Raw genomic sequence first — 114,454 nt, 5'->3', positions numbered from 1 at the left:
GCGGCCGGGTGATCGGCCGCGACCCGCACCGGATCGGCGTTGTCGAGCAGCGCGTCCTCGGCGTCGGAGATTTCGGGTAGCAGTACCGGTTGCGGTCCGAGCAGGTCACCGAACGAGGTCATGCGGTTCATTGTGCACCGCAGGCCGATTTGCCCGATAGGCGGCTGCCTCTGCTCCAGCTCGCGTTCCGCTCTCTCCGGCGCGAGCCGAGCACGGATTTCGGTCCGGTCGCGGCTCGTCGTACGGGACGGTCGGCGCCGGTTCGGCTCGGCGTGGGTTGATGACGGACTTCGGCGGGCCGCGCCCATTAGGCTGGCCGTCGAGTTCAACAGTTCCGCCTTAGCGAGGGGTGTGCGTGTCCGACCCGAACGACGAGAAGAACACGGCGCGTGACAGTGCCGGACCGGCCGACACGGCAGGGGCCGACGCACGCCCCGGCGCCGCCACCCAACGTATTCCCGCCCCGGGCAAGAGCGCTGCGGATTCATCGGCTGCCCCCACCGAACGCATCGCCAAGACGCAGCGGCCGGGCGGCGAGAAGGCGCCGACCGGTCGCGACACCCCGGACGCTTCCCCGGCGGCATCGAAGGCGGACGCGGGCGCCGGTGGTCCGGCCGCCGGCGCGGCGCACGCAGAAGACCCGAAACCGGCAGCAACCGATAACGCGAATCCGGCGATGCCGAAACCGGTGACCCGCCCCGCGGACGGCACGAACTCCCCGGCCTCCGCCCCCGCGAACCCGGCCGCCCCCGCGAATCCGGCCGCCTCCGCGTCGGCGAACACCACCGCGAAGAATGTTCGCCCGGCACAGCAGACCTCACCCGGGCTCGGAGCGTGGAGCGGCACGAGGCCCGCCGCCCCCGCCAGGAAGAAGCCCCCGAACCAGCCCGCTTCACGTCCGGCCGCGCCGAGTTCCCCCGCGACCGGTGTTTCCGGTGGTTCGGGCGCATCCGCCACCGGCGGCCCCGGCGCACCGGTCCCCGGCTCCGGAGGCGGCGCGAAGACGCCTTCCTCCGGCCCGGTCCCGAACTCACCGGCTACGGACAACGCACGTACCGGCGCGGCGGGTAGCGCAGACAAGTCGAAGCCCCCTGCTACCGGTTCGGCGGCTCCTACTTCCGCGTCGACCGGACCAGCCGTCCAGCCGAAGACCGGACCGAATACGCCGACCTCTTCCGCGCCCGCCGCATCGCCCGCACCCGGCGCCGCGGGCACGGCGCGTTCCGAATCGGCGAGCACCGGCAAGGCGAACGCCGCGCCCGAGGAATCCCGCGCCGACGCGGGCACGCCGGGCGCCGACGCGGAGACGACCGCGATCGATCGGACGTCCGCGTCGAAGCGGCCGGAGGGCGGTAGCGATACGACTGCCGACACCCCGAAGGCCGGTTCCGCAGAGGCGCGCACCGTGGTGATCAAGCGGGATCAGTTGCCGTCCGCCACCACGCGGGGTTCGGCAGCAGCGAGCGGCTCCGACGCGAAAGAGTCCGCGAAGCAACGGGAGCAACCCGCCGCGGACAAGACGGCGCCCGGCTCGGCCGCGAAAGCCGCCGCCGCCGCGAAGACCGAAGCGGCCGAGCCCGCCGAGGCTGCGCCGGGTTCGTCGGCGGACACAACCCGGAGCGGGAAAGCCGCGGCGAGCGATTCCGATTCGCCCAGCGGCGCCGCCGAGACGGCGGCACCCCCGCAGGGCGGCCCCGCTCCGGCGGGCGAAGGCGCGACCGTCGTGATGCGCAAGCCGCAGCCGCCGGCCGGGCAGGCGGGTCCGGGCTCGGCGACCGCCGCTGAGCCCACCCAGGGAAACGAGCAGAACCCACCCGGTTCCGATGACGTGACGATGGCGATGCCGGTCGTCGGCCTGGACGACGCGAAGACCGTCGCGCTCCCCATCCAGCGCCCCGCGGACGGCGGCAGGCCGGGGACCGATCGCGTGGTCGCGCCGCCCGCGGGACCGGTGCCGATCACGAAGCCGCCGAGCACGCCGCGTCCGGCCTCCGGGCCCAAGCAGTCCGGTCCGTCCGGTCCGCAAGGTCCCTCGGCCCCGCCGCAGCACGGACCGGGAGTCGAGGAGACCCGGCCGTCGCCGCAGCGCTCCCAGGGCAGACCGCGACAGGTGGCTACCGCACCGTCGCCCGCCGACGTCCAGCAGACCGTGCCCGCGCAATCCATGGCCGGTCCGCGGGCGCCGCACACCCGGCCCGTCGCGCCGCCGCAGCGGATCGCCCCTGCTCCGCAGCCCGGCGCCGGGGCGTCCGCCACCGCGTCCGCCGGGATCAATCGCCGACTCCTCGGGGTGGGCGCCGCAGTCGTGCTGGTGGTCGCGCTCGTCGCGGCGATCGTGGCGCTGGTCACCATGACCGGAGAAGACTCCCCCGAGACCCAGGTGCGCGGCGCGATCACCAGCTACACCGAGGCACTGCGGGCCGGCGACCTGGAGGCGCTGCGCTCCAGCACCTGCGGTCCTCTGCACGACTTCTATCAGGGCATTCCGAGTGACCAGTTCGCAGGCGTGCACAAGTTGTCGATGGAGCGCAAGAACATTCCGGTGGTCGACAGCGTCGACGCCATCCGCATCACCGACGACACCGCCATCGCCCAGGCCACGGTGTACACCGAGGCCGACCCGGCGAAGCGGTCGGCACGCACCTTCGATCTACAGCGCACCGACGGCGGATGGAAGGTTTGCGACCCGCCCTCCGGCACGCAGTAACCACTCAGCCACGTGATAGCCGACACGCATCGATGCCGGTCGCGCATATCACACACACCTGGTCAATGGTCCGGCTCGGCAGTAGCATGGCCCGGATCATGAGCAGGGAACAGACGATGGCGCGGCCGGATGTCGCTGTCGCTGCGGCGACGCCGGCCGGACAGCGATTCCGGGTGCGTGACCATTACGAGGTGGGCCGGGAGAAGGTCCGGGAGTTCGCGCGCGCGGTACAGAATCACCACGCGGCGCATCAGCGCGACGGCGATGCTCGCGCCCTCGGGTATCCCGGGATCATCGCGCCGCCGACCTTCGCCTCGGTGATCGGGATGACCGGGACCAGGGCGCTGCTCGACTCGGTACTCACCGACTACGACCTGTCCCAGTTCTTGCAGACCGACCAGGTTTTCGAGATCTATCGCCCGATCCTGGCCGGCGACCGGGTGCGCAGCGAGATAGTCGTCGAGTCGATCCGCCGCTTCGGTGACAACGACTTCATCGTGGTGCGCTTCGCGCTGAGCAACCGGCACGGCGACGTCGCCATCGTCGGGTCGACCACGATCGTCGCGCGCCGCGGCGCCGAGGCCGACGCCGCCTTGAACGACGTGGTCGAGAACATCATGATGCACGGGCGCCCGGCCGAGTCCGATACCGCCGGAGCCACCGTCGGCTCCAACGACGCCCTGGTGCCGCTCGGCGTCGGTCCCTTGGTCGAGCCGCACGAACACGAGAACGCGCCGGTGCACACGCTGCCGTCGTTCGACGAGCTCGCCCCGGGCGACCAGCTCCCCGACGGCTCCTTCCGGCTGACCCGCGGCGACCTGGCGAACTACGCGGGCGTGTCCGGCGATGCCAATCCGATCCACTTCAGCGATCACGCCGCACAGATCGCGGGGCTACCGACCGTCGTCGCGCACGGCATGCTGACCATGGGCTTGGCCGGTGGCTATCTCACCGCGTGGCTGGGCGATCCGACCGCCATCCGCAAGTTCAGTGTGCGGTTCTCCGGCTTCGTCCCGGTCGCCGCCGACGCGGCGAGCACGGTCGAGTTCACCGGCCGGATCAAGTCCCTGGACCCTGGTAGCCGCACCGCGACGATCCTGCTCGGCGGTTCTTCCGAAGGACGCAAGCTGTTCGGTCGCGCGCTGGCCGAGGTCCGGCTGCGCTAGGCGACCTGATCACTCGGCGAAGACCGAGTGCATCAGGTAGACGTTGTAGTCGTTCCAGGTCGACATGGTGAAGTAGAAGTCCGATCCCGAAGACCAGGGGTGGATGAACCCGCCGTAGAGCTCCGGATAGTTCAGCACGGACACCGTAGGCGTGCTCTGCGACCACACACCCTGCGGTGCGTCCGCCTCACGCACGACGATGGCGGCCTTCGCCGTGTCCAGATAGCTCATCTGCCAGACGTCGCGGGCGGCGTCGTAGCGCACGGAGAGTTCTCCGGCAGGGCCGTCGACGATCGGCGTGGCCGAGGCGAACCCGCCGACCGGCGTCCACACGCCGTCGCGCCAGTACTGGTAGGCGGTGGTGTTGAGGATCTGGTCCTCGGGCACCCGGGCCAGGCCGACCGCGCCGAGCCGGGTATTGGGCGTGCCGAACATGTACACGTAACCGCCCTGCGGAACCATCGCGCTCACTTGGAAATTGGCGAGACCGAAGATGTTGTCCCAGCGTGCGTGCGGATCCTTCGTCCAGGTCTGCCCGTGGTCGTCGGAGTAGGCGATGCCGCCGTAGTTGGTGAAGAACGTGCCGGGGAGGCTGTTCCAGGTCCGAATGGACATGTAACTCAGGTACTGTCGCCCGCCGAGCGCGAAACCCGACGTCGGAATGGTGGTGACCTCGACGTTGTCGAGTTTGCGGCTGGAGAGCACCTCGGCGGCGTGGCAGCGGTCGTCGGTGACCATCCGGTCGAAGCTCACGCCGTCGGCGAGGTCGCGGTCTGTGCTGAAGGCGAGCACGTTGCTGCGCCAATCCAGCCCCATGCCGCCCGGTGGATGGAAGCCGCGCCCGACGGTGTCGCCGAACGCGGCCGCAATCTCGCCCGGCGCGCTCTCCCACATGATGCCGAGGTCGGTGCCGTCCACCTGCCACCGTTTATCGGTGCGGTTCACCGAGTTCGCGCCGGTCAGCTTCGCCACCTCGCGGGCGGGGCCCAAGCGCGGCGCGGGCCGGGCGGGCGACTGCGCCGCGGGTTCGACCGGCGGCCGGATCGGCGCGGGCGGCGCGGGCACCGGGCCGGGATCAGGACCGGGCCCCGGAATCGCGAAGTGGAACGGTTTGGGATTCAACAGGATCTCCGGAATCCCGAGCTGGGCGGCGAGACCGGGCGGCGCGCCGGGCAGATCGGTGAGATCCGGGCAGGGACTGGTGCAGGGGTCCGGGGGAAGCTCCATCCGCGTCCGCTTCGGCACGGTTTCCGGCGCCTGCGCCGGGAGCACGGTGACCACCGGATAGGGGATCGGCACCTCCAGCGTCTTGGGCACCAGCGGCTCGTGGGTCGCCACCGGGTCGGTCGCGCACGGGCCAACTCCGGCTGGGATGTCGGTCGCTTCCGGCGCGGCGGCGGCAGGCCCGTCGGCGTAGACGAGCACTCCCGCGCCGACGACGACCGCACCAACCGCGGCCAGCATTCGCATCGCCATTGCAAACCCCTCGAAATCCATTGCGGACACGAAACTCGCGGACACGAACCAGCGGAACGACCCTACCTCGTTCGAGTTTCGGATACGGCCGACCGACACGCCGAATAAAAAGCATGAGATTGCTTCAATTTGTCCAGCGGGACACGGCGACCCTGCTAGCGTCCACTCCGCGACGACTCCTGTCGGGGAGAGTGGCCGTCCGGAGCACCGCTCCGGGTCATAGTTCGAACCCGTTGCCGCCGAGTGTGTCCGACGCGCCCGGCGCCGACCGAAAACGGATCACATGAAGAACACGCTCCTGCGTACCCTGCTCGGCGTCGGCTCCGCCTGCCTGCTGACCACCGCCGCGCTCACCCTCGGATCGCCCGTAGCGGTGGCGGACCCGCTGACCGATCTGTTGTGCAATTCCGGCTCCGCTCAGTTCTGCCCGCCCCCCGCGGCACCACCGCATACACCTCCACCCCGGTCGGACAATCCACGGCAGCCGAACAACCCGCCGCCACAGGTACCGCCGAGCCCCTCCTACAAGAACTGCACGGAGGTCCGCAACGCGGGCCGAGCTCCCTTGCTGCGCGGACAACCCGGTTATGCCTCGCACCTGGACCGGGACAACGACGGAATCGCCTGCGAGTGAATCGACACCGAGTCCGGTGAGCCATCGCGGAAGACCTACACCGATTGCGACCAGGTCCGTGCGGAAGGGGCCTGGCCGCTCTACCGCGGGGAGCCCGGCTTCAACGCGCATCCGGACCGGGACGGCGACGGAATCGCCTGCAAGCGGCGCGACCAGCGATCGGAGCGACTAGCGCAGCGCCTGGAAGGTCAGGATCGTCGCGCCGATGCGGATCTGATCGCCGTCGGCGAGCAGTGCGCCGCTGTCGATCTGATCGTCGTTGACGAAGACGCCGTTGGCCGAGTGCAGGTCCTTGATGAGCAGGCCCGCGCGGCTCGGCATGATGTGCGCATGGTAGCGGCTGGCTCTCGGATCGTCCAGGACCAGGTCGTTGTCGGTCATCCGGCCGATACGCAGACCGCCCTGGGCGATCGCCACCACTCGTCCGTCCGGCATGCGCAGTTGGCCGCTGCGCACGGCGCGCGGCACCTCGGTGACGGTCTCGGTCATCGCCGCGGCGAGGCGCTCGACCTGACGCAGTTCGACCGTGCTCAGCGGCTCCTGCCGCAGCACGCGCTGCTCCAGGTCGACCAGCGCCGGTCCCGGGTCGATGCCCAGTTCGTCGGCGAGCACCCCGCGTACCTTGCGGCAGGCTTCCAGCGCGTCCGCCTGACGTCCGGACAGATACAGCGCGGTGATCAACTGACCCCACAGCGGTTCGCGCAGCGGGTGCTCGGTGGTCATCGCGACCAACTCGCCGATCACCGAGGACGCCCGCCCGCAAGCGATCTCGGCGTCGATGCGGGCCGAGGCCGCCAGCAGCCGCTCCTCGTCCATGGCGGTGGCGAAACCGTCGGCGAACTGCAGACCGGCCAGATCTGCCAGCGCCCGGCCGCTCCACTCGCGCAGCGCGGTACCGAACAACTGCGCCGCCCCCGCGTGATCGCCCACCGCGGCGGCACGGGCGCCCGCTTCCCGCGCTGCCTCGAAACGACCCAGGTCACAGGCGGTCTCATCGATCTCCAACCGATAGCCCGAGGACTCGGTGCGCAGCACCGTCGCCGGGTCGACGCCGGAATTGCGCAGCGCCTTACGGATGTTCGAGACGAAGACCTGCAAGCTGGCGGCATAGGAGTCGGGCGGTTCCTCGTTCCACACCAGGTCGGCGAGCGCGGCCGACGACACCGCGCGCCGCCGGTTCACCGTGAGCGCGGCGAGCAGAGCTCGCGGTTTGGGCCCGCCGACCGCCACCGGCTCACCACCGACGAGCAGGCGAACGGGCCCGAGCACGCGCACATCCAGACTCATGTGCACCTAGCCCTTGACGGGTGTATCAGGGTCAGGCGCTGATCGAGCGTCCGGCGGAGTGCAGGTCGTTGCACGCCTCGACCACGCGCGCCGCCATCGACGACTCGGCCTTCTTCAGGTAGCTGCGCGGGTCATAGGCCTTCTTGTTGCCCACCTCGCCGTCGATCTTCAGCACACCGTCGTAGTTGGCGAACATGTGCCCGGCGACCGGCCGCGTGAACGCGTACTGGGTGTCGGTGTCGACGTTCATCTTCACCACGCCGAAGCGCAGCGAGTCCTCGATCTCGGACTTCAGCGAGCCGGAACCGCCGTGGAAGACGAAGTCGAACGGCTGCGCGTCGGCGCCGAGGCCCAGCTTGGCCGCCGCGACCCGCTGCCCTTCGGCGAGCACCTCGGGCTTGAGCACGACGTTGCCCGGCTTGTACACCCCGTGCACGTTGCCGAAGGTGGCCGCGAGCAGGTACTTACCGTTCTCGCCCGCGCCTAGCGCGTCGATGGTCTTCTCGAAGTCCTCCGGCGAGGTGTAGAGCTTTTCGTTGATCTCGGCCTCGACACCGTCCTCTTCACCGCCGACGACGCCGATCTCGACCTCGAGAATGATGTTGGCCGCGTGGGTGGCCTTCAGCAGTTCCTTCGCGATCTCGAGGTTCTCGTCGATCGGGATCGCGGAGCCGTCCCACATGTGCGACTGGAACAGCGGGTTCTGTCCGGCGTTGACCCGCTCCTGCGAAATCGCCAGCAGCGGCCGGACGAAGGTGTCCAGCTTGTCCTTCGGGCAGTGATCGGTGTGCAGCGCGATGGTCACGTCATACTTGGCCGCGACCACGTGCGCGAACTCGGCCAGCGCGACCGCGCCGGTGACCATTTCCTTCACACCCTGGCCGGAACCGAACTCCGCGCCGCCGGTGGAGAACTGGATGATCCCGTCACTGCCCGCGTCCGCGAAACCCTTGATGGCCGCGTTGATCGTCTCCGACGACGTGCAGTTGATGGCCGGGAAGGCGAAGGAGTTGGCTTTGGCCCGACCGAGCATCTCGGCGTAGACCTCCGGAGTCGCGATGGGCACAGTAAGACCTCCGTGTTGTGCGGCAAAGACCTATTTTGTCAGCCTTCACCCTAAGGCAGCAGTGTTTCGCCTGGTATGCAGGGAGGGAGTGCGCAGATGACCCACGGGTAATTTCGCGCACAGCATGAGCATTCTCAGGTGGAGCCGGTACTGTGGTGCCGGTAATTTGCGCTGGCAGCTTCCGACGCGGTGGCAAGCGATGCAAGCCAGCCGTATCGGACAGGAGGCCACGTGATTCTGCAGGCAGCGACAGAATCGGTGACGAGCAACCTCGCGCTTACCGAGTTGCTCGACCCGATGCACCTGCTCACGGAGACGTGGCTGAAGAACGCGGTGCTCCCGGCCATCCTGGTCATCGTCTTCATCGAGACCGGCCTGCTGTTCCCGATCCTGCCCGGCGATTCGCTGCTGTTCACCGGCGGCCTGCTCGCCGCGCAGCCGAGTCCGCCGGTGTCGATCTGGGTGCTGGTGCCCGCCACCGTGGTGGTCGCCTTCGCGGGTGACCAATGCGCGTATTGGATCGGCCGGGCGATCGGTCCCGCGCTGTTCCACAAGGAGGACACCCGGTTCTTCAAGAAGCACTACGTGACCGAGACGCACGAGTTCTTCGAGAAACATGGACCGAAGACGATCATCCTGGCCCGGTTCGTGCCGATCGTGCGCACCTTCATGCCGGTGCTGGCCGGTGTGTCCAAGATGGACTACCGCAAGTACGTCGCGTTCGACATCGTCGGCGCGCTGCTGTGGGGCGGCGGTGTCACGATTCTCGGCTACTTCCTGGGCAACGTCGCGTTCATCCGGGACAACATCGAGGCGATCTTCCTGCTCATCGTGTTCGTCTCGATCCTGCCCGGCATCACCGCGGTGGCGAAGAAGCTGCTCAACCGCAGCGCGCCCGCGACCGAACCGGTCGAGGCCGAGCTGACCGCTTCGACCAGCGAGCCCACCCACTGAAGCCGGTGACGACCGAATCGTCGCCCCTAGCCGTGGGCAGTTTCGATCCCCTGTTGTCGGCGGGCCCCGCGCTCGTCTGGACAGTGGTGTTGACCTTCGTCTTCCTCGAGTGCGCCGTGATCCTCGGGCTGTTTCTGCCCGGTGACTCGATGCTCATCACCGCGGGCATCGTGATGGCCTCACATGCCTCGGGTGAGGCGCACGTCTGGGCGCTGTCGCTGGGCGCGATGGTCGCGGCCATCGCGGGCAACCAGGTGGGCTACGTGATCGGGCACCGGACCGGACAACATCTGGTCGCCCGCAAGGACGGCAGATACATCAACGTCCGCAACCTGCAGCGTGTCGCCGAGTTGCTGCACCGGCACGGATTCGTCGCGGTATTGATCGCCCGGTGGATTCCGTGGGTGCGCACCCTGTGCCCCTCGGTCGCGGGCGCGGCCCGCATGGACCACCGCAAGTTCACCGTGGCCAGCACCATCGGAGCGATCGTCTGGGCGCCGGTGCTGTTGCTCATCGGCTACTACGCGGGCAGCTTCTTGCAGCGTGTGCCGTGGTTGATGCCGATCGTGATCGGCACGCTGGTGGTGGGCCTGATCATCGGAACGGCGCTCGGCGTGCGGCACTACCGGCAGGAGATGTCGCAGCCGGCCGAGGACTTCACGCTCGAGACCACACCGAGCGTGGTGCTGGAGTCGGAGAGCTGAATCCGGTCACAGACCCGCGGCGCTGACCTGGTAGGCCGCCTCCATGAGCAGCCAGCCGGACAACTGCACGGACAGATCGCGTCCCGGTACTTTCGACGAGGTCACCGAACCGCCGGAGGTGAAGTGGCCCGCTCCGGCGCTGCCGCCGGGCAGTTGCGCAGGCTTGCTCCAATCGTGCCCGAACAGCGGCTCGCCCTCGACCTGGAGCCGGTTGGCCCAAGCCGCCTCGGCGGACGCCTGCACGATCGCGGCGGCCCGACGGCGGTCGGCGACCCGTTCCCGATCCTCACCCGGCAGCATCACGGCGACCAGCGCCAGGTAGCGGACCAGGATGCCGTTGAACAGTCCGCCGTCGCCGCCCCCGCCGCCGTTCACGACCCCCTCGGTGGTCATGTGTTCCTCGACGGCCGCGAGCAGCCGGTGCACGCGTTCGATGTGCTCGGGCTCGCCGGTCTGCACGGCCAGCTCGGTCTCCAGGCCGAGCGCCACGCCTTGGCAGTAACTGAACACCGGACGCTCGATCTCACCGGAGGGCAGGTGGATGCCGTCCAGGATCAAACCGGTCTCCGGATCGCGCAGCGTGGCATGCAACCAGTCGGCCATCTCCTGGGCGCGCTGGATCCGCCCGAGGCGTAACAGCGCGATCGCGGCGGGACCGTTCGCGGGCGCGTTGAAGTAGTCCGAGCCCAGGCGCCACGGCAGACCGCCGCCGATCTGCGGGCGCCACCCGTCGTGCAACTGCTTCTCCAGCGCGGCCAGCGCACTGCGCACGTCGGCGCCCTGAGTGCGCTCGGCACGTTCCAGCGCGATGGCCAGCCAGGCCATGTCGTCGTAGTACCGGTTGGTCCAGCCGGTCAGGTTGCGGATACGGTGCGAGCGCGCCAGCGCGGCGATTCGCCTGCGGCGCAGCGGTGTCGGCGTCCGGTTCGCGGCGTCGACCGCGCACTCGAGCAGATGCGCCTGCCACCAGTAGTGCCACGAACCGAAGACCCGCTCGCGCTTGGTGGCAGGCCAGCCGACCACGCCGAGCTCGGTCCCCGGCAGCGCCCACAGCGCGCGGAGGTGGCGTGAGACGACGGCCGATTCGGCCATGTCCGCCCGTTCGGACCACAGCGTCGCGGGCGCCCCGGCATCCCGGCCCGCCTGCGCCCGGCCGGCCGGCGGACGCGGTGCCGAGGAGCGCTTTTCGGCGTGCTCCGCGCGCGGCACCTCGATATCGTCGCTCCGCGAGGTCATGTGTCAATGGTGCCAGGCCAGAACGGATTTACGCGCCCGATTTGTTACGAAAGCGATGTTAAATCGTGCCGGTTCGCACCGTCACCGGAAGATCTCCTGTTCACGAGGCCGAGCGCGCGACACGATCATGACCACGCCGTGGACAGATCGGCGTGTTGCCGGATCCACGCGTGCATCGCGATCCCCGCGGCCACGCCCGCGTTGATGCTGCGGGTGGAACCGAACTGCGCGATCGACACCGTCATCACGGCCGCCTGCTTGGCGTGATCGGTGACACCGGGGCCTTCCTGGCCGAACAGCAGCAGGCACGCGCGCGGCAGCGTGACCGTCTCCAACGGGACCGAGCCCGGCACGTTGTCCACGGCGACCACCGTCAGCCCGGCGCGTTCGCTGAACGCCAGCAGCTCCCCGATGTCGGCATGGTGGCGGATGTGCTGGTAGCGGTCGGTCACCATGGCGCCGCGGCGGTTCCAGCGCCGTCGGCCGACGATGTGCACCGCCGCGGCGGCGAAGGCGTTCGCCGTGCGGACCACCGTGCCGATGTTCGCGTCGTGCCCGAAATTCTCGATCGCGACGTGGAACGGATGCCTGCGCCGATCGATGTCGGCGACGATGGCCTCGCGGCTCCAGTACCGGTAGGCGTCGACCACGTTGCGGCGGTCGCCGCCCGCCAGCAGTTCGGGGTCCAGACGCGGATCGTCCGGTGGCGGCTCGACGTGCTCGCTCGCCCACGGGCCGACGCCGTTGGGATGCTCACCCCACTCCGTCGGCCCGGGGAGGTCCTGCTCGGCCGTGTCCGGGTGACTCACCCCGACGATGCTAATTCCGGCCACCGCGCCGACGCGGGGTGGCCCTGTGCCCGGCTCAGTAGCTGGACGACGAGCTTCCCGCGAACGCGCCGACCAGGCCGAGTATCACGAACAACACGACGAACACCAGGCTCAGGCACAGCAGCGCGGTGGCGATGATCCCGCAGATGTAACCTGCGTTGACGTTCCCCCGGCCACCGATGGCCCCGCCGGACGTGTCGATCTCGTTCAGCGCCCGCTTGCCCATCACCCAGGCGAAAGGCCCCATGATCTGGCACAGCACGAGACTGAGGATGCCCAGGATCAAGATCGTGGTGGCCTGCGGGTGGTCCGGCGGAGGTCCGTAGGCACCGTAGGCTGGATAGCCGTACGGTGGCTGCTGCGGCGGATAGCTCATCAGCAGGATGGTAGTGGGTGTGGCCGACTACACCACATATTCGGCGGACAGCTCTATCGAACCCCCGAACCGCCGCGACAACCATGGAATCCATGACCGAGACACACGCCGAACCGACCCTCGCGCTCGACCCGCCGCCTGCTGCGCCGGAACCGGAAGAGCACGTGCTGCGCGCGGTGCTGCTCGCGCCGGTGCGCGCCCGGTTCTGGAAGGAACTCGTCTACGTACTCACCGTTTTCCTGCTCGGCTGCGTGGCGGTCGTCTATCTGTTCTTCGGGTTCGGCGGCGGACTGTATCTCGCGATCACCATCATCGGCCTGCCGGTGCTGGCACTGGTGCTGCTCGGTGGGCGGGTGTGGGGCCGCGTCTACCGCGCGCTGGCCGAGGACCTCCTCGGCGTCGCCGTCGCGCCGCCTCCGCCGTTCGCGCCCGCACCAGGCCCGATCGGATTCCTGAAGGCCGCTTTCACCGATCGGGCGAGCTGGCGTGTGGTGCTGTTCCTGCTCGCCCAGGCCGTGCTCGGCGTGGGCGTCGGGTACCTGGTGCTCGTCGTGGTCGCGATGACCATGTTCATCGCGCTGTCCCCGATTCCGTGGGCATTGGTCCACCCGACCAACGTCGACGAGCACGGCGTCGAGCACCAGTCGATGGTCCAGTTCGGCGATTTCTACATCGACAGCTTGCCGAAGGTGCTCGTCTTCGCGCTGATCGGCCTGCTCGGCTGCCTGGCGCTGCCCTGGCTGCTGCGCGGCGTCTGCTGGGTGCACCGGCTGCTGACCATCGCCCTGCTCAGTGCGACGGCGCGTGACCGCCGGGTGACCGAGTTGCAGGAAAGCAGGCGGACCGCGGTCGAGGACGCCGCGGCGACGCTGCGCAGACTGGAACGCGACCTGCACGACGGCACCCAGGCCCGGCTGGTCACCATCGCGATGGCGCTGGGCCGGGCCGAGGATCGGCTCGCGGCGGGCGGGGATCCCAGCGACCTGATCGCGGACGCGCACGCGGGCTCCAAGGAGGCGCTGGCCGAGCTGCGCGAGCTGGTGCGCGGAATCCACCCGCCCGCTTTGGAACTCGGTCTCGAGCCGGCCCTCGAGACGCTGACGGCGCGCTGCTCGGTGCCGGTGGAGCTGCGGGTGCACCTGCCCGAACGACCGACTCCGGCCATCGAGGCGATCGCCTACTTCTCGGTGGCCGAGCTGCTGACCAACGTGGTGCGGCACGCGCGGGCCACCAGCGCGTGGGTCTCCGTGCTGCCGAGTGACGGGCGAACCATCGCGGTCACGGTCCGCGACAACGGGATCGGCGGCGTGGCGCCCCCCGCGGACGGTGCGTTCGGCGTGGGCAGCGGGTTGTCCGGTCTCGCGGCGCGGGCCCGGACCGTGGACGGGACGCTGAGCGTGCAGAGCCCGGCAGGCGGACCGACCGTGGTGACCATCCTGCTCCCGCTGGCGGGGTCGCGATGAGCCGGCGGCGGGACGCGGCCACGAGCGAGGGACTGCGCATCGTGATCGCCGAGGACAGCGCCATCCTGCGGGACGGGCTGGCCGGGCTGCTCACCGAGCGCGGCCACGAGGTGGTCGCCATGGTCGGTGACGCGACCACCCTCGCCGACGTGGTCGGCGCGCACGATCCCGACGTCGCCGTGGTGGACGTGCGAATGCCCCCGAGCTACACCGACGAAGGGCTGCTCGCGGCCATCGAGCTGCGCCGCAAATACCCGATGACCGGCGTGCTGGTGTTCTCCCAGTGGGTCGAGACCCGCTATGCCACCGAACTTCTCGCCTGTGGCGCCAGCGGCGTCGGCTACCTGCTCAAGGATCGGGTCGCCGATGTCAGGGACTTCGTGGACGCGCTCTACCGCGTCGCCACCGGCGGCACCGCGCTCGATCCGGAGGTGGTGAGTCAATTGATGGGCGCCTCGCGTCAGCAGGATTCACTGGCCCGCCTCACCCCACGTGAGCGCGAGGTGCTCGAGCTGATGGCGCAGGGCCTGTCCAACAGCGCCATCGCCGCCGCCCTCACCGTCACCGAACGCGCGGTGGAAAAACACATCGGCAACATCTTCATCAAGCTCGATCTGCCGCCCTCCGACACCCACCACCGCCGTGTACTGGCGGTATTGCGACTCAAAGGGTGATTTGTCGGCCGCCTCGCCCACACTATGTGCCACACTCCCCAGCGAATCGACAGCATGGGAGGGCATCGTGAGCATCGGTTCCTACTGGCCTGATCACCTTCTGACGCTCGCGGAATGGGAGGCGCTACCCGAGGACAACAGCCGTTGCTACGAACTGGTGGAGGGTGTTCTGCTCGCCTCGCCGCGCCCGGCATCGCGACACCAGTGGGCGACCTTGCGACTCGCCGCACAGATCGAGCCGCAACTGCCCGCCGACTACAGCGCCCTCGTGCAGTCGGAAGTGGTGGTCTTCGATGGCCGACTGCCGACTGTCCGTGTCCCTGACGTGCTGGCGGGGCCGAGTGAGGACCTCGCCGCGAACCTCCCGCGCTGGAACGCCACCGACATCCTGCTCGCGGTCGAGATTCTCGCCGACGGCACGCGCCGCACCGATCGACTGACCAAATGGTTCGAGTACGCCGACGCCGGTATCGAGCACTACTGGCTGCTCGACCTGGAGCCGGTCCGCTTGACGGCATACCGGTTGATCGGCGGCGGCTACGAGCTGGTCGCCGAATGCTCCGGCTCCGTGACAACGGAGCTGGCGGGAAGTCCGATCACGATCGACCTCACCGGCCTGACCAGCCGTCGAGCGCGCGGATAGCCGCTCCCCGCCGACTGTGCCGGGCCTATCCTGGAGGTCTGGCACTCGGGGTGGAGGCTGGCATGGAACACGAGCGGATATTGCGCACGGTGCTCGGGGTCACCGCCGGGTATCTGGTTCTGCTCGCGTTGTGGCTGGGGTGGGTGGTGCACCGGACGCCGCCGGGGACGGTGCCGTATCAAATCGTGGCGCTGGTCGGGTTGTTCGGCTCCTGTGTCGGCGTCGGGATGCTTCTGGCGGCTCGTCCGTCCAAGGCGGATCGCCAACTGTGGCGACACGGCTTGGAGGGTTGGGCGACGGTGGAGGGCGTGCACCCGCTGGAGCGCACCGACCATCACACCGAGCTCACCGAACTGGATCTGGAACTGACCGTGCCCGGTTCGCAAAGTTACCGGGGCACCGTCGTTTTCGACGTCACACCGGCCGACAAACCCCGCCTCGCGGTCGGCGAGATCCTTTCGATCCGCGTGGACCCGGCGAACCGGGATCGCATCATTCTGGTGCTGTGACCACCGGCTCGAGGTGGGCTTTCGGGTCGGCGAGCAGATACTGCGCGGCCGCGTAGGTAGCCAGGATCACGCCTTCGGTCACCCGGCGGGCGCGCTCACCGCGCGCGAACAATCGCCGCAGCACGATGAGACCGTCGGAGACGGTGAACAGCAGCGCGCCGAGTCCGAGGCGGCTGCGCGGATCGGCGCCGGGGATGTTCAAGCCCGCCATGTTTTTCGTGGCGGGCGCCAGCGCCGGGTCGGAGGCCAGCACGGCCGCGGCGCCCAGGGTGACGCCGTATGCCGTCAGCGGTGCGGCTACCGAGGGCGCTTTGCTCCGCAGCAACCCTGCCGCACCCAGCCAGGCGACCACCCGCGGTATCGCTGCCCCGACAGTGGGCCTGCCGCCCATCCGCCACCACAGCGTCGCGTACCCGGCCTGCATCACCGCGAACGACGAAGCCCCGGCGATCAGCCTGTGGTCGTCGTCCGGGTCGATGAGCAATATGTCGCCGACGGTCGCCGCACCCAGCGACCCGATCAGCACCCTACGCTCAGTGGACGGCAGCTGCTTGCCCTCGGTCGCCACGTCGGCCGCGAGCAGTGGCATGAGCAGCGGTTTCGCGATCCACTGCGCCTTCTCCCGTCCGGTGACCGCGCCGTAGACGGTGACCGCCGCCGCCGCGAGATACCCGGCTCGGAACAGGCGCATCGGCTAGAAACTCGGCTCGGTCGGGGCGGGGGGCAGCGTGACGACCTGGCCCGCGTAGCTCAGACCCGCGCCGAAGCCCAGCAGCAGCGCCGTCTGCCCGCCCTTCGCCTTACCGGTGACCAGCATCTCCTCGATGGCGAGGGGGATGGAGGCAGCCGAAGTGTTGCCGGTGTTCTCGATGTCGTTGGCCATCGGGATCTCGTCGGCCAGCCCGAGGTTCTTCTTCATCAGCTCGTTGATCCGGGCGTTGGCCTGATGCGGGACGAAGACCTCGATGTCCTCCTTGGCCACGCCGGACACCTCGAGCGCGGTGGACAGCGCACGCGGAAGGGTGACCGCGGCCCAGCGGAAGACGCGCGGGCCTTCCATTCGCAGCGACATCCGGCCGACCGGATCGATGGCCGGGTCGAGACCCTGCATGGACTGGGCGCGGTGCATGTATTCCAGGAAGTCGATGTCCTGCATGATCGCCGCGGCGTTCTCGCCGTCGCTGCCCCACACGGTGGGCGAGATGCCGTTTTCTTCGCTCGGTCCGACCACCACCGCGCCCGCGCCGTCACCGAAGATCATCGCGGTGCCCCGGTCGGTGGGGTCGAGTCCGACGGTCATCGTCTCGGCGCCGATGAGCAGGACGTACTCGACGGAGCCGGAGCGGATCATGTCGGCGGCCACGCCGAGGCCGTATCCGAAGCCGCCGCAGCCGGAGGTCAGGTCGAAGGCCGGGACCCCGTTCATCCCGATGTCGTAGGCAACCTGGGGCGCGCCGTGCGGGGTGAGGGTCAGCCAACTGGACGTGGCCAGGATCAGCGCGCCGATCTTCGACCGGTCGATGCCGCTGTTGACGATCGCGCGCTCGCCCGCCGCCGCGGCGATCGAGCGGAGCGTCTCCTCACCGCTGATCCAGCGCCGGTTGCGGACACCGGTGCGCTCGTAGATCCATTCGTCGGTGGAATCCAGGACCTCGCACACCTCGGCGTTGCTGACCAAGCGCTTGGGTCGGTAAGCGCCGATTCCGAGCATCGCAACGTTCTCGCGACTTCTGTTGACTGCAATGCTCACCACTGGAGACTCACACGACCCTTCGCCTTTTTCGAAGACTTGACCATCGTCCAGGTTATCCCAGGGCGAGATCCTTCAAGCCGAGGATCGACCGGTACTCCAGCCCTTCCGCGGCGATCACCTGGTCGGCGCCGGTCTCCCGGTCGACGACGGTGGCGACGCCGACCACGGTAGCGCCTGCCGCGCGCAGCGCACGCACCGCGGTCAGGGGTGAGTTTCCGGTCGTGGTGGTGTCCTCGACGACCAGCACCCGCTTGCCCACGATGTCCGGGCCTTCGATCTGGCGCTGCATGCCGTGCGACTTCGCCGCCTTGCGCACCACGAAGGCATCGATCGGGCGGCCGGGCGCGTGCATGACGGCCAGCGCCACCGGGTCGGCCCCCATGGTCAGGCCGCCGACGGCGTCGAAGTCCCAGTCCGCGACGAGCTCGCGCAGCAACTTGCCGATCAGCGGGCCCGCGCCGTGGTGCAGGGTCGCGCGACGCAGGTCGACGTAGTAGTCGGCCTCCTTGCCCGAGGACAGGGTCACCCGGCCGTGGACCACGGCGAGCTCGCGTACCAGCGCGGCCAACCTATCCCTGTCGTTGGTAATCACGTCGATCATGTCAAGTCCTTCCGCGTGCGTTGAACAGCCCGCGATTGAGCCGGGCCCCCAGGGTTCGCGGGATCATTCCGGCGACGGTAGTGAGCGCTTTGTACTGCATACCGGGCACGCTGAGCACCCGGCCCTTCTCCAGATCACGCAGTGAGCCGGCGACTACCTGGTCGACGCTCAGCCACAACGCTTTCGGCAGCGAGGACATCTCGATGCCTGCTCGCCGATGAAATTCCGTGCGGACGAATCCCGGGCACAGGGCTTGGACCCGGACTCCGGTTCCGGCCAATCCCCCTGCCAACCCTTCGGTGAAGGATACGACGTAGGCCTTGGACGCCGAATACGTCGACCCTCGTCCGGGGATCAGGCCCGCGACGCTGGCCACGTTCACGACGCAACCGTTCGCCGCCGCGATCATCGACGGCAGCGCGGCCCTGGTGAGCCGCACCACCGACGTGACGTTGACGTCGAGTTGCGCCTGCAACTGCTCGGGCGGCAACGTCCAGAACTCCCCCGAGTGCGCGAAACCCGCGTTGTTGACCAGGAATTCGACGCCCTCGGACAGCCGTGCCGCGACCTGCTCCCGATCCTCGGGCCGGGCCAGGTCGGCGACGAGTATCTGCGAGCGGGTGCCGAAGCGCAGTTCCATGTCGGTCGCGAGGGCCGCGAGCCGCCGCTCGTCCCGGGCGACCAGCACCAGGTCGTAGCCGAGCGAGGCCAGGCGCGTCGCGTAACCGTGGCCGATGCCCGAGGTCGGCCCGGTGATCAAGGCCACCGGACGGGTGGCGCCGGGCAGCCTGGGATGTGGGTGCTCGGTCATGACCGCGCGATCGTTCGCAGTCGCGCGGGCCCGACTGCGGTGGGCGCGCGGCCGGTCACTTCGGCACGGGTCCCTGGTAGGGGCGGAATCCGGGATGGAACGGTCCGCCGGGCGGGTCCGAGGGCCGCTGCCGCGACTCCGCGTCGGACCGGCCCTCGGCGGCGGCGCGCTCGTCGCGCTCCCCGCGTGCCCGAGTCTTCTCGTCCTGGCGCGCGCGGGCACGGGCGTTCGGCACCACGGCGAGCGAGGGGCGACGGGCGGGTTCGGGACCCGGCTCGTCCGCACGGTCGTCCGAGTGGGAGTCGTCGCCGGGACGTTCGTCGTCCACGTCGTCTGCGCGCGACCGGTCCGCGGCGTCGTCGTCGATGTTGCGAGCGTTCTCGCCCCGCTGGCGCTCGCGTGGGCGCGGACGGCCCGGATCGTGCCCGCCGTCGTCGAAGCGCGGCTCGCTGACCGGCGGCAGCACGTGCAGCAGGCCGGACAGGCGCAGCACCGCGTCGATCGCGCTCTCCCAGTCCTTCGGAGTGGTGCCGACCAGCAGCATGCCCAGCGTCCAGTTGCCCTCGCTCCAGAGCATCTGCACGGTGTCGGGCAGCGCCTCGATGAACGCGACCATGCGCTGATCGACGGCGTGCCTGGCGATTTCGGGATTGGTCGCGAAGACCACACGGTCGCCGATGGCGCCGAGCAGTTCCAGATCGTGGTCCTTGGGCGGCGAGGCCGTCTTCAACCGCATGTCCACGTCGATGTCCGAGCCGATCTGGCGGCGGACCGCGACCAGGGTCGCGGAATCCTCCAGGTCGAACAGCACGAACTTCTCGCCCTTGCGGATGCCGGAGACGACGTCGACCGCGGAAAGATAGCCCAGTTTGGCCAGCGCGCCACGCCGCCACGTCGACGGCAGCGCGGGTTCCACGGACACGTAGGTATAGCCCTGCGACTTCGCCCAGACCTGTCGCGCGTGACCGGTCCGCTGCCGCTGGAGCCGATCGAAATACAGCAACACGATCGCGCCCACGAGCGCGACCGCCGCCAACCCGAACCACATTGCCGTCATCGACGCCTAGCCTAATGGTCCCGGCCGGACATGGTCCGTCATTACCCCCGCGCCGGGCCGAGCGAAACCGCGGCGGCGGCTCCCGGGACGAATGGGCGCCGCTGCGCGCGAAAGGCACTCGGGTCGGCTCATCGTCCGCCGCCGGGCAGCGAGGTACCGATGATGACCTTGGCCTGGATGGAACCGTCCGGCGCCTTGTCGCCCTGGATCAGCACGAGCTCACCGGGGGGCAGATCGGACACTTCGGTGCCCGACAACGCGATCACCTGGGTGTTCGCGTCGGTGCGCACCGTAATTGTGTTGCCCATCACCGAACTCACCGTCAAGGTGCCGCCGTCGTTGGCGGTGATGGTGCCCATGGTCGCGCCGAGTCCTTCGACGTCGCCCAGGCCTGGCACGCCCGGCAGCCCGCTCGGCGGGGTCGGCGGAGCGGTCCTGGTGCCGGGCAATGGCCTCGTGGTGGCGGGCGCCGTCGAGGCGGCCGCCGTGTCGGACGGACCGGAATCGCTGCCGCCGAGCAGCACGCCCGCGACAACGCCGATCGCACCGATCAACAGCACGACGCCGATCGCCAGGGCGATCCACAGGCCGGTATTGCGCCGCGGCGGCTCCGGCGGCCGGGGCGGCAATCCACCACCGGGCGGCGGCGCCGTACCCGACCACCGATCACCGCCACTGTCGGGATAGGCGGTCCACTGGGAGTCGTAGGGCGGGAACTCTCGCGTCGCGTTCGTCCCCGGCGGGCCCCAGCAGCCGTATTGCTGCGTCGGGGGGTACTCCGACGGAGCACCGGTGCCGTACGCGTCGTTGTACTGCGTGGTGTGCGTCGGATCCCCGTACCCGGACTTGCCCGGCGAGCCCAGGTGTTCGGTCGGCGCCTCCTCCGGCCGCTGCCCCCATGGATCGTTCGGGTTGGTCATGCGCTCCAGCGTAGGTCCGTTCGGTCGCCCGCGCCCGCAAGTAGGCGGCCTCGCTCCCAGCGCTGCCCGGAGCGAGTCCGCCTACCCTCCTCGGCTCATCTCCCGACGATCAGTCCGTCGCCGTCGGGGCTGACGGCCACCTTGACGCTGTCGCCGTCGGAGATCTCGCCCGCCAGCAGTTCCTTGGCGAGGGAGTCGCCGATGGCCTGCTGGATCAGCCTGCGCAACGGGCGCGCGCCGTAGGCGGGGTCGTAGCCGCGCACGGCGAGCCAGAACCGCGCCGAGTCGCTGACCTCCAGCTTCAGCCTGCGCTGCGTCAGCCGCTTCTGCAGCTGCTCTAGCTGGATGTCGACGATGCGCTCGAGCTGCTCCTCGTCGAGGGAGTGGAACATGACCACGTCGTCGAGACGGTTGAGGAACTCCGGCTTGAACGCCGAACGCACCGCGTTCATGACGAACTCGCGATCACCGCCCGCGCCCAGGTTGGAGGTCAGGATGAGGATGGTGTTGCGGAAGTCCACCGTGCGGCCTTGTCCATCGGTGAGCCTGCCCTCGTCGAGCACCTGCAGCAGGATGTCGAACACGTCCGGGTGCGCCTTCTCGATCTCGTCGAACAGCACCACCGTGTAGGGCCTGCGCCGCACCGCCTCGGTGAGCTGACCGCCCTGGTCGTAACCGACGTAACCGGGCGGGGCGCCGACCAGCCGGGCGACGGAGTGCTTCTCGCTGTACTCGCTCATGTCGATGCGGACCATGGCGCGCTCGTCGTCGAACAGGAAGTCCGCCAACGCTTTCGCCAGCTCGGTCTTGCCGACGCCGGTCGGGCCGATGAACATGAACGAGCCGGTCGGGCGGTTCGGGTCGGCGACGCCCGCCCGCGCCCGGCGCACCGCGTCGGACACCGCCTGCACCGCCTCGGTCTGGCCGACCACGCGACGCCCCAGCTCCTCCTCCATGCGCAGCAGCTTCTGCGTCTCCCCTTCCAGCATCCGGCCCACCGGGATGCCGGTCCACGAGGACACCACCTCGGCGATGTCGTCCGGGCCGACCTCCTCCTTGAGCATGACCTCGCCGTCACCCGCTGTCGCCGAGACCTTTTCGGCCTCGGCGAGCTGCTTCTCCAGCGCCGGAATCCGGCCGTAGCGCAGCTCGGCCGCCTTGCCCAGGTCACCGTCGCGCTCGGCGCGTTCGGACTCGCCGCGCAGCGCCTCCAGTTGCTCCTTGAGCGTGCGCACCTGGTCGATCGCGTTCTTCTCGTTCTGCCAGCGGGTGGTCAGCTGGTTGAGCTTCTCCCTGCCGTCGGCGAGTTCGGCCCGCAGTTTCTCCAGCCGCTGCTTGGAGGCCTCGTCGGTCTCCTTGGCGAGCGCGACCTCCTCGATCTCCAGCCTGCGCACCGCGCGCTCCACCTCGTCGATCTCCACCGGTCGGGAGTCGATCTCCATCCGCAACCGCGAGGCCGACTCGTCGACCAGGTCGATCGCCTTGTCCGGCAGGAACCGGGAGGTGATGTAGCGGTCCGACAGCGTGGCCGCGGCGACCAGCGCGGAGTCGGTGATGCGCACGCCGTGGTGCACCTCGTAGCGATCCTTGATGCCGCGCAGGATTCCGATGGTGTCCTCCACCGACGGCTCGCCGACCAGGACCTGCTGGAAGCGCCGCTCCAAGGCGGCGTCCTTCTCGACGTGCTTGCGGTACTCATCCAGGGTGGTCGCGCCGACCAGGCGCAGCTCGCCGCGGGCCAGCATCGGCTTGATCATGTTGCCCGCGTCCATCGCCGACTCGCCGGTGGCGCCCGCACCGACGATGGTGTGCAGCTCGTCGATGAAGGTGATGATCTGGCCCGCGCTGTTCTTGATGTCCTCCAGCACGGCCTTGAGGCGCTCCTCGAATTCGCCGCGGTACTTCGCCCCCGCGACCATCGCGCCGAGATCCAGCGCCACGACCGATTTGCCGCGCAACGATTCCGGGACGTCGCCCGCCACGATGCGCTGAGCGAGCCCCTCCACGATGGCCGTCTTACCGACGCCCGGCTCGCCGATCAGCACCGGGTTGTTCTTGGTGCGTCGGCTCAGGACCTGCACCACCCGGCGGATTTCGGTATCCCGGCCGATGACCGGGTCGAGCTTGCCGGAGCGGGCGGCGGCGGTGAGATCGGTGGAGTACTTCTCCAGCGCCTGGTAGCTGCCCTCCGGATCGGGGCTGGTGACGCGGGCGCTGCCGCGTACGGCGGTGAACGCCGCACGCAGCGCGTCGGCGGTGGCGCCGTATTTGGTGAGCAGCATCGTGACGTCGGAGTCGCCTGCGGCGAGACCGACCATCACGTGCTCGGTGGAGACGTACTCGTCACCCAGCTCGGTGGCCAGACGCTGCGCCGCGGTGATCGCGGCGAGGGCCTCGCGGCCCAGCTGCGGCGCCGTGGTGGCGCCGGTGGCCCGCGGCAGCCGGTCCACGATGTCCTGGGCCTCGCGGCGCACGGTCGCCGGGTCCGTTCCGACGGCCTTCAGCAAGGGCGCGGCGATGCCGTCGGTCTGGTCCAGCAACGCCACCAGCAAGTGCGCCGGACGAATCTCCGGGTTGCCCGCGGCGGAGGCCGCCTGCAAAGCGGCCGTCAGAGCCGCCTGGGTCTTGGTGGTGGGATTGAACGAGTCCACGAGTCACCTTCCTACTAGTCGATTCCCACGGCGCCGAGCGCGATCGTCCAGTGCGTACCCCGAGGCTCACCCTCGCTTCGTCTGGCCGCTTCTTCGGCTCGGCGCCGTTCCTTACCGTCCAACGTTGGAAAGGTTGAGTCTGTTCCGCTCAAGTTTTAATTTCTTCGGCGCGCCGGTCCCGCACCGCCGGATCGAGTCGAACGCTACGCCCCGACACGGGCGAATGCGACGCCCGCGACACCGCCGAAGCGATGATTCCGCACGTCGACGGGGTTCGGATGCCTACGATGACCACGGCCGTCACTTTGTTGCATCACTCTTCACCCCGAATCAAGGAGCGAATGGATGCGCGCGATCGTGGTACGGAAGTTCGGAGCGACGCCGGAACTGGCCGAGATGCCGATGCCGGAACCCGGGCCGGGAAGCGTGCGGGTTCAACTCCAGGCGGCCGGGGTGAACCCCTTCGACCAGCGCATGGCCTCCGGGATCCTGGACGGCCGACTACCCCACGACTTTCCCATGATCCTCGGGGTGGACGGCGCGGGCACGGTCGCAACGATCGGCGAGGGCGTCAGCCGCTTCGCCGTCGGCGACCGGGTGGTCGGCAAATTCCTCACACCACCGGTGGGGCACGGCAGCTTCGCCGAGTACGCGGTGCTGCCCGAAGGCGGCACGCTGGTGCCGATCCCGCCGGGCGTGCCGACCGTCGCCGCCGCGGCGCTGCCGACAGCCGGAGTCACCGCCCAGGATCTCGTGGACGCCACCCAGATCCGGCCCGGCCAGACCGTGCTGATCGTAGGCGCGACCGGCGGCGTCGGCTCCTTCCTGGTGCAACTGGCCAATATCGCGGGCGCACGCGTCATCGCCACGGCGCGGGGCAGTTCCGCCGATCAGATGACCAGGCTGGGTGCGGCGGAGACGGTGGACTACACCGCGGCCCCGGTACGCGACCAGGTCGCCGCCGCGCATCCCGACGGCATCGACGTCCTGTTCGACCTGGTGAGCACGCCCGAAGCGCTCGCGGAGCTGACCACGCTCGTCCGCGACGGCGGCACCGTCTACTCCACCACCTTCGCCGCCGACGAGGACGCGTTGCGCGCGCGGTCGCTGCGGGGCGGCAATATCGAATCCAAGGGCAAGGCGCCGGAGCTGGCCCGGCTGATCCAGCGTGTCGCGGCGGGGGACGTGGTCGTGCCGATCGACGCGACCGTCCCGCTCGCGGAGGGACCCGCGGTCATCGGAGCGCGGGGCGCGCGCGGGAAGACCGTGCTCGCCATCTGAGCCGTACCGGCCCACCGTGCGGGCCGGCGTCCCGCGAGACCACCCGGAGGTGTGCGATGAGCAACCGAGCACCCCAATTCGGCTTGTTCCTGATTCCCGAGGCCGACGACTTCCGCCGGCTCGCCGAACTGAGCGCGTACGCCGACGTTGCCGGACTCGACCTGATCGGGATCCAGGACCACCCCTACCAGCGCCGCTTCTTGGACACCTGGACGCTGATCACCACTCTCGCCGCGCGGACCGAGCGGATCACCTTCTTCCCCGACGTGGCGAACCTGCCGCTGCGCCAGCCCGCGCTGCTGGCGAAAGCGGTGGCCTCGCTCGACATCATCAGCGACGGCCGGATCCAGCTCGGCCTCGGCGCGGGCGCGTTCTGGGACGCCGTCGCCGGAATGGGCGGGCCGCGCCGGACCGGCGGCGAGGCGGTGCGCGCCCTGGCCGAGGCGATCGCGGTGATCCGGGCCATGTGGAGCGACGCGCGATCGGTGCGGGTGCCCGGCGCCTCCTACTCCCTCGCGGGCGCGCACCCCGGTCCCCAGCCGCGGCACGATCCCGGCATCTGGCTAGGCGCGAAGGGGCCGCGCATGCTCGAGCTCACCGGTCGGGTCGCCGACGGCTGGGTGCCGTCGTCCGCGTGGGCGCCACCGGAGTTCCTCGCCGAGGCGGGCAGCCGGATCGATGACGCCGCCGCGGCGGCGGACCGGGACCCGCTGGCCGTGCGGCGGGTGTTGAACGTGTCCGGGCACATCACGGCGGACGGGGCCGATCACGGCTTCCTGGACGGTCCACCCGAGCGGTGGGCCGACGATCTGCTGACACTGCACCGCGACCAGCGGATAGACGGATTCGTCTTCTGGCCGACCGAGGGGGAACCGGTCGAGCAGATCCGTCGTTATACCGAGCAGGTCGTGCCTGCGGTCCGTACCGGCGCCGGGACCTGACCTTCCGGGAACAAGCGTCTGGGCACGCCGGAGGGGTCGCGGCGACGGTCCATGACGGGTCAGCGACATTCGTCGTTTGCCCACCGATTACCGTGTGGCCGGGTCTCACGGCACCGACGGCGCGGTCGGACGTAGTCCGTCTCCAGCCCGCGCCCGGCCGCAGCGGAGGCGAAGGTACGCCTATACCCACACGACCACGGGATTTTCGGGGATACTTGTCGGCGGGAGACCGCCGGTAACGGGTATGTCCCCGGGCAGAACTGAGGGAAAGGAAGCTCCACGTCGTGGATGCGCGTTCGGCTGCGCTGGTCCGCGCCAATTTTCGTTCGGTGACCGAGTCGCCGAATGGACCCGAGCGGTTGGTCAGTGCGTTCTACGGACATTTGTTCGCCGAGGATCCCCGGCTGCGCGAATTGTTCCCACCGGTCATGGAGATGCAGGCCAAGCGCATCGCCACGGCGATCCAGTACGTGCTCGATCACCTGGAGGACTGGGAGCGGGCGCAGGCATTCCTGGAGCAGCTCGCCCGCGACCACCGCAAGTACGGCGTCGAGGCCGCGCATTACGACATCGCCGGCCGTGCGCTGCTCGCGGCGTTCCGCGCCTACAACGGCGTGGCCTGGAATCGCGGCTTGGAGGAGGGCTGGCGCGACATCACCATCCTGGTCTCCGCGTCCATGGCCATCGGCGCCAACTCCGACAAGTCGCAGCCGGTGTGGGAGGCCACGGTGGTCGGCCATCGCCGCGTGCTGGAGGACCTGGCCATCGTGCGGCTGCAATCCGACGGTCCGGTGCCCTACCAGGCCGGGCAGTACGTGCCGGTCACGATTCCGCAGCGTCCCAAGATGTGGCGTTATTTCTCCCCGGCGATCCCGTCCAACCCCTATGGCGAGATCGAGTTCCACGTGCGCAAGATTCGCGGCGGCTGGGTGAGCCCCGCGATCGTCAACGAGACCAGGGTGGGCGACCGGTGGCAGATCGCCGGCCCGCTCGGCGGCCTGCGCGTCGACCGGGACAGCGGGCGCGACGTGCTCATGATCGGCGCGGGCACCGGCATCGCCCCACTGCGCGCACAGCTGATCGAAATGGGCCAGCGCGGCATCAACCCGCGGGTGCACTTCTTCATCGGCGGCCGCTACCCCTGCGACCTGTACGACGTGGAGAACATGTGGCAGCTCTCGCAGAGCAACCCATGGCTGACCATCGTTCCGGTGTGCGAGCAGAAGACCAACCCGTGGTGGTACCCGCATCCGCCGCAGGACGCACCGTACGGCATGCACCGGCGCCTGATCGGTAATCTTGGCGCCGTGGTCGCGAGCTTCGGCGCGTGGGAGGACCGGCAGATCCAGATCGCGGGATCGGCCCGGATGATCGCGGACACCCGGCGCGCGCTCATCGCGGTCGGCACGCCGGAGCAGAACATCAGCTGCGACCCTGTGTAACGAAGGAGGCCCCGTTGGGGGACCCGAGCACGCTCGGTAACGGTGCGGATCAGGCGCCGGAGTGGACTTCGACTGTCGTCGGTCATCACCGGTTACGGCACGATCTCGCGGTGATCCGCCTGATCGGCGAATTCGTGCCGTTCGCCGCGGGGCAATCGGTCGAGGTGCGGGTGCCGCAGCACCCCGGTGTGCGGCGCAGGCTCTCACCCGCGCTGCCGCCGTCACTGGACGGCAAGCTGGAATTCCACGTGCGCACGGTGCCGGGCGGCTGGTGCAGCGGCGCGATCGTGGCCGACACCCAGCCGGGCGACGAGTGGCGCATCGGCGCTCCGCTCGGCGGGTTCTGGGTCGACCCCGACGGCGACGAAGTGGTGATGATCGCGGGTGGCACGGGATTGGCGCCGATGCGCGCGCAGATCCTGGAGCTGGCCCGCAAGCCGTCGCCACCGCCCACCTATCTGTTCATCGGCGGGCGATCCCCCCGCGACCTGTACGCCTCGGACATGCTCTTCCTGCTGGCCGCCGAATTACCTTGGCTCACCGTGATTCCGGTGGTCGAGAGTCCGGAGGACCCGGACTGGGTCGATGAGTGGTACGAGCAGTCCCGCGTCGACATCGGCTTCCCGCCCGACGACATGCTGTACGGGACGCTCGCCGACGTCCTGGGCTCCCATGGCGCATTCCTCGAGCACCAAGTGCTGGTCTGCGGCTCACCGGCCATGGTCCAGACCACAGTGGACCGCCTCCTGGAAACGGGAACTCCCCCGGAGCGGATCCAATTCGAGGGCCTGTGATCAGTACAGCGGATCGTGGCGGATGTTCTTCGCGAGCGTTCCCGCTGCCATGAGGCGGAACTTCGTGGTCTGCACCATCGATGGGGAACCGGCGATCTGCACGTCGCGGTCGGACCAGGCGCCGAAGCTCGCGACGACCTTGCCGATCTGGCCGGTGACTCGGGGTTCCAGACCGGGCCATGTGGTGCGGGGCTCGTCGGGTTCGGTGTACCACCACGGGTTTTCGTCGTGCTCACTGACCGGCGTGACGGTGAGCCAGCGGTTGGCCATCGCCAGCTTGCTCAGCGTTTCCAGGTCGTAGAGGTCGCACGGGTGGTGACCGCCGACGAACAGGTGCACCTTCGGATTGGTCCGCCGCATCGCCATCGACATCAGCTGTGCCCGCAGCGGCGCGACGCCGGTGCCGCAGCCGACCATCAGCATCTTGCGTTTGATGTTGCGCGGAACGCCGAGGCCGCCGAGTGGTGAGCCGAGCAGCCACTGGTCGCCGACGACGGTCTGGCCGACGACGGCCGAACTGACCCAACCGCCCAGCACGCTCCGGACGTGGAACTCGATCTCCCCGTTGGCATTCGCGGGCACCGCGGGCGAGAGATAGCGCCACATGCGCGGCCGCGAGGGGATCTGCACGCTCAGGTACTGACCCGCCGCGTAGTGCATCGGCTGGTCCAGTTGCAGCCGGACGACGACCAGGTTGCGCAGCACCTCACGCCGCTCGATCACGGTGCCGGTCCACACCGGCGGCGTGGCCTCCTTCTCCGCCGCGCCGATCATGGTGTCGGCGATGATCTTCAGGCCCTCGTCCCAGGCCCGGTCGACCTCGTCGGTCCACATCTCCGTGCCCGCGAACACCTTGACGGCGGTCTTCAGCGCGGTGGACACGGCGGTGTAGTGCGCCGGCTGCACGCCGTACTTGCGATGGTCCCTACCGAGTTGGGCGAGGAAGGGCAGGAGCTTGTCGGGCTCCTCCAACCGGTCCAGCGCGTAGGAGATGGCCTTGACCAGGCGATCGCGCTGGGCGTCCATCGCGGCGGGAAAGAAATCGCGGACATGCGGGTAATCGGTGAACAAGATCGCGTAGAACGATCTCGCCAGTTTCTCCGGCCCCCCGTCCTCCGCAGCAACTGCCTTGAACGTGGTTCTGATCAAAGCGACAGTGCGCGAATCCATTGCCGTCACAACCCCATTTCGCACTCGTTCACGAACCATGCCGGCGAGTGAGGTGCTGCGGGCCACTCGACAGCAGCCGACGGAAAGGAGTGTAGGCGAGGTTTGCCAGCAACGGAATCTTTCGGAGGAACATCACGCGTGTAATTCTGTCGAAACGAGGTCGCCCGGCGAGACACGCCAGAGAAACCGACTGCACGACGGTGGATCTGGCACGAATTCGGTCGCGTTCACGGCGAATTGGCAACGGCCGCTTGGGAAATTCCATAGCGACTGGTCTGTTCTAGCGACATCAGGGCAACATGCATATCGCCACACGTAAAGCAAACCAGGCATACCGCACCGTTACCGTGATCCGGTCTATGGTGAGCAATACCAGTTGATTCGACAACGAAATAACTTTCGCCACATGACCTCTGCCGAACGTGTTCTGGTTTACCGTCAGCAAATACAGGGTGATTCCGGCTCCCGAAACGACGAAGGCCCCGGCCTCGAATCGCGGTGTGCGACCGAGGCCGGGGCCGTCGTCGTGCCGGTTATCGCCGGTGCCTGCCGTCCTCACGACGATGCCGAGGCTGCCAGACGACCAACGCCGTACTGCGCTGCGGCGGCGAGAGATCGGGACGGTACCCGGCGCGCATTCGCTCCAGCTCCGCCGTCAGGTCCGCGACCTGGTTGCGCAGCTCTTCCACCTGATTGGTCAGTTCGATGATGCGCTTGATGCCCGCCAGGTTGACGCCCTCGTCCTGGGACAGCCGCTGCACCTCGCGCAGCAGCTCCACGTCCCGGGCCGAGTAGCGCCGCCCCCCGCCCGAAGTGCGTTGCGGCGTGACCAGTCCCAAACGGTCATACGTGCGCAGCGTCTGCGCGTGCATGCCGGCCAGCTGGGCCGCCACCGAGATCATGAAGAACTCGGCGCGCGACCCGCCGGACGCGTTCTTCGGTTCAGAGGACATCACGCACCTGCCCATCCCGCCCGTGGATCGAAGCCGCTGAGCCGCTCCACCTCCTGGTAGCGCTTGAGCGCCTCCACGGCGTCACCGTCCAGCTTCTGCGGTATCGCGACCTTCACCGTCACCAGCAGGTCGCCCGCGCCGCCGCCACGCTTGGGCACGCCACGGCCGCGCACCCGCAGGATACGACCATCGGCGGTACCCGGGGGCACCTTGACGCCGACCCGGCCGTCCAGCGTTGGCACCGAAACCGTTGTGCCCAGGACCAATTCACTGTAACTGACCGGCAGCACCAAGGTCAGGTCGTCGCCGTTGCGGCCGAAGACCTTGTCCTGGCTGACGTGGACGGTGACGAAGAGGTCGCCCGACGGCGCCCCGCGCAGTCCCGCCTCGCCTTGGCCGGCCAGCCGGATCCGTTGGCCGTCACCGACTCCCGGGGGAATCCGCACCGTGATGGTGCGCGTGCGGTTCTGGATGCCGTTGCCGTGACAGTCGACGCACGGGTCGTCGATGATCGAACCGCTGCCACGGCACTCGTCGCACGGCTCGCTGAAGCCGAACGCGCCCTGGTTGCGGCTGACGACGCCGGTGCCGTTGCAGATCGGGCAGACCCGCGGACTCGTGCCCGGTTTGGCTCCGCTGCCGTGGCACGTGGTGCACGGCGACGGGCTGGTCATCCGCAGCGGAACCGTGACGCCCTGGGCGGCCTCGCGGAAACCGAGCGTCGTCTCGGTCTCCACGTCGGCGCCGCGCCGGGGGCGGCTCGACGTCCGCGTGCCGCCCCGGTTGAACAGACCACCGAGCAGGTCACCGAGGCCACCGTCGGCGGCGCCCGCGCCGCCGAAGATGTCCCCGAAGGTGAATTCCTGCGAGAAGCCGCCACCCGCACCGGGACCGAACCCACCGCGACCGTAACCGCCACCCGCGAAGAGCTTGCGGGTGTCGTCGTACTCTTTGCGCTTGGCCGGATCCGACAGCACGGCATGCGCCTCGCTGACGGCTTTGAACCGCTCCTCGGCTTTGGTGTCACCGTGGTTGGCGTCCGGGTGCAAGTCACGCGCGAGCTTGCGGTAGGCCTTCTTGATCTCGTCCTGCGAGGCGCCGGAGGAAATACCCAGCTCCTTGTAGAAGTCCTTTTCGATCCACTCCCGCTGGCTCACCGAGCATCTCCTCCTCTCGCGTCCTTATTGTTCGTTCGCGCCGGCATCAACATCCGATGCCTCTTCGGTCGGCTGGTCAGGGGTTTCCGTCGCATCGGCTACGCCGTCGGTTACCCCGACGAGCGCGTGCCGAAGCACCCTATCGCCGAAGCGATAGCCTTTGCGCATCACGATGCCGATCACCGGGTCGTGGCCGGAGCCCTCGTGCTGCACGGCCTCGTGCAGGGTCGGATCGAAAGGCTCGCCCTCCGAACCGAACTCCTCGAGGCCCTGCTTGAGCAGCGCGGCCGACAATTTGTCGGCCACCGACTTCAGCGGACCGGACTCCAGGTCGCCGTGCGCCCGCGCCCGGTCGAGATCATCGAGCACGCCGAGCAGTTCGGTGACCACCGACGCCTTGGCGGAGTCGATCGCGGCCTTGCGGTCGCGCTCGACCCGGCGCCGGTAGTTGGCGTACTCCGCGGTCAGCCGCTGCAGGTCGGCGGTGCGCTCGGCGAGCTCGCCGCTGATGGTGTCGGCGAGCGCCTGGGCGTCGCCGCCGTTGTCGGCCTCCGCACCGTTGCCCGACTCCGGGGCCTGCGCGGCCGCGGCGCCGTTGTCCGCGGCCTGCTGCCGGATCTCACCGGTCTCCGGGTCGATCTTCCGGTTGTCGACGAAGGTGATCGGCTCCTTCTCAGAGTTGCCCTCGGTCACTTCTTCTCCGTGTCGACCGGCTCGTCCACGACCTCGGCGTCCACGACCTGGTCATCATCCTGCGCCGAACTCGAAGCACCGTTGCCCTGCGCCGCGGCGTCCGCGGCGGAGGCCTCGTAGATGGCCTGGCCGAGGGCCTGCGACTCGGTCGCCAGCTTCTCGACGGCCGCCTTCACCGCGGCGATGTCGGTGCCCTTGAGCGCCTCGTTCGCCTCGGCGATAGCCGCCTCGACCTTGGTCTTGACCTCGGCGGGGACCTTGTCCTCGTTCTCCTTGATGAACTTCTCGGTCTGGTGCACCAGCGACTCGGCTTGGTTGCGGGTCTCGGCCTCCTCGCGGCGGGCCTTGTCCTCGGCCGCGTGCGCCTCGGCGTCCTTGATCATCCGATCGATCTCTTCCTTGGACAGGCCGGAGCCGTCCTGGATCTTGATCGTGTTCTCCTTGCCGGTGCCCTTGTCCTTCGCGGTGACGTGCACGATGCCGTTGGCGTCGATGTCGAAGGTGACCTCGATCTGCGGCACGCCGCGCGGGGCCGGCGGGATGCCGGTCAGCTCGAAGGAACCGAGCAGCTTGTTGTGCGAGGCGATCTCGCGCTCACCCTGGAACACCTGGATCTGCACCGACGGCTGGTTGTCGTCGGCCGTGGTGAAGGTCTCCGAGCGCTTGGTCGGGATGGTGGTGTTGCGCTCGATGAGCTTGGTCATCACGCCGCCCTTGGTCTCGATGCCCAGCGACAGCGGGGTCACGTCGAGCAGCAGGACGTCCTTGACCTCACCCTTGAGCACACCGGCCTGCAGGGCGGCGCCGACGGCGACGACCTCGTCCGGGTTCACGCCCTTGTTGGGCTCCTTGCCACCGGTCAGTTCCTTGACCAGATCGGAGACGGCGGGCATACGGGTGGAACCGCCGACCAGCACGACGTGGTCGATGTCGGACACCTTGATGCCCGCGTCCTTGATCACGGACTGGAACGGCGCCCGGGTGCGGTCCAGCAGATCGGAGGTGATCTTCTGGAACTCGGCGCGGGTCAGCTGCTCGTCGAGGAACAGCGGGTTCTTGTCCGCGTCGACGGTGATGTAGGGCAGGTTGATCGAGGTGCTCTGCGAGGAGCTCAGCTCGATCTTCGCCTTCTCGGCGGCCTCACGCAGCCGCTGCATGGCCATCTTGTCCTTGGTCAGGTCGATGCCTGAGCTGGCCTTGAACTTGTCGACCAGCCACTGCACGACCCGCTCGTCCCAGTCGTCACCACCGAGGTGGTTGTCGCCGGAGGTGGCGCGGACCTCGACGACGCCCTCGCCGATTTCCAGCAACGAGACGTCGAAGGTACCGCCACCGAGGTCGAAGACCAGGATGGTCTGTTCCTTGTCGCCCTTGTCCAGGCCGTAGGCCAGCGCCGCCGCGGTGGGCTCGTTGACGATGCGCAGGACGTTCAGGCCCGCGATCTGCCCGGCTTCCTTCGTGGCCTGCCGCTGGGCGTCCTCGAAGTAGGCGGGCACGGTGATGACCGCGTCGGTGATCTCCTCACCGAGGTAGGCCTCGGCGTCGCGCTTGAGCTTCATCAGCGTGCGAGCGCTGATCTCCTGCGGCGTGTACTTCTTGGCATCGATCTCGACGGTCCAGTCGGTGCCGATGTGCCGCTTGACGGAGCGAATGGTGCGGTCGACGTTGGTGACGGCCTGGTTCTTGGCCGGCTGGCCGACCAGTACCTCGCCGTTCTTCGCGAACGCGACGATCGACGGGGTGGTGCGCGATCCTTCCGAGTTGGCGACGACGACCGGCTCGCCGCCTTCGAGCACGGCGACGACCGAGTTCGTGGTCCCGAGGTCGATTCCGACCGCACGAGCCATTGTGGTTCCTCCTAGTTGACGTACCTATGTGTGTCGGTGCCGAGGCGGACAACCGCCCTGCGACGCCCGGTGAAGAACGCCGCGAGACCTCGCCCCTAGCACCTCACGGAGCACGGCCCCAGCAATACTGAGCGTGGTCGGCTCAATCCTGCCCGGCGGGCGTTCCGGAGTCAACCGAAACTTGAGCCCTACACACTCAATCTTGTCGAAAAGCTCAACGGGCGACGCGCGCGATTAATTCCCGGACGGCGGCACGGAGCCGGAAAATTCTCGGGTCTGCCCGAGACGCCGGGCTCGACCACGAGGCGTGTCGCATCCGCCGTCGGTCCGCACCCCTCGGTTCCCCGCGGTGTCGCCGGTTCCCGCTTGATACCGTCGCCTGAACTGGCAGAATCGGCGGTCATGGACTCCTCGGCGACGACTTCGTGCTGCGATGACGGCGACTACGACGTTCTGCAGTGGGACACCAGGGCCGACTGCGAGGTGCGCCAGATCCTCGACCGGGTCGCCGACAAGTGGTCGCTGCTGGTTATCGCGCTGCTGGACCAGCGCAGTCTGCGGTTCACCGAACTGAAGCGGGCGATCGACGGCGTCAGTCAGCGGATGCTCACCAAGACCCTGCGGCATCTGGAACGCGACGGACTGGTCCGGCGCACCGTGTACCCGACGATCCCGCCGCGGGTGGAGTACGCGCTGACGCCGCTCGGCGCCAGCCTGCACACCACGATCAACGCACTGGTCACCTGGACCGAGACGCATCAGAACGAAATCGCCTCCGCCCGTGACGACTACGATCGCCGCGCGGCGGAGGAAGCGACGATGGGCGCTACCGCGCAGTAGGGTGACGACGGGCGTCCCGGCCGGGTCGCCCGCGCGCGCCGTCCATCGAGGAGCCGCCATGAGGGCCGCCGTCGTCACCGCTGCCGAGTTCGAGGTCGCGCGGCTGCCCACGCCGCGGCCTGGCGCGGGTCAACTGCTGATCGACGTCGCGCGCTGCGGCATCTGCGGCTCGGACCTGCACGCGCGCACCCACGCCGACGAACTGGCCGACCTGGCCGTGGCCACGGGCTACGAACACTTCATGCGCTCGCAGCAGAGCGTCGTGCTCGGGCACGAATTCAGCGGCACCGTGGTCGACTACGGGCCCGGCTGCCGCAAGCGGTGGAAGACGGGAACCCCGGTCGTCGCGCTCCCGATCGTCCGGCACGGCGAGCAACCCCATCTGGTGGGGCTCTCGGCCGCTGTGCCGGGCGGCTATGCCGAACAGGTGGTGGTCCAGGAATCGATGACCATGCCGGTGCCCAACGGCCTGCCCTTGGAACACGCCGCGCTGACCGAGCCCATGGCGGTGGCCTGGCACGCCGTGCGCAGAGGCCGCGTGGGCAAGGGACAGACCGCGTTCGTCATCGGCTGCGGGCCGATCGGCTTGGCGGTGATCAGCATGCTGAAGGCCGCGGGCGTGCGCACCGTTGTCGCCAGCGACTTCTCGCCGCGCCGGCGAGAACTCGCCACCGCGTGCGGCGCGGATGTCGTGGTCGATCCGGCGACGGAATCGCCGTGGGCAGCCGCGCCGAAGAAGAGCCGGATCAACGGCGTCACCGACATCCTGGGTCTCGGGTTCGACACCATGGACCGCCTGCGGCGGGTTCCGAACCTGCCATGGTGGTACGTCTTCCGGCTGGCGCACACGTTGAACGCGGGACCGGCCGGACCGGTGATCTTCGAATGCGTGGGCGTACCCGGGATCATCGACCAGATCCTCACGGCCGCACCGCCGCTGTCGCGCGTGATCGTGGTCGGAGTGTGCATGGAGGCCGACCGCTTCCATCCCGCGATGGCGATCAACAAGGAAATCGAACTGCGGTTCGTGCTCGGCTACGACCCCGGCGAGTTCCGTGACACCTTGTACATGCTCGCCGAGGGAAAAGTCGATCCCAGCCCGTTGATCACCGGGACCGTCGGGCTGGACGGCGTGGCGGACGCCTTCACCGCCCTGGGCAACCCGGAGCGCCACGCGAAGATCCTGATCGACCCGCGTGGTGTCGGCGCCGCGCCGATCTGAGAGCCGCTCAGGGCGCGGCGGCGAGGACCTCGTCGGCGATTTTCTCGTCCAGCGTCACCCGCACCAGGGCGGCGGCGAGTTCCGCGGTGTGGTGGTCCGGCGCCAGACGCGCCAGCCGGTCGGGGTCTTCCGGCAGCTGCACGCGCTTGGCGCCACGCAGTACGCGCTCGTCGAAGTGCGGCCGGACCCACGACCAGACGTCCTGGATCTCGCGCAGGAAGATATCGGCCCCGGTAGGACCGATGCCGTCGAACTCCTGGAGCAGTTCCGCGGCGCGCTGCGGGTCGTTGTCCGCCTTTTTCGCCAGTTCCCGCAGGTCACCGTGGTAGCGATCGAGTACGCGGGAGGCGTTGTGGCTCAGCCTCGTCGCGGTGCTCTCGTCGTATCGGCGATAGTTCCCCCGCCCCAGCGCATCGACCAGCTCCTGCCAACTCGCGTCAGCGACCCGGTGCGGTGTCCGGTAACCGCTACAGATCAGCTCTCGCGTCGCCCCGATCGCGATATCGGCGGAGATGCGGGCGCTGAGCAGCTGGGAAAGCATCAGCAACTGGAAGAGCGCGGCCGGTTTGTCATCGAGCGTGATGCCCGCTTCCTCGGCATATCCCGTGCCCGCGCGGACGAGCAATTCGTGTACGACGTCCTCTTGGCTCATCGTTACCTCCTCTCGCTACCAGGGCGCATACCCGGGCGCGAGGGGGCTACACCGGCGGCGCGGCCGCGGTTCGGCGAAACGTTTCGCCGCAGGTCACGGTGCTGTAGCGGTGCGGGCGCGGGGACATCCGCGGATCATTCCGGCAGGACGCTCAAGGTGCCCTCCGCGCTGCGGGCGGCGGTCAGGCAGGCCGTGGCGGTGAACTGGTCGGCGAGGGGGTGGCGAGCCCGGGCACGCCACTTCCGGACGGCGGCGACCGCCTGGGCACGCTGCGCGGGCAGCGGCGCGTCGATCGGCAGGCCGAGACGCAGGTGGGGTGCGATGCCGGAGCCGCCGATGAGGCGGTGCAGTTCGGCGAGATCGTCGGCGGGCAGCGTCAATTCGTCGGTGCGCAGGCGGCCGAGCAGGCGCAGCTCGGCGAATCCGTGCACGTCCGCGAGCAACGTGCGCACCCTCGGCAGCAGGCGGTCGGCCGGGGTGCCGCGGTAGGCGGTCAGCACCCGGGCCAGCGCGGTGAGCGCGGAATGCGCCTTGAGCTGGTCGGCGCGCTGACCGAACTGAACGTCGAGCACCGAGCGCAATTCGTCCACTCCGCTGCGGGCGGTCAATTCGGCGGCGAGCGTGGCCGAATCGCGCACACCGAGCCGGATCAACGTCACCGCCATGCGGATGCCGAACAAACCGAACCGCTCGGCGAGCTGCGCGCGCAGCTCCGGCGGCACCGGCAGCGGCACGTCGGCACGCGCGAAACGGTCCGCCGAGAGCAACGCGGCGCTCAGCTCGTCGACCGGGACACGCGCCAGCGTCTCGAAAGCCGCGAACTCCTGCTGGCGCAGCGTCGCCGCGGCGAAGGCGAGCAGCCCGGCGACCGGGATCACCGCCTGACACAGACCTGTTCGCTCCAGTTCGCCCGCGAAACGCGTCGCGACGTCGCGCGCCGAGTGCAGTGCGTCGATGCGGCCCGCCCCGATCTCGTCGGCTCGGGAAACCACGCCGACTATGCCGAGCGGGCCTGCGGCGCCGTTGGCCACGGCGGTTCCGGCGCCCACACGCTCGAGGAACTGCACGTCCGTCGCGTCCAGCCTGCGCAGCAGATAGACGACCGCGTCGGCGCCCGGCATCGCGATTGCCTGCTCGGACCGCTCGTCGTCCGCACCTGGTGTCAACAGGCGCGCTGTTCGAAGCGACACCTCCCGCGACAGCGAGGACGTACCGGGGGTGTCGATGATGGTGGTGTGCGCGAGCGCCGCGGCGGGCCACTCGACCTCGAGATGGTCGACCTCACGCGGGGCCGGGACATTCCAATTGAGCCGGTCGAGGTCGAAGGTGAGCCCGTGCGTTCCGCTGCCGCGGCGGACCACGACGTGCGCGCGGGCGCCATCGGGGGCGTACGCCGTCACGCTGGGTGTCGAACCGTACCGGTACCAGGTGACCACCCTGGTGCACTCGGTCGCGTCGGTGGGAGCGATGTCTTGTCCCACAAGGGAATTCAGCAGGGTCGATTTGCCCGCCTTGATCGAACCGGCGAGCGCGACGCGCAACGGCTGATCCAATCGGCGGGCGCAGTCGGCCAGCATGGCACGCGGCCGCGGCTCGCTCGCGAGCGCCGCCTGTGCCGCGCCGACCAGCCGATGCGCCTCCGCGACGATTCCCGGCACCGCGCCACCATCACGTCTCACGGGGCTACCGTACCGGCGGGTCCCATCGGTAGTGCGGTCTGCATGGCATCGGCATATCGGCGCAGCTCGGCGACTACGCGCAGTTGCTGTTCCAGCTGCGCGCCGCGTTCGGCCCGGCGGGTGGCGACCATGCTCGCCGCCTCCTGCGCGGCCCGCAACGACTCATCGATGGAGCGGAGGCTGCGCTCGGCGACGCCCGCGTAGTGATCGCGCAACGCGCGGTGGATGCGGTGCAACCGGTCTTTCGACTCCTTGCCCGCCTGGAACGCCACATCGTCGACGAAACGGCGCACCGCCGCCTTCGCCTCGATGCGCCGCTTGGCCAGCCTGGCCTGCTTGTCGTCCCGGAAAGCCTTGCCGCCCACGATCAGCCCCGCGCCGATCGAGATCGGGTTGAGCAGGGCGAGCCCGGCGAAGGTGCTGGCCAGCCCCACCATGAGCACGCCGCCGTAGGAACCGCGCATGCCGACGAGCAGCTTGCTGCCGAAACCGATGTCCGGTTCCAGATCGGCGAGCGTGCCGGAGAGCGCACGGCCGCTATCGGCCCCCGCGCCGGGTCGCACATCCGGCAGGTCGACGGCGCCGAGTTCGGAGAAATGCTCGGCGACGCGCTCGGCGAGTTCGATCGCCCGGGAGTGGGTCCACAGCAAGTTGTCGCCGAGCGCGGTGTCGACGGTGCCGGTGAGGTGTTCGGCGATGCGGTCCCAATGCCTGCCCGGATCGTGCTCGTCGATCCATTCCTCCGTGCTGCGCGCGATGTTCCGCAGGCGGTCACGCAGATCGTGGTCGACGTCGCCGGCCAGGTCGGTGATGCCGTCGGCGAGCGTCTGCTGCCAGGCGGCGGTCCTGCGGTGCAGTTCCTCGGCCGCGCCGCGGGCGGATTGCAGCTCGCGCACCGCCGCCGCGCCCTGTGCCGGATCGCGGACCGCGACCAGCTCACTGCCCAGCGCCAACGCGAGATGCTCCGCCGCGGAGCGGATATCGCGCGCCACGGCGGTGCGTGTGGCCTGCTGATCGCGCGCCACCACCTGGTCGCGCAGGAATTCGTAGAGCACACCGAAGCCGGATTCGACACCCAGCTGCCTGTCCTGCAACCGCATCGCGTGGCTGCGCAGCAGCGACGACACCGGAATCATCGGCACGTCGAGGCGGGCCCGAGCGAGATGGCCGAGATCGGCCTCGTGCACCTGCCGCCAGTGCGGATACAGATCGGTCTTGGTGAGCAACAGCGCGACCGTCGGGCACAGCTCACGCACCTGCCGCAGGAACGCCAGTTCGGGCTCGGTGAGCTCGGTCGAGGCGTCCGAGAGCACCAGGACCGCGTCCGCGGCGGGCACCATGCCGAGCACACCCGCGGCATGGGCGTTGCCGTGCCCGCCGACGCCGGGAGTGTCGATCAGCACGATGCCGTCGGCCAGCAGCGCGTTGGGTATCTCGACCTCGAGGCGCACGATCCGTCGTCCCTGCGCCAGCGGCGAGCGCGAGTCGATCGCACCGATCTCCGCGATCGGCACCGTCACCCTGGTCTCCGCCCCGCTGGAGTCGCCGTGCGCCGCGAGCACCAGCTCCGCACGCGGCTCTGAGCCGTGCGCCAAGAGCATCGGAACCGTGGTGGTGGCGTCGTCGCCGACCGGGCAGATGTCCAGGTTCAACAGCGCGTTGACGAAACGGCTTTTGCCCTGGTCGAGCTGTCCCGCGACGATAATGCGCCGACGCGGGTCACGGACCCGGTCGGCCGCCACTTCCAGGCGGCCGACCAGATCGTTGCGGCCCGCGGCACGCGCCGCCGCGATGGTTTCACCGAGTACCGAGAGCAGCGGTACCGCCGGTGGAGTGGCGTTCGGCGCGGGCGTCCCCATCGCGGTATGGACCTCTTTTCCGTACTACCGGGCAACTGTCAGTGCAGGAATGTATCGCCACCGAGGTCGGCGCCTGCCGAACCGCTCAGCTCCGTGCCGGCATGGGTGTCGCCGAACAGGCCCGAGTCGGTGTGGCCGCTGGTCGTGCTGTCCAGGCCGGAACCGAACGCGCTCGACACGTCCAACGAGGACCAGGTGTTCGCGGTCGATCCGACGCTGCCGCCGAGACCTGCCCCGGTGTCCACTGTGCCGTGCGCCGCGCCGCCCGCCGAGCCGACCAGTCCGGCCCCCGCGTCCACCGCGCCGCCGACGCTCGACTGCGCCGCACCGCCGAGACCGGCCGTGGCGTCCAGGCCCGACGACAGGCCGGAGGTCGCGTGCCCACCCGCGCCGATGCCGCCGCTGATCCCGCTGTCCAGGCTCGAACCCAGGTGCGCTCCCGCGCTCGACGCGCCCTCGAGACCACTCGACAGACCCGCGCCCACGTTGCCCGCGGCGCCGAGACCGGTTTCCAGGCCCGCGCCCGCCGCGCCTTCGATTCCGGTGGAGAGGCCGGTACCGAGACCGGCACCGGCTTCTGCGCCCGCGCCGAGTCCGGCCGACAGGCCCGAAGCGAGTCCGGCGCCCGCTTGGGCTCCCGCGTCCAGCCCCGCCGACAAACCCGAGCCCAGCCCCGCACCAGCCTGCGCTCCCGCGTCCAGCCCCGCCGACAAACCCGAGCCCAGCCCCGCACCAGCCTGCGCGCCCGCGTCGATCGCGCCGGTCAGGCCGGTCTCGAGGCCGGTGCCTGCCTGCACCGCGCCGTCCACGCCCGTGGACAGACCGCCACCGAGGCCGGTGGACAAGCCTGTTTCCAGCCCGGTCGCCGCTTCGATCCCCGCGTCGATGGCCCCGCCGAGACCGGTTCCCAGGCCCGTGCCGAGCTGGCCGCCGATGTTCAGGGAGCTGTCCAGTCCGCCGCCGAGTTCCGCTCCGGTGCTCACAGCCGCGCCGAGACCGGTCGCGAGTCCGGTCTCCAGACCCGCCGTCGCCTGCGTGCCGAGATTCCCGGCACCGCCGATGGCGGAGGAGAAATTGCCTCCCAGTCCGGTGGTCAGGTTGCCGGAACCCTGCACCGCGCTATCGAGGCCGCCGGTGAGTCCGGTCGTCGCCTGACCGGTGGCGTCGAGCGCACCGCCGAGACCGGACTCGAGACCGGAACCGATCTGCGCGCCCGCGTCGGCCGCTGCGTGCAGTCCGGTGGAGACCCCGGCGCCGAGGCCGGCGCCCGCCTGCGCACCGCCGTCCAGAGCAGCGTCCAAGCCTGTCGTCACCGAACCGGCCCCGTTCACGGCCCCTTCCAGACCCGCGCCCACACCGGCAGTCAGGTCCGTCGCGGCACCACCAACGCCCACGAGACCTGCACCCAAGCCCGTGGTCACACCCGCCATCCCGTCGATCGCACCTTCCAGGCCCGCGCCCGCACCGGCGCCGAGACCCGCGGTCAGGTCGGTCGCCGCACCCGCGGCGCCGCCGAGACCAACGCCCAAACCGGTCGCCGCATCGACCGCGCCCTCGAAGCCCGCACCGACACCAGCGGTCGAATCAGTCCCCACACCCACAGCGCTCTCCAACCCCGCACCCAAACCGGTCGTCAGGTCCGCAGCGCCCTCGAGACCCGCACCGATCTGCCCACCAGCACCCAGTGCCGCATCCACACCCGCAGTCACACCACCGACCGCATCGAGCGCACCATCGAGACCGACACCAAGACCCGTCGTCGCGTCGATTGCACCCTCCACACCGGTACCGAGGCCTGCGGTGAGATCGGTCGCCGCACCCGCGGCGCCTTCCAGCCCCGCACCCAAACCGGTGGTGAGGTCCACCGCGCCTTCCAGTCCTGCGCCGAGCCCGGTTGTCAAACCGGTCGTCGCATCGACAACGCCCCCGAGACCCGCGCCCAAGCCTGCGCCCAGATCAGCACCCGCCTGCGCACCCGCGCCGAGGCCTGCGGTCAAGTCGGTTGCCGCGTCCACGGCACCCTCCAGACTCGCGCCCAGCCCGGTCGTCGCATCGATAACGCCCTCCAGGCCCGCGCCCAAGCCGACACCGAGATCAGCACCCGCGCCCAAAGCCGCGTCCAGACCTGCGGTCAGACCGGCTGCGGCGTCTACTGCGCCTTCCAGTCCGGCTCCAAGGCCCGTGGTGACACCGGCTGCCCCGTTCACCGCGCCTTCCAAGCCCGCGCCCAGGCCTGCCGCCGCATCCACCGCGCCGCCCAGGCTCGCGCCCAGCCCGCCGCCCGCGCCCAGTGCCGCGTCGATGCCGGTAGCGAGGCCGGTCCCGAGTCCGGCGGTGATGTCTCCCACGCCTTCGAGGTCGGTGTCGAGGTCGAGGCCCGCTCCGATGCCGCTGATCACCTGCGCACCCGCGCCGAGCAGACCGCCCACGGCGGCGGAGAGGTCGGCGCCCGCGTTCACCACGGTGTCCAGGCCCGCCGCCAGTCCCGCACCCAGACCGGCCCCGAGCTCGAGCCCGGTTTCGATCGCGGTGTTCAAACCGGCGCCCAGGTCCACGCCCGCGCCGAGATCGACGCCCGTGCCGACGCCGAGATCTATGTCGACATCCCCGCCCGCACCGGCGCCGAGGTCGACTCCCAGATCCGCGCCCAGATCGACTCCGGCGCCCGCCACCGCCGCCGCACCCACGGTGCTCGCCGCGCCGACCGCGGCCGCGGCGCCGGTCTGCGCGCCCGCCGCCACGATGGCTTGCAATTGAGAGCCGCCGGTGACCAGCGCCGATTCCGCCACCATCGGGGCGCAGAGCGTGATGTCCTCTGGTGTCACCGCGCTCAGGCCCGCGGCGGCCAGCGCCTGGGTGGGGTTGGCGCAGTAGGCGACCGCGGCTTCGTCGTTCCGCAGCAGATCGAGGATGAACTCCAGAATCGCGTTGGGTGTCATGAGAATCGTCTCCTGAGTCCCGGCGGACCTAGATGATCCGCAGTCGTTGGAATGCAAATCACGCTAGGAGCGCAGGGCGTTACGCCGAAACGGGGCGAACCCCTACGACTGAGCGGGGGCACCCGATAGGGGTGGGAGCGAAATTAGGGGAATTTCCCTAATGGTTCCCCTAACGGGGTAACGGCTGATGGCCAGCAACCGACAGAACGGTTGCGTCGGCAACTACCAGGCCAAGCGCACCATCTCGCACACACTGCAGCGACACCGGACCAGACAGCTCTTCGAACGGGGTTCTCGAATGACACAGCGCCTGGCGCTCGGCATCACTGTCGGGGCGTCGAATTCGGTCGCCGTGGCGGCAACGGAAGATGGCGACGAGGGCATCGGCCCGTCCGGCGGCGGCTATCTACGCTCGCATCCGAGCGTGTTGCGGCTGTCGCAGGACATGGCACCCACGCTCGGCGCGGGCGCGCGCCCCACCGGCCGCCATTCCAGCGATGTCCTGCTGGAGGGCTTCCTCGCCAGGGTCGGCGATCCGGTCGGCATCCTCGCCGAGGACGGCTCCTCGTATTCCGCTCCCGACCTGGTCGCCACCGCGATCGGATGCCTGGTCGACGAGATCGCCGCCGAGACGGGAACGAACGCCGCGGCGGCGATTGTCGCCTGCCACCCGGCGTGGTGGTCGCGGCACACCGTCGTGATCCAGCGCGAGGCGCTCGAGCGGGCCGCGCTCGGCGAGGTCACCCTGGTGCCGGAACCGACCGCCGCGATCCGCTGGCTCGACGCCGCGCACGGCAGGACCGACGACGGCGCGGTGATCGTCTTCGACCTCGGCGCGACCGGCTCGACCGTCTCCGTGGTACGCACCGGTGAGCATGCCAGTCTGCTGGGCACGCCGCTGCGCACCACCGACGTCGCCGGTGCGGAATTCGATCTGCTGACCATGCGCTATGTTCTGGCAAACTCCGTGCTCGCCGCGGATTTCGATCCGTTCGATCCGGTGGTCGAACGTGAATTAGCGGCTTTGCGCGAGCGCTGCAGAAAAGCGAAAGAAGAGCTTTCCATAAATACCGCGACGGTTGTCCCGGTTCGGGTGGACCCCGCCGATCCGCATGGCAGCACCGTACGGCTGGTACGCGGTGAACTGGAAGACCTGCTGCGCGGGCCGTTGTCGAGTTCGATCGACCTCATCAGAGACGCGGTGCATCGGGCCGGGCTCGATATCGGCGACGTCGGCCGCGTCCTGCTCACCGGAGGCGGCGGCGCCATCCCGCTGGTCGCGGAACTGATCTCCTCCGAGTTCGGATTGCCCGTCGTGGCGGCTCCCGACCCGGAGCACACCACAGCACGCGGCGCCGCGCTGCTGGCCGCCGATCTGCTCGCCGCCGAAACCGACCAGCTGCCGATGGTGGATCCGGGCGCCGAAGACGAGACCGTGCCCCAGCCCAGAGCGCTCCCCTCGTCCCCCTCGTCGGGACTCCCGGCATTGCCCGAGGAACGCCCCGCACGCCGACGGGCGCTCACCAGCAGGCGACGCCTCGCGGTGGTGGCGGGCGCGGCGGCCGCCATCGGCCTGCTGGCCACCGGCACGCTCGCCATCGGCACCGGCATCCAGTCCGGCCCGAGCCATCCCGCCACCACCGAGCAGTCGACCACCGGCGCCGCGCAGGTCGCCGCGACCACGGGAGCGCAGACGGGCGATCCGTCCGCACCTTCCGGTGTCGCCGCCACGGACTCCACGACATCGACCGGCCGAGCGCGAACCGAGGCGACACAGGCCGGTTCGCCTTCGTCCCCGGCTCAGGGCACCACCGTGGCCGTGGTGAACAGCGAGCAGACGCCCGGCCGGCCCGACCCGGCACCCGCGGACTCCCCGGCTCCGCAACCCGCGCCGCAGCCCCAACCCCAGCCTTCTCCCGCTCCCGCGCCCGCCCCGGCCCCGACCAACCCGCCGCCGCCCACCCAGCAGCAGCCGCGGCCTATGCCGCCCACCGCGCCGAACCTGCCGACCGGCGTGCTCGGCGACACTCTCGGCACGGTGCTGCGCGCTCCCGGAGAGATCCTGGGAGGCTCCGGTGGCTGACACCGCATTCGACACCCTCCCGTCCGCACGGGACATCTTCCGCGACCTGGAATCCGCCGATGACCAACCGGTGGTCTACCTGATCCGCGGCCGCTCGCAAACCGGCAAGTCGACGCTTCTCGCGGAGATCCGGGCGCGTCTGCGCGCCCGGGGCGTCCCGCTGCAGGACGACACCGCCGCCGTCCAGCACGCGCACGCGCACAACGGCTCGCACCCACTGACCCGCACGCCGGCCTCGGTCGCGGGCGCTACGGCAGGGGTGACGACCGACACCGCCCGCCCGGCCCTGATCATCGACAACGCGCACACGCTGGGCGGGCTCGATCTCGAATATCTCCGCGCCGCCGTGGAAGCCGGGCGCCGCACGATGGTGATCGCCGCCCAGCCGCGCCCGCACGACCCGCGGCTGCGGCTGCTCGCCGACGCGGTCGCCCGGCGCGGTCGCGTCGTGGACCTGCGCCCGCTCGGCGTCGCGGACATGGCGCCGTTCGCCAGGGAACTGGGCATGATGGTGCCGCGCCAAGTCGCTCAGCACATCCACGTGCAGACCGCGGGTATCCGCGGTGGCGTCGTGGCGGCGCTCACCGCCGCCTGCTCGGCGCGTCTGGACGCGGGCATCGCCGCCGTCGACACGGCCGTCGCCGCGTGGGCGCGCGGTTTGCTGGACAACCTCGAGCCCGACCTGTTGGAGACCCTGGTGGTCGCCACCACGGGCACGGGCCTGGATTCCAGCGAGCTGACCGAGGTGCTCGGCGTGGAACCGGCCGTTGCGCAAGATCTCATCGACCGAGCCAGGGCCAGCGCCCTGGTGACCGATGCGGATCTGCTGATCGAACCCGCCGTCGCCCCACTGCGCACGCTGCTCGGCGACCGCAGGTTCGTCGCGGTCGAGCGCCGGTTGCTCGGCGCCCGGCTGGAGGCGGGCCTGCTGCGTGACCGCACCGCGCTGCAACTGGCCGAGTCCGGCGTCCGTGATCCGCGCCTGGCCGATTTCCTCGTCGACGCCGCGGAGCGGACCGGCCGCGAGGCGGTTCGCTACTACGCCGCCGCGGCGGCCGCGGGGGCGGAACTCGATCTGATCGCGCTGCGCTGGGCCGAGGCGGCCGCACGGACCGGTGACGGTGACACGGCGATGCGTCTGGCCGAGCCGATGCTGGCTCGTTCGGGCAGTTCCGGTACGGAACTCGCGACGGCGGTGCGCATCTGCGCGGCGGTGCTGACCCGACGTGGCCTGGTGGGTCGCGCGGCCCAGTTGTACACCTGGCTCGGTGCGGATCGGGTAGGCCCCGATTGGGCGATCGGCGCTACGGTGCTGCGCTTGGCCGGAGACGTGGCCGGCGCCGAGGAGATGGCCTCCTCGGCGACGCAGTGGCCCCCCACCGAGGCGCACGCGCACGCGCGGCTGATCGCGACCGCGCTGGCGGACTCCATCGCGCCGGGCAACAGCACCGCGTCCGCCGTGTCGGCGCTGGTGCAGGCGGCGAACGCGGACGCGGGCGTGGACCGCTTCCTGCCCTGCACGGCGGCCTCCATCGCCGCGCTGCTCTCGCTCGGCACCGGCGAGCCGCGCCGCGCCCAGGACGCGTTGCGGCGGGCCACCGCGAGCGGGCTGCGCTGCCACCAGCTCGACGTGCTCGCGGCCTGGACGGCGATGCTCGGTGGCGACGAGCGCGCCGCCGCCGCCACCGTGGCCGCCCTGGATTACGACCGACTCGACGTCCGCGACCGGCTGCTGGCTCACGGCGTCGCCGTCGGCCTCGCCCGGCGCAGCGGCGATCACGCCTCGCTGGCCCGCGCGTGGCAGGCGGCGTATCCGCTCTTCGACGACGTGCAGGCCGACCTGCTGGCACTGCTGCCGATCGGCGAACTGTGGCTGGCCGCCATCCGGATGCGTGACGAACGTCGGATCGAGCCTCTGGTGGAGGCCGCCCTCACGCTGCTGCGCCGCTTGAACGAACCGCCCGCCTGGTCCAACGCCTTCCATTGGTACGGCGTGCAGGCCGCGATCGCGCACGAAAGCCCCGACGACCTGCTGCCGCACGCGCGAGCGCTGAAAGCCGCGGCCGAGGCGGGTGACCGGCACGCCGCCGTGCTCGCCGACGCGGGCCGCACCTGGGTGCTCGTGCTGCGCGGCCAGGTCGCGACCGCGCCGGTCCACGCGGCGGTCGCCGCGCTCACCGAGATCGGCATGACCTGGGACGGTGCGCGGCTGGCCAGCGAGGCGGCGCTGGCCGCGCCCGACTCCGCGACGGCCACCGCGCTGCTCAAACTGGCTCGCACGGTCCGCGCCGACGCTCGTCCGCAGGAACCGCAGACCCGGCCCGCCGCACCGGCCGCAACCGACGGCGACACCCCGGCGCCGCCGCCCACGCCGCCGCAGGCCGCGATCCTCAGCGAACGGGAACGCGAAGTGGCCGAGCTGGTTCTGCTCGGGCTCACCTATCGCGAGATCGGTGCGCGCTTGTACATTTCCGCGAAGACGGTCGAGCACCACGTCGCGCGCATCCGACGCCGGGTCGGCGCCCGTTCCCGTTCGGAGTTATTGTCGATGCTCCGCGCCATGGGACACGGCTCGCTTCTGGTGTGACTCGGGTGCGGTTCCGTCAGCGGGAACGCCGAAGCGAGGTAGGTGGAGGATGGCCACTGGGGTTGGCCTGCGCGTCGCCGAAGACGAGTGCACGGCGGTCATCGTCACCGATGGTGACGAGCAACCGCGGTACATCGTCCGGGAGTCGATCCTGCACATGTCCGAGGACGGTGACGCCGAACTGGGCGGTCCCGCGCCCGCCGGGCACTCCCATTCGATCACCGGCTTCGTGCCCGCCGTCGGTGACCCGTCCGGTATCCCGGTCGACGACGGCGAGGCCTACCGCGCCGAAGACCTCGTCGCGACCGCCTTGTTCTGCCTGATCAATCTGGCCGCCGAACATCTCAGCGGCCCGGCCGAGTTCTACGCGACGCATCCGGCGGACTGGCCCGCCGAGCACGTGCGTTCCTTGCGGGACGCGCTGGACTACCTCGGCCTGCGGTCGGTGCTGCTGGTCAGCGAGGGCGAACTGCCCAGCGCCGGGAGCACGGCGCCCGACGGCTCGTTCGCCTACGACGCGGCCCGCGCGGCGCTGGCCGCCGTGCTGGCCACACCCGCGGGCGCCACTCCACCGGACCCGTCCACCGCCGAGAACTCGACGGTGGACACCATCGTCATCCCGGCGGTGCCCGCCGCCGAGCCACAGCCGCAGGCGTACTCGGCGGCCTTCCCGATCGCCGAGCCGGTCGCGACCGCCGACCCGGAGCCGGCCGAGAAGCCCACGGCGACAGAGGTTCCCGCGAAAGTTGTCGCGAAGAACCCGCGGCGTACGCCCTTGCTGGTCGCCTGCGCCGCCGTCATCGGCTTGGTGCTCGGCGGCATCGTGGTGGCCGCGCTGTTCCGCGACGGCGGGGAGACACCGGTGCCGCCCCTGCCCGACGCGAAATCGGAGCAGACGTCGGCGAGTCCCGTCCCGCCTCCGCCGGTCGTGTCCTCCACCGAGCCCATCACCACCGAGCCGTCCGAACCGCCGGTGGAGATTACCGAGACCACGACGCCGGAGACGACCACGACGCCTCCGCCTCCGCCTCCGCCTCCGTCGACCACCGAGCCGCCGACGACGCCACCGAGAACCACCCGTCCCTCGACGACCCGGAGCACGACGACTGCCCCCTACCCGTTCCTGCCGCTACCGCAGTTACCGACCATCCCCGGTATGGGAACACCGGGTAGTCGGTGATTAGTAGCGTCCTTTCCTGGTTTGTGGCCTAGAGTGATGCGCTGACCGTGTTGTCGGATGACTTCCGGCACAGGTCGGTTGCTGGACGAAGACTGTGCGCCAACGGATTCTGCCCATGGCCACGGATTTAGCTGGCACGTGCGTGCCGACGAAGGGACTTCATGCGCAAGTTGGTGGCGCGTCGCGCCGCGGTCAGAGCTGTCGCCATCGCCTCGACCGTTCTCCTGGCTCCCTTGTTCGGCACGACGACCGCATCGGCGGTTCCCGACGCTCCCGCCCAGCTCGCCGCGGACAACCTGCCCCCGGAACTGGTGCAGGCCATCGCGCGCGACCTGAAGATGACCCCGACGGAGTACCTGGACCGCGCCGCGCGCGCCCAGCAGCTGCGGGACTACGCGCGCGAGTTCCGTTCCGAGCGACCGGATTCCTACGCGGGCGCTTGGATCGGCCCCGACGGCAAGCCCGTCGTGGCGGTCACCTCGCTGGACGCCGCCAAGATCGCCGCGGACGACGGCTACCAGACCCGACTGGCCCCGGTCTCCGCGGACAGCCTGGAAGGCTCGCTGGTGCAGCTCAACCAGTGGGTCACCGGTCTGCCGCGGGAGATCTCGCAGGCGATCAACTCCGTGGCCATCGACTTCCTGAACAGTCAACTGGTCCTCAGCGTCGCCAACACCCCCGCGGGTCACATGCTCAACCTGCCGACCTTGCTGGCGAACATCAAAGTCATCCTGTCGCCGGGCAGCGGCGGCCCGGTCGAGCGCAGGCCCATGGGCGGTGACACCTACATCAGCGCCCCCGGTCCGCTCGCGGACTCGTCGCTGCGCGCGGTCGACGTGTGCTCGTTCGGGTTCAACAGCATCGACGCGTCCGGCAACGCGCTGAACATCAGTGCGGGACATTGCGATCCGAATCTGGGCAAGGCCAACCAGGAAGCGGCCGTCTACCTGCCCAACGTCCGGGACATCCCGGCCAGCCCCGAACTGGGCACCTTCGTGCATGCCTCGCTGGGTGGGCACTCCGCGCTGGACTACTCGGTGATCAAGCTGAACGAGCGCGCGGTGCGGGCCGGCATGGACCAGCCCTCGGTGCGCGGCGCCAACGGCACCACGCTGGCGATCACCGGCACCGCCGACCCGATCACCGGCGCCCCGGTCTGCAAGTCCGGCCAGTCGTCCACGTTCACCTGTGGCTTCGTCGTGGCCGACCGGGTGGAGACCCAGCTGTTCACCGCGGAGGGCGAGAGCAAGACCGTTCGCGGGTTCGCCAGCTCGGCCTGCACGCTCGGCGGCGACAGCGGCGGCGCGATCGTGTCCGGCACGCTGGCGCTCGGCATCACCAGCGGTTCCAACGCGGCGGACGCGCCGAACTGCAACGAGGCCAACATCGCGCTCGCGCAGTACGGCGGCACCGCTTCGCTGGGCATTCCGATCCGTGCGATCCTGGCCGATGTGGACGCCTCCTCCGGTGGCGGAATCGGCAGCGGTATCACCGTGCGCACCCGGTCGAACGTCGGCTGAGCGCACGCACGCGTCCTGTGTCGATCGGCATATCGCCGGTCGCCGGGCTATGCGGGAATCGGGAACCACAAGATGAGTAGGCATACCGCTGCGAACCCCATATAGTCTGCTCATGCTCCTGCCACGTATAGGTCCTCTTCGATCAGCCGCGCGACAGACCGGAATCCGAAAAACAGTGATCGCCGCCTCGGCGGCGATCCTGCTGTTCGGGCCCACGGCGGCAGTAGCGACGGCTGAGCCCGATCAGGCTCCCGGCCTGCCCGCCGAGCTGGTCGCCGCGGTGACCCGTGATCTGAAGATCTCGCCCGACGAGTACCTGCACCGCGCGGAGCTCGCGCAGCAGGTGGCCGCGTTCGCCACCACCGCCCAGCGGCAGTACCCGGCCGTGTTCGGCGGCTCCTGGCTCGACGACGCGGGCAAGGCGGTCGTGGCGCTGGCCCAGGGCCCCGGCGCCGACGAGGCCAAGAAGGCGGCCGAATCGGCCGGTTTCGAGGTTCGCAACGTCGCCAAGAGCGAAGCGGCGCTGCGCGGCGAGAAGAGCGCGTTCGAGCGCTGGCTGGAAGGCCAGCCCGAGGCGGTGCAGTCGCTGGTGCGCGGCGCGGTGGTGGACACCGTGAACAACGCGATCGCGGTGCGCGTCGACCAGGCGGGCCTGCCGATGCCGAACTTCATCGACCCGGCGCGCGTCATCGTGATGGCCCCGCCGGTGGCAGGCGAACAGGGCACCCTGCAGGCCGGTGAGATCGCCGGTGAGGCGCGCGGCACCCTCGCGGGTGGCGACGGCTACGCCTCGGTCGCCGGACGCAGCTCGCTGCGCTGCTCGCTCGGCTTCAACGGCACCGACCGCAACGGCAACACGGTGAACATCACCGCGGGCCACTGCAACCCGGACATCGCGTCCGCGGGCAACGGCAACGCCGCGGGCGTCTACGAGATGAGCGGCGAGCGCCTCGGCCCGCAGTTCGGCGTCTTCCAGAAGTCGGTGCTCGGCGAGCAGGACTACTCGATCGTGCGGATCAACGACCAGGCCAAGGACCGCTTCGCCAACAACGGCGTGCGCGCGCCCGGCGCGGCTCCGATCGCCGTCGAGGGCGTGGCGACGCCGGTCGTCGGCGCTCCGGTGTGCAAGTCCGGCGCACGCACCGGCTTCAGCTGCGGCGTGGTCAACGCGGTCGACCAGACCGTGCAGGTCGGCGACCGGGAACTCACCCAGAGCTTCTCGGCCAACATCTGCGCGCTGCCCGGCGACAGCGGCGGCCCGATCGTGACCGGCCGCCTGGCGCTCGGCATCTCCAGCGCGTCGTCGGTGGCGGACTACCCGATCTGCGAGATCCCGAACCTGATCGGAGCCCTCACCGGTAACGTGCCGCAGCTGTTCGCGCAGCCGGTGCACGTGGTGCTCTCCGACAACCCGGGGCTGCGCGTGCGCACCAACTGACAGCAGTGACGCGAAGAGGCCGGCAGCCGTTGCGCTGTCGGCCTTTCGCCGTCCCGGGGTCTTTCCACTGCCCTTACGCGGCCCCGCGTGCGGGAAAGACCGCATGGAGTGCGGCGCCGGTCCGGCATTCTGGTCGGCATGTGTTTGGTGTTGATCGGCTGGCGCGCCCACCCTGACTACCGGTTGATCGTGGCCGCCAACCGGGAAGAGTTCTATACCCGGCCGACCGAATCCATGCGCTGGTGGCCGGAGGCGCCCGGCCTGCTCGCCGGACGCGATACCGGGGCCACCGGCCGCACCGAGGGCGAACCTCCCGGCACTTGGCTGGGGCTGAGCACCCAGCCGCACGGCAACAACCGCTTCGCGGCCGTCACGAATGTGCGTGATCCCGCCGATCAACGCGTCGATGCCCGTTCCCGGGGCGCGCTGCTGCTGGACTTCCTGCGCGGCGCCGCCGACCGCGGTCGAGCGGGCGAGTTCCCCGGGCCGGAGAAGTACGTGCTCGACGTCGCCGCCGCGCCGGACGACTACAACGGCTACAACCTGTTGGTCTCCGACCTGCGCACACTGTGGTGGCACTCCAATCGCAGTGCGACCGAACCACGCGAGCTGACTCCGGGCTTCCACGGGCTCTCCAACGGCACGTTCGTCACGTCCGCGGGTCCGACCCTGGGCGAAGCGAATCTGACCGCGCCACAGCCCATCTGGCCCAAAGTGCGGGCGGGCGTGACCGAGCTGCGCGAGATCGTGGGGACCGAGCCCGGTGCGGTGGATCGCTACTTCGAGGTGCTGGCCGACCGCACGGAAGCTCCGGACGACCGGTTGCCGCGCACCGGCGTCCCCTACGAGATGGAGCGTGCGCTCTCGGCCAGGTTCGTCGCGCACACCGTGCACGGCACCAGAGCCAGCACGGTGCTGGTCGTCCGCGAGGACGGGACGTTCGAGATGGTCGAGCGCTCGTTCGGCCGATTGGGTGAAGAACTGGGCGAGGTCGTCGTCCGCGGCTTGCTCGATTTGACCGGATAAACGACCGGCGGCCCGCCCTCCGAGGAGAGCGGGCCGCCGGGGATCGAACGTGCAGCGTTCGGCCGAATATTTAGTTCGGCTTGTCCGCCCACTTGGTGGTGCCTTCGGGCGCCTGCAGCGTGTTGATCAGGTCGATGCCCGCGACAGCCAGCATGGGGCCACCGACGGCCACCGTGCCGAGGATGCCGCCGATACCCGCGCCCGCGATCGCGGCGGGGATGCAGCCGACACCGAGGAACGGCAGGCCGAGGATGCAGCCGATCACGGCGCCGCCGATGACGCCGATGGCGGTGCCGACGAAGCCGCCGACGGCGGTCGCGATGCCGAACTGGCTGGCGAACTCGTTCTGCGCGCGCTGGTTCTCGATCGGCGAGGCGATCGGCTGAGCGACGACGTTGACCGCGTTGGCCGGCTTGTCCCTGGGGACCTCGACACTCTGGTCAGGCGTGAGTTCGAGGACCGTGGCGTCTTCCTTCACGACCGGCTTCACCGGGACGACGGTCCCGGCGACCGTGAAGGCGATCGGCAGGGCCAGGACGTCGTTGCCCTGCGAGTCCTTGATCTTGTAGACGTCGTCTTCCTTGACGTCCTCGGAGGACTTCGCCAGTTCGAACGTTCCCCCCTTGAGCGTCGTAACGACGGTCTTCTCCACCAGCTTGACCGAGTACCGGATGGGATCCGGCGCAGCGTCCGGCTCGGCATGGGCGGTCCCCAATCCGATGGTCATCGCACCGATGACCATCGCGGCCGCCGCGGTGGTTCTGCGGAAGTTCATTCAGTTTCCAATCCATCATCAGGTCGATCGTCGCCGCGGGTCTCCAGCACGCGAGAGCTCTATCCAGCAAATCCGGGTGGTCGGCTCCGGATCCTCCCCGAGCAGTGTGCAGACGAGTCGCAAGCAACAGAACGACGTGAGCCTAATAGAACGCCGCGCATTAAGCGAGATGCCTTATCAGCCCTGGGGACTAAGCCAATCCTTACCGACTGGACGGAATGGTTCCCCGTTTACGGTGGTGACCGACCCCCTGTCCACGAGATCGGTGAATTTTACTGTGATATTGATCACAGGTAAATAAGCGGTCAAGCCCCAGCATATGGGGCTATAGCCCAAAAGCCGATCGTACGATGGACACTGTTGTTACTGGCGGGTAACTTACCTCCGGTTAAGATACGAGCCAACCGAGGCGGTAGCGGAAACTGCCGCACTCGAGGTGCCTCTAAAGAAAGGTCGCGACATGAATGCCCTGACAGTGACGCTGGGCACGATTGGGGCGGCGCTCAGCCTCCTGTGTTGGGCGTCGTTCTTCGGCGGCGTCCGCAATATCGTTCGCGCCATCATGATCGGACAGCCGGCCCCGGACCGCTGGCGGCCCTTCTTCCCGCGCTTCAAGCAGATGATCGTGGAGTTCCTCGCGCATACGCGCATGAACAAATTCCGCACCGTGGGCTGGGCGCATTGGCTGGTGATGATCGGCTTCCTGGGCGGCGCCATGCTGTGGTTCGAGGCGTACGGGCAGACGTTCGACCCGGCGTTCCACTGGCCCATCATCGGCAACACCGCGATCTACCACCTGTGGGACGAGATCCTCGGCATCGGCACCGTGGTCGGCATCCTCACGCTGATCATCCTGCGTCAGCTCAACCATCCCCGGCTTCCGGAGCGGCTGTCGCGCTTCAGCGGTTCCAAGTTCGCCCCTGCCTACGTCATCGAGGCGATCGTGCTGCTCGAGGGCCTCGGCATGGTCTTCGTGAAGGCGGGCAAGATCGCCGCCTACGGTCACGCGAACCCGGCGACCGACTTCTTCACCATGCAGGTCGCCAAGCTGCTGCCCGCCAACACCACGATGGTGGCGCTGTTCGCATTCGTGAAGCTGATGTCCGGCATGGCGTTCCTCTACCTGGTCGGCCGCAACGTGACCTGGGGCGTGGCCTGGCACCGCTTCTCGGCGTTCCCGAACATCTACTTCAAGCGGGATGAGGACGGCGGCGTCGCGCTGGGCCCGGCCAAGCCGATGATGTCGAAGGGCAAGCCGGTCGACATGGAGACCGCGGACCCGGACACCGACACCTTCGGGGCGGGCCGGATCGAGGACTTCTCCTGGAAGGGCTGGCTGGACTTCACCACCTGCACCGAGTGCGGTCGCTGCCAGTCGCAGTGCCCCGCGTGGAACACCGGTAAGCCGCTCTCGCCGAAGCTGCTGATCATGTCGCTGCGTGACCATGGTTACGCCAAGGCCCCGTACCTGCTGGCCGGTGGCCGCAAGGACATGGGCGGCGACGAGGTCGGCCTCGTCGACGCCGAGGGCAAGCCGAACGAGGCCCAGCTGGCCAAGATCTCCGAGGCCGCCAAGGCCGAAGCGGAGCGCCCGCTGGTCGGCGGCCCCGAAGTGGGCGGCGTCATCGACCCCGAGGTGCTGTGGAGCTGCACCACCTGTGGCGCGTGCGTCGAGCAGTGCCCGGTGGACATCGAGCACGTCGACCACATCATCGACATGCGCCGCTACCAGGTGCTGATCGAATCGGAGTTCCCGTCCGAGCTCGCCGGCCTGTTCAAGAACCTGGAGAACAAGGGCAATCCGTGGGGTCAGAACGCCAAGGACCGGCTCAACTGGATCAACGAGCTCGATTTCCAGATCCCGGTCTTCGGCCAGGACGCCGACAGCTTCGACGGTTACGAGTACCTGTTCTGGGTGGGCTGCGCGGGCGCCTACGAGGACCGCGCCAAGAAGACCACCAAGGCGGTCGCCGAGCTGCTGGCCACCGCGGGCGTGAAGTTCATGGTGCTCGGCGCGGAGGAGACCTGCACCGGTGACTCCGCACGCCGCGCGGGCAACGAATTCCTGTTCCAGCAGCTCGCGCAGCAGAACATCGAGCTGCTGAACTCGGTGTTCGAGGGCGTCGAGGATCGCAAGAAGAAGATCGTCGTCACCTGCGCGCACTGCTTCAACGCGCTGAACAACGAGTACCCACAGGTCGGCGGCACCTACGAGGTCGTGCACCACACCCAACTGCTCAACCGCCTGGTGCGGCAGAAGCAGCTGATCCCGGTGGCCTCGGTCTCCCAGAATGTCACCTACCACGACCCGTGCTACCTGGGCAGGCACAACAAGATCTACAACGCGCCGCGCGAGCTGATGGCCGCGTCCGGCTCGAACCTGGTCGAGATGCCCCGGCACGGCGAACGGTCCATGTGCTGTGGCGCCGGCGGCGCGCGGATGTGGATGGAAGAGCAACTCGGCAAGCGGGTCAACATCGACCGGGTGGAGGAGGGATTGAGCACCCTCGCCGCGCCTTCTGGTCGCTCCGCGGGCTCCGCCCCTGGGAAGATCGCGACCGGCTGCCCGTTCTGCCGCGTGATGCTCACCGACGGCGTCACCGCGCGCCAGGAGAAGGGTGAGGGCGAAGGCGTCGAAGTGGTGGACGTCGCGCAGTTGATGCTGGATGCCATCGAGCGGGTCGAGCCGACGGTGCTCACCGAGAACCTGACCGTCATCCAGGAGCCGAAGGCGCCCGAGGCGGAACCCGAGCCGGAGCCCGAACCCGCCCCGGCCGCCGAGGCTCCCGCCCCGGCCAAGGCCGCGCCGACCGGTGGCGGTCTGGCCATGAAGGGCCCGGCGAAAGCTCCCGGTGGCGGCGGTCTGGCCATGAAGGGCCCCGCGAAAGCGCCCGGTGGCGGCGGTCTCGGCATGAAGGGCGCCGCGAAGGCTCCCGGCGCCAAGGCCCCGGCCGCGGAAACGGCGGAGACCGAGGCCACGGCGGCGCCTGCCGCTCCGGTCAAGGGTCTGGCCATGAAGGGTCCGGCGAAGGCTCCCGGTGGTCTGGGGATGAAGGGCGGCGCGAAAGCGCCCGGCGCCAAGGCCGCCGCGGCCCCCGCCGCCGAGTCAGCGCCCGAGGCTTCGGCACCCGAAGCTCCGGCGGCGAAGCCGGTCAAGGGTCTGGGCATGAAGGGCGGCGCCAAGGCTCCCGGTGGTGGTCTCGCCATGAAGGGCGCGGCCAAGGCTCCCGGCGCTAAGGCTCCGGCAGCGGAAACGTCCGCGGCTGCGGCCGAAGCAGCACCCGCCACCCAGGCGGCTGCGGAACCGGCCGACGCCGAGCCGACCGAGACCAAGCCGACGGTGCCCGCCAAGGGTCTGGCCATGAAGTCCGGCTTCAAGCGTCCCGGCCCCAAGGCCCCTGGCAAAGCCGCTCCGGTCACTGCCGAACCGGCCTCGGCGGACGAGCCCGCCGCCGCGGAAACTCCTGCCGCGCAGCCCGAAGCCGCTGCCGAGCCGGAGCAATCCAATGGCACTGGCGGCAACGGCGCGCACCAGGTCGTACCGCCCGCCGCCAAACCGGGCGGCTTGGGCTTCAAGTCCGGCGCGAAGGCGCCGGGCCGTAAGAGCTGAGCCCAGAAACAACTGAACACCGACATCGGCCGGGTCCAGCGATGGACCCGGCCGAGTTGTATCCGGTAGTTTCGAAGTCGCTGAAGTGACCAGCGCACCTGGCGCTCTTGTGGCGGGATGTCATCTCACCGCGCTCGAGATCGGCTACTCGGCGCGATCCCATGCCGACTACATCGCCAAGATCGCCGGTCAAAAGGCTTTGGTCTGGCTCCCGGTAACGGAAGAAGCGATGGACCGGGCCTTGGAGGTCCAGGGTCTTCTCGCCGCCCGAGGCGCACATCGTTTACCGATTCCCGATCTCATCCTTTCAGCGACCGCTGAAGTCCACGGGGCAACCGTTCTGCATGTGGACAGCGATTACCAGACCATTGCGGAGATCACCGGTCAGCCGCATCGGCGACTCGGGACAAGCTGATTCGGCAGCTCGTCCGATACCACCGCAGCGGTAAGGACGGCTGAGCACGAGCCAGTGGGGCCGGGGAGGTGTGGCCCCGGCCCGAGAACCGGATTACGGCCGTGTCAGCGCGGCGTAGCGCGCGAGATGCTCGTCGGTGGAGCCGAATTCGTGCTCGACAACGGTGAGCCGTTTGAAGTAGTGGCCGATGGCCAGCTCTTCGGTCATGCCCATCGCCCCGTGCAGTTGCACGGCGTTCTGCCCGATGAACCGCGCCGCGCGCGCGACCGTGACCTTCGCCGCGGAGACGGCGCGCGCACGGTCCTCGGCGGGCGCGCGCAGCGAGTGGACGGCCAGGTGGACCGCCGCGACGGCCTGTTCGAGTTCGATGTACATGTCGACCATGCGGTGTTGCAGTACCTGGAAACTGCCGATCGGCTGACCGAACTGCTGACGCTGCTCGGCGTATTCGATGGTGTCGGCGAGCACTTTCCGCATACAGCCGACGGCCTCGGCGCAGACCGCCGCGGTCGCCTCCGCGATGGTCGGCTCGATGACGGTCCAGGCGTCCGACTCCGCGCCCAGCAGGGCGTCGGCGGGCAGACGCAGGCCGGTGAACACGAGATCGGCGGCGGCCCGGTCGTCGATGGTGCGGTAGCTGTGCACTTCGACACCGGCAGGGGGCGCGACCGCGTCGAACTTCACCCGGAACAACGAGATCCCCGCCTTGTCGCGCCGCTCGCCGGATGTGCGCGCGGTGATCAGCAGGTGAGTGGCCAGCGGCGCGCCGGTCACCACGGTCTTCGCGCCGTCGAGCACCCAGCCGTCGTCGTCGCGGCGGGCAGTGGTCGACACATCGTGCAGCGCGTGTCCGGAGGTCGGTTCCAGCGCGGCGAACGCGATGCGCGCGTCACCGGACACGATCCGGCGCAGCACGGCGTCGGCCTGTTCGCCGCCGCCACGCTCGAGCAGTCCGGCGCCGATCACGACCGTGTCGACGAACGGCTCGACCACCAGCGCGCGGCCGAGTTCCTCGGCGATCACCATGAGCTCGACGGGGCCGCCACCGGTGCCGTCCACCCGCTCGGGAAGCGTCGCCCCGAGAATCCCCAGCTCGTCGGCGAAGCCGCGCCAGACCGCAGGCTGCCAGCCCTTCGCCGATTTCGCGGCTGCGCGGCTCTTCTCCAGGTCATAGCGGGCGCCGAGGTATCCGGCGACCGCGGAGCGGAGCAGTTCCTGCTCGTCGGTAAGCGTGAAGTCCATCAGAGCCCCAATGCTGCTTTGGCGAGGATGTTTCGCTGAATCTCGTTGCTGCCCGCGTAGATCGAGCCCGCTCGGTCGTTGAAGTACCGCAGCGGCGCGACAGCTTGCCAGTCCGCGCCGCTGTGGTAACCGTCGGCCGGCGGCGTGAACTGGGCGATCGGCCCGCCGGGCTCGGTGGCGTGCGGTTGGTAGACGCGACCGCGCGGTCCCGCGGCTTCCAGCGCCAGCTCGGTGAGCTTCTGGCTGAGTTCGGTGCCGAGGATCTTGAGCATGGAGGACGCGGGGCCCGGGTTCTTGCCCTGCGCCATCGCGGAAATGGTGCGGTACTCCAGGACTTCGAGCACTTCGGTGCGGATCCGCAGATCCGCCAGCTTCGCGGCGAACGCGCGGTCATCGATGAGCGGGTTGCCGTCCGGGCCGGGCTGCTGTGCCGCGTTGGCGGCGATGTCCTGGGCCATGACCTGCAGCCACGGGGCCGCCGTGCCGCCGCGCTCGTGCACCAGCAGGTATTTCGCGACGGTCCAGCCGTCGTCGATCCGGCCGAGCACATTGGTCTTCGGCACTCGCACGTTGTCGAAGAAGACCTGGTTCTGCACCTGTTCGCCCGAGGTCATCACCAGCGGCCGGATCTCGATGCCCGGTGAGGTCATATCGATCAGCAGGAACGTGATGCCCTGCTGCTTCTTACCCGTGCGCGAGGTGCGCACCAAGCAGAAGATCCAGTTCGCCTCGGTGGCGTGGGTGGTCCAGATCTTGCTGCCGGTGCACACGAAATCCTCGCCGTCGTCGACGGCGGCCATGGTCAGCGCGGCCAGATCCGATCCGGCCTCCGGCTCGGAGTACCCCTGGCAGAAGAAGACCTCGCCGGTGAGGATGCGCGGCAGATAGAAAGCCTTCTGCTCGGCGGTGCCGAACGCGATGATCGCGGGGGCCACCATCTTGATGCCCATCGGAGACAGCGCCGGCGCGCCCGCCAGCGCCGATTCCCGCTGGAAGATGTAGTGCTGGGTCAGACTCCAGTCGCATCCGCCGTGTTCCACCGGCCAGGCCGGCGCCGCCCAGCCGCGCTCGTGCAGGATGTGCTGCCATTCCATGCTCGCCTCGTGGTCGGGATACACGCTCGTCGCCAAGCGCCCGGCGCGGCGCAATTCCGGCGTCAGTTTCGCGTCGAGGAACTCGCGTACCTCGTCCCGAAACGCCAGATCCTCCGCTGACCAGTCGTAATCCATCTGCCCTCCCGGAGGGTGCGCACCGTTGCTTCCCTGGCGACCATCCCGTCACCATGCGACAAAATGTACGATTGTTTCTCTCATCGAGTCAAACTGAAGGCACCCGCCCGCAAATTTTGGGCATTACTCGCCGCGCGGGCGGCTCGCGTGCCGGATCCACCGCTTCTAGCAGTCCTCGAAGAAGGCTTTGGTGAAACCCACGGATTGGTAGAGGTAGTCGTAAGCCCAGCGTGGGAGGGAGAGGTCGGGGTCGGTGTCGACGAAAAGGAGTTCTCCATCCCAGCACTTTCGCAAGATGTAGCGCGCTCGGGAGATGTGGGGCGTGAAGGTGACGACGATGACTCGCCGCCAGTTGTGGGCGCGGGCGAGGCGGGCGAGTTCGCGGCCCTCGCCGCGAGTGGTGCGCGGCGAGGGGTCGAAGCACAGGACCTCGAAGCTGTAGCCGCCGTGACAGATGCGGTTCAGCATGGCGCTGTTCTCATAGGGATCGGAGAACACCACGCGTGGCGCGTACCCGTCGCGCGCCAGGCGTAGCCCGAGTTGCTCGCGTCCGTCGTGCGCTCCGCCCAGGACGAGAACGGCGTCCGCTCGCGCGGGCGGGTCGGTGCGCGGACGTACGTAGACCGGCCACAGCGCGCCCGCGGCGATGGCGACCGCCAGACCGGCGCCGAGGAGGATCCAGGCCCACCGATGACGTCGCACCCCGCCGATGCTAGCGGGCGCGGGAACCGATTCATCCAGGTCAGGGCGTTGCACCGCGCGACGTCGCCGCATGTACATCTGCTGTTGCCCGGACCCTTGCCTCGGTGACGTGGCGTGGCCACCGGAGGGGCTTACCAATCGATCATGCGATGCACAGTCTTCGGAACCGGGTATCTCGGGGCCACGCACGCTGCGTGCATGGCCGAACTCGGGCACGACGTCATCGGGGTGGACGTGGACCCGGGCAAGGTCGCGAAGCTGTCCGACGGGGTGGTGCCGTTCTACGAACCCGGCTTGGAGGCTGTGCTGCGCCGCAACCTCGACGCGGGCCGGCTGCGGTTCACCACCTCCTATGCCGAGGCGGCCGCCCACGCGGAGGTGCATTTCCTCGGCGTGGGCACCCCGCAGAAGAAGGGCGAGTACGCCGCCGACCTGAAATACGTGCACGCGGTGGTGGATACGCTCGCGCCGCTGCTGGAGCGCCCCTCGGTGATCATCGGCAAGTCGACGGTCCCGGTCGGCACGGCGGCTGCGCTCGGGACCCGGGCTCGCGCACTGAGTCCCACCGACGTCGAGGTGGCGTGGAATCCGGAGTTCCTCCGGGAAGGCTGGGCGGTCAAGGACACCTTGCGGCCGGACCGGCTGGTCCTCGGTGTCGACCGTACGCGCGCCGCCGCCGGGTGGGTCGAAGATCTGGTGCGCGAGATCTACGCGGATCTCATCGCCGCCGAGATTCCATTCCTGCTGACCGACCTCGCCACAGCGGAATTGGTGAAGGTCTCCGCCAACGCTTTTCTGGCGACGAAGATTTCGTTCATCAACGCCGTGTCGGAGGTGTGCGAGGCGACCGGCGCGGACGTGACCATGCTGGCCGACGCCCTCGGCTACGACGCGCGCATCGGCCGCCGATTCCTCAACGCGGGCCTCGGTTTCGGCGGGGGATGTCTACCCAAGGACATCCGCGCGTTCATGGCCCGCTCCGGCGAACTCGGCGCCGACCACGCCGTCGCCTTCCTGCGCGAGGTGGACAACATCAATATGCGCCGCCGGACCAAGGTGGTGGACATGGCCGCACGCGCCTGCGGTGGTTCGCTGCTCGGCGCGAACGTCGCGGTGCTCGGCGCGGCGTTCAAGCCGGAGTCCGACGACGTCCGCGACTCGCCCGCGTTGAACGTGGCGGGCATGATCCAGCTGCACGGCGCCGTGGTGACCGTGTACGACCCCAAAGCGCTGGAGAATTCGCGCCGGGTGTTCCCCACCCTGAACTACGCGACCTCGGTGGCCGAGGCATGTGAACGCGCCGACGTGGTGCTCGTCCTCACCGAGTGGGACGAATTCACCGCGCTGCGACCGCAGGACCTGGACCGAGTGGTGCGCGCCCGCTCGATCATCGACGGCCGGAACTGTCTCAATCGTGCCACCTGGAGAGCAGCCGGATGGGTGTACGCGGGACTCGGCACGCCGTAGAGTTGCGGAGCGAGGCGGGCTACTGCCGGACAGGTGACCAGTCCTGCCTTAAGCACAGCTGATCGCCGGCGGTAGGGTCCGTCCAGCGGGCCTCCGCCGACGGACGGCGCAGGCTCGCATGTCGTGAAGTGTGGAACGAGATGGGCAGCTGATGAGTTCGGTACTGGGAGTTTCGGTGGGGGCCGGCGCTGTCCGTATGGCCCGGCCACACGCCGGCAACCCCCACGGGCATGTCTCCCCGCATTCCTTCGATCTGCAGACCATTCCGGTCGTCGACCAGAGCGTGGAAGAGCTGGCGGCCGAAGCCATCGGAGTCACCCTCGAAGCCACGCCGGGCATCGGCGCCACCGCGATCGCCTACCGCAGTGAGCAGCACGCCCGCGCCATTCGCGCGGCCATGGCCCGCCAGCAGCTGACCAATTACGAACTCGTCCCGGAGATCGCGGCGGCACTCGAGTTCGCGCAGGCCACCGGCGATATCCGCGGCATCTCCTCGCTGGTCGTCTATGACCTGGGCAGCTCGGGACTGACGGTGAGCGTGGTCGACACCCAGACTCGTGAGGTGCGTCATAGCGAGCGCACCAGCGACATCAGCGGTGACTATCTCGACTCTCTGATCCGCGAGCAGCAGATCGCGTCGGGGCGCATCGCACACCCCCCGAACGCCGCGGGCCTGGCCGCTCTGGACGCGCTGTGCCGGGAGGCCAAGGAGCAGTTGACCACCAACACCGCGGTGGCGCTGCCCAGCGAGCAGGGTTTGGTCCTGCTGGCGCAGGAGAACTTCGAATCGCTGATCATGCTGGCGATCGAGTCGTCGGCGCGGATGGCGCGCGACGTGATCGTGCGCTCGGACCGCCCGGTGCACGGCGTGCTGGCCATCGGTGGCTGCGCTCGAATCCCGTTGGTGGCCAAGGTCCTCGAACGGTGGATGGGCGTTCCCGTCATCGTGCCGGACAGCCCCGAGACCGTCATGGCGCGCGGCGCCGCCCTCTTGGCCAGACCGGTCCGCAAGGAGAGCCCGGCCGCGAGCGCCGTGCTGGACGACGACTTGTCACCCGCCTGGTTGTCGGCGCCTGCCCAGCGCGGCAAGCGCGAGATCAGCGGGGCCGTGTTGACCGTCAGCGCGCTGGCCGTGGTCGCCGCGATCGGGCTCGGCCTCGGCTACGGACCGCAGGTGCTGGAACGGGATTCGCACACCAGCGAGAGCTCGCCGTCGTTGTCACCGACCACCGCACCGCGTACGACCAGCCTCGATCCGCAGATCGCGGTCGCGCCGGGTACAACCGAGGCGCCCGCGCACGAATCGGTCGCCGCGCCACCGCCGAACCGGCGGCAGACCACCAGCGAGGCGCCGCCGACACCCGGCCCGAACACTATTGTGGTGCCCGGCCTTCCGCCGATCGTGGTTCCCACGATCCCGCCGGAGGTTTTCCCCTTTCCCCCACCGCCGCCACGCTGAGCCGGGTTCACCGGCGGCGTCTCAGCTCACCGGGATTCGGGCTCAGACCCTGGCGTGCTTGGCCCGGCGCGGGCGCGGCGGCGGGCTCGATTCCTTGGCCTTGAACGGGCGAGCCAGCAGGACCGCGATGCCGGTGGTCAACGGCACCGAGAGCGCCAGCGCGATGCCGCCGACCGAGGAACGCGCGATCTCGATGGCCACCGCGTCACCGGCGAGCACGTCACGGATGGACCGCCCCGCCACGCTGAACAGCAGCAACAGCGGCAGCGCCCCACCGGCGTAGGCGAGCACCAGCGTGTAGACGGTGCTGGCGATGTGGTCGCGCCCCACGCGCATGGCGGCGGCGAAGATCTCTCGCCGCGATGCCGATTCGTCGAGGGCGGCCAGCTCGAACGCGGCCGACGCCTGGGTGATCGTCACGTCGTTGAGCACGCCCAGCGAGCCGATGATGAACCCGGCCAGCAACAGTCCGGTGATGCTGACGTGCTCGATGTAGGTCGCGACGTTGGTGTTCTGTTCCTCGGAAAGCCCCGTCAGATTGGTCATCTCGATCGTGAGCCAGGACAACACGGCGGCCAGCAGCATCGAGGTGAGCGTGCCCAGCAGCGCCGAACTGGTGCGCAGGTTCAGCCCGTGCGCCAGATACAGCACGGCGTAGAGGATCAACGAGCCCGCGACCAGCGCGACCGGGATCGCGGGTTTGCCGTCGAGCAAGGCGGGCAGCATGAACATCACCAGGACCGCGAAGGCGAACACCAGACCCAGCAGCGCGCGGACGCCGCGCCAGCGCGCCACCACGATGATCACCACCACGAACGCCAGGGCGATCAGCGTGAGCGGCAGCCCCCGTGAGTAGTCCTCGAACGAGTACAGCGGCGTCCCGGTCGGATCGGTCTGGCGGACCAGCCGGAGCTCGTCGCCCGCGCGCAGGTCGGGTTGTCCTGGGCCCGGTGCGATTTCCAACAGCGTGCGGTTGCCCTTGTGCGGGCCGGACTCGATCGCGATCACACTGCGCTGACAGTTGTAGGCATTGCTGCGCGGCGGTTCGGGTTTGTCGATGAACACCTTGCCCAGTGACGGACTGCCGCATGGGCCGATATCCTGCATGACCACCGTGCCCGCCTCGGTCTGCACCGCGCCGCCACCCGCGTTCTGCATCGGCAGCGGGATATCGACATGCTGTTTGCTCGGCCACAGCGCGATCGCGCCGATGAGCACGGCGACGCCGATCACGGTGAGTAGCCCGATGACCACCCGCGCCGCGGTCGCGCCGATCGCGATCGGACCCGAGTGATCGTGGTGATGGTGGTGGTCGCTCACCGCGCTCCTACCTGTCAGATGTGTTTCTGCCCGCAGCGAGCCTAAAGGATTTCATTTTCAAGACCGTCGCGGCTGCTACCGAACACAGCGGATACACACTCGGAGCGATCCGATCGCGGTAAGGAAACGGGATTTGGAGGGGGCGGCGGAGAGCAGGGGGATGTCTCCGCCGCCCGCAGGGCAGGCGGCCCAGGGGGGTAGGCGGCCTAACCCAAGGCCGGATGTGCCCAGGGGGGGTAGGCAATCCGGCCAGGCACCTTAAGTGCCGAGGACCACTGTACACAAAAATACTTCTTTTGCGCTAGTTAGTCGCCAAATCCGACAGGTATCCGTACATCAGGTTTGTTTCCGGGCCGGAAGCGGGGCGATTATATTGTCGCCCGACCTCCTTCCCACTATTGGCGATAGCTGGCGAGGAAGTTGCCGAACCGTTCGATCGCGACCGCGAGATCCCGGGCCCAGGGCAGGGTGACGATCCGGAGATGGTCGTGGTGCGGCCAGTTGAAGCCGGTGCCCTGCACCATCAGGATCTTCTCCTGCAACAGCAGATCCAGGATCAGCTTGGAGTCGTCGTAGATCTCGTACACGTTCGGATCCAGCTTCGGGAACGCGTACAGCGCGCCCTTCGGCTTCACACACGAGACACCGGGGATCATGTTCAACCGCTCCCACGCGACATCGCGCTGTTCGAGCAGCCTGCCGCCGGGCAGGATCAGATCCTCGATGCTCTGGTGGCCGCCGAGCGCGACTTGGATCGCGTGCTGCGCGGGCACATTCGGGCACAATCGCGACGAGGCGAGCAGGTCGATGCCCTCCAGGAAGCCGGCCGCGTGGTCCTTCGGCCCGGTGATCGCCAGCCAGCCCGACCGGTAGCCCGCCACCCGATAGGCCTTGGACAGCCCGTTGAAGGTCAGGCACAGCAGATCCGGCGCCACGCCCGCCAGCGAGATGTGCTTGGCGTCGTCGTAGAGGATCTTGTCGTAGATCTCGTCGGCGAGCAGCAACAGTTGATGCTTACGCGCCACGTCGGCGAGTTGCTGGAGCACCTCGGCGGAGTACACCGCGCCGGTGGGATTGTTCGGGTTGATCACCAGCAGGGCCTTGGTCTTGTCGGTGATCTTGGCTTCGATGTCCGCGATGTCGGGTTGCCAGCCGTTGGCCTCGTCACAGAGATAATGCACCGGGGTGCCGCCCGCCAGGCTGGTCATGGCGGTCCACAGCGGGTAGTCCGGCGCCGGGATCAGCACCTCGTCGCCGTTGTCCAGCAGGGCCTGCATGGTGATGGTGATCAGCTCGGAGACGCCGTTGCCGAGGTAGACGTCGTCCACGTCGAGCTCCGGGAAGCCGGGCACGAGTTCGTAGCGGGTCACGATCGCGCGCCGCGCCGACAGGATGCCCTTGGATTCGGAGTAGCCCTGGGCGTACGGGAGCGCCGCGATGATGTCGCGCATGATCACGTCCGGCGCCTCGAACCCGAACGGGGCGGGGTTGCCGATGTTGAGCTTGAGGATGCGGTGCCCCTCGGCCTCCAACCGTGCCGCCTGCGCGTGTACCGGTCCACGGATCTCGTAGACGACGTTCTGCAGCTTCGTGGACTGCTCCAGAACACGCGGGGGACGGTGCGGATGATGAGGACTCACCCGTCCCATGGTGCCATCCGTCGCAACTGGATAAACCGCCTGTCCGAGCCCCGCCCCGGGCGTCCGCGGCCACGACGGCGTCTCCCGCGTCACCGGATGTGACGCGTCACTCAATGGGCGGGCCCGCCCGGTGGGATGCCTTTGGCCGCGGTGGAGCCGCAGAACTCCTCGATGCGCTCGTCCAACCGCCGCGCCTCGATCGCGTCACGGAAGGTTCGACTCGCGATCCGCCTGCGCACACCGGTCAGCCGCTCCTCCAGTTGCGCGATGCGCTTGTCCTCCTCGAGTCCGAGCACCGGCTGCAACGCCTCGGCCGCGCCGTCCAGGCTGCCGTTGATCAGATGGGCGGCCGCGCAGTCGACCCTGGCCAGGGATTCCGCACCGTAGGAGCGCTGTTCGGACGGTCCTTTCGAGTACAGCTCGATGGCCCGCTGCGTGGCGGTGAGCGCGGGCTCCGCCTGGCCGAGGTGGATGTAGGTGGCGCCAGCGTAGTAGTTGGCCTTGGCGTCGTTGAACCCGAAGACCCCGCCCACCTCGTCGTGCAGGGTGTCGGTCGCGGCGATCTCACGGGCGTCGTCGGCCGCGCGGACGCAGCGGTCGGTGTCCGCGGCGCTGCCCAGCGCCGACCAGATCCTGGCCTCGATGTTGAGCAGTCGCACCTGCGCGGTCGCGGACTCGGCGAACTCCCGTCCGCTCTGGGCCAGCTCCACCGCCCGGCGGGGGCGCTGCGACCAGTACTCGATCAGCGCGTGCATGCCGCGGGTCCAGGCACGAAGCCCGTTGTGCCCGCATAGTTCCGCGTAAGCCCAGGCAGCCCGCACCTGCTCGCCCGCAGCGTCGTAGTAGCCGAGATCGGTGCTCGCGTTGGCGAGCAGTCCCGAGAGCGTGCCCGCCAGGAGATACAGATGCCCCGTATCGGCGGGCCGCTGATGGCCTTCCAGCAACCGATACACCCGGCGTCGCACCCGCACCATCTCCACCATCATCGGCACCGGCGGAATATGCACGTAATCGTTCGCGATGCGTACGACATCCGCGTCGAGCTGTTCCAACGTGCTCGCACCGACATTGGTGCTCTCGGCCTTACCGGCGTGCTCGCTGGCCTCGTGGGCAGCCGCCATGATCAGATCCCTCTCCGAAATCGCTGCTAACGCAACACCTCTCATCGCACCGGCGTCTATGAGAGCCAAAATGTCAGCGTCGCTCGAATAATGAATGCGCGCCGAGGCGTCGGCAGGCGCGTCGAATCCCGGCGGGACGGCTCGATCGCTCGAGGGCTGATCGATCAATGCCGCGAACCGCGCCCGCACCACATCGTCGGACCTGGCCAGTGAGGTATCCAGAGCGGCTTGGTTGATCGGTCGTGGATGGACCCGGGCGCCCCCGGCTTCCCACTTCGACACCAAGCGTTCGTGCACCCCTAAATGGGCAGCGAATTCCCTGATGCTCATCCGCTTGGCATCGCGAAGGGCGCGGGCCTCTTTGCCTGACCAATGCCTGATCACGATGCCATCCCTTCCGAACGAGCCCCCTCCAGAGTACGAGCGGTTTGTGATCACTGCCACAAGTGAATTGCGCCTTCTATCAAAGGCAGTGGAAGGGCAGCGTAAGGCGGGTAGGCAGGCAATACCGAATCCAGCTGCGGGCCGGGACTATTGAGGCGGAAGGCAAGGAGTTCGCCGTGAATGTCGAGAAACTCAGGACCGTGGACGATTGGGTGGCGTTCTATCGGCACGAGTTCGGGTTGCCGGTCACCGAGCGTGGCGGTTTCGCCATGCTTCCGATCACCGGACGCGTCTGCGTAGTCCACCTGCCGACCGCGCGGGCCGAGAAGGTCCGCGTCGCACTGGAACAACAGGGAACGAGGGGTCCCATGTTGGCCAGGCAGATCCGATGGAGCTTCCTCGCCGAGCCCGACAGCCGACCGGGACCACAGGTGCTCGAGGTGCTCAATCGGCTGGATATCGGCCTGCCGGCCATCGGCAGTGCCGTGATGTTGCCGACCGGTCTCGGTCGCTGGACTCGGGAAGGGTGCTTCTGGGTCAGCCCGCCGAACCGCGGTGACACGCTTCCGCCGCTGTCCGCCATCCTCACTACGGCGCTCGCGGTGGGAGCGGGCGGCGGGGACTGATCACCTCCGCGATCAGCTCCCCGCTGCCACCCGCCGGGTCCGCTTCTCCTCACAGTCGACGAGGCGGACTCGGCGTGGGTCGGTCAGCGTGATTCGGCGGCCTCGATCGCCGCGGCCGCGATCGGGAAGTTGAGATAGGACCGCGACGGCGTCGGTCCGCGCTGGCCCTGATACTTCGAGCCCGCCACGGCACTGCCGTAGGGATGCTCGGCCGGACTGGTCAGCCTGATCAGGCACAACTGACCGATCTTCATGCCGGGCCACAGCGTGATCGGCAGGTTGGCCACGTTGGACAGCTCCAGCGTGATGTGCCCGCTGAACCCGGGATCGATGAAGCCCGCGGTGGAGTGGGTCAGCAGGCCGAGCCTGCCCAGGCTGGACTTGCCCTCCAACCGTCCGGCCAGGTCGTCCGGCAGCGTGCACACCTCGAGGGTGGAGCCGAGCACGAACTCGCCCGGATGCAGCACGAACGGCTCACCCTCGGTCGGCTCGACCAGAGTGGTGAGTTCATCCTGCCGCTGCGCGGGATCGATGTGGGTGTACCGGGTGTTGTTGAACACCCGGAACATCCGGTCCAGGCGCACGTCGATGCTCGACGGCTGGATCAGGTTCTCCAGCAGCGGCTCGACGCCGAGACGCCCAGCGGCGATCTCCGCACGGATGTCACGATCGGAAAGCAGCACGCGACGAGCGTAGCGCCTGTTCGCCGGGACTCCTCAGCCGCACAGTGATATGGAGAGAGCGGTATCCTCGCATCCACTCGGGGCGCGTCGCCCGCGATCGAAGGGATGGACCATGAGCGAGGGCCCGCTGTTCGACCTGACCGGCCACGTCGCCGTCGTCACCGGCGGCAATTCCGGCATCGGGCTCGGGTTCGCCCGCGGGCTCGCGCGAGCCGGAGCCGACATCTGTGTCGTCGGCCGCAACACCGAACGCAACGAGGCCGCCGCCGCGGAATTGAGTGCCTTCGGCGGGCGAGTGCTGGCCCTGCGCTGTGATGTCGGCGAGGAACAGCAGGTGATCGACACCTTCGGTCGCGCGGCCGCCGAACTCGGCCGGATCGACTCGTGCTTCGTGAACGCCGGGGTCATGCAGGGCTTCATCCCCTTCGTGGAGACCGATCTCGCGGAATTCCGCCGGGTCACCTCCATCAACCTCGACGCCGCGTTCGTCACCCTGCGCGAAGCGGCGAAGGTTCTGCTCGCCCAAGGCGAGGGCGGCAGCCTGGTCGCCACCGCGAGCCTCGCCGCCCGCCAGGGCGTTCCGCGCGGCCAGTCCTATGCCGCGAGCAAGGCGGGTTTGATCGCCATGGTCAACTCGATCGCGGTGGAACTGGCCAAGCACGGCATCCGCGCGAACTCGGTGCTGCCCGGGTGGGTCGAGACGCCGATGACCGAGGGCGCCTTCGCCTGGGACCGTTTCCGCGAACGCGTCGAGCCCAGGATTCCGGTGCGCCGCTGGGGTCAGCCCAGCGATTTCGAGTCCGTCGCCGTCTACCTCGCCAGCCCCGCCAGCGCCTACCACACCGGCGACACGCTCCTGATCGACGGCGGCTACAGCCTGTTCTGACGCATCCAGCGCTTCGGCGTCCGGTTCGCGCGAGGTGCCGGTCGACGGCGGTGCTCGCTACGGGATGACGAAGCCGCCCTGGGTTGTCATCCCAGGTGGGAAGCGCGCCGGGTTAACTTGCGGCGTCGGGCATGGGAACGTGGAGTTGTGACCTCCCCTCGCATTCGGAACGCTATCTGGGTGCTCACCGCGTTGCTGGTGGTGTGCGCCGCGGCTCTCACGGCAGGTGTGGTCGGGGACGGCGGCCCCGGCGGGATTGATCGCGGCATCGCCGACTGGGCCGTCGCACAGCGCAGCGACGCGCTGACTCCGGTGGCCGTGGTGGTCAGCGTGCTGGGCGGCACGCTCGCGATGACAGCGCTGGCCACCGCCACCTGCCTTGTGCTGTCCTGGCAGCGACGCTGGTCGTCGGCGGCGCTGGTCGCGGTCACCGGCCTCGGCGGCGGGTTACTGGTCCGCGGCGGCAAGCGCCTGACCGACCGCGACCGCCCGCCCGTCGAGGACCACCTGATCAGCGTCTCCAACCAGGCCTATCCCTCCGGGCACAGCATGGGCTCGTTCGTCGTGGTCGGCATCGTCCTAGTGGTCACGCTCCCCCGCCTGCGCGGCCACGCCCTGCGCGTCGGCGTCGCGGCCGCCGCCGCGCTTTTCGTTCTCGCGGTGGGAATGACCCGGATCTACCTCGGCGTCCACTGGACCACCGACGTCGTCGGCGGCTGGTGCATCGGCGCGCTGTGGCTCATCCTCTGCCTTACCGCCTACCGGTACCTGATCCGCGCCGACGACTCCGCCGAGCCGGCTCGCCACGACCTCGACGACATCCCCTCGGACAATGCCGGGATCTCGTCCGACCACCGACGGGCATAGCGAATCTGCCCACAGAGCAGTCATGCCTGCGACGCCTCGGTCCGCCGACGAACGATCGCGGCCTGTGCGATCGCTTTAGCGCGGCCGATGTCGCCGGTCGTCTCGGTGCACGCGCACACCAGCCGTCCAGAGTCGTCGCCGAGGGTGACGCGCAATGTGCCATCGGCCGCGATGACCCGGATGACGGCGCGGCCACCGGGAAACGGCTTGGTCAACCAATGCTCGGTGGCCGGACCGCTCAGCACCCACCCATGGGTGGCATCGATCGCGCGAATCCGCGACCATCCGGAGTGGTCCATATCAGCCCGCCATCGCCGTCGGCCGGTGCGGACCACGGAAGCGCTCGCCGTTCGAGACCGGCCGAGCGAATGCGCCGTCCGCTACCTGCGGACGCTCGGCGACGTCCGCCATGGCCGACCACGGAGCCCGACACCGTGCGCAGCCGGAATCCGAGTCTTCTCGGGCGAGCGGGCGGACCAGCAGCCTCGCGCCACCGAAGTAGCACGCCATTGTCCAAACGACGGCGACGATGGCCGCGATGCTCACGGCCATCAGTCTTCGCTCCTCATCGAGTGACTATCCGGCACGCAGCCACGCGCTCTGCGTCTCCCGTGCGCCTGATCGGCCCATGCGCGCACGGCAGCGATGACTACTTGCCCCGAAGGACGAAATGTGTTCCGAGGAGGCACTATCCAATGGCGGATCGCCCCAACCGACGCGGTGGGTGATGGAAGCGCGATGCACGCCCCCGTCCGCGCCACGTTGACATCCAGACGGAACATCTCGGCGAACAACTTCACGTCCCCCAGGTCGATGTCGGGGCGAATCAGGAAAGTCCATCGCCCGGACCGTGGGTGCCCGATGATCGGGCCGACGGCGCTCCCGCAGCTAGGCAGGTGAGCCTTGACCGCTTGACCGAGCCGCGTCGGCATCGCGACTCCCCACACGCTGCCCGCGCGAAGAATGATCCGCCCTAGTTCGGGTGGATCGATGACGACGGGTAGACCGCAAGTCCGCCGGTAGTACTGACAACGGGACAGCAGGGTGTCCCCGAACGCTCCTTCGTCCATCAGTAGACCTCTGCTCACTTCGAAGACGGGTGGAGTGCGCCGAGCCTCGTTGGCCGAGATGGAACGTGGAACCGAGGCGAGGAGTGGGGAGCAGAACAGCCTCCCCACCGGCGCAGAACTAGCAGACCACCGCGCTTATACCTGTGGCATGTCAGTTTGAAATTTTCATGATCTGCCCATAAAACGCCAGTAAAGCTCTCAATCAAGCAGTTAATATCTTTCAATCTGAAAGAAGGAGGAACGATGAGTGGAGAACGTACGCCCCCACCCCCGTCTCTGCCGAGGCGACGGTTCGGCAATCACATCCGCGACGCCCGGCACGCAGCGAACCTCAAGCAGCCGGATGTGGCCAAAGTGATGCGATGGAGTGTTCCGACTCAATCTCGGATCGAGCGTGGCTATCTCGGCACATTGAACGACCGAGACGTGCGAGACCTGTGTGCCGTCCTCGGTATCGGGGACGAAGAGGAAGTCGCGGCGCTGATCGGCATGCTCGAAGAGGCGACTGCGCAACCCAAGAAGTGGTGGCAGCAGCAGTACGGGGAAGTCATGCAAGAACGCTTCGACGTCTACGTGGGGCTCGAGTACGAAGCTCGCGCCATCGACATCTTCCGTTCCGAGCTCGTACCCGGATTGTTCCAGACCGCCGACTACGCACGGGCGCTGAACCACTTGTTCTTTCCACATGAATCCGAGGAACAACAAGCGCGCCGGATCGAGCTGAAGCTCAAGCGACAGGCAAGTCTGACCCGGAAGACCAAGCCTCTAGAAGCGACGATGGTTCTGGACGAAGCGATCTTGAGGAGGGTCGTCGGAAACGCGCGGATCATGGTGCCGCAGCTGCGGCACCTCGCCGACATGAGTACGCGAGACAACATCGACATCCGCGTGCTGCCGTTCAGTGCTGGATATCCCACGGGAACCGCAACAGGCGCGTTCTCGATACTTTCGTTCGAGCTCGACCCCTCTGTGGTGTACGTCGAGTCCTTCACAAGCAACATGTACCTTGAGGATGAGACGGACGTCGCGACGTACCAGACCGCGTCTACGATCATCCGCCGCTCCGCATTGGATGCGGCAGCGAGCAGGAGTCTGCTGCGACAGATGGCGAAGGAGTTTGCAAGGTGAGCGCCGATCTATCGGGGGCACAGTGGTTCAAAAGCAGCCACAGCGGAGGCCATGGCGATTGCGTCGAGGTCGCATTCTTCGGAGGGGGTGAGGTCGGCGTCCGCGACTCCAAAACCCCCGCTGGCCCGGCACTGGTGTTCACCCCCAGCGAGTGGGACGCCTTCACTGCTGGCGTCGCGGCGGGAGAATTGGACCGGCATTGACCGCCCAGACGGGCCTATCGACCCTGGTCACCGGTATCTAGCTGGACTTTTCCCACCCCGCGCGTAGCTTCTGCTACAGTCTCGATTGGCACATCTGCCTCTGCCGATGTAGTTCAATGGTAGAACTTCTGCTTCCCAAGCAGACAGCGCGGGTTCGATTCCCGTCATCGGCTCCACCACAAACCCGCTCTGGCCAGGGCGGGTTTTGTTTTGAGATGGGATGGTCAGCGCAGCGAACTCTCCTGTCCGAGCGTTGGGGCCGGGTGCGGGGCTGATGCTCTTTGGAGGGCTTGCCGGGGATCAACGGAGCCGGTTCGACGCCCTGCTTCGGGCACGAAAAAGCCGCTGCGATCCGATTCTGAGGTCGGGTCGTCAGCGGCGGTTTTCGAGTCTGTGTACCCGAGCTGGGGGTCTAGCTGCTCATGGCCGAAGTTGCTGGCTACTGCTCGGCCCAGAACTGGTTGAGCCGGGCCACCGCCTCAGCCTTGGTCATGTTCTCGATCTCCTCTGGCACGAGATGCACCAAACGCGTTAGTTTCTCGACAACACCGAGTGGGATGGGCTCCTTGTCCGGGATCGCGACCGTGGCCGATGCGCGTGCTGGCCGCTTCCGGTCGTTCACGCAGGCCCAGAACTGTTCCTCGCTGACCTCGAGCTGTTCTTTGAGGATCAGATTCCACATTCTGGCCCCATAGTCGGTGTTGTCCGCAGGCCGCGAGATGCGGGTGCGCAGGACGCGCCCGTCCGGGAGTGGCAGCTCCAACGTGATGTGGTGATCGACTGCGCCGCCTCTGGCGTTGCGGACGACCGTCCATTCATCGTTGGAGCAGAATGTCTCGTGGGCCTTCTTTGTGCCCGGAGGATACCGGGTCACTGCTCGGCCGCTATCAACCATTCTCTGAGTTGTTCATCGGTGGATAGTTCCACGAACTGCACGAAGTCGACGTTGCCGCGATGATTGATCGCAGCGTGGAGGTGATCCTGCCAGTCGCTGGCATATTCGCGCATGGCTTCGATGAGCGCATCGAGTGCGGCGTCCAGTTCGGGTTCTTCCACTGCCAGCGGAAGGCCTGGAAGGTAGGCGACCCAATTGCCGCTTTCGCGCACGACTTGCGGTTCGTGAGGACGAATGATGTGGGCCAAGAGGAACCGCAGTCGGCCTACTTCCACTAGCGCGGAGTCCTTGCCTTTGCGTGAGACGACAGCGACGTTTCCATTTTCGGCAGTGGTCAGCATCTGACTGAAATGTTCTCGAGCGTTGTGCATGGAGTCATACCGTGTGACTGACGTGATTCGTTCCATGGTCGCCATCGGTCCCTCTATCCCTTCCGGCACGGCCATATGTACATCGTGTACATCATGTACACGTCACAGGCGACACGCCAAATGTGACACGCGACACAACTAACTAGTCCCCTGGCCGCGAAGTCGCGCGCGCCACGCCCGCGTGCAAGAAACGGTCGACCGGCACTACGCCCGGTTGCAGACGTCGGGCCGAACCAGGACCCTTTTTTGCACCCACTCAACGAGGCGCCAGGCGGTAGAGGGACGTCACCTCCGCAGCTCGAGCGGTGTGCAGCGGTGAGGCCGGGTCGTGGGCTCGGCGGTGGGTGGGGCGCGTGTCCAGTCGGGCGATCACGCGGAGGTCGGCGGCGGTGACGCGGTCGAGTAGTTCGTCTCGGGTGCGTAGACCGAGGTGTTCGGGGAGGTCGGAGAGGATCAACCAGCCCTCCCCGCCGGGGCGTAGGTGGGCACGGAGGCCGGTGAGGAAAGCGTGCAGCATGGACGAGTTCTCGTCGTAGACGCCGGTTTCCAGAGCCGAGGTCGGCACGCCGGGGAGCCAGGGTGGGTTGCACACCACGAGGTCGGCCTTGCCGTCCGGGAAGAGCGCCGGGCCTCGCACGGCGACGGATGACAGGCCGATTCGGTCGAGATTGTCACGGGCGCAGGTCAGTGCCCGAACGTTGTTGTCGGTTGCGGTGATTCGCGTGCAGCCGCGGCGGGCCAGGACGGCGGCGAGAACGCCGGTGCCGGTGCCGAGGTCGTATGCGATGTCCGCCCGTGCGGGCAGTGGAGCGCCCGCGACAAGATCGATGTACTCACCGCGAACCGGGGAGAACACGCTGTAATGCGGATGGATGTGGTCGCCGAGGGCGGGCACGTACACGCCCTTCTCCCGCCACTGCGCCGCACCGAGCACGCCGAGCAGTTCGCTGAGCGCGACCACCATGTGCCCTTGCGGCGCGCCGTACGCCTCGATACAGGCGCGCCTCACGTCCGGGGCGCGGCGTAAAGCCAGCGAATAGTCTTCTTCCAGCAGCACGAGCAACTTGCCGAGAATTTGCGCGCGGCGACGACGCGACGCACGATACCGCCGGAACGATTCGGCGGGATCGTCGCTGGTCGGAAGCTTCCGCTCCACCCGCCGCCCCATCGCGCGCAACAGTTGCCGCGCATTGTGGAAATCACCGCGCCACAGCAGGCCGGTTCCCGCTCCGGCCATCCGGCAGGCGGCGTCGGCGGTCGTCCGATCGTCCGCCACCACGATCGACTCGGGTGACGAGGCGGCACTTTCGGAATGCCAGCGAGCGGTGCGGGATGTGTTGTCTTCGGTCCAGGAAATGGTGGACACCGAGTACTCCTCGTAATCGAACGTGCAAGGGCACGACGAGCACTTCGACGCGGCGTCGCGAAAAAAACCGTGCGGCTAGCGCACAGGAATCACTCGAGATTGATCTACACCCGCGCCGAAGTGCGCGGGTAATCGCCGAGAACCATGCCGAGCGTCACGACCAGGACCTTTCCGAAGGAGACATCCGAGTCTCCCACAGCGTCGAGAGCCGGAGGAATCCGCCTCGTCAGTCGGCGAGCAATCGTACGGCCGTGCGGATCGCCGCTTCGAAGCTGTCGCGGTTGCGCGAGTGGTTGATGCCGGGCGGGGACGGTGACGCGCCGTGTACCAGCTGAATGTCCGGACCGGTCAACGCCATCTTCATCCAGGCGTGCTGAGCGGGACGGCCGAGCAGGACGACCACGCGCAATTCGGGAAGCAACTCGAGCATTCGGCGCGTGTACGGCTCGGCCCGGCCGAGTTCGAAGCGCGAGGGAGTGTCACCCTTGATCGGAAACGGGCAGGCGTTCCAGGCGGTACAGCGTCTCCGGTCGAGACCGTACGCGGCGCAGGTGCGGAAGAAGTTCGCCGCTCCCGCGTCGTCGTTGTCCCAGCTGAGGAAACGCCTGTCGTGCAACTCGGGACTCGCGTCGCCCTCGGGCGCTTTCAGCACGAACAACAACTCTGCCGCGACGCCGCCGAACAGTGGATCGATGTATGGCAGATTATCCAGACCGGTATCCGCTTCTATGCGATCGACCAACTGGTTGAGCGCCCGAACGTGTGGCAGCTCGATCGCGGCGGCAGCCCGGTCGCGACGAATTCGCCGCTCACGCAATGCTCTCGGATGATCGGGGACTTCCATGGGCCACCTCGGAGGACCGCTGACAGCGCTACGAGAGTCACCCTACGCGCCGGCCATCCGGTATCGGACGATTCCGTCCGTCAGGCCGCCCCGTTCGCCGTTTCGGCGTGCAGCCGGCGGAAACGGCTGCCGTGGAAGACGAGGGGGTCGACGTCGGTGCGGGTGGCGATGCGGTGGATACGAAGGATGACGACGGCGTGGTCGCCCGCCGGGACGTGCGCCTCCTGGACGCCCTCGATCCAGGCGGAAGCGCCGTCGATGAACACGGCGTCGCCCGAGCCGCGGTGCAACCGGATATCGCGGAAGCGGTCGCCGTCACGGGTGCCGAGCGAGCGGGCGGCGGCCTGCTGATCGGTGCCCAGCAGGCTCAGGCCGAGATGACTCGCGGCGGCGAGCTTGGGCCAGGTGGCCGAGGAGTTCTGCACGCAGAACGAGACCAGCGGCGGGTCGAGCGAGACGGGAACGAACGTGCTCACCGCGAGACCGTGTGGCACGCCGTCGATTTCGGCGCAGACCGCGACGACGCCGCTGGGGAAGTTGGCGAACGCGCGACGCAGACCGGCTCCGTCTGCGGGGAATTCGAACAGGTCATGCATGATTCGCAGCCTTCGAGCTGTGGGCCAGTGCCTGGGCGACCGAACGCCACCGACCACTGTACCGGTCGATGACGCCGTCCTCGGCGAATGTGCGATCGGACAGGTAGAGCCCGGGCAGCGCCGCGGTGGCCCCGATCTCCACGAGCACGGGCTTCAGCAGCAGGTCGGGCGCCAGAGCGTGGGCCGGTCCGGCGCCGAGCATCAACGGCACCGCGAGCACGCCTTCGAGTCCCGTTCCGCCTTCGAATTGTTCGAGGAACAACTTCAGCAGACCGGTGTAAGTCGCCTTGAAGGTCGGGCTGGCGAAGACGACGAGTTCCGAGTCCGCCACGGTGCGCACCGCCTCGGCCACGGCAGGGTCACCCCAGCTGAGCAGACCCGGACCGAACTCCACCAAGTCGATCACGGTGGGCTCCGCCTCCGGCCGCAACCCCTTCGCGACCAGCGTGGCCGCGGTGAGCGTGCGCGAAGCCGGTTTCGGGTTGCCGACGACGACAGTGACAGTCATTGCGTCTCCTCTCAGATCACGCCGTGCAGTGGCGGTGGTGCGTCGTGCAGCACGGCACGGCCGATGTGCTGGTATTTCCAGCGCACCGGGTCGTGCAGGGTGTGCGTGCGCGCGTTGCGCCAGAAGTGATGCAGGTTCAGATCCGCCGCGGCGCTGCGCGTTCCGCCGACCTCGAACAACGCGGCGGACACGTCGTTGGCGGCGCGGTCGGCGAGCACTTTGGCGGTCGCGACGGCCAGCGACGCCTCGGCGACGCGATCGGCGCTCGGATCGGTCCTGGTGGCCGCGTCCACCGTCCATCCGGCCGAGGCGAGGGTCGCCTCCGCGGCGGTGACCGCGACGGACAACTCACCGAAGCGCTGGACCAACAGCGGGTCGTCGACCGCGTTCGCGACCCCCGCCTCGAACCATGGACGACTCTTCGTGCGCACGAACTCCGTCGCCGCCGTGAGCGCGCCCCGGGCGATGCCGGTGTCGATGGCGGCGTGCAGCAGCTGGGCGAACGCGCCGTAACCGGTGGGCGCGCGCACCGCACCGGCATGGGGGATCACTTGATCGCGGTCGACCACCACGTCGTCGAAGGACACCGTTCCGCTGCCGGTTGTGCGCTGCCCGATCCCGTTCCAGTCGTCCACGACGCGCACGCCGGACGTGTTCGCGGGCAGGTAGGCGATGTACTCGCCCGGCTCGAGGCCGCTGTGCCCCTGCGGATCGTCCAGCCGGGTCAGCACCGCGAACAGGTCGGCGAACAGCGATCCGGTGCAGTAGTACTTCACGCCGTCCACGCGGAAGCGATCGCCGACGGGTCGCAACGTGGTCGATATCTCGGCTACCGTCGCGCCACCGCGCTCGGACTGCGCGTTGGCGATGCGCCCACCGTCGAGCACACGTCCGAAATACCGCTTCTGTTGCTGGTCCGTTCCCGCGAGCCGGAGCAGATTCAGATACACGAAGTGACTGTGCGGAATCTGCGCGATGTTGGGATCGGACGTGGCGAGAATCCGCGTCACTTCCGCGACCGCGCTCGGCGGAAGATTCGCGCCGCCGTGTGCGGCGGGCACCGTGATCGCGAGCAAGCCGCTGGCCGCCAGCCGATCGACCTCCGCGTACGGCAGCGCGCGGTCGCGGTCGCGCTGCGCGGCCCCCGTTGCGAAGTCGGCCGCGAGCCGCTGCGCGACGGCGAACGCCTGTGCCGCCGAGAGAATGCGATCGGCGGCGACCGCGGTCATCAGCTCACCACCGCGACAGGTCGCTGCGCGGCTTCCAGCTCGCGCACCAGCGGGAGCACCTTCGCGCCGAAGTATTCGATCTCCTCCTGGAAGTGCAGGAAGCCGCCGAGGATCAAGTCGACGCCGAGCTGCTTGTAGGCGACGATCCGCTCGGCCACCTGCTCCGGCGTGCCGATCAGCTGGGTGCGGAAACCGTCGTTGTACTGCACCAGGTCTTCGAACGTGGAGTCGGCCCACATGCCCCTGCGGTCCTTGGTGGACGCGCCCGCCTGCTGCACCGCGTCCCGGAAGCCCTCCACCGCGGGCTTGTTCGCCTTCTCGATGATCTCGCGGAGCGTGTCGCGGGCCTCGGCCTCGGTATCGCGGGCGATGATGAAGCCGTTGAGGCCGAACTTCACCTCGCGGTCGTGGGCGCGGGCGACGCCGCGCAGGTCGTCGAGCTGTTCGGTGACGCCGTCGAAATCCTTGCCGTTGGAGAAGTACCAGTCGGCGTAGCGTCCGCCGTTGCGCCGGGCGGCCGTGGAGTTACCGCCTTGGAACAGTTCGGGATTCGGGCGCTCAGACGTGTTCAGCGGCTTGGGCTTCAGGGTGAAGTCCCGGATACGATAGAAGTCACCGCCGTAGTCCACGTTGTCCTCGGTCCAGATCTTGCGGATCACTTCGAGGAATTCCGCGCTGCGCCGGTAGCGCTCGTCGTGCTCGAGCCAGGGCTCGCCGAGCGCGGTGAACTCACCGGCGAACCAGCCGGAGACGACGTTGATGGCGAACCGGCCGCCCGACAGGTGGTCGGCGGTCGCGCCGAACTTGGCGAGCACGGCCGGGTGCCACAGCCCGGGATGCACGGCCGCGATGACCTTCAATCGTTCGGTGGCACCGAGCAGCGCGAGGCTGAACGAGGTCGACTCGTGCTGGAACTCCGCGCCGTAGGAGGCGGTGTAGCGCACCTGGGACAGCGCGTAGTCGAAGCCGTTGTTCTCCGCGGTCTGCGCGAGCTTCTTGTTGTAGTCGAAATCCCAGCTGGTGCGCTGTTCGATATCGCTGGTGACCAGTCCCCCGCTGACGTTGGGCACCCAGTAGGCGAACCGGATCTGTTCGGCGATCTGCTCCGTTGTCATAGCTGCTCCATGGTTTTCGGGGGTAGCCGTCGGATCGGAGGCCGGACGCCACGAATGCGTCCGGCGCTCCTTCCACTCCAGCACCGGCCCCCGATCGGGACGAGAGTTCGAATCCGTGCGATCGGATCAGGCGTCGGCGAGCGCGGGCGCGTAGCTCGACCTGGAGAACGTGCCCGCGGGTGCGAACCTGCCCAGCAGCTCGGCGGCGTCCACACCGGTGACCCGCGTGATGAACTCGTTGGCCGCTTCCGGCGAGTCGACGGGCAGGAACGGCTGCGGGCGATGCAGCAAGCCGACCAGCGCCGAGGCGAACGCCGGGTCGACGGCCGCCGCGGCGAAGAACGCGTTGCCGATGTCGGCCAGCTCGGGATCGCTGAGGAACAGCCTGGTCACTTTGTTGGCCGCGTCGGCGCGGGCGGCCAGGAACGCCGTGTACTGACCTGCGATCCACGCCTCGTCGAACGGTCCCTCGTACACGGCGGCGGCCGCGACCAGCCGCTGCGCCTGGATCAGTCCGCTCTGCGCGCCCTGCCCGGCGATCGGGTCGTAGGCGATGGCGGTGTCACCGAGCGCGGCGACCGCGTGCCCGCCGGCCGTGCGCCCCACACCGGACCGCACGACCGGACGCACCGCGCCCTTCAGCCACGAGTGCGGGTCCTCCGGAATGGTCCGGGTGGCCAGCACTTCCGGCAGATCCCAGTCGATGTAGTCGCGGTAGAGGTCCTGCACGATGCGGTGCGCCGATTCGGCGGAGTCCGCGGCGGCGAAACGCTTCTCCCAGTCGCTGCCGGGACGTGCCCAACCCAGGAACGCCCAGCTGGGGCCGACGTCCTTGTGCAGGTACGGACCCCACCACCCTTCGCCCTGCTCGACGAGGATGGAGAAGCCGCTGTGCGCGCCGCCTGCGACGCTGCGATGGGCGAAAACGCTCTCGTCGTGACCGATGCCGGTCACCGTGACGGTGAGCAGCGAGCGCTGCGGGGCGTCGTAAGGGGTGCGCTGCGCGTCGACGGGGAATAGGTCCGACAGACCGCCACGCCCGGTCGCGACCAAGGTGAGTTCGTTGGCCGCGGCGATGCCGTCGAGCGTCTCCGGCGTCACCTGCTCGACCAGGAACCGGCCGCCGCGCTCGAGAAACGCGGTGAGCCGCTCGTCGGACTTGAGCCGGGTGTCGACCGCGACGCCGACGTATCCGTCGAAATGGCCGTCGAACTGGATCAATTCGGCGCGTTCGGGTCCCGCGATGCGCACGCTCAGGCCGGTGTGGCGGGGCGCCCGCGCGGTGTAGCTGTCCAATCCGAGGGCGGCCTCGGCTTGCTGGGTCTCGCCGAATTCCAGCGCGGTGCCGGTGGCGGGCACGCCGTCACGCAAGGCTCGCTGATCACGCTCGCTGTAGAGGGTGACGTCGAAACCGGCGTCGAGAAGTCCTAGCGCCGCAGTGACGCCGGTCTGTCCGGCGCCGATAACCGCGGCCGAACGAGTGGAACGGGATACGGATTGCTGCGATGTCATGCAGGGATGATGCTGTGCCCGCACGGCGTTGCGAGAGTGTTGCGATCACCGAGAATCAATGGGCAGACAGCGCTTTCCGAGCGCGTACCATTCGGGCCATGTCGTTCGTCGTCGCCGAATTGACCGGAGACCGCACCGAGCAGTACCGTCGGCTCGCCGCGCAGGCCGAAGCGCTGGTCGAGGGCGAAACGGATCGTATCGCCAACGCCGCCAACCTCTCCGCGCTGGTGTTCCATGCGCTGCCCGATGTGAATTGGGTGGGTTTCTATTTCTACGACGGACGCGAACTGGTCGTCGGCCCGTTTCAGGGCAAGCCCGCGTGCGTACGCATCGCGCTCGGAAAAGGCGTGTGCGGCACTGCGGCGCAGACCGGACAGACTCAGTTGGTGCCGGATGTGCACGCGTTCGACGGCCATATCGCCTGTGATGCCGACACGCGTTCGGAAATAGTGGTGCCCTTGGTGCGGGACGGAGCACTCGTCGGGGTGCTCGACCTCGACAGTCCGCGCCCCGGGCGTTTCGACGAAGTCGATCGTGCGGGATTGGAAGCGGTAGCCGAAATATTCCTCGCCGCGATCTGATCGCCTCGCGGGCAAAGACCCGCCGGGCGCCGCCGCGCTGGGCTCCCGGCGCCGCCCGACTACGTTACGGAAGCACGTCGGTCGCATCGGCGGGACCACCTCGCGGCGGCACCGCGGGCACCGGTAGTCGTACTGCGTGCCGTAGCGCACTGCCCCGGACAACGGCACCCCGGTCTTCCACGACCAGACCGCCTCGACGTCGTCGTGCGAGGGGATCCTCGCCTGGGCGCGGGATGTGTGCGGGGGTCGCCGTAGTATCGGCCGAGAATCGGGCGGATATGGCTTGGCGGGCTGGTAGAGAACGTTTTCGTGTTCGGGGTCGGGTGGGTTGGGTTGGTGCTTGGGCTCGGCTGCCGATGAGGGTTTGGTTCGGCTTCTGGTAACGCGCCATCGCTGCTGGTCGGACCCTTGTCGTTGTTTTCCGCGCGAGTACTACCAGGACCCTTTACCGGCTCTCGAGGTGGGGTCGTACAGGGTTTAGCGGTCGGATAGCATGCTTCGAGGGCATGCAACGGAAGGTCACCGCAAAGGTTCGATTCATGTGGGCCAGACACCTGCTTCGCGAGGGCGCCCAGCGGATCGGTCGAAGTTTCGGAAGGTTCACCCAGGGACACAAATCCTTCTCCGATGACATGACCGGGGAACTTCGCTCGGGGCTCGACGAACTCGAGGCAAAGGACGCACAAGGCGGCGATCGGGTCGCTCGGTCGATGGGAGATACGGCCGGGTCCGAAGGGGGGCCGGGGAAACCCGAGACCCCGACGGTCGTCCGTCGTGTCTGCCCGGCCCCTCCTGACGAGCGAACTCTCGCGACGGCCAGGCAGGACTTGGACCGCAAACTACGCGAGCGGTTCGGAGACCGCGGCCCCACAGAGTTCGAGCTGGAGGACTTACGGGACGAGCCCTGGTCACGACTCGAGCAGTACGCTCACATTCATCGGAATATGGAGCAGTTGGCGTCCTCGCTCGGTCGAAGTCTCGACGATGTGCGGACGCAGATGAGAAACGAGTTGCGAACCGCCCTCGAAGGCCAACCGGTGGTGATCCGAGTGCCGACCGAGCGGGACTTGATCTCCATACTCGGTGAGGGCCATTACAAGCCGGTCTGGAACGACAGATGGCGCGAACACGACGAAAGCCAGTGGTTCGGCCGGGAATTCGTAGCCGGACGCTCCCCCGTCTACGGTTCTGTCGCCGTCGGGGGCGTGCGTCCTGCCGGACCTCTCCTGGATGGCTTAGGACCGGATTTCTTGACCAGGGAGTACGGCCGTTACCAGCTCTACCTGACGCCTGACGTTCGTGAACGCACCGCCTTCGTTGTCGGTGACTCGGGCGTACACAAGCCATACGCAATTCCGTCCCCGCTCACCGATCCCCTCGAATGGTCCTATCACGCCCGAGCGCGGTCTGCCGATCCCGTGCTGAGCGGCGTCGGCCGCGACTACGACGGTCAGCCGTTCAGATCGAGGCAGCATGTCGAAGCGCAGATCCTCGGCGACGTCACGACGCCGGATTTCGATCTTGTGGTGCTACCCGAAGCACCCGGCCCGCAGTTGCGCGCCGCCCTGCAAGGCTCGGGCGTCGATTGGCGGGTGGTGACCAATGAGACCATCGCCCGTGAAGGCACCCCGCTCGAACGAGCTTCGGCGATCCGACGGACCGCCGAAGACTTGCAATGGGCGCAAGAAGGAACCAACTCCGCCGTGTCCGAGGGCTCCAGGAACGCTTATTCGAGTCTGGAACAGACCCTCCGTGCGGATCTCGACCGGTTGCTGGCAGCACGTACAACATGAGCACAGCAACCCCCAGCTACAAAGGGTCGCGGTAGTAATCGCCGAAAAACAACATATGCTCGTTCTCCCTGGTCAGTGCGACCGCAAATACACGCCTAGGGGGTATACGTTGGCACACCCTTTGCACCATGCCTCCTAACCGGGACTATCGACTAAAAGGTGACCGTCTGGCGGCAGTGCTGGTGGACTATCGCTGATCGTATGCGCGACACGATTCCGATGACCTGGTGGTCCTTGACTTCGTCGCGAACCCGGCTACTTTGAGGCGACATTGTCGCTTTTCCGTTGACGGTCGGGAGCGGGTTTGTTGAACAAGATCCCTGGTGCTGCGGGGCTGGTTCTGGTCAAGGATGTGCGGCATCTCGATGAGCCCGCAGCGGTGTTCGACGGCATGCTGGCGGGTTGGACGAAGCAACAGGCTGCGCGGATGCTGTCGCAGTCGACGATCGATCCGCGCATCAAGTTGGTGCGCCGCTTCGTGGAGTTCACCGGTTCCTACCCGTGGGCGTGGACGCCGGCGGACGTGGAGGACTTCACGGTGTCGTTGACCTCGGAGACGGGTGGACGGTTGGCGGTGTCCACGATCCGCGGCTATCACCTGACGTTGCGGATGTTCTGCGACTATCTGACCGATGCTCGCTATGAGTGGGTTCGCCAGTGTCGGGACCGGTTCGGGCAGGTGCCGGTTCAGGTCTGCCACGAGTGGAACACCGTGGTCCATCTGACCGACTATGAAGGCCGGCCAGGGCGACGACCGTTGTCCTACAGCGAGTTGCAGCAGTTGTTCGACTTCCTCGATGACCGGGTGGAACGGATCGCCGGGTCAGGGCGCAAGGGGGCGCTGGCCGCGTTGCGTGATGCTCAGATGGTCAAAACCGCGTATGCCTATGGGCTGCGCCGCAACGAGTTGTGCCGGTTGGATGTGGTGGATCTGCGGCCGAATCCGCACGTGCCCGAGTGGGGCACCTACGGGTCGGTGCATGTGCGCTACGGCAAGTCCACACGTGGTGGTGTCCCGCGTCGGCGGACCGTGCTGACGGTGCCGGAGTTCGATTGGGTGGTGGCCGGGATGCGGCAGTGGGTCGAGCACGCGCGGCCGATCTTCGCGGCCGGGGATCATCCGGCGTTGTGGCTGACCGAACGCCTGACCCGGGTTGATGCCCATTTCCTGGAGAGACGGTTCGCCCGGATCCGCGGTGAGGCCGGTCTCGAGTCCGATCTGACACTGCACTGTCTGCGCCATTCCTACGTGACGCACTTGATCGAGTTCGGGTATCCGGAACGGTTCGTGCAGGAGCAGGTGGGCCACCATTTCGCGTCCACGACCGCGATCTACGCCTCGGTGAGCAGCGACTTCAAGAACAAGACGCTACGTTCGGCGCTGAGCAGGGTCTACGCACCGGAACACGGCACGGGGAAGGAGGACTGGTGACTGGTCGACGCCTCGTCATGCGCTGGCATCTTCGTCAGATGATGGCCACCCGCGGCATGTTCCAGACCAGTGAACTGGTCCCGCTGCTGGCCGAACGCGGGGTGAATCTGAGCCGCCAGTACGTGCACCGCCTGGTCACGACAGCGCCGCAGCGGATCAACACCGATCTGCTGGCAGCGTTGTGCGACATCCTCGACTGCGAACCCAACGATCTGCTCGAACCCGCCGTCGAGTACGACGAAGTCGTCGCCACCGGCACCGACGGCGCCGCCGAGGAGGGCTTGGAAATCGGTGCCTTGCGGCCGATTCGGGCAACTGTGCGCCGGCCGCAGCCCTGATGGGGCGGCGGCCCGTGCCGCCGAGGGTCTGCCCGCAGTGCGGGCGGTCGGCGAAACACACGCGCGTGTTCCTCGAACAGCGGATCTGCGAAGCGTGCTGGATGCGACGACGGCGGGCGGTGCAGGTCTGCCCGGGATGTGGTGAACAGAAAGTCCTGGCCTTCTACGACGAGCAACGTCGGCCAGCCTGCACAGCCTGCACCGGCAACACCTCCTCGTTCGCCTGCCGCGACTGCGGCCGCGAGGACAACGTCTTCGGCGCCTGCTGCGCAACCTGCACCCTGCGTCACCGCCTCACCGACCTGCTGTCGGACGACACCGGCCAAGTCCACCCCCTCCTGCGGCCTGTCTACGACACACTGCTCACCGGGCCCCGGGCCCAGACCACGCTGTATTGGTTGACGCGGCGCTCCTCGCGCCCGGACATTCTGGCTCTGATGGCGCGCGGCGAAATGGCCATCAGTCACGCCGCTTTCGATGATCTGCCCTGCGACCGGAACGTGAACTACATCCGCGACCTCCTCGCCGCGACGGGTGTTCTGCCGCACTATCAGCCGCTGGTCGCGCGGATTCCGTCGTGGCTGGGTGACCTCCTCGCCGCGCACCCCAAGCCTCGCGCAGACCTGGTCCACCGCTTCGCCCGATGGCACGTTCTGCGCCGACTACACCTACTCGGCGACCGAGTCACCCGCTCCGCCGCTCTGAGCGGCCGGGCAGCGGTCCTGTCCGCGATCGGGTTCCTCACCTGGCTCGACGACCGAGAAATCGCACTGCCTCACCTCACGCAGGCGGAGTTGGACGGCTACCTGGTCGAGCATCCCGGCCATGCCGGCATGCTCGCGCCGTTCATCGAATGGGCCGGCAAGACCGGCGTGACGTCTGGCCTGAAGATACCGAAGCCCCCGACGTCGCTGCCGGAGGTCGTGCTGTCCGACGAGCAGCGGTGGGATCACGTCGAAACCCTGCTCCACGACGACACGATCCACCTCTACGCCCGCATCGGCGGCCTGTTCATGCTGCTGTTCGCCCAGCCGGTCTCCCGCATCTGCCGCATGCGCGCACACCAGATCACCACCCACCCCGACGCTGTGACCGTCACGTTCGACACCGAACCCATCGAGCTTCCCGACCCCCTGGACCGGCTCGTCCGTGACCACCTCACCCGCCCCGGATGGGCCTCCTACGTCAGTCGCCCCGACCAATGGCTGTTCCCCGGCGGGGTTCCCGGCAAGCACCTCACGACCGAGAGCATGCGGTCGCGGCTGGTCGCCCGCGGCATCCACCCCTCCCACGCCCGCAAGGCAGCCATGTTCCAGCTCGCCGCCGTGATGCCCGTTCCCGTCCTCGCCGACCTACTCGGACTGGCCCCACAAACCGCCGTCCGATGGGCAGCACTCTCCGCCCGAGACTGGGGCCAATACACCGCGATCCGGCACGATGGTGTTGCGGCTGTGCGGTAATGCGGCAGAAGATCGTTCTGTTCGATGCTCTCCCGCTCGGTCAGCAACATATCGAGCAGGCCGAAGATGACCTCGAGAACGCAGGTCCTGTCCCGGGGTGTGAGAGAAGGTCGCGGGTGGCGGCGTGGGTCGCCTCGGTTCCATCCGAGCTGCCGTTGATACCGTTCGCTATGCCGATCCCATGGCAAGCAGCCGCCGAATCGTTTGAGCAGTTCCTGGGCAAGCATGGCGTCGGCCCGGCTGCGGTAACCGATGTCGAGGCGGCATGGCGTGCGTTCGTCGAGTTCTCGCAGACGGAGATCGACGGGATCGCGCCGGACGACAGTGATGGATTCATCGTTCAATGGGGTCGGCATTCCTGGGACAACAACCGTCTCAGCCTGACGCTGACCAGACAACTTGCTGTGGTCGACCCCGGCGAGCAGATCGAGGCCGATGATCCCGACTGGCAGCACCTGTGGCAAGTCGAGCTGACGATGGTTTTCGACGACGAGCCGGCACTGCTCGCCCACGAGCCTGGTCTGGACGCCCCCGATACGGGGTTCAGGTTCGAGCCGATCGGCCCGCTACGAGCAGCGGCGCTAGCCGAAGTGCGTGCCCAGGCGCAGCGGCAGGCACTCGTCGAGGCCATGTGGACCGCGACTCCGGTGCATAGTGAGCTGACGTTCGAATGCGTGTGCTGAGAGATGCCTCCCAGTCTTGACGTCTACGTCCGGGTCCATCCCAGTGACCGCGCCGCCGTGCTCTCACGCTTCATCAACCGCTACGTCGACACCGAAAACCCGCAAGAGCCTCGTTTCGACGCCTTCGTCCGAACATTCATCGCAGGTGAACCGGCTCCCGGCGACCTGGACGCTCTGGCGGAACTGCGCCGAGATCCCTGCGCGAAGAGAGCATTCTCCCTCTACCTGCAAGCCAACGATTACTACCAGGCCATCATCACCCTCACCGAGGAAAACGATCTCGTCCTCGGCCTGAGCATGGACGACCCGGACAACGACCCCGCGACACTGCCCCAGGCTTCAGCGCTGATGGCAGCGCTGGCGCAGGAGTTCGGCGCGACGAGCGGCGTTGCGGGCGTGGAACTACCACCACCTCAAAGTATCTCGGAGTGGGCGGACGACGCGCTCGTGATGCTGCGATACGAAATCGATTGAGCATCCCCTGATGGAGTGTGATGTTTGCGGTCCCGCATTTCGACACCGCTGTTGGAGTGGTGGTGGCGCAGTGTCCTCGCTCAGGCTTCAGCCCGACCACCAAGCACGGGACAAGTTGATCGACCACACATCGCCCACTCTGCGCTCGACAGGATCCTCCGCATCCACATCGGCACTTCCGTAAGGATCAGCGTCGGCGACAACGAAGACCCTCGCACCGGACTCGAGGACCCTGTATCGGTGAATGTCGGTGGTCGTCGCGTCGTTGTCCGGTTCGATGCGGTAGCCCAGCCCGGTGATCAGAGCAGCCAACTCGTCGAACCCCACCCGAGTCGCGAACTCGCCGTACTCGGTTCGGAGGAACATTGGCACGGTGGATACCTCACCCCAGATCAGACGGTGCGCCTGCACGCTGATGCCGAAGCAGGACCATTCACCCTTGTCCTCCTCGAACGAAAGCTCCACAAGGCCGTAGTCCCGGCGCATGCGGGCCTGCACCCTGTCATCGATATAGTCCGACCCCAGCTTCGCTTCCCACTCCGCAGGACTGGTGCCGATGCCGGCCCCCAACACTTCGCCACACGTGGCGAAGTGGACATAGAAACCCAGGTCGGACAACGACACCCTTCTCCCTTGCCTTCCTCAGGGTCTGCGCCTCGTGCCCGGCCGCGGACATCGCCACCGCAGACTCCCACCAACCTGCCCACCGCCACCGAGACAGTCAAACCCAGCCGATAGACCAAGGTTGGAATACTCCCCCTCCACCAACACAACTTTCGTCGCCGTGTTGGTAGCCGTAACCGTCCGGGTACCGCTGCGACGGCTCAGGTGCGGGAGCCCAGCGCAGCCCGTGGGCTTCGACGAAGTCGTTGACCGGGGCCAGCTGGCCGAGAGAGGTCGCCAGTTCTGGAAGCCGACCTTCATAGATCTCGGCGGCTGTCGATGCCGGGCCGAAGACCCGCTCGGCCTGACGCTCCGGTGACCGGTCCGGTACAGGGGCTCTTACGTGCACGCGCTGAGCCACATCGCCGAAACCCGCCTCGGCGCCGACCGCCGCGCCGGAATCACCGCAGCCGCGCCACGACTCGCCCCCGGTGTCACCGACGCCGACGCGCTGCTCCCGGCCGCGACACCGCGTCCGGCAAGGCGGTCGATCCGGAACCTCCCAACCGGTAACTCGCGCCACGATGGTCCGTGGGTAACCGGTCGCCCGCGCCGAACAGGGCGTTGCGCAGCGTGCCGGGCACGTACTCCTCCGCGTACGCGCCACGGGCGGTCAACACCGGAACCACGTGCCGGACGATGTCTTCGAAGGATCCCGGCGTGATCGCGTAGGCGAGGTTGAATCCGTCCAGATCGGTCTCGGCCGCCCATTCCTGGAGCAGGTCGGCGACCGTCTCCCCGGAACCGACGAACACCGGACCCATACCGCCGATGCCTGCCCACTTGCCGATATCGCGGACCGTCCACTCCCGCCCGTCGTCGTCGAATTCCTGGAACGCCGCGACCGCCGACTGGATCGCGTTGCTCTGCACCTCGCCGATCGGGTCGTCGAGGTCGTAGCGGGAAAGATCGATGCCCATCCATCCGGACATGAACACCAGACCGCCCTCGACGCTGGCGTAGGACAGGTACTCCTCGTGCTTGCGCCGCGCCGCCTCGTCGGTCGCGTCGGTGATGATCGTCGCGAGCGCGTAGACACGCGCCGAGTCACGCGCGCGGCCCGCCGCTTCCAGCGCGTTCCTGATCCGGGATACCGTCTGCGCGAGCACGCGTTTCGACGGGCCGGCGATGAAGATGGCCTCGGCGTTCTCGGCCGCGAACTGTACCCCGCGCGGCGACGCTCCCGCTTGATAGATCACCGGCGTGCGTTGCGGCGACGGTTCCGAGAGGTGGATGCCGGGCACGGTGAAGTGCGTGCCGCGATGGCCGATGTGGTGCACCTTGGCCGGATCCACGTAGATGCCCGCCGCCCCGTCGCGGACCACCGCGTCGTCCTCCCACGAGCCTTCCCACAACTTGTACAGCACCTCGAGGTACTCGTCGGCCTGGTCGTAGCGCTCGTCGTGGTCGAGCTGGTCGGCGGCGCCGAAATTACGCGCCGCCGAGGGCAGGTAACCGGTCACCACATTCCAGCCGAGCCTGCCGTCGGTGAGATGGTCCAGGGTGGAAAGCCGTCGCGCGAACGGGTACGGGTGCTCGAATCCGGTGCCGGTGGTGATGCCGAACCCGATATGCTCGGTCACCGCGGCCATGGCCGAGACCAGCAGCAACGGGTCGGCCACCGGAATCTGCGCCCCCTGGCGCAGCGCGGCGGCGTCGTCGCCGCCGTAGACGTCGTAGGTGCCGAGGACGTCGGCGATGAAGATGCCGTCGAAGCGCCCCCGTTCCAGCAGCCGCGCCAGCTCGGTCCAGTAGCCCAGCTCCTTGTAGCGGTGCGACTGGTCATCCGGGTGCCGCCACAGCCCGGGTGACTGATGGGCGACACAATTCATGTCGAAGGCGTTGAAGCGGATCCGGCGGGTCACTGCGCGGCTCCCCTGGCGGGCGTGCGCTCGCCCGCGCTCCAGGCGAACGGCAGATCGACGCCGTTGAGCAGGTGATCGCCGACCGCCCGCGCCTTCTGGATCGCCGGATTGTGCACCGAGATGGTGCGAGCGTTGCGCCAGTGCCGATCCAACCGCAGCCGTTCGGAGACCACCGAAGCGCCACCCACTTCGAACAGCAGCGAGGTGGCGGGCAGCACCAGGTCGATGACCGCGAGCTGGGCTTGCGCCGCGGCGAGTTCGGCCGCCACCACGGCACCGTCGTCGTCCGCGCCGCCGGCCAGCACCTCGTCGAGCACATCGGCGACGGCCAGCACACTGGCTTCGGCGGCGAACGCGGCCGCCGACAGCCGCCCGATCACCTGCTGCACCAGCGGATCGTGCCGGGGCAGATCGGCCGCGGAGTGCGTGTAGCCGCGAGTGCGCGCCGCGACCCATTCCCGGACGTCGCGCTCGGCGCGCTTGGCGATGCCTGCGAGCACCGCGAGTTGCACCAGTTGCAGGTAGGAGGTGGCGTAGGTCGGGCCGGGCGCGCCGTAGCCCGGACCCAGGATGCGGTCCTCGGTGACCACCACGTCGGTGAATTCCGTGGTGCCGCTGGCCGTCAGCCGCTGCCCGAAGCCGTCCCAATCGTCGTGCCGGCGTACACCTTCGGCGTGCGCGTCCACCAGCACCCCGACGCGCTCACCGTCGCGGTCGGCGGCCGCCAAGATGTAGTCCGCGTACAGCGATCCCGTGCTGTAGTACTTCACACCGTTGAGCAGCCACCGTTCCCCGTCCTGGGTCAGTGTGGTGCGGTAGCGGTCCACCGCGCCGACGCCCGCTTCGGTGATCGCGTTGCCCACCAGCGTGCCGTCGGACACCGCGCGCAACCAGCGCTCCCGCTCGGCCCCCTGGCCCGACAGCAACTGGTCCTCGACGAACGAGAAGTGGACCCGCAGCGCCTGCGGCAGGTTCGATTCGGCGGCGGCGAGTTCTACGAGCAACCGGAACAGCTGCCGGACGGTGACGCCGTACCCGCCGAACTCGACCGGAACGCGCAGCGCGCCGAACTTCGCCGCGCGCAGCAGGCCCACCTCGTCATAGGGCAGGGTTCGATCGATCTCGCGCGCCACGGCGCCCTGGGCGATGCGGTCGAATATCGGTCCGAAGATCGCATCCAGTTCGGCGTCGGTGGTGGATTGGGCCTCGGTGGTCGTCATCAGCCCACCATCGCGCACCCCGGCCGGGTGCTCACGAGTTGCGCGCAGCGCGATCGAAATGGGGGCCTGCACCTCCTGCCCAACTCCGGCGCCGGTCGCTCACCGCTGATCGGTGCGGGCCGGCGTGGCCGGTGGGATCCCCGCGAGGCTTTGCAGCAAGGCGAGGGCACGGGGATGGTCGTCCGGTTCGAGTACCTCGAACAGGATGCGCTGAACTTCATCGGCTTTCGACAGCAGCTGCGCGTATTCCCGGCGTCCGGTGCGGGTGAGGGCGATCCGCCGTTCCCGCTTGTCGGCGGGGTTCACCGATCGTTTGATCAGATTCTTGCGCTCCAGTGAGGCGGCGGCTTGCGCCATTGTCGAGGTGTCGGTCCGGACTCGGACGGAAATCTCGTGCTGGGTCGAGGGCCCGTCGCTGTAGACGACGTTGAGAATGGCGAACTGCGTCGGCGTGATCGAGTCACCCACCGTGGCGTGCCAGATGGAATTGTGCCGCTGGTAGAGCAGCCTGATCAAGTGTCCCGGCGTCTCCGCGAAGACGTGCGGCACCAGCGCCGAGGTGAGTGACTCCATTCGCTGATTAGACCACGGTCACACCGATCACCGGCGTTGGTCGGTCACTTGTCCAGGCGAACCTAAGGCCACTGAAAGATGGTCGATAGTACGTTTACGGACGACCTTTTGGGCGGCAGTCCGGGCACGAAATATGCTCTTGCACAACATGTTTCGACATCCCTCCACCGACGATCGGGGTACACCCCTAACGTTTAGGGGTTGCCACCCCTGATCGAGCAGGGGTACTGTTCGGAACCGATCGAGGTTTCGCTTCCGGGCCTGACCAGAAGCCGAACCACCACATAGCCGCCATGCGGCTGTGCCGAATTGATCAACTGCTCGGGGGGAATGGGGGTGGCATACCAATTTATTCGATGTGCCCTGCTCGATGAATGCGTAGCACGCATTCACGGGCGATAACAGTCCGACTTACTGTCGTCTGCCGGCTGCCATGTAGCGCCGGCCGTAAACGCATCGCATTTATCGGTCTCTCGCGCCCGCACGATTGCGCGCCTCCACTTATCAGCACAGGAACTGAGCATGACGACCATGAGCACCGCCCGGGTCGAAGCACTCGAGCAGAACCTACGCAGCCACACCCAGCGGGTGGCCACTCCACCGAAGTTGCTCGGAGTTGCCACAGCCAACCCGCCGGATCGCTACAACCAACGTGAACTCATCGATCTGCTGAAGATCACCGACCCGAAGATCCGGGGCGTCTTCCTCAACGGCGGCATCGAGCAACGACATCTGGCCCTGCCCCCACGGGGCGACGACGGCGAGTTCCGAGTCGAAACCCAGGGCGAGCTGCTGGAGAAACATCGCCGTCAGGGTGTGCGCACCGGCGCCGACGCACTGCGCCGATGCCTGCGCGAAATCGGTCGTGAACTGCACGAAGTGCGCTATCTGGTGGCCGTCACCACCACCGGATTCCTCACGCCCGGCTTCAGTGCGCTCCTGATCAACGAGTTGGGCCTGGATCCGGACACGGCCCGGCTGGATGTGGTCGGCATGGGCTGCAACGCCGGGCTCAACGGACTCGGCGCCGTGGCCAACTGGGCGTCCGCGCATCCGGGCGAGCTCGCTCTGCTCGTCTGCTCCGAGGCATGCTCGGCGGCCTACGTTTTCGACGGGACGATGCGCACCGCGGTGGTGAACAGCCTCTTCGGCGACGGTGCGGCCGCGTTGGCAGTGCAGGCCGGCGCGGGCAGCGGCGCGGCGGCGCGGGCGGGTTCGAGCCCGACGCCTTCGCTGCTGACCACCAGCAGCTACATGATCCGGCACGCGGTCGGCGCGATGCGCTACGACTGGGACGAGGACGCCGGGAAGTTCAGTTTCTACCTCGACAAGGAAGTGCCCTACGAGGTCGGCGCGCACGCCGAGATCGTGATCGACAAGCTGTTGCACGGCACCGGATTACGTCGCAAGGACATCGCGCACTGGATCGTGCACTCCGGCGGCAAGAAGGTCATCGACGCAGTCAAGATCAACCTGGGTCTCACCGCCCACGATCTTCGCCACACCACCGGGGTGATGCGCGATTTCGGCAACCTTTCCAGCGGCTCGTTCCTGTTCTCCTATCAGCGGCTGCTCACCGAAGGCCGGGTCCGCCCCGGCGACTACGGCGTCCTCATGACGATGGGCCCAGGTTCGCAGATCGAGACCGCTCTGCTCCGCTTCTGATCCACGGCGATCGCACTACACACAGGGGGAACGATGAGTACATCCAACGGGTCCGGCACCAACGTCCTAGCCGCGGTGATACCGGCCGATCAACCGCTGTCGGCCGAGCTGATCGACGCGGTCACCACGATCGCACTGCGCGCCGAAGACGCCCCGCGAGACCGGCCGCACGGTGTCGTCCTGTACATCAGGGGGCCGGAGGCGGGCCACGATTTCTCCTGGCCCGGTGCGGTGGACATCGGCACCGTCGGCAAGTGGGAAGGCGCCTTGCGACGGTTGGAACAGGCGCCCGCGCCGATCGTCGCCGCCGTCGACGGCGATGCCTACGGTCCCGCGGCCGAGCTGCTGCTCGTCGCCGACTACCGCATCCTGCGATCGGGGTCGGTTCTCGGATTCGCTGCTTCCGACGGAGGTAGCTGGCCGGCCATGGCGCTGCATCGGCTGGTCGCCCAGCACGGCGCGGGGCTCGCCAGAACGCTCGCGATACAGGGCCGCAGCCTCTCGGCATCCCAAGCGCTCGAGCACGGCTTGGTGGACGCGGCGATCGATGACAGCGCCGAAGCCGAAACCCAAGCGATCCAGGCAGGTCTGGCGCTGTTCGAGGCGACCGCGGGGTCGGAGATCGCCATCCGCAGGCGCCTGGTCCTGGATGCCGCGGCCACCCGATTCGAAGACGCGCTCGGGGCGCATCTGGCGGCATCCGACCGCGCCCTGCGTCGGCTCGGGAGCACCTTGTGACCACACTGCCGCAGTTCATCGGCGATCTCGGATACGACAAGGCCGCATTGCAGGACGCGGCCGCCGAATGCGGCCGCGTCCTAGCCGAACTCGGGCCCGTCGCAGGCCGCGACGATGCCCAGGCCGCACGAGCCGCGCAAGCCCTCGATGCTTTGCGAGCCCAACGCCGGGCATTCTTACGCGCGCATCTGCACGAGGTGTATCTCGCCGCCACCGACAATCTGCGTGAATCGCCGCGGTTGACCGAGCTCGCCGCCGCCGTCACCACCTTGTTCCCCGGTCTGCTCCCCGACCCTGGTCAGCTCGCCGCGGACGCCGCGGACGCCGCGGCGGTGCAGGCGCACAAGGAAGGCTGGGAGGTCGACCAAGGGATCTTCTTCCACGCGGTGTTCGCCGACCCGATCGCCGGGAACCACCTGCTCGACGCGATGCGCAGGCCGACCCGCCGCGCACAGGCGCTGCTGCCGGATTTCGAGAGCACCGGCCGGATCACCATGCCCGCGGCGACGCTGACCCGGTCCGGCCACACCGCGACCATCACGATCACCAATACCCACTGCCTCAACGCCGAGGACAACCAGCACGTCGCCGACATGGAAACCGCGGTCGACCTGGTGCTACTCGACGACCGGTCCAAGGTCGGGGTGGTGCGAGGCGGCGAGATGAACCACCCGCGCTACCGCGGCAAACGGGTGTTCAGTGCGGGCATCAATCTCACCCGGTTGCACCAGGGCAAGATCTCCTACGTCGAATTCCTGCTCGGCCGTGAGACCGGGTACATCGCCAAAATCCTGCGCGGCCTGTCCACCCTCGGCGATTCCGCCGAATGGCCCCCGCGGTTGCACACGAAACCGTGGATCGCCGCCGTGGACACCTTCGCCATCGGCGGCGGCGCGCAACTGCTGCTCGTCTTCGACCGCGTGATCGCCGCCGCCGACAGCTACTTCAGCCTCCCGGCGGCACAGGAAGGCATCGTGCCGGGCGCGGGCAATCTCCGGCTGGGGCGCGGCTCGACCTCGCGGCTTTCGCGCGAGGTGATCCTTTGGGGCAAGCGGATCCACGCCACCGAACCCGCCGCGCGATACGTCTTCGACAGCGTCGTCGAACCCGACGCGATGGACACCGAGATCTCCCGCGCCGCCGAGCAACTGGCAGCCGACGCGGTGGTCGCGAACAAACACATGATCGTGACCGCCGAGGAACCGCAAGACACGTTCCGCTCCTACATGGCCGAGTTCGCCCTGCATCAGGCGCTGCGGCTCTACGGCGTGGACGTGCTGGCGAAAGTGGGCCGGTTCAGCGCGGGAGCGCGGCAGTGACACCGCTGCCGGACCTGACCACCGTGGTCTACCGCAAGCAGGGCCGGGTCGCCACCGTCGAGCTGGATCGCCCCGACGTGCTCAATGCGATGAACTCGCGGATGCACACCGAGCTGGCCCAGGTGTGGGACGACATCGAACGCGACGATGAGATCTGGGTGGCCGTGCTCAGCGGTCGCGGCGGGCGCGCGTTCTCGGTCGGGCAGGACCTGAAGGAGCTGTCCCAGCGCATCGCCCACGGCGAGGGATACTCGACGTTCGGCAGCGCGGGCAGACCCGGCCATCCCCGGATCACCGATCGGTTCGGCTTCGCGAAGCCGCTGATAGCCAAGGTCGCCGGCTACGCACTCGGCGGCGGTTTCGAACTCGCGCTCGCCTGCGACATCGTCGTCGCCGCCGACAACGCCGAGTTCGGGCTCACCGAAGCCAAACTCGGCCTGATCCCCGGCGCGGGCGGAGTGTTCCGGTTACCCCGGCAGGCGCCCTATCGGATCGCGATGGGGCATCTGCTCACCGGCCGCCGGATGACCGCGGCCCGCGCCGCCGAACTCGGCCTCGTCAACGAAGTTGTCGCCGTCACCGACCTCGACGCGTGCACAGATGCCTGGGTCGCCGACATCCTCGCCTGCGCCCCGCTGTCGGTGCGGGCCATCAAAGAGGCCGCGGCCGCGGCTTCCACCATGCCACTGCCCGAGGCGTTCACCGCCCGATACCACTGGGAGACCTTGCGCGCAGGCTCTGCCGACGCCAGAGAAGGGCCGCGCGCGTTCACCGAGAAAAGACCACCGAGCTGGACCGGCCGCTGAGCCGCGTCACTACCCGGGTGCAGACAGACCTATCAGGAACGAAAGGGATATGACCTCTACACCGCCCCGCAGGCTGGGCCGCGACATCATCTTCGACTATCTGCGTGAGGTGGGCACCGAATATGCCTTCGGTGTTCCCGGCACGCACGAGATTCCATTGCTCGACGGGACGACCATTCCGGAGAACGGTGTGGAGTACGTGCCGTGCCTGCACGAGAACATCGCGCTCGGCGCGGCCATGGGCTACGCCCGGATGTCGGGACGTCCCGGCGCGGCGATCGTCCACATCACCCCCGGCACGGCCAACATCATCGGCAATCTGTTCAACGCCTACCGATCCAACATCCCGCTCATCGTGCTCTGCGGACAGCAGCACAGTGAGCTGCTGATCCAGGAACCGATCCTGGCTTCCGATCTGGTCCACACCGCCGAGCAATACACGAAGTGGGCCCACGAGATCCGCAGTGTCGACGAAATGCCGTTGGTGCTACAGCGCGCGTTCAAGGAACTCCTGGTTCCGCCGTTCCGGCCGGTATTCGTCTCGCTGCCGTGGAATTTCCTGCTCGAAGCGCCCACCATGCAGGAGCCGGGGCGGGTGACACGCATCGCGCACGCGGTAGCGGCCGACCCGGCCGGTGTCGCGGACGCCGCCCAACAGCTCGCGCAGGCGAAGAATCCCGTGGTGCTCGTCGGGGACGGGGTCGGCGAGGCGAACGCATGGCCGGAGATCGAGCGCCTGTCCCATGTCCTGGGCGCGGCGGTGTACTCGGAGAACCAGGCCAGCCGCATGAACTATCCGAACGATCTGCCGCACTGGCAGGGCGAGCTCGTGCCCACCCAGGACGGGGTGCACATGCAGCTGGCCGATTTCGACACCATCTTCCAGGTCGGCGTGAACTCCCAGGCCCAGATCCTGGTGTTCCGCTGGGAGAAGGGCCCGATCATCCCGCCCGCGCTCACGCAGGTGACGCTGCACAACGACCCGTGGGAGATCGGTAAGAATTCTTACGCGAGCGTCGGTGTGCTCGGCGACATCAAACGCAGTCTGCCGCTGATCATCGACGCCGTCGTCGGCCACCCTGCCTACGACGAATCCGCGGCGGCACAGCGCAATAGGCGGATTCTCGAGCTCGACGCCCGTCGCGACAAGGCGTTCACCGCGGCCGGGGCCACGGCCCCCGGGCACGAACCGACGATTCCGGACTACATCGTGCCGATGAAGCTGGCCGAGGTGCAGAAGACACTCCAGAAACCGCTGACCGTCATCAACGAGGACTTCGCGATCTCGGCGGCGATTCAGAAGGCGATCGCCTACGACGCACCCGATTCCTATTTCTGTACCTCCGGCGGGTCGCTCGGATTCTCCCTGCCCGCGTCGATAGGTATCGCCCTCGCCGTGGGTAAGCGCCGCTACGTCGTGACCATAGTCGGCGATGGTTCGGCCCTGTTCCACACCAACTCGTGGTGGACGACGAGCAAATACGCGCTGCCGGTGCTGTATCTGGTGATGAACAACCACGAATACAAGACCCTCATGACCGGTCTTTCCGCCCTCGGACAGATCTACGGCTGGGAGCCGACCAGCGACGCGTGGTACCTGCGATTGGGCCGGCCTACCCAAGATTTCGCCGAGATCGCCGAGACATTCGACATCGAGGGCGAGGTGGTGACCAAGACCGCGAAGCTCACCGATGCGCTCGAGCGCGGGTTCAAGGTCCTCGACAAGGGCGAACCCTACGTGATCGACATCCGTATCGCCTCGGCGTCCGCGCCGCCGATCGACATGCTGCTGGCCGACAACCCCGACGTCGACCCGGTTCTGGTCGAACGGCTCCAGTCCATGGGTCCGCCGTGATCCGCGAGACCGCCACGTCGTGCTCCCGCGCCATGCGCGGGAGCACCGCACACGGAGAAAGGGAATCATGACCGAGGCAAGCCGGCACTCCTTGCGACTGAATCGCCGCACGCTGCTCGGCAGCGCCGCTGTCGCCGCGCTCGGCGCCGCCGGAATCGGAGGGTTCTTGCTCACCGAGAACGTGATCGGGCCGTGGCGACTGACCGCTCGCAGACTGGTGGATCGCCTGCAGGACACCGCGGGCGGCTCCTTCCCCGGTTGCCGGCGTAATCACGCCAAAGGGCTCGCCGTCGCCGGATATTTCGAAAGCAACGGCAACGGCGTCGAGCTGTCGAAGGCATCGGTGTTCCGGCCGGGCCGCTACCGGCTCGACGGCCGGTTCTCTCTCGCAGGCGGCAACCCGCACATGCCCGACATACCGGCCGCACCCCGTGGACTGGGGTTACGGCTGTTTCTGCCCGGTGGGGAGCAGTGGCGGATGGCGATGATCAACATCCCCGTGTTCCTCGACGCGTCGCCGCAGGACTTCTACGACCGCACACTCGCCTTCGCACCGGACCCGGCCACCGGCAAGCCCGACCCCGCCGCCATGAGCCGATACGTCGCGGCGCACCCGAAGACCGCCGCCGCGCTGAGCGTGATCGAACAAGGCGCCCCGCCGGCCACTTTCGCGGATACGGCGTTCTTCGGGCTGAACGCCTTCGAGTTCTCCAACACCAGGGGCGACACCGTACCGGTGCGGTGGCGGCTGGTCCCGGACAACCCACCTCGACTCGCGCCGCTTGCAACCGGCGAGAACGCACTCTTCGAGGGTCTGGTCGCCGGCATTCAGGCGGCGCCGCTGCGATGGAAGTTCCTGGTGACGGTCGGCCGACGCGGCGTCGACCCCACCGACGACGCCACCGCGGCCTGGCCGGCTGATCGGCGTGAAGTGCAGGTGGGCACCGTCGTGCTGGACCAGGTGCACACCGAATCCGCGGACAACGTGCAGAACGTGAACTTCGATCCGCTCGTGCTGCCCGACGGCATCACGCCATCCGACGACCCGCTCCTGCAAGCTCGCTCGGCGGCCTACGCCGAGTCCTTCCGCCGCCGTGCGGGCGAAGCGAAACCCACCGGCGCCGTCGTCGTGAAGGAGGCATGATCCGATGGCGCTCTCCGAACGCACCGGCGACACCACCCGGTTCGGCGTCACCGCGCGCATCCTGCACTGGACGATGGCGATTCTGATCCTCGCGATGATCGGCATCGGCGCGGCGATGGTCGGCTACCTCGGCGCCTACAGCCAATTGCTGAGCTGGCACAAAACCATCGGGCTGGCCATCCTGCTGCTGGCGGTCGTCCGTCTCGTCTACCGTGTCCGCCACCGTCCGCCGCCGCAGATCGAGACCATGGCCAAACCCGAGCGGCTCGTCGCGACCGGATCCGAGATCCTGATGTACGTACTGTTCCTCGCCCAACCGCTCGTCGGCTGGGCTTTGGTCTCGGCATCCGGGATTCCCATCGAAATTCTCGGAGGGCTGGGCGTCCCGGCGATCGCACCGGCCGATCCTCAGCTGTACGCCGCGTTGCGGACGCTGCACAGCGTGCTCGCCTACCTGCTGTTGTTCGCGTTGATCGCGCACATCTGCGCGGTCACTTTCCACGCGTTGGTCCTGCGCGACAAGCTGTTGCGCCGCATGACGTTTTCGACCTCGCAGCGATAGATGAGCAGACCGGCCGTCCCCGGAATCGCGCTCGTCGGCGCGACCTTACGTGCGCCTTTGACCTGCGTCGGCCCGCTGATGCCGGTGATCACCGGCGACACCGGGCTGTCCAGCACGCACGCGGGCCTGCTCACGGCCCTGCCCTTGCTGATCTTCGCGGTCGTCCCCGTGGCGGTGCTGCGAACCGTGCGTCATGGACCCGACCGGCTCGTGCGGCTTGCGCTGGTCGCGATGCTGGTGGGACTGCTGGTTCGCTCGACGCCCGGCCAGGTGGGGCTCTTCGCCGGGACGGTGGTGATCGCGGTGGCGATCGGGTTCGCGAACGTGCTGCTGCCCGCGATCGTGCGAGACAGCGTCGGTTCCGCCCGTGTCACGGCGGTCACCGGCGCGTGGGTCGCGGCGATGTGCGCGGCGGCGGCCGTGTCGTCCGGGATCGCGGTTCCGCTGGCAGAGGTGCTGCCCGGCGGCTGGCGCCCGGCGCTCGCCTCGGCCACGCTGCTGGTCGTCGTCGCGTTGCTGGTGTGGCGGATCGGGGACAGAACCGTATCGGAGCCGTCCTCTCCCGCCCGCGGAGTCTCGATGCCCTGGCGTTCGCCCTTGGCCTGGCAGGTCAGCGCTTTCATGGGTTTACAGGCGTTGGGGTTCTACACGACGCTCGCCTGGCTGCCCACCGTCCTGCACGACAACGGCGTGACGCCCGAGACCGCGGGCTGGTCGCTGTTCGCGTTCCAAATCCTGGGTTTGGTGGTCATCAACACGATGCCGTGGCTCACCCGCACCGCGGCGGCGAAACGCCGCCTCGCCATCGCCGCCTCGATGCTCGATGCCGCGGGCTTCCTGCTCCTCGCCGTAGACCCCGATCTGGCGCCCCTGGCGATCCTGCTGCTCGGCACAGGCGCCGGTGCTTGCCTGGCCCTGGCCATGGCCTTTCAGAGCGAACGCGCCGGCGACGCCCTCCACGCGGCCGCGCTGGCCGCGATGGCTCAGACGGTCGGGTTCGCCATGGCCGCCGTCGGCCCGACGCTCCTGGGCATCCTGCACACGCACACCCAAAGCTGGGCGCCGGCGCTGGGCGTGCTCACCGCGCTGACCCTCCTCCAGGCTGCCGCGGCGGCCGGGGCCGGACGCACCCAGATCGTCAGACCTGCCCGACAACCGGTCCAGGCGGACCTCTCATGATCTTGGGGGCGACACCGAACTGCGCACGGTCCCGCGGTACACGGACTCGACGGCTATCCGGATGTGGGTGGGCTGATCGAAGACTCCGTTGCCTACCTCGCCGCCCGGCTCGGCGGCCGCACCTCGCGCCGAGCGGTTCGGTAGGGCCCGGACACTCGCCTGGTGTTGCGTCGCGTGCGGGGCAGTTCCCGCGCGTGCGACGACGCGGTGCAGCGCGGACTCGAAAGGAGTCCAGGCGGTCGTCGCTGATTGCCGTGCCGATCGGACTCTTCAGCTATGGCGGGGCGGTGTTCGCGCGGGGGCGAGTTCGTGTCCCCGCGGAAGCGGGTCGTCGGCGCCTCAGGCCGAGGCGCGATCACTGTCGGTCCGCACCGCTACAGTCGCGACGTGGCTGGTTCGCGGTACTCGTTCACGGCGGAAGTGTGGGAACACCAGGGGGATGCCGCCTGGCATTTCGTGTCGCTGCCGGAGGACGTGGCCGATGAGATAGAAGAGCGGTACGCGCATCGTTCGGGTGGGTTCGGCTCGGTGCGGGTGCATGTGGTCGTCGGCGCCAGCCGGTGGTCTACATCGCTATTTCCCGACAAGTCGCGGGCGACCTATGTGCTGCCGATGAAGAAGGCCGTGCGGGTCGCGGAGGGACTGGAGGCGGGTTCGACGGCGCGAATCGAACTCACTGTCGCTTGACCGCCACCACCACGATCATGAGCACACCGAGCACGATGCCACCGAAACCGAGGGCGCGAACCAGCGGCCGGACGGAGTGACAGGTCGGGGCTGTCGGCGATCAGACCGGGTTCGGCGACGTCGGGAGAGGCGGCTGTGACACGGTCGGATCCTCGGCTTCTGGTCGACACCCGCGTCGACGTAGGCGTCAGCCTCCCGGCCCTGCCACGCGAATCATCGACTACCCGGCCGTGCCCGTGGACCGCTGGCGGCTCAGCGCTGCTGGGGCGCCGCCATGCACTCACCGGCGATGCGACCGCTGGCGGCGCGCGCCTTGTCCGCGTCCTCCTTGCTCATGCCCAGGGTCTCCTGGTTGGGAGTCTTGGTGTCGTACTCGTCGCTGATCATGATTCGCAGTCCGTCCTGCGAGATTCCCTGGTCGACGAACACCTTCGCGGCGCAGTCGGCCAGTTGCTTGTTCTTGAGGCCCTTGTCCTGCAACGACTTGGCGAGATCGGCCTGCGTCACCGTGGGCGCCGCCGTGTCCTTGTCGCTGCCGCATGCCGCGAGTACCGGCAGCGCGATCAGCGCCGCGGCGATCATGCAGATCCGCACCTGACTCCTCTTCCTCGACTGACCACCCGTCGGTGGCGTGGCCACCATAATGCCGTGTGGCGTCCAGCGGTAGTCGTTCCCGGCGAGAGGAACGAAAGATGTTGCCGCGAAAGCTATATACAGACAGACCTCAGAGATCCATTGCCGCCCGCAGCGCGGTGTCGAGCCGTTCCAGGGTTTCGGTGTCCACCGCGTCCACCCGCTCGGCCAGCCAACCGCGGAAGATGCGCCCGATGTTTCCGGCATGCACCCAGCCGTGATCCTGCACCGGAACCGCGAGAATGTCCTGCGGATCGTCTTCGATGACCTCGGCCGCGATCAACCAAGGACGAGGCGATTCGTTGATGCCGTCACTGCTGATGAGCACGACCGTTCGGCGACGCGGCGAACCATGCGGGTTGTAGATCCACAGTTCACCCCGACGCACGCATCGCCTCCTCGGCGGCCGCCAGCTCGGCCGCGTCCGCGGCGGCCTCGGCGGTCACATCCGACACCGGACCGACCCCGGTGCGCACGGCCTCCCGTCGCGCGGCCTTGGAAATCCAAGCCGACGGCGACATTCCCGCCCGAGCTGCCGCCTGCTCGGCGTACGACCAGGCGGCTTCATCCAGCGAAAGGGTGACCTTACGCGTTGCCATACCAATTATCGTACCGACCATGGCCGTGGTGACGCCAGTCCTCCACGACGCCGGATGAGAGGGAGCGGCACACGGCGCGATCCCAACTGATGGCTGGTGACTGCTGTTAGTGTTGGCCGCATGACGACGTTGCACCATCACCGCGTGGGCGCGGGCGAGCCCCTAGTGCTGGTCCACGGGGTCGGAAGCCGGTGGCAGGTGTGGGAGCCGATCATCGACACACTGTCCGCGTCGTACGAAGTGATCGCGGTGGACCTGCCCGGTTTCGGCGGCTCGACGCATCCGCTGGCGCACACCACGGTCGCCAACCTCACCGAGGCGCTCGCCGAATTCCTCGCCGCGCAGGGCATCGACCGGCCGCATCTGGCGGGCAATTCGATGGGCGGGCTGATCACTCTCGATCTGGCCGCCCGCGGGCTGGCTCGTTCCGTCACCGCCTACTCGCCGATCGGGTTCTGGGACACCGCGGGTCGCGTCTGGTGCCAGCAGTCGCTGGGCAAGTCACGAGCGCTCGCACGCAAGTTGCGCCCCGCCCTGCCATCCGTCCTCGGCACCGCCGCGGGCCGGACCGTGTTCCTCTCCCTGATCTTCGGCAAGCCGTGGGCACTCGATGCGAAGGTCGCGCTGGACACCGCGATCGGCGCGGTGGAGGCGGCCGGCTTCGACGAAGCTCTCGCCTCGTTCACCGACGTCCGCCTGCCCGAGATCGGCGCGCTCGCCGAGATTCCGGTGACGGTCGCCTGGGGCAGCCGCGACATCCTGCTCACCTACGCGACCCAGAGCCGCAAAGCCCGAAGCGTGCTGCCGAACGCCGAGCACGTCACCCTGCGCGGCAGCGGGCACACACCGTTCTTCGATGATCCGGCCGGCTGCGCACAGGTCCTGCTCGAGACGGTCACACGCACACGGTAGGAGTCAGCGGGCGGGCGGATCGAGCAACGTGTCCGCGGCCGCCGTGCCGAGCAAGACGCGCACGGCGTTGCCCCACCGGTGCCTGAGAATTCGGTTGCTGGACCCGTCACCGGTGAGCAGCACGCGCAGCGCCAGGCCGGTCATGATCTCGATGGTGAACTCGGTGATCGTCGGAACCCGCGGATCGTCGGGGAATTCGCGCCGGAAGCTGTCGCGAATGCTGGTGTGCATCAGTTCGAACAGGCGCACCTCCAGCGGGAGGAACGCCGCGCGCAGTTCCGGGTCGGTCCGCGCGCCGACCCACATCTCCAACGCCGCCCAGAACGACGGCCCGCTGAGCATCCGCATGGTCAGCTCGACCGCCGTCTCCAACCGGTCCGCCTCGTCGGGGATCGCCTCGAATTCGCTGGTCAGCTGGTCGAATCGGCGTTGCGCCACGTGCTCGACGGCGCCTGCGAGCAGGTCGGCCCTGGTAGGGAAATAGTGCTGCAACGTCCCCCGCGGCACACCCGCCCGTTTCTGCACCTCGAGCGTTGTCGTGCCCGCGTAACCGACCTCGACGAGACTTTCCACCGCCGCGTCCAGCAGGCGCGTGCGCATACGCTCCCTGCGCTGCGCCTGCGGCTGCCGGACGTGTCCCGGCCCGCCTGTCAGCGGCCCTGCCACTTCGGCTCGCGCTTCTGCGCGAACGCCAGCGCGCCTTCGGCGGCGTCCTTGGAAAACAGTGCGGGCAGGGCGATCTCGCCCTGTTTCGCGAACGCTTCCGCGACCGGCCAATCCGGCGACTCATCGATGATGCGCTTGCTCGCGGCCACCGCCAGCGGCGCGGCGGCGGCGATCTCGGCCGCCAGTTCGAGCGCCACCGACAACGCGCCGCCCGGCTCGGTGACCCGATTGACCAAGCCGAGTTGGTAGAGCCGCTCGGCGCTGACCCGCCCGCCCGTGAGCGCGAGTTCGGCGGCGGTGCTGCGCGGCAGCCGCTGGGTCAGCCGCAGCACGCCGCCGCCCGCGGCGACCAGACCGCGCTTGACCTCGGGAATGCCGAACTGCGCGTCGCGCGCCGCGACGATCAGATCACCCGACAGCGCCAGCTCGAAACCACCGGCCAGCGCGAAGCCCTCGACCGCGGAGATCATCGGCTTCGCCGGGGGCTTCGCCGCGATGCCGAGCGGGCCGCGCCGTTGCGTCATCGGCATCTCGCCCTTCGACGCGGCAACGAGATCCATTCCGGCACTGAAGGTTCCGCCCGCACCGGTGAGCACGAGCACGCGCGCGGCATCGTCGGCCTCGAACTCGTCGACGGCGGCCTCGATGGCTTGCGCGGTGGCCAGGTTGATCGCGTTGCGCGCCTCGGGACGGTTGACCGTCAGCACGGTGATCGCGTCGCGCCGCTCGACGAGAACCACGTCGGGTCCCACCGTCTCACTCATTCGGCGCTCCTCTCGGTGAGCAGGGTGAACGTGTCCGCGGTGACCTCGGCGTCCGCGCCGAGCGGATCGCCTGCGGTGAACGCCGCGAGGGTGTCGGCATCCGACGCCCGAACCAGTATGCGGGTCCCCGCGGGTGTCAGTGCGCTCACCACAACGGCTTCCGGTTCGTCGGCACGGTCCGGCGCCGAGCCCTTGCGGTAGGCGACGGTGTACGCCTCGATCGAGACCGGGCCGGTGTACCCGGGCGCCGGTTCGCGTCGCGCCGGAGGCACTTGCGCCTCGATCGCACGGAACAGCCGCGCGGGCGGTCGGGCGGAGTACACGCCAACGCCATGCTTGGTGCTGTACCAACCGAGCGCCGTCACCAGTCCATAGGCGTCCGGGTCGGCGCGGAGAATGCCGTAGAGGGTCGCGATCGAATGCGTCGTGTAGTTGTTGCCCGGCCCGCCCGCGAAGGTGAGACCGCCGGTGACCGACAGCGGCCGCACCGGATCATCGAGCGGCAGACCGAGTTCCTCGGCCGCGACCTGCACCGCGACCGGGAAGCAGGAGTAGAGGTCGATGTGCGCGACGTCGTCTATCGCGATCCCCGCCGCGCCCAGCGTCGCTTTCCCCGCCGCGGCGATGGCGGGCGAGCGGGACATGTCCGCGCGCTCGGAGACGAACCACTCGTCGGTCGCGGTGGCGCCCGCGTGCGGGAACACCCACCGGTCCCGCGGCACACCGGCGGCGTCGGCGGCCGCCGCACTGCACAGGACCAGTCCGGCGCCCAGGTCGACGGTCAGGTTCGCGACCATCAGCTTCGGATAGGGTGTCGACACCATCCGGTTGGCGGGCGCGGGTGTCACCAGATCAGCGGCGGTATGTGCGGTGGGCTGCCACGCATAGGGATTACGTGCCGCGATGTCCGACAGCCGCGACCACAGTTCGCCGATCCGCTGCCGGTGCGTGGCCTCACTCGTCCCGAGCCTGCGGCGCAGCGCCGTTTCCATCAGCGCATAGAAGTAGACCGGCCCCCACAAGCCCGCCGCGGTCTCCATGTCCGAGTTCGGCGCGCGATCGGAGCCGATGATCTCGTCGGGCCCCACATCCTCCGGCTGCTCCGGCCAGTCCACCGCGGCGCCGTTGCGGGTGGCGGCGTTCCACGAGGACACCGCTTCGGCGCCGGTGAGCAGCGCGACGTCCGAGCGACCTTCGGCGATGGCCTGCGCGACCATGTTGAGCAGCCGCTGCGGCGCGTCACCGCCGAAACGCACCGATTGCACGGTCCGTTTCGGACTGATGCCCAGATCGGCGGCGACGAGTGCGCCCAAGTCACCGTAGGGGCGGCTGACCGGAGCGACGGCGGCGATCAAGTCGGCGGACCGCAGCAAACTGTCGCCGACGCCGCTGTCGGCGCCCGCGCGGCGCAGGGACTCGGCGGCGAGTTCGACCGGGCCGGGCAAACCCGGCTCTCCCGGTCGGTGTACGACCTGCCCGGCGCCGACGAGCACCGGCGTCCTCGGGTCCATTCCGGCTGGCAGCATGCGTCCTCCGCTCCAGAACCGTCAACATTGACGGTAACTCGAGTTCGATTAGAACAGAACCGAAGCTTCACGGGCAACAGCGCGAGTCCCGCAACTGACCGGTGAGTAAGATCCGAGAATGGGCACCAACATCGCACTGCGGATCGACCACAACCTCGCGTACGTCACGCTCGACCGGCCGGACAAGCACAACGGCCTTACTGTCGAGATGCTTAGCGGACTGATTACCAGTGCGAAAATCGTGGCTCGCCGTGGTGATGTGCGCGCGGTGATCCTGTCCGGGAACGGACCCAGCTTCAGCAGTGGACTGGACATCGCAGCGGCCACTAGCAATCCAATAGCTATCATCCGAAATTTCGCGCCGCGACCCTGGCGGGGCACGAACGCGTTCCAAGAGGCGTGCTGGGCCTGGCGCCGCCTGCCCGTGCCGGTGATCGCCGCGGTGCACGGGCGCTGCTACGGCGGCGGGCTACAGCTCGCACTGGCCGCCGACTTCCGTTTCGCCACCCCCGACGCGGAGTTCTCCGTCATGGAAGCCGCGCACGGCCTCATACCGGATATGACCGGCGCGGCCTCGCTGTCACGCCTGGTCGGGATGGACCGAGCCCTCTTGCTCACGATGACCGCGGACACCGTGAATGCCGCCTACGCAGCGAAGATCGGCTTGGTCACCGAGTTGACGGAAGACCCCGTGGCCGAGGCCGAGAAACTGGCCGACCGCCTCGCGACCCGATCGCCCCACGCCGTCGCCGCGGCCAAGCGGCTGTTCGAGAAGTCGTGGCAAGCGTCCCCCCGGCGAACCTTTGCCGTCGAGCGCGCCACCCAGCTACCCCTCATCCTCCGGAGAGCGCTCCGCCAGCGGACTCTGCAATAGCTGCTTGTTCGCCAGTATGCGACATAAGGCACATCCGCGCCGATTTCACTGCTAGCATTTGCCCACGATTTGCCAGCCAGTCGAATAGTGGTGCGCGGCACACTGCGAAGGGTCTGTGTATCGCGGGACATCTGTGTTTCGCACCGCTCACGGCAAGAAACCGGAGGGCTCACAGACAGTGATCAGGACCGCAAGCTTCCTGCTCTCGGCGCTGGCGGGTGTCTCGGCCTTGCTCTTCACGGCGACCACCCCCGCCATCGCCAACCCGAACGCCATCAATCCGATCCCGGTGCTCAACGGCACGACCGGGTTGCCGAATCTGCTCGGCCGCACCAAGGCGGTGTTCCAGGTGACCGGGATGGCCAGCCCGAACAACACCCAGACCTACAACGTCCTCGGCACCGACCTCGGCATCATGTGGGACAACGGGCGCGGCGAAATGCTCACCGCGTTCGGCGACACCGCGGGCTTCGGCTTTCCCAATCTGCTCGCGGGCAGCATGTGGTCCTGGCGCAGCAATATCCTCCTGCGCAGTCACACCAAGGACCCCGCCGAGGGCATCTATTTCGACAGCGTGGTGCGCGATGTGTTCGGCCAAGCGCGCGACCTGATTCCCAGCCCGAAGATTCCCTTCCTTGAGATCAGCCGGATTCCCACCGCGGGCATCGCGGTGGACGGCGTGCAGTACATGAGCCTGATGTCGGTGAAGACCTGGGACGACGTCGGTCAATGGAGCACCAGCTTCTCCGGGCTCGCCGTCTCCGGAGACAACGGCGAGACCTGGGCCGAACTGCCGGAGACACGGCGAACCAACGAGGGCGGAAACGCCAACTTCCAGATGAACGCCTTTCTTTCCGACGGCGGGTACATCTACGAGTACGGCACCCGATCCGGGCGCGACAACACCGCACACGTGGCCCGTGTGCGCGCACACGACATCGCGAACCTCGCCGAATACGAATACTGGGACGGCCGCGCGTGGCGCAAGAACGACGTGAATGCCGCCGCACCGATCATGTGGGGTGTCGGCGAATTGTCGGTGATGTACAACGCTTATCTCGGACAGTACATTTCGCTCACCACCGACCGGTTCAATTCCGTGGTGATGCGGCGCGCGTCCACACCGGCCGGTCCGTGGAGCGATCCCGAAGTGCTGATCGACACCCGCGAATTGCCCACCGCCTACGCGCCCTCGATCTTCCCGTACCAGACGGGACGTGATCTGTACTTCCTCACGACGGTGCACAGCCAATACAACGTCTTGCTGATGCGCACGACACTGTAGCCCGGGGCAGACGGTCCGACGCGGCACTTGACCTCAACAAAGGTTGATATATGAGGCTGAACCGCGTCGGTCCGTTCCCGTCCCTGGAGGCATCATGCTCAGCACCACCACCGTCGACGTCCGCACCTGGCTGCGCGAGAACGCCGTCACGATCGACGGCTTCGATCCGGACTCCCCCGGCTCGGACCTCGACAGCTTGATCGCGCGACTCGGCACCGCCACGGTGGTGGGCCTGGGTGAGTCGACACGGTTCTCCCGGCAGACATTCGGTGTGCGCGAACGGATATTCCGTGGGCTGGTCGAGCGGCACGGTTTCCGCGCCTTGGCCATTCAGGACAGCGCGCGTTCGGGTGAACGCTGGGACCGGTTCGTCACCAGCGGGGAGAGCGACCCGTTGACGGTGCTCGCCGGCGCGTGGCGGCCGTGGCGGACCGAGGAGTCGGTGGCCACGCTGCGCTGGATCCGCGCGTACAACCTGGCGCATCCGCAAGACCCCGTGCGGATCTTCGGCGTGGAACCGCCCCATGCCGAGCCCAGTGACTACGACGCGGTGCTCGATTATGTGCGACGCGCGGCCCCCGACCGGACGGCCGCGATCGAGGTGCACCTCGCGCCGATCCGCACCGCGCACCAGATCGACGAGCACGTCCAGCGCCACCAGGGCATCCACCCCGGCCGCCCGTTCGTGGAGCACGCCGAAGACGCATTCGCGCTGCTCACGGCGCTGCCGGACACGAAGGAGCGCGCTACTGCCCTGGACCACGCCCGCCTGATCCTCGACTTCCACCGGCACAGCGTCGCGAGCCAGGGCTTCGCCCGGGACGAGCGTCCTTCCGCCGAGACGGTGCTGGGATGGCAGCGAGCGACCGGCGCCAAGATCGTCTACTGGGACGGGATCGCGCACACCACCAGTCTTCCGATCGCCTTCGGCGCGGCCGAATTCCATGGCGCGGGAAGCCATCTGCGTGCTCGGCTCGGCGCGGGGTACACGTCCGTCGGCATCGGCTTCCACCACGGCGACCTCGGTGTGGCGACGGCGCCCGACCCGCAGGACGACTTGGTCGATGCCGCCCTGGGCGAGGTCGACCTGCCCGCGTACTACGTCGACCTGGACGCCGCCGCGCCGGAACCGGTGCGCGACTGGCTCACCGGTCCGGCGAAACTGCGCACCATCAGCGGAGTCTACGACCCGGCCCAGGACGCCTCGGCGAACATCCGGCTCTCCGCGCTCGCCGACGCGTTCGACGTGCTGATCCACGTGCGCGAGACCACGCCGGTGCACTGGCTCTCGCAGGTATCGGACTGACTCGGGCAACCCTGGGGATCGCGGGCCACGCGATCAATAGACTCGAAACATGGATGCGGCCGACTGGGACGAGCGCTACGCGCAAACTGAATTGGTCTGGGGCGCACCGCCGAACAACACCGTGGTGGAGCATGTCTACGGGTTGGAACGCCGTGCTCCGCTCCAGGCCGCCACCCCCGAGGGCGATGCGCCGGAGTTTCCCCGCGCCCTCGACCTGGCGTGCGGCGAGGGGCGCAACACCCTGTGGCTCGCCACACACGGTTGGCAGGTGCACGCCGTCGACTACTCCCAGGTGGGCATCGACAAAGGCCGCACCGTCGCGTCGCGCTTGTCCCGCTCGGTCCGCAATCGCATCACCTGGCAGTGCGCCGACGTCACCGACCTGGACGAGGCGGGAATCACCGGGCCGTTCGAGCTGGTCTTGATGGTCTTCCTGCACCTGCCCGCCGAGCAGCGCCGCGCGCTGGTCCGCAAGGCGGCCGACCTGCTGGCTCCCGAGGGCACCCTCCTCGTGCTCGGCCACGACACCACCAACCTCACCGACGGCTGCGGCGGGCCACAGGACCCGGCCATCCTCTTCACTCCCGACGACATCGTCGCCGACCTCGGTCCCCTGGCGGCCGCGAGCCACGTGCGCGTGCGCCTCGCCGACCGCGTCTACCGGCCCACCGAGACCGGCGACGCCATCGACGCCTTGGTCATCGCCACCCGGGCAGCGGGGTAAGGGCCGTGCTTCGGTTCACGACCAGCGCTCGAGCCACGGGGTCACGGTCTCGGCGATCAGGTCGAAGCCCGCGCGGAAAGCATGCGGCTGCCCGGGAATGACGCGGACCTCCGCGGCGTCGGCTGGATCGGGGATGCCGAACGGGTCGTTGGCCCCGTTGACGACCACCACTTCGATGTCCCCCGGAGCGAGCAACTCGTCCCGGCGGGAGTTCTCCGGCTTGCCCGGCGGATGCAGCGGGAACGACAACGCGAGGACGCCACGGGCGCGCGCCGCGACCGCGGTGCGACAGGCCACCCGCGCCCCGTTGCTGCGCCCGCCCTGAATAAGCGGCATGCGTTTGCGGCCGCGCAGCCGAGCGACGATCTCGAGCCAAGCCTCGTCCTGCTTGATCGCCGAACCCGGCGCACGTCGCCCGGCGACCCGATACGGCTGCACCACCCGCGCGACCGCGCCGCCGAGGCGAAGCGCCGCGTCACGCACCGCGAGCAGGTCCTTCGCGTCCACCCCGCCACCCGCGCCATGCGTGAGCAGCAACAGGAACGCCGGCCTGCGCGGCTGTTCGAGCTCGACCTCAGCCGGTCCGGCACTCGTCTCGATACGCACTGTGCTTATTTTCCAGGAACGGACAATGCTCGATCTCGCTTCGCTCGAAACCGGTGGCGGCGCCATCTCGGTTACCGGGGCACCAGCCGTATGACCTGCGGTTTCGCCTTAGTTCATGCAGTCGGTTGGGAGGACCAAAGGCTGAGCCCGAGGCTTGGCGGCCACTCGGAGCAGGCTGCGCGGTGGCGCTGCGCTCGGCATCGGGGAGGCGACGAGCCGTTAGGCTTCTGACTCGGCTTCGTCCCCGGCCCGGTTGCGCGCGGGAGGGCGGGACGATCGCATCCGTGGTCAGCGCAGTGCGCGACGGTGTGCCGGGATCTGGATCGGACACTGTAAAACGCGTCACAATGCCAGCTCAGCTCTTTGCCACTTCATTACCGCTCGGTAATATGTCAAATAAGTTACCCGCGAGTAGCATGCGGAAAACCGGCACGACTACCCCGGTGGAGCGAACACGGGCGGGAACGGCAACCGACCGACCGCACCAACTCAACGGAGAGTGAGTACTGACAATGGGTCACTACAAGAGCAATGTCCGCGACCTGGAGTTCAACCTCTTCGAGGTCCTGGGCTTGGGGTCCATCCTGGACAGCGGCGCATACGGCGATCTCGACGCGGACACCGTCAAGGAGATGCTCAACGAGGTGCGGCGCCTGGCCGAAGGCCCGCTCGGCGAGTCGTTCGCCGACGCCGACCGCAACCCGCCGGTCTTCGATCCCGAGACCCACACTGTGACGCTGCCGGAATCGTTCAAGAAGAGCTACCGCACCCTCCAGGACGGCGGCTGGGACAAGCTGGGCATCGCCGAGGAGCTCGGCGGCCTGCCGATCCCCCGCGCGGCCTACTGGGCCATCGCCGAGCTGATCCTGGGCGCGCAGCCCGCCGCCTTCATGTACGCCGCGGGCCCCGGCTTCGCGAACATCTTCTACAACAACGCGACCGACGAGCAGAAGAAGTGGGCGCAGATCGCCGCCGACCAGGGCTGGGGCGCCACCATGGTGCTGACCGAGCCCGACGCAGGCTCCGACGTCGGAGCGGGCCGCACCAAAGCGCTCGAGCAGGAAGACGGCACCTGGCACATCGAGGGCGTCAAGCGGTTCATCACCTCCGCCGACTCCGACGATCTGTTCCCCAACATCATGCACCTGGTACTGGCCCGCCCCGAGGGCGCCGGACCGGGCACCAAGGGCCTGTCGCTGTTCTTCGTGCCGAAGTTCCACTTCGACCCCGAGACCGGTGAGCTGGGCGAGCGCAACGGCGTGTTCGTCACCAACGTCGAGCACAAGATGGGCCTGAAGGTCTCGGCCACCTGCGAGGTCACCTTCGGCGGCCACGGCATCCCCGCCAAGGGCTGGCTGGTCGGCGAGGTGCACGACGGCATCGCGCAGATGTTCGATGTCATCGAGCACGCCCGCATGATGGTGGGCACCAAGGCCAT

At 68.4% G+C, this 114,454-nt stretch carries 107 protein-coding genes, 1 tRNA gene and 1 pseudogene (1 of these 109 cut by a window edge); 54 read left to right on the top strand and 55 right to left on the bottom strand.

Annotated elements, in window-relative coordinates:
- Both M8859_RS07575 and M8859_RS07570 read right to left on the bottom strand, forming a co-directional pair.
- A protein-coding gene (locus M8859_RS07575) for a DUF3151 domain-containing protein (RefSeq protein ID WP_195069686.1) crosses the window boundary here: on the bottom strand, positions 1–131 show its start. 322 nt of this gene lie to the left of the window's left edge; 131 of the gene's 453 nt are visible here — the first part of the coding sequence; its start codon is at positions 129–131; its stop codon lies off the left edge, out of view.
- A 208-nt stretch (positions 132–339) separates the two neighbouring features.
- Positions 340–1,404, bottom strand: a complete 1,065-nt coding sequence (locus M8859_RS07570) for a hypothetical protein (protein WP_249644048.1) — start codon at positions 1,402–1,404, stop codon at positions 340–342.
- A 1-nt stretch (position 1,405) separates the two neighbouring features.
- Here M8859_RS07570 and M8859_RS07565 point away from each other — a divergent pair, with 1 nt between their 5' ends.
- Positions 1,406–2,707, top strand: a complete 1,302-nt coding sequence (locus M8859_RS07565; RefSeq protein ID WP_249644047.1) for an Rv0361 family membrane protein — start codon at positions 1,406–1,408, stop codon at positions 2,705–2,707.
- Positions 2,708–2,805: 98 nt separating this feature from the next.
- The gene (locus tag M8859_RS07560) at positions 2,806–3,873 is read left to right on the top strand and encodes a fused (3R)-hydroxyacyl-ACP dehydratase subunits HadA/HadB (RefSeq protein WP_159922000.1); all 1,068 of its coding nucleotides are present in this window, start codon (positions 2,806–2,808) and stop codon (positions 3,871–3,873) included.
- A gap of 9 nt (positions 3,874–3,882) precedes the next feature.
- On the opposite strand, the gene M8859_RS07555 is transcribed toward M8859_RS07560, so the two are convergent.
- Positions 3,883–5,349, bottom strand: coding sequence for a glycoside hydrolase family 183 protein (locus tag M8859_RS07555; protein ID WP_249644046.1), 1,467 nt, complete (start codon positions 5,347–5,349; stop codon positions 3,883–3,885).
- Positions 5,350–5,632: 283 nt separating this feature from the next.
- On the opposite strand from M8859_RS07555, the gene M8859_RS07550 reads away from it, so the two are divergent.
- Positions 5,633–5,983, top strand: coding sequence for an excalibur calcium-binding domain-containing protein (locus M8859_RS07550; RefSeq protein ID WP_159922004.1), 351 nt, complete (start codon positions 5,633–5,635; stop codon positions 5,981–5,983).
- A pseudogene (locus tag M8859_RS37225) lies at positions 5,984–6,112 on the top strand (excalibur calcium-binding domain-containing protein); the annotation flags it as partial. It abuts the gene before it with no gap.
- Between the two features lie 39 nt (positions 6,113–6,151).
- Here the strand turns inward: M8859_RS37225 and M8859_RS07540 are convergent.
- Positions 6,152–7,270, bottom strand: coding sequence for a BTAD domain-containing putative transcriptional regulator (locus tag M8859_RS07540; RefSeq protein ID WP_159922006.1), 1,119 nt, complete (start codon positions 7,268–7,270; stop codon positions 6,152–6,154).
- A gap of 31 nt (positions 7,271–7,301) precedes the next feature.
- The gene (gene fbaA / locus M8859_RS07535) at positions 7,302–8,336 is read right to left on the bottom strand and encodes a class II fructose-bisphosphate aldolase (RefSeq protein WP_159922008.1); all 1,035 of its coding nucleotides are present in this window, start codon (positions 8,334–8,336) and stop codon (positions 7,302–7,304) included.
- A 297-nt stretch (positions 8,337–8,633) separates the two neighbouring features.
- Here fbaA and M8859_RS07530 point away from each other — a divergent pair, with 297 nt between their 5' ends.
- Both M8859_RS07530 and M8859_RS07525 read left to right on the top strand, forming a co-directional pair.
- Positions 8,634–9,290, top strand: coding sequence for a VTT domain-containing protein (locus M8859_RS07530; protein WP_159922144.1), 657 nt, complete (start codon positions 8,634–8,636; stop codon positions 9,288–9,290).
- 5 nt (positions 9,291–9,295) lie between these two features.
- Positions 9,296–9,994, top strand: a complete 699-nt coding sequence (locus tag M8859_RS07525; RefSeq protein WP_159922010.1) for a DedA family protein — start codon at positions 9,296–9,298, stop codon at positions 9,992–9,994.
- A 6-nt stretch (positions 9,995–10,000) separates the two neighbouring features.
- On the opposite strand, the gene M8859_RS07520 is transcribed toward M8859_RS07525, so the two are convergent.
- The 3 genes from M8859_RS07520 to M8859_RS07510 all read right to left on the bottom strand — a co-directional run bounded on the left by M8859_RS07520 (position 10,001) and on the right by M8859_RS07510 (position 12,436).
- Entirely contained in the window at positions 10,001–11,086 is a 1,086-nt protein-coding gene (locus M8859_RS07520; RefSeq protein WP_195139274.1) for a glycoside hydrolase family 76 protein, read from the bottom strand.
- A 269-nt stretch (positions 11,087–11,355) separates the two neighbouring features.
- Positions 11,356–12,039, bottom strand: coding sequence for a TrmH family RNA methyltransferase (locus M8859_RS07515; protein WP_159922012.1), 684 nt, complete (start codon positions 12,037–12,039; stop codon positions 11,356–11,358).
- 55 nt (positions 12,040–12,094) lie between these two features.
- The gene (locus tag M8859_RS07510; RefSeq protein WP_159922014.1) at positions 12,095–12,436 is read right to left on the bottom strand and encodes a DUF4190 domain-containing protein; all 342 of its coding nucleotides are present in this window, start codon (positions 12,434–12,436) and stop codon (positions 12,095–12,097) included.
- A 92-nt stretch (positions 12,437–12,528) separates the two neighbouring features.
- Between M8859_RS07510 and M8859_RS07505 the strand changes: the two genes are divergently transcribed.
- From M8859_RS07505 to M8859_RS07490, 4 genes are all read left to right on the top strand, one after another.
- On the top strand, positions 12,529–13,899 hold the full coding sequence (locus M8859_RS07505; RefSeq protein WP_159922016.1) for a sensor histidine kinase: 1,371 nt from the start codon (positions 12,529–12,531) through the stop codon (positions 13,897–13,899).
- Positions 13,896–14,573 carry a LuxR C-terminal-related transcriptional regulator gene (locus M8859_RS07500; protein WP_223519319.1) on the top strand — a complete coding sequence of 226 codons (678 nt, stop codon included), beginning with the start codon at positions 13,896–13,898 and terminating at the stop codon, positions 14,571–14,573. Before M8859_RS07505 ends, M8859_RS07500 begins: the two co-directional genes overlap by 4 nt.
- Positions 14,574–14,640: 67 nt before the next feature.
- Entirely contained in the window at positions 14,641–15,216 is a 576-nt protein-coding gene (locus tag M8859_RS07495) for a Uma2 family endonuclease (RefSeq protein WP_159922018.1), read from the top strand.
- Positions 15,217–15,278: 62 nt separating this feature from the next.
- On the top strand, positions 15,279–15,725 hold the full coding sequence (locus M8859_RS07490; protein ID WP_159922020.1) for a hypothetical protein: 447 nt from the start codon (positions 15,279–15,281) through the stop codon (positions 15,723–15,725).
- Here the strand turns inward: M8859_RS07490 and M8859_RS07485 are convergent.
- The 7 genes from M8859_RS07485 to clpB all read right to left on the bottom strand — a co-directional run bounded on the left by M8859_RS07485 (position 15,709) and on the right by clpB (position 23,518).
- Entirely contained in the window at positions 15,709–16,416 is a 708-nt protein-coding gene (locus tag M8859_RS07485) for a lysoplasmalogenase family protein (protein WP_195069688.1), read from the bottom strand. The genes M8859_RS07490 and M8859_RS07485 overlap by 17 nt on opposite strands.
- 3 nt (positions 16,417–16,419) lie before the next feature.
- On the bottom strand, positions 16,420–17,478 hold the full coding sequence (locus tag M8859_RS07480) for a beta-ketoacyl-ACP synthase 3 (RefSeq protein ID WP_159922024.1): 1,059 nt from the start codon (positions 17,476–17,478) through the stop codon (positions 16,420–16,422).
- Positions 17,479–17,530: 52 nt separating this feature from the next.
- Positions 17,531–18,079, bottom strand: coding sequence for an orotate phosphoribosyltransferase (gene pyrE / locus M8859_RS07475; RefSeq protein WP_040870748.1), 549 nt, complete (start codon positions 18,077–18,079; stop codon positions 17,531–17,533).
- A 1-nt stretch (position 18,080) separates the two neighbouring features.
- On the bottom strand, positions 18,081–18,890 hold the full coding sequence (locus tag M8859_RS07470) for an SDR family NAD(P)-dependent oxidoreductase (protein WP_195069689.1): 810 nt from the start codon (positions 18,888–18,890) through the stop codon (positions 18,081–18,083).
- A 55-nt stretch (positions 18,891–18,945) separates the two neighbouring features.
- Positions 18,946–19,947: a TtfA family protein gene (locus M8859_RS07465; RefSeq protein WP_308221172.1), complete on the bottom strand. Its 1,002-nt coding sequence runs from the start codon at positions 19,945–19,947 to the stop codon at positions 18,946–18,948.
- A 128-nt stretch (positions 19,948–20,075) separates the two neighbouring features.
- A complete protein-coding gene (locus tag M8859_RS07460) occupies positions 20,076–20,867 on the bottom strand; it encodes a DUF5666 domain-containing protein (protein ID WP_249644045.1) in 792 nt (263 codons plus the stop codon).
- Positions 20,868–20,962: 95 nt separating this feature from the next.
- On the bottom strand, positions 20,963–23,518 hold the full coding sequence (gene clpB, locus M8859_RS07455; RefSeq protein ID WP_195069690.1) for an ATP-dependent chaperone ClpB: 2,556 nt from the start codon (positions 23,516–23,518) through the stop codon (positions 20,963–20,965).
- 345 nt (positions 23,519–23,863) lie between these two features.
- On the opposite strand from clpB, the gene M8859_RS07450 reads away from it, so the two are divergent.
- The 4 genes from M8859_RS07450 to M8859_RS07435 all read left to right on the top strand — a co-directional run bounded on the left by M8859_RS07450 (position 23,864) and on the right by M8859_RS07435 (position 27,976).
- Positions 23,864–24,799, top strand: coding sequence for an NADP-dependent oxidoreductase (locus M8859_RS07450; RefSeq protein WP_159922032.1), 936 nt, complete (start codon positions 23,864–23,866; stop codon positions 24,797–24,799).
- Between the two features lie 56 nt (positions 24,800–24,855).
- Positions 24,856–25,740 carry an LLM class flavin-dependent oxidoreductase gene (locus M8859_RS07445; protein ID WP_195069691.1) on the top strand — a complete coding sequence of 295 codons (885 nt, stop codon included), beginning with the start codon at positions 24,856–24,858 and terminating at the stop codon, positions 25,738–25,740.
- 284 nt (positions 25,741–26,024) lie between these two features.
- Positions 26,025–27,182, top strand: coding sequence for an FAD-binding oxidoreductase (locus M8859_RS07440; protein WP_249644044.1), 1,158 nt, complete (start codon positions 26,025–26,027; stop codon positions 27,180–27,182).
- 14 nt (positions 27,183–27,196) lie between these two features.
- Positions 27,197–27,976 (top strand): FAD-binding oxidoreductase, encoded by a 780-nt coding sequence (locus M8859_RS07435; RefSeq protein WP_159922038.1) that lies wholly within the window; start codon positions 27,197–27,199, stop codon positions 27,974–27,976.
- On the opposite strand, the gene M8859_RS07430 is transcribed toward M8859_RS07435, so the two are convergent.
- The 5 genes from M8859_RS07430 to dnaK form a co-directional block, all read right to left on the bottom strand.
- Positions 27,977–29,146, bottom strand: coding sequence for a globin domain-containing protein (locus M8859_RS07430; RefSeq protein ID WP_249644043.1), 1,170 nt, complete (start codon positions 29,144–29,146; stop codon positions 27,977–27,979).
- Positions 29,147–29,679: 533 nt separating this feature from the next.
- Positions 29,680–30,099, bottom strand: a complete 420-nt coding sequence (locus M8859_RS07425; RefSeq protein WP_159922042.1) for a heat shock protein transcriptional repressor HspR — start codon at positions 30,097–30,099, stop codon at positions 29,680–29,682.
- Positions 30,099–31,256, bottom strand: coding sequence for a molecular chaperone DnaJ (dnaJ, locus tag M8859_RS07420; RefSeq protein WP_159922044.1), 1,158 nt, complete (start codon positions 31,254–31,256; stop codon positions 30,099–30,101). The genes M8859_RS07425 and dnaJ overlap by 1 nt, the downstream gene beginning before the upstream one ends.
- A gap of 24 nt (positions 31,257–31,280) precedes the next feature.
- Positions 31,281–31,949: a nucleotide exchange factor GrpE gene (gene grpE, locus M8859_RS07415; protein ID WP_195069693.1), complete on the bottom strand. Its 669-nt coding sequence runs from the start codon at positions 31,947–31,949 to the stop codon at positions 31,281–31,283.
- Positions 31,946–33,796: a molecular chaperone DnaK gene (gene dnaK / locus M8859_RS07410; RefSeq protein ID WP_159922048.1), complete on the bottom strand. Its 1,851-nt coding sequence runs from the start codon at positions 33,794–33,796 to the stop codon at positions 31,946–31,948. Before dnaK ends, grpE begins: the two co-directional genes overlap by 4 nt.
- Before the next feature lie 402 nt (positions 33,797–34,198).
- Between dnaK and M8859_RS07405 the strand changes: the two genes are divergently transcribed.
- A complete protein-coding gene (locus tag M8859_RS07405) occupies positions 34,199–34,636 on the top strand; it encodes a winged helix-turn-helix transcriptional regulator (RefSeq protein ID WP_159922050.1) in 438 nt (145 codons plus the stop codon).
- 58 nt (positions 34,637–34,694) lie between these two features.
- Entirely contained in the window at positions 34,695–35,858 is a 1,164-nt protein-coding gene (locus M8859_RS07400; protein ID WP_249644042.1) for a zinc-binding dehydrogenase, read from the top strand.
- A gap of 7 nt (positions 35,859–35,865) precedes the next feature.
- On the opposite strand, the gene M8859_RS07395 is transcribed toward M8859_RS07400, so the two are convergent.
- From M8859_RS07395 to M8859_RS36790, 4 genes are all read right to left on the bottom strand, one after another.
- Complete coding sequence (locus M8859_RS07395; protein WP_159922054.1) at positions 35,866–36,510, bottom strand: HhH-GDP family DNA glycosylase; 645 nt, start codon at positions 36,508–36,510, stop codon at positions 35,866–35,868.
- Between the two features lie 134 nt (positions 36,511–36,644).
- On the bottom strand, positions 36,645–38,189 hold the full coding sequence (locus M8859_RS07390) for a dynamin family protein (protein ID WP_321209599.1): 1,545 nt from the start codon (positions 38,187–38,189) through the stop codon (positions 36,645–36,647).
- A complete protein-coding gene (locus M8859_RS07385; protein WP_249644041.1) occupies positions 38,186–40,048 on the bottom strand; it encodes a dynamin family protein in 1,863 nt (620 codons plus the stop codon). Before M8859_RS07385 ends, M8859_RS07390 begins: the two co-directional genes overlap by 4 nt.
- 38 nt (positions 40,049–40,086) lie before the next feature.
- Positions 40,087–42,987, bottom strand: coding sequence for an IniB N-terminal domain-containing protein (locus tag M8859_RS36790; RefSeq protein ID WP_283779451.1), 2,901 nt, complete (start codon positions 42,985–42,987; stop codon positions 40,087–40,089).
- A 298-nt stretch (positions 42,988–43,285) separates the two neighbouring features.
- Here M8859_RS36790 and M8859_RS07370 point away from each other — a divergent pair, with 298 nt between their 5' ends.
- The 6 genes from M8859_RS07370 (at position 43,286) to M8859_RS07345 (ending at position 52,821) form a co-directional block, all read left to right on the top strand.
- Positions 43,286–45,070, top strand: a complete 1,785-nt coding sequence (locus M8859_RS07370) for an Hsp70 family protein (RefSeq protein WP_249644040.1) — start codon at positions 43,286–43,288, stop codon at positions 45,068–45,070.
- A complete protein-coding gene (locus M8859_RS07365) occupies positions 45,063–47,657 on the top strand; it encodes a LuxR C-terminal-related transcriptional regulator (protein ID WP_159922062.1) in 2,595 nt (864 codons plus the stop codon). Before M8859_RS07370 ends, M8859_RS07365 begins: the two co-directional genes overlap by 8 nt.
- Before the next feature lie 49 nt (positions 47,658–47,706).
- Entirely contained in the window at positions 47,707–48,837 is a 1,131-nt protein-coding gene (locus M8859_RS07360; protein WP_249644039.1) for a hypothetical protein, read from the top strand.
- Between the two features lie 161 nt (positions 48,838–48,998).
- Positions 48,999–50,357: a S1 family peptidase gene (locus tag M8859_RS07355; RefSeq protein ID WP_249644038.1), complete on the top strand. Its 1,359-nt coding sequence runs from the start codon at positions 48,999–49,001 to the stop codon at positions 50,355–50,357.
- Positions 50,358–50,469: 112 nt separating this feature from the next.
- A complete protein-coding gene (locus M8859_RS07350) occupies positions 50,470–51,795 on the top strand; it encodes a S1 family peptidase (RefSeq protein WP_283779450.1) in 1,326 nt (441 codons plus the stop codon).
- Between the two features lie 138 nt (positions 51,796–51,933).
- Entirely contained in the window at positions 51,934–52,821 is an 888-nt protein-coding gene (locus tag M8859_RS07345; protein WP_159922070.1) for an NRDE family protein, read from the top strand.
- A 70-nt stretch (positions 52,822–52,891) separates the two neighbouring features.
- Here M8859_RS07345 and M8859_RS07340 read toward each other — a convergent pair whose 3' ends face one another.
- Complete coding sequence (locus M8859_RS07340; RefSeq protein ID WP_195069696.1) at positions 52,892–53,596, bottom strand: DUF8020 domain-containing protein; 705 nt, start codon at positions 53,594–53,596, stop codon at positions 52,892–52,894.
- 460 nt (positions 53,597–54,056) lie between these two features.
- Here M8859_RS07340 and M8859_RS07335 point away from each other — a divergent pair, with 460 nt between their 5' ends.
- On the top strand, positions 54,057–57,206 hold the full coding sequence (locus M8859_RS07335) for a (Fe-S)-binding protein (protein WP_159922074.1): 3,150 nt from the start codon (positions 54,057–54,059) through the stop codon (positions 57,204–57,206).
- Between the two features lie 85 nt (positions 57,207–57,291).
- Positions 57,292–57,621, top strand: coding sequence for a PIN domain-containing protein (locus M8859_RS37575; protein WP_249644036.1), 330 nt, complete (start codon positions 57,292–57,294; stop codon positions 57,619–57,621).
- 93 nt (positions 57,622–57,714) lie between these two features.
- Here the strand turns inward: M8859_RS37575 and M8859_RS07325 are convergent, their stop codons facing one another.
- The 3 genes from M8859_RS07325 to M8859_RS07315 all read right to left on the bottom strand — a co-directional run bounded on the left by M8859_RS07325 (position 57,715) and on the right by M8859_RS07315 (position 60,794).
- Positions 57,715–58,863: an acyl-CoA dehydrogenase family protein gene (locus tag M8859_RS07325; protein ID WP_249644035.1), complete on the bottom strand. Its 1,149-nt coding sequence runs from the start codon at positions 58,861–58,863 to the stop codon at positions 57,715–57,717.
- On the bottom strand, positions 58,863–60,092 hold the full coding sequence (locus M8859_RS07320; RefSeq protein WP_195069698.1) for an acyl-CoA dehydrogenase family protein: 1,230 nt from the start codon (positions 60,090–60,092) through the stop codon (positions 58,863–58,865). Before M8859_RS07320 ends, M8859_RS07325 begins: the two co-directional genes overlap by 1 nt.
- Positions 60,093–60,257: 165 nt before the next feature.
- The gene (locus M8859_RS07315) at positions 60,258–60,794 is read right to left on the bottom strand and encodes a YdcF family protein (protein WP_236565337.1); all 537 of its coding nucleotides are present in this window, start codon (positions 60,792–60,794) and stop codon (positions 60,258–60,260) included.
- Positions 60,795–60,938: 144 nt separating this feature from the next.
- Here M8859_RS07315 and M8859_RS07310 point away from each other — a divergent pair, with 144 nt between their 5' ends.
- Both M8859_RS07310 and M8859_RS07305 read left to right on the top strand, forming a co-directional pair.
- The gene (locus M8859_RS07310; protein ID WP_159922082.1) at positions 60,939–62,261 is read left to right on the top strand and encodes a UDP-glucose dehydrogenase family protein; all 1,323 of its coding nucleotides are present in this window, start codon (positions 60,939–60,941) and stop codon (positions 62,259–62,261) included.
- Between the two features lie 151 nt (positions 62,262–62,412).
- Positions 62,413–63,720 (top strand): DUF7159 family protein, encoded by a 1,308-nt coding sequence (locus M8859_RS07305; protein WP_223519356.1) that lies wholly within the window; start codon positions 62,413–62,415, stop codon positions 63,718–63,720.
- 42 nt (positions 63,721–63,762) lie between these two features.
- Here M8859_RS07305 and M8859_RS07300 read toward each other — a convergent pair whose 3' ends face one another.
- The 3 genes from M8859_RS07300 to M8859_RS07290 all read right to left on the bottom strand — a co-directional run bounded on the left by M8859_RS07300 (position 63,763) and on the right by M8859_RS07290 (position 68,185).
- Complete coding sequence (locus M8859_RS07300; protein WP_159922084.1) at positions 63,763–65,040, bottom strand: YibE/F family protein; 1,278 nt, start codon at positions 65,038–65,040, stop codon at positions 63,763–63,765.
- 395 nt (positions 65,041–65,435) lie between these two features.
- Positions 65,436–66,689 carry a pyridoxal phosphate-dependent aminotransferase gene (locus M8859_RS07295; RefSeq protein ID WP_159922086.1) on the bottom strand — a complete coding sequence of 418 codons (1,254 nt, stop codon included), beginning with the start codon at positions 66,687–66,689 and terminating at the stop codon, positions 65,436–65,438.
- A 101-nt stretch (positions 66,690–66,790) separates the two neighbouring features.
- Positions 66,791–68,185 (bottom strand): helix-turn-helix domain-containing protein, encoded by a 1,395-nt coding sequence (locus tag M8859_RS07290; RefSeq protein ID WP_504928414.1) that lies wholly within the window; start codon positions 68,183–68,185, stop codon positions 66,791–66,793.
- 176 nt (positions 68,186–68,361) lie between these two features.
- Between M8859_RS07290 and M8859_RS07285 the strand changes: the two genes are divergently transcribed.
- Positions 68,362–68,811, top strand: coding sequence for a hypothetical protein (locus M8859_RS07285; RefSeq protein WP_195069699.1), 450 nt, complete (start codon positions 68,362–68,364; stop codon positions 68,809–68,811).
- 83 nt (positions 68,812–68,894) lie between these two features.
- Here the strand turns inward: M8859_RS07285 and dcd are convergent, their stop codons facing one another.
- Positions 68,895–69,494, bottom strand: coding sequence for a dCTP deaminase (dcd, locus tag M8859_RS07280; protein WP_159922092.1), 600 nt, complete (start codon positions 69,492–69,494; stop codon positions 68,895–68,897).
- Between the two features lie 112 nt (positions 69,495–69,606).
- Here dcd and M8859_RS07275 point away from each other — a divergent pair, with 112 nt between their 5' ends.
- Both M8859_RS07275 and M8859_RS07270 read left to right on the top strand, forming a co-directional pair.
- Positions 69,607–70,380 (top strand): SDR family NAD(P)-dependent oxidoreductase, encoded by a 774-nt coding sequence (locus M8859_RS07275; protein WP_159922094.1) that lies wholly within the window; start codon positions 69,607–69,609, stop codon positions 70,378–70,380.
- Between the two features lie 180 nt (positions 70,381–70,560).
- Entirely contained in the window at positions 70,561–71,247 is a 687-nt protein-coding gene (locus tag M8859_RS07270) for a phosphatase PAP2 family protein (protein WP_195069700.1), read from the top strand.
- A 20-nt stretch (positions 71,248–71,267) separates the two neighbouring features.
- On the opposite strand, the gene M8859_RS07265 is transcribed toward M8859_RS07270, so the two are convergent.
- Both M8859_RS07265 and M8859_RS07260 read right to left on the bottom strand, forming a co-directional pair.
- A complete protein-coding gene (locus M8859_RS07265) occupies positions 71,268–71,546 on the bottom strand; it encodes a hypothetical protein (RefSeq protein ID WP_159922098.1) in 279 nt (92 codons plus the stop codon).
- Position 71,547: 1 nt separating this feature from the next.
- On the bottom strand, positions 71,548–71,799 hold the full coding sequence (locus M8859_RS07260) for a hypothetical protein (RefSeq protein WP_159922100.1): 252 nt from the start codon (positions 71,797–71,799) through the stop codon (positions 71,548–71,550).
- Positions 71,800–72,560: 761 nt separating this feature from the next.
- Here M8859_RS07260 and M8859_RS07255 point away from each other — a divergent pair.
- From M8859_RS07255 to M8859_RS07245, 3 genes are all read left to right on the top strand, one after another.
- Positions 72,561–73,445 carry a helix-turn-helix domain-containing protein gene (locus M8859_RS07255; protein WP_195069701.1) on the top strand — a complete coding sequence of 295 codons (885 nt, stop codon included), beginning with the start codon at positions 72,561–72,563 and terminating at the stop codon, positions 73,443–73,445.
- Entirely contained in the window at positions 73,442–73,648 is a 207-nt protein-coding gene (locus M8859_RS07250) for a DUF397 domain-containing protein (protein ID WP_159922104.1), read from the top strand. Before M8859_RS07255 ends, M8859_RS07250 begins: the two co-directional genes overlap by 4 nt.
- 102 nt (positions 73,649–73,750) lie before the next feature.
- Positions 73,751–73,824: transfer RNA gene (locus M8859_RS07245), tRNA-Gly, on the top strand.
- 263 nt (positions 73,825–74,087) lie between these two features.
- On the opposite strand, the gene M8859_RS07240 is transcribed toward M8859_RS07245, so the two are convergent.
- The 9 genes from M8859_RS07240 to M8859_RS07200 form a co-directional block, all read right to left on the bottom strand.
- Entirely contained in the window at positions 74,088–74,522 is a 435-nt protein-coding gene (locus M8859_RS07240; protein WP_249644034.1) for a cytotoxic translational repressor of toxin-antitoxin stability system, read from the bottom strand.
- On the bottom strand, positions 74,519–74,989 hold the full coding sequence (locus M8859_RS07235; protein WP_249644033.1) for a RelB antitoxin-like protein: 471 nt from the start codon (positions 74,987–74,989) through the stop codon (positions 74,519–74,521). Before M8859_RS07235 ends, M8859_RS07240 begins: the two co-directional genes overlap by 4 nt.
- 181 nt (positions 74,990–75,170) lie before the next feature.
- Positions 75,171–76,280, bottom strand: a complete 1,110-nt coding sequence (locus tag M8859_RS07230) for a methyltransferase (protein ID WP_249644032.1) — start codon at positions 76,278–76,280, stop codon at positions 75,171–75,173.
- Positions 76,281–76,506: 226 nt separating this feature from the next.
- Positions 76,507–77,124, bottom strand: coding sequence for a uracil-DNA glycosylase family protein (locus M8859_RS07225; protein WP_159922112.1), 618 nt, complete (start codon positions 77,122–77,124; stop codon positions 76,507–76,509).
- An 80-nt stretch (positions 77,125–77,204) separates the two neighbouring features.
- The gene (locus tag M8859_RS07220; protein ID WP_159922114.1) at positions 77,205–77,720 is read right to left on the bottom strand and encodes a flavin reductase family protein; all 516 of its coding nucleotides are present in this window, start codon (positions 77,718–77,720) and stop codon (positions 77,205–77,207) included.
- Positions 77,713–78,228 (bottom strand): NADPH-dependent FMN reductase, encoded by a 516-nt coding sequence (locus tag M8859_RS07215; RefSeq protein ID WP_159922116.1) that lies wholly within the window; start codon positions 78,226–78,228, stop codon positions 77,713–77,715. The genes M8859_RS07220 and M8859_RS07215 overlap by 8 nt, the downstream gene beginning before the upstream one ends.
- Positions 78,229–78,239: 11 nt before the next feature.
- Positions 78,240–79,457 (bottom strand): SfnB family sulfur acquisition oxidoreductase, encoded by a 1,218-nt coding sequence (locus M8859_RS07210; RefSeq protein ID WP_195069704.1) that lies wholly within the window; start codon positions 79,455–79,457, stop codon positions 78,240–78,242.
- On the bottom strand, positions 79,457–80,572 hold the full coding sequence (gene sfnG / locus M8859_RS07205; RefSeq protein ID WP_249644031.1) for a dimethylsulfone monooxygenase SfnG: 1,116 nt from the start codon (positions 80,570–80,572) through the stop codon (positions 79,457–79,459). Before sfnG ends, M8859_RS07210 begins: the two co-directional genes overlap by 1 nt.
- Positions 80,573–80,698: 126 nt before the next feature.
- Entirely contained in the window at positions 80,699–82,084 is a 1,386-nt protein-coding gene (locus M8859_RS07200; RefSeq protein ID WP_249644030.1) for a styrene monooxygenase/indole monooxygenase family protein, read from the bottom strand.
- A 98-nt stretch (positions 82,085–82,182) separates the two neighbouring features.
- On the opposite strand from M8859_RS07200, the gene msrC reads away from it, so the two are divergent.
- From msrC to M8859_RS07165, 7 genes are all read left to right on the top strand, one after another.
- Positions 82,183–82,665 carry a free L-methionine (R)-S-oxide reductase MsrC gene (gene msrC, locus M8859_RS07195; RefSeq protein ID WP_249644029.1) on the top strand — a complete coding sequence of 161 codons (483 nt, stop codon included), beginning with the start codon at positions 82,183–82,185 and terminating at the stop codon, positions 82,663–82,665.
- Between the two features lie 998 nt (positions 82,666–83,663).
- On the top strand, positions 83,664–84,458 hold the full coding sequence (locus M8859_RS07190) for a hypothetical protein (RefSeq protein ID WP_159922126.1): 795 nt from the start codon (positions 83,664–83,666) through the stop codon (positions 84,456–84,458).
- A 307-nt stretch (positions 84,459–84,765) separates the two neighbouring features.
- On the top strand, positions 84,766–85,890 hold the full coding sequence (locus M8859_RS07185) for a tyrosine-type recombinase/integrase (RefSeq protein ID WP_308221171.1): 1,125 nt from the start codon (positions 84,766–84,768) through the stop codon (positions 85,888–85,890).
- Between the two features lie 17 nt (positions 85,891–85,907).
- Positions 85,908–86,228 carry a helix-turn-helix domain-containing protein gene (locus M8859_RS07180; protein WP_249644089.1) on the top strand — a complete coding sequence of 107 codons (321 nt, stop codon included), beginning with the start codon at positions 85,908–85,910 and terminating at the stop codon, positions 86,226–86,228.
- Between the two features lie 101 nt (positions 86,229–86,329).
- On the top strand, positions 86,330–87,688 hold the full coding sequence (locus M8859_RS07175) for a hypothetical protein (RefSeq protein WP_249644027.1): 1,359 nt from the start codon (positions 86,330–86,332) through the stop codon (positions 87,686–87,688).
- On the top strand, positions 87,688–88,371 hold the full coding sequence (locus M8859_RS07170; RefSeq protein WP_249644026.1) for a hypothetical protein: 684 nt from the start codon (positions 87,688–87,690) through the stop codon (positions 88,369–88,371). Before M8859_RS07175 ends, M8859_RS07170 begins: the two co-directional genes overlap by 1 nt.
- Before the next feature lie 3 nt (positions 88,372–88,374).
- Entirely contained in the window at positions 88,375–88,845 is a 471-nt protein-coding gene (locus M8859_RS07165; RefSeq protein ID WP_249644025.1) for a hypothetical protein, read from the top strand.
- 87 nt (positions 88,846–88,932) lie between these two features.
- Here M8859_RS07165 and M8859_RS07160 read toward each other — a convergent pair whose 3' ends face one another.
- The 5 genes from M8859_RS07160 to M8859_RS07145 all read right to left on the bottom strand — a co-directional run bounded on the left by M8859_RS07160 (position 88,933) and on the right by M8859_RS07145 (position 93,166).
- Entirely contained in the window at positions 88,933–89,469 is a 537-nt protein-coding gene (locus M8859_RS07160; RefSeq protein ID WP_249644024.1) for a hypothetical protein, read from the bottom strand.
- Between the two features lie 97 nt (positions 89,470–89,566).
- Positions 89,567–89,857, bottom strand: coding sequence for a hypothetical protein (locus M8859_RS37925; RefSeq protein ID WP_504928413.1), 291 nt, complete (start codon positions 89,855–89,857; stop codon positions 89,567–89,569).
- Between the two features lie 85 nt (positions 89,858–89,942).
- Positions 89,943–91,373 carry an LLM class flavin-dependent oxidoreductase gene (locus tag M8859_RS07155; protein ID WP_249644023.1) on the bottom strand — a complete coding sequence of 477 codons (1,431 nt, stop codon included), beginning with the start codon at positions 91,371–91,373 and terminating at the stop codon, positions 89,943–89,945.
- Positions 91,370–92,593, bottom strand: a complete 1,224-nt coding sequence (locus M8859_RS07150) for an acyl-CoA dehydrogenase family protein (RefSeq protein WP_159930601.1) — start codon at positions 92,591–92,593, stop codon at positions 91,370–91,372. The genes M8859_RS07155 and M8859_RS07150 overlap by 4 nt, the downstream gene beginning before the upstream one ends.
- Positions 92,594–92,692: 99 nt before the next feature.
- Positions 92,693–93,166 carry a MarR family winged helix-turn-helix transcriptional regulator gene (locus M8859_RS07145; RefSeq protein ID WP_159930600.1) on the bottom strand — a complete coding sequence of 158 codons (474 nt, stop codon included), beginning with the start codon at positions 93,164–93,166 and terminating at the stop codon, positions 92,693–92,695.
- A gap of 522 nt (positions 93,167–93,688) precedes the next feature.
- On the opposite strand from M8859_RS07145, the gene dpgA reads away from it, so the two are divergent.
- The 9 genes from dpgA to M8859_RS07100 all read left to right on the top strand — a co-directional run bounded on the left by dpgA (position 93,689) and on the right by M8859_RS07100 (position 103,121).
- Positions 93,689–94,831 carry a 3,5-dihydroxyphenylacetyl-CoA synthase DpgA gene (dpgA, locus tag M8859_RS07140; protein WP_195069710.1) on the top strand — a complete coding sequence of 381 codons (1,143 nt, stop codon included), beginning with the start codon at positions 93,689–93,691 and terminating at the stop codon, positions 94,829–94,831.
- Positions 94,832–94,864: 33 nt separating this feature from the next.
- The gene (gene dpgB / locus M8859_RS07135) at positions 94,865–95,569 is read left to right on the top strand and encodes an enoyl-CoA-hydratase DpgB (RefSeq protein WP_195069711.1); all 705 of its coding nucleotides are present in this window, start codon (positions 94,865–94,867) and stop codon (positions 95,567–95,569) included.
- A complete protein-coding gene (gene dpgC, locus M8859_RS07130; RefSeq protein ID WP_249644022.1) occupies positions 95,566–96,888 on the top strand; it encodes a (3,5-dihydroxyphenyl)acetyl-CoA 1,2-dioxygenase DpgC in 1,323 nt (440 codons plus the stop codon). The genes dpgB and dpgC overlap by 4 nt, the downstream gene beginning before the upstream one ends.
- Positions 96,885–97,694 carry an enoyl-CoA-hydratase DpgD gene (gene dpgD, locus M8859_RS07125; protein ID WP_249644021.1) on the top strand — a complete coding sequence of 270 codons (810 nt, stop codon included), beginning with the start codon at positions 96,885–96,887 and terminating at the stop codon, positions 97,692–97,694. The genes dpgC and dpgD overlap by 4 nt, the downstream gene beginning before the upstream one ends.
- 49 nt (positions 97,695–97,743) lie before the next feature.
- The gene (locus M8859_RS07120) at positions 97,744–99,549 is read left to right on the top strand and encodes a thiamine pyrophosphate-binding protein (RefSeq protein ID WP_195069713.1); all 1,806 of its coding nucleotides are present in this window, start codon (positions 97,744–97,746) and stop codon (positions 99,547–99,549) included.
- 67 nt (positions 99,550–99,616) lie between these two features.
- A complete protein-coding gene (locus M8859_RS07115; RefSeq protein WP_195069714.1) occupies positions 99,617–100,693 on the top strand; it encodes a catalase family peroxidase in 1,077 nt (358 codons plus the stop codon).
- A gap of 4 nt (positions 100,694–100,697) precedes the next feature.
- Complete coding sequence (locus M8859_RS07110; protein ID WP_159930596.1) at positions 100,698–101,255, top strand: cytochrome b; 558 nt, start codon at positions 100,698–100,700, stop codon at positions 101,253–101,255.
- Complete coding sequence (locus tag M8859_RS07105) at positions 101,256–102,434, top strand: MFS transporter (RefSeq protein WP_159930595.1); 1,179 nt, start codon at positions 101,256–101,258, stop codon at positions 102,432–102,434.
- Positions 102,435–102,821: 387 nt separating this feature from the next.
- The gene (locus M8859_RS07100) at positions 102,822–103,121 is read left to right on the top strand and encodes a DUF1905 domain-containing protein (RefSeq protein WP_223519405.1); all 300 of its coding nucleotides are present in this window, start codon (positions 102,822–102,824) and stop codon (positions 103,119–103,121) included.
- 252 nt (positions 103,122–103,373) lie between these two features.
- On the opposite strand, the gene M8859_RS07095 is transcribed toward M8859_RS07100, so the two are convergent.
- The 3 genes from M8859_RS07095 to M8859_RS07085 all read right to left on the bottom strand — a co-directional run bounded on the left by M8859_RS07095 (position 103,374) and on the right by M8859_RS07085 (position 104,353).
- Entirely contained in the window at positions 103,374–103,715 is a 342-nt protein-coding gene (locus M8859_RS07095) for a hypothetical protein (protein ID WP_159930593.1), read from the bottom strand.
- A gap of 130 nt (positions 103,716–103,845) precedes the next feature.
- Entirely contained in the window at positions 103,846–104,142 is a 297-nt protein-coding gene (locus tag M8859_RS07090; RefSeq protein ID WP_159930592.1) for a hypothetical protein, read from the bottom strand.
- Positions 104,129–104,353, bottom strand: a complete 225-nt coding sequence (locus M8859_RS07085; protein ID WP_063016531.1) for a hypothetical protein — start codon at positions 104,351–104,353, stop codon at positions 104,129–104,131. Before M8859_RS07085 ends, M8859_RS07090 begins: the two co-directional genes overlap by 14 nt.
- A gap of 120 nt (positions 104,354–104,473) precedes the next feature.
- Here M8859_RS07085 and M8859_RS07080 point away from each other — a divergent pair, with 120 nt between their 5' ends.
- Positions 104,474–105,265: an alpha/beta fold hydrolase gene (locus M8859_RS07080; RefSeq protein ID WP_159930591.1), complete on the top strand. Its 792-nt coding sequence runs from the start codon at positions 104,474–104,476 to the stop codon at positions 105,263–105,265.
- 3 nt (positions 105,266–105,268) lie between these two features.
- Here the strand turns inward: M8859_RS07080 and M8859_RS07075 are convergent, their stop codons facing one another.
- Genes M8859_RS07075 through M8859_RS07065 form a run of 3 tightly spaced genes read right to left on the bottom strand, consistent with a single transcriptional unit; the run spans position 105,269 to position 108,221 of the window.
- The gene (locus M8859_RS07075; protein WP_223519410.1) at positions 105,269–105,865 is read right to left on the bottom strand and encodes a TetR/AcrR family transcriptional regulator; all 597 of its coding nucleotides are present in this window, start codon (positions 105,863–105,865) and stop codon (positions 105,269–105,271) included.
- 50 nt (positions 105,866–105,915) lie between these two features.
- Positions 105,916–106,695: a crotonase/enoyl-CoA hydratase family protein gene (locus M8859_RS07070; RefSeq protein ID WP_159930589.1), complete on the bottom strand. Its 780-nt coding sequence runs from the start codon at positions 106,693–106,695 to the stop codon at positions 105,916–105,918.
- Complete coding sequence (locus M8859_RS07065) at positions 106,692–108,221, bottom strand: acetyl-CoA acetyltransferase (protein ID WP_249644020.1); 1,530 nt, start codon at positions 108,219–108,221, stop codon at positions 106,692–106,694. The genes M8859_RS07070 and M8859_RS07065 overlap by 4 nt, the downstream gene beginning before the upstream one ends.
- Before the next feature lie 118 nt (positions 108,222–108,339).
- Here M8859_RS07065 and M8859_RS07060 point away from each other — a divergent pair, with 118 nt between their 5' ends.
- The 4 genes from M8859_RS07060 to M8859_RS07045 all read left to right on the top strand — a co-directional run bounded on the left by M8859_RS07060 (position 108,340) and on the right by M8859_RS07045 (position 112,410).
- Entirely contained in the window at positions 108,340–109,095 is a 756-nt protein-coding gene (locus M8859_RS07060; RefSeq protein ID WP_195069717.1) for a crotonase/enoyl-CoA hydratase family protein, read from the top strand.
- A 178-nt stretch (positions 109,096–109,273) separates the two neighbouring features.
- Positions 109,274–110,380, top strand: a complete 1,107-nt coding sequence (locus M8859_RS07055) for a glycoside hydrolase family 183 protein (protein ID WP_195069718.1) — start codon at positions 109,274–109,276, stop codon at positions 110,378–110,380.
- A 94-nt stretch (positions 110,381–110,474) separates the two neighbouring features.
- Positions 110,475–111,686, top strand: coding sequence for an erythromycin esterase family protein (locus M8859_RS07050; protein ID WP_249644019.1), 1,212 nt, complete (start codon positions 110,475–110,477; stop codon positions 111,684–111,686).
- Positions 111,687–111,735: 49 nt separating this feature from the next.
- Positions 111,736–112,410, top strand: coding sequence for a class I SAM-dependent methyltransferase (locus M8859_RS07045; protein ID WP_159930584.1), 675 nt, complete (start codon positions 111,736–111,738; stop codon positions 112,408–112,410).
- Positions 112,411–112,425: 15 nt separating this feature from the next.
- On the opposite strand, the gene M8859_RS07040 is transcribed toward M8859_RS07045, so the two are convergent.
- Positions 112,426–113,016, bottom strand: a complete 591-nt coding sequence (locus tag M8859_RS07040) for an alpha/beta hydrolase family protein (RefSeq protein ID WP_159930583.1) — start codon at positions 113,014–113,016, stop codon at positions 112,426–112,428.
- A gap of 512 nt (positions 113,017–113,528) precedes the next feature.
- Here M8859_RS07040 and M8859_RS07035 point away from each other — a divergent pair.
- On the top strand, positions 113,529–114,454 hold a 926-nt coding region (locus M8859_RS07035; RefSeq protein ID WP_249644018.1), incomplete at its 3' end, for an acyl-CoA dehydrogenase family protein.

The sequence above is a fragment of the Nocardia sputi genome, from assembly GCF_023501985.1.
This window is presented reverse-complemented; position numbering and strand designations above follow the sequence as displayed.

What these genes read in the sequence shown, in the direction of transcription:
- M8859_RS07560 (WP_159922000.1), top strand. Translation starts at nt 2,806, where the DNA reads ATGAGCAGGGAACAGACGATGGCGCGGCCGGATGTCGCTGTCGCTGCG.
- M8859_RS07555 (WP_249644046.1), bottom strand. Translation starts at nt 5,349, where the DNA reads ATGGCGATGCGAATGCTGGCCGCGGTTGGTGCGGTCGTCGTCGGCGCG.
- M8859_RS07550 (WP_159922004.1), top strand. Translation starts at nt 5,633, where the DNA reads ATGAAGAACACGCTCCTGCGTACCCTGCTCGGCGTCGGCTCCGCCTGC.
- M8859_RS07540 (WP_159922006.1), bottom strand. Translation starts at nt 7,270, where the DNA reads ATGAGTCTGGATGTGCGCGTGCTCGGGCCCGTTCGCCTGCTCGTCGGT.
- M8859_RS07530 (WP_159922144.1), top strand. Translation starts at nt 8,634, where the DNA reads ATGCACCTGCTCACGGAGACGTGGCTGAAGAACGCGGTGCTCCCGGCC.
- M8859_RS07520 (WP_195139274.1), bottom strand. Translation starts at nt 11,086, where the DNA reads ATGGCCGAATCGGCCGTCGTCTCACGCCACCTCCGCGCGCTGTGGGCG.
- M8859_RS07510 (WP_159922014.1), bottom strand. Translation starts at nt 12,436, where the DNA reads ATGAGCTATCCGCCGCAGCAGCCACCGTACGGCTATCCAGCCTACGGT.
- M8859_RS07505 (WP_159922016.1), top strand. Translation starts at nt 12,529, where the DNA reads ATGACCGAGACACACGCCGAACCGACCCTCGCGCTCGACCCGCCGCCT.
- M8859_RS07500 (WP_223519319.1), top strand. Translation starts at nt 13,896, where the DNA reads ATGAGCCGGCGGCGGGACGCGGCCACGAGCGAGGGACTGCGCATCGTG.
- M8859_RS07490 (WP_159922020.1), top strand. Translation starts at nt 15,279, where the DNA reads ATGGAACACGAGCGGATATTGCGCACGGTGCTCGGGGTCACCGCCGGG.
- M8859_RS07485 (WP_195069688.1), bottom strand. Translation starts at nt 16,416, where the DNA reads ATGCGCCTGTTCCGAGCCGGGTATCTCGCGGCGGCGGCGGTCACCGTC.
- pyrE (WP_040870748.1), bottom strand. Translation starts at nt 18,079, where the DNA reads ATGATCGACGTGATTACCAACGACAGGGATAGGTTGGCCGCGCTGGTA.
- M8859_RS07470 (WP_195069689.1), bottom strand. Translation starts at nt 18,890, where the DNA reads ATGACCGAGCACCCACATCCCAGGCTGCCCGGCGCCACCCGTCCGGTG.
- M8859_RS07465 (WP_308221172.1), bottom strand. Translation starts at nt 19,947, where the DNA reads ATGACGGCAATGTGGTTCGGGTTGGCGGCGGTCGCGCTCGTGGGCGCG.
- M8859_RS07460 (WP_249644045.1), bottom strand. Translation starts at nt 20,867, where the DNA reads ATGACCAACCCGAACGATCCATGGGGGCAGCGGCCGGAGGAGGCGCCG.
- M8859_RS07450 (WP_159922032.1), top strand. Translation starts at nt 23,864, where the DNA reads ATGCGCGCGATCGTGGTACGGAAGTTCGGAGCGACGCCGGAACTGGCC.
- M8859_RS07445 (WP_195069691.1), top strand. Translation starts at nt 24,856, where the DNA reads ATGAGCAACCGAGCACCCCAATTCGGCTTGTTCCTGATTCCCGAGGCC.
- M8859_RS07430 (WP_249644043.1), bottom strand. Translation starts at nt 29,146, where the DNA reads ATGGATTCGCGCACTGTCGCTTTGATCAGAACCACGTTCAAGGCAGTT.
- M8859_RS07425 (WP_159922042.1), bottom strand. Translation starts at nt 30,099, where the DNA reads ATGTCCTCTGAACCGAAGAACGCGTCCGGCGGGTCGCGCGCCGAGTTC.
- dnaK (WP_159922048.1), bottom strand. Translation starts at nt 33,796, where the DNA reads ATGGCTCGTGCGGTCGGAATCGACCTCGGGACCACGAACTCGGTCGTC.
- M8859_RS07405 (WP_159922050.1), top strand. Translation starts at nt 34,199, where the DNA reads ATGGACTCCTCGGCGACGACTTCGTGCTGCGATGACGGCGACTACGAC.
- M8859_RS07400 (WP_249644042.1), top strand. Translation starts at nt 34,695, where the DNA reads ATGAGGGCCGCCGTCGTCACCGCTGCCGAGTTCGAGGTCGCGCGGCTG.
- M8859_RS07395 (WP_159922054.1), bottom strand. Translation starts at nt 36,510, where the DNA reads ATGAGCCAAGAGGACGTCGTACACGAATTGCTCGTCCGCGCGGGCACG.
- M8859_RS07385 (WP_249644041.1), bottom strand. Translation starts at nt 40,048, where the DNA reads ATGGGGACGCCCGCGCCGAACGCCACTCCACCGGCGGTACCGCTGCTC.
- M8859_RS36790 (WP_283779451.1), bottom strand. Translation starts at nt 42,987, where the DNA reads ATGACACCCAACGCGATTCTGGAGTTCATCCTCGATCTGCTGCGGAAC.
- M8859_RS07370 (WP_249644040.1), top strand. Translation starts at nt 43,286, where the DNA reads ATGACACAGCGCCTGGCGCTCGGCATCACTGTCGGGGCGTCGAATTCG.
- M8859_RS07360 (WP_249644039.1), top strand. Translation starts at nt 47,707, where the DNA reads ATGGCCACTGGGGTTGGCCTGCGCGTCGCCGAAGACGAGTGCACGGCG.
- M8859_RS07355 (WP_249644038.1), top strand. Translation starts at nt 48,999, where the DNA reads ATGCGCAAGTTGGTGGCGCGTCGCGCCGCGGTCAGAGCTGTCGCCATC.
- M8859_RS07350 (WP_283779450.1), top strand. Translation starts at nt 50,470, where the DNA reads ATGCTCCTGCCACGTATAGGTCCTCTTCGATCAGCCGCGCGACAGACC.
- M8859_RS07345 (WP_159922070.1), top strand. Translation starts at nt 51,934, where the DNA reads ATGTGTTTGGTGTTGATCGGCTGGCGCGCCCACCCTGACTACCGGTTG.
- M8859_RS07340 (WP_195069696.1), bottom strand. Translation starts at nt 53,596, where the DNA reads ATGAACTTCCGCAGAACCACCGCGGCGGCCGCGATGGTCATCGGTGCG.
- M8859_RS07335 (WP_159922074.1), top strand. Translation starts at nt 54,057, where the DNA reads ATGAATGCCCTGACAGTGACGCTGGGCACGATTGGGGCGGCGCTCAGC.
- M8859_RS07325 (WP_249644035.1), bottom strand. Translation starts at nt 58,863, where the DNA reads ATGGACTTCACGCTTACCGACGAGCAGGAACTGCTCCGCTCCGCGGTC.
- M8859_RS07320 (WP_195069698.1), bottom strand. Translation starts at nt 60,092, where the DNA reads ATGGATTACGACTGGTCAGCGGAGGATCTGGCGTTTCGGGACGAGGTA.
- M8859_RS07310 (WP_159922082.1), top strand. Translation starts at nt 60,939, where the DNA reads ATGCGATGCACAGTCTTCGGAACCGGGTATCTCGGGGCCACGCACGCT.
- M8859_RS07305 (WP_223519356.1), top strand. Translation starts at nt 62,413, where the DNA reads ATGAGTTCGGTACTGGGAGTTTCGGTGGGGGCCGGCGCTGTCCGTATG.
- M8859_RS07295 (WP_159922086.1), bottom strand. Translation starts at nt 66,689, where the DNA reads ATGGGACGGGTGAGTCCTCATCATCCGCACCGTCCCCCGCGTGTTCTG.
- M8859_RS07275 (WP_159922094.1), top strand. Translation starts at nt 69,607, where the DNA reads ATGAGCGAGGGCCCGCTGTTCGACCTGACCGGCCACGTCGCCGTCGTC.
- M8859_RS07265 (WP_159922098.1), bottom strand. Translation starts at nt 71,546, where the DNA reads ATGGACCACTCCGGATGGTCGCGGATTCGCGCGATCGATGCCACCCAT.
- M8859_RS07260 (WP_159922100.1), bottom strand. Translation starts at nt 71,799, where the DNA reads ATGGCCGTGAGCATCGCGGCCATCGTCGCCGTCGTTTGGACAATGGCG.
- M8859_RS07255 (WP_195069701.1), top strand. Translation starts at nt 72,561, where the DNA reads ATGAGTGGAGAACGTACGCCCCCACCCCCGTCTCTGCCGAGGCGACGG.
- M8859_RS07235 (WP_249644033.1), bottom strand. Translation starts at nt 74,989, where the DNA reads ATGGCCGTGCCGGAAGGGATAGAGGGACCGATGGCGACCATGGAACGA.
- M8859_RS07225 (WP_159922112.1), bottom strand. Translation starts at nt 77,124, where the DNA reads ATGGAAGTCCCCGATCATCCGAGAGCATTGCGTGAGCGGCGAATTCGT.
- M8859_RS07220 (WP_159922114.1), bottom strand. Translation starts at nt 77,720, where the DNA reads ATGCATGACCTGTTCGAATTCCCCGCAGACGGAGCCGGTCTGCGTCGC.
- M8859_RS07215 (WP_159922116.1), bottom strand. Translation starts at nt 78,228, where the DNA reads ATGACTGTCACTGTCGTCGTCGGCAACCCGAAACCGGCTTCGCGCACG.
- M8859_RS07210 (WP_195069704.1), bottom strand. Translation starts at nt 79,457, where the DNA reads ATGACCGCGGTCGCCGCCGATCGCATTCTCTCGGCGGCACAGGCGTTC.
- sfnG (WP_249644031.1), bottom strand. Translation starts at nt 80,572, where the DNA reads ATGACAACGGAGCAGATCGCCGAACAGATCCGGTTCGCCTACTGGGTG.
- M8859_RS07200 (WP_249644030.1), bottom strand. Translation starts at nt 82,084, where the DNA reads ATGACATCGCAGCAATCCGTATCCCGTTCCACTCGTTCGGCCGCGGTT.
- msrC (WP_249644029.1), top strand. Translation starts at nt 82,183, where the DNA reads ATGTCGTTCGTCGTCGCCGAATTGACCGGAGACCGCACCGAGCAGTAC.
- M8859_RS07190 (WP_159922126.1), top strand. Translation starts at nt 83,664, where the DNA reads ATGAGAAACGAGTTGCGAACCGCCCTCGAAGGCCAACCGGTGGTGATC.
- M8859_RS07180 (WP_249644089.1), top strand. Translation starts at nt 85,908, where the DNA reads ATGCGCTGGCATCTTCGTCAGATGATGGCCACCCGCGGCATGTTCCAG.
- M8859_RS07175 (WP_249644027.1), top strand. Translation starts at nt 86,330, where the DNA reads ATGCGACGACGGCGGGCGGTGCAGGTCTGCCCGGGATGTGGTGAACAG.
- M8859_RS07170 (WP_249644026.1), top strand. Translation starts at nt 87,688, where the DNA reads ATGCGGCAGAAGATCGTTCTGTTCGATGCTCTCCCGCTCGGTCAGCAA.
- M8859_RS07165 (WP_249644025.1), top strand. Translation starts at nt 88,375, where the DNA reads ATGCCTCCCAGTCTTGACGTCTACGTCCGGGTCCATCCCAGTGACCGC.
- M8859_RS07150 (WP_159930601.1), bottom strand. Translation starts at nt 92,593, where the DNA reads ATGACGACCACCGAGGCCCAATCCACCACCGACGCCGAACTGGATGCG.
- M8859_RS07145 (WP_159930600.1), bottom strand. Translation starts at nt 93,166, where the DNA reads ATGGAGTCACTCACCTCGGCGCTGGTGCCGCACGTCTTCGCGGAGACG.
- dpgA (WP_195069710.1), top strand. Translation starts at nt 93,689, where the DNA reads ATGACGACCATGAGCACCGCCCGGGTCGAAGCACTCGAGCAGAACCTA.
- dpgB (WP_195069711.1), top strand. Translation starts at nt 94,865, where the DNA reads ATGAGTACATCCAACGGGTCCGGCACCAACGTCCTAGCCGCGGTGATA.
- M8859_RS07120 (WP_195069713.1), top strand. Translation starts at nt 97,744, where the DNA reads ATGACCTCTACACCGCCCCGCAGGCTGGGCCGCGACATCATCTTCGAC.
- M8859_RS07115 (WP_195069714.1), top strand. Translation starts at nt 99,617, where the DNA reads ATGACCGAGGCAAGCCGGCACTCCTTGCGACTGAATCGCCGCACGCTG.
- M8859_RS07110 (WP_159930596.1), top strand. Translation starts at nt 100,698, where the DNA reads ATGGCGCTCTCCGAACGCACCGGCGACACCACCCGGTTCGGCGTCACC.
- M8859_RS07105 (WP_159930595.1), top strand. Translation starts at nt 101,256, where the DNA reads ATGAGCAGACCGGCCGTCCCCGGAATCGCGCTCGTCGGCGCGACCTTA.
- M8859_RS07085 (WP_063016531.1), bottom strand. Translation starts at nt 104,353, where the DNA reads ATGGCAACGCGTAAGGTCACCCTTTCGCTGGATGAAGCCGCCTGGTCG.
- M8859_RS07080 (WP_159930591.1), top strand. Translation starts at nt 104,474, where the DNA reads ATGACGACGTTGCACCATCACCGCGTGGGCGCGGGCGAGCCCCTAGTG.
- M8859_RS07075 (WP_223519410.1), bottom strand. Translation starts at nt 105,865, where the DNA reads ATGCGCACGCGCCTGCTGGACGCGGCGGTGGAAAGTCTCGTCGAGGTC.
- M8859_RS07070 (WP_159930589.1), bottom strand. Translation starts at nt 106,695, where the DNA reads ATGAGTGAGACGGTGGGACCCGACGTGGTTCTCGTCGAGCGGCGCGAC.
- M8859_RS07065 (WP_249644020.1), bottom strand. Translation starts at nt 108,221, where the DNA reads ATGCTGCCAGCCGGAATGGACCCGAGGACGCCGGTGCTCGTCGGCGCC.
- M8859_RS07060 (WP_195069717.1), top strand. Translation starts at nt 108,340, where the DNA reads ATGGGCACCAACATCGCACTGCGGATCGACCACAACCTCGCGTACGTC.
- M8859_RS07050 (WP_249644019.1), top strand. Translation starts at nt 110,475, where the DNA reads ATGCTCAGCACCACCACCGTCGACGTCCGCACCTGGCTGCGCGAGAAC.
- M8859_RS07045 (WP_159930584.1), top strand. Translation starts at nt 111,736, where the DNA reads ATGGATGCGGCCGACTGGGACGAGCGCTACGCGCAAACTGAATTGGTC.